This window comes from Candidatus Avelusimicrobium caledoniensis (assembly GCF_902756455.1).
In the GTDB taxonomy this organism is placed as follows: domain Bacteria; phylum Elusimicrobiota; class Elusimicrobia; order Elusimicrobiales; family Elusimicrobiaceae; genus Avelusimicrobium; species Avelusimicrobium caledoniense.
In genome coordinates this window covers 1-114,937 of the sequence record NZ_CACVRB010000014.1, presented here as the reverse complement: position 1 = coordinate 114,937, position 114,937 = coordinate 1, and the positions used below count along the sequence as shown (strand labels likewise).

Here is a 114,937-nt window from a genome sequence, read left to right as displayed (position 1 = left end):
CATACCGATACACCGTCTGATAATGGTTCCGGATGTGCCATACCAAACATCCATGGGAGGCACCTTGGACTTGCTGAGTTGCGAATGACTTAAATCATTATTATCGGTACCCAGTTTCCAGTAGCAAACAATATGCGGATAATCTCCGTCAAAGAAACACCGTACATTGGATATAGTAATCAAGCGATTATTGCCCGCGGAATATCCCAATGTACCGTTGGGTAAAATATCCAGTTGGTCAAAGCTGGTGGCATATTCGCCGTTAGCCAAATAATACGCTTCTTGGCTGGTGGCAATAGCGTTACCGATAGTCTGCAACTGTACAAAGCGGCTTTTGGCAACGGCCTGTTCGTATTTGGGCAAAGCTACCGCCGCTAAAATGCCGATAATGAGCACGACGACTAACAATTCAATGAGTGTAAATGCTTGGTTGTTTTTCATATTGTTTGCTCCTATTTTTTCCGTCCCTTTATTATCGTTTTTTTTTTTGATTTGTCAAGCAAAATTTGTTGATGTATAAAGAATGCACAGAGGTTGAATGAAGCAAAAACGAGAGATATAGGGAGGAAAACTGTAAATGTAGGGAAACAAAAAAACCCGCTCAAGGCGGGTTTCAAATTCATACGGAGTCGACGAGAATTCGGGCACAAGTCGCTTCGCTGACGCTACGCGCTCGCGCCCCCGGCTCCCCATGCTCGCCTTTCGTGCGGATACGGCCCGCACTCAAACTCGCATAAGGGTCCGCCTTTCGAATCTCGACGCAATACCAAGCAGTTGGTATTGCTCGATACTCCACAAAATTAAAAAGCCCCCATCCGGGGACTTTTAAATTTTACGGAGTCGACGAGAGTTCGTCCTGCGTCAATTCCCTGACGGGAATTGCGCCCGGAACCGCCCTCGCGGTTTTTGCCTTTCGCGGCTTACGCACGCTCAAACAAAAACATCGCTCCGGGCTTCGAATCTCGACGCGGCATAAAGCAGTTTATGCCGCTCGATACTCCCCATAAATTTAAAAACCCGCACAAGGCGGGTTTTTAAATTCATACGGAGTCGACGAGATTCGAACTCGCGGTCTCTGCCTTGACAGGGCAGCGTGTTAACCAGGCTACACCACGACTCCAAACAACATAAATCATTGGATATTTATATTATATCTTACAACGGGGCCGTGCGTCAACTTTTCCGTAAATGCCGACGGAAAATATTATTCAAATTCGCCCCACAAAATTTGTTCCAGTTCCAATTCTACGCCGTGTTTTTCTTTTACTTTTTGGCGTACTTGCTGCATCAGTTCGCGGATATCTTCCGGCGTGGCGTGATTGAAATTTACGATAAACCCGGCGTGTTTTTCAGATACTTTGGCCCCACCTACCGACAAACCACGCAATCCCGTGTCGTCAATCAACCGCGAGGCGTAATCGTTAGCCGGACGTTTAAATACACTGCCCGCGCTGGGAAATTCCAACGGCTGTTTTTCAATGCGTTTGTGTAAAATAGTATTGCGCGTTTCGGTCAGTTGTGTAAAATCGGCTTTTGTTAATTTAAATCCGGCCGACAACACGATATAATTTTCTATTCCTTCTACGTGGCGGTAAGCGTATTTGATATCTTCTTTCAAAATAGTTGCCGGGCGGCCTTGCTTATCAATCACGTCAAAATACGCCAGTGTGTCAAATGTTTCTTGCCCAAACGCTCCCGCGTTCATATACACCGCTCCGCCGATACTGCCCGGGATGCCGGATAGTTTTTCCATGCCGGCTAGACCCGCGTGGCAAGCAATTTCGCACACTTTGTCCAGGGCAGCTCCGGCTTGGGCTTTGATGTGTTCGCCTTCGGTGGAAATTTGTTGCATGCGTTTGGTGGAACACACTATGCCCAGCATGCCTTTGGAGCCGACTAAAATATTAGACCCAAACCCGATAATATGCAAAGGGATATTGTACGTAGCGGACAATTTGAGCACAAAACTCCACTCTTCCGGCGTGGCCGGATACACATACGCCTCCGCCGGCCCTCCGGTGCGATAGGTGGTATGGCAAGACATCGGCTCGTCAATTAAACAATGCTCGCCGAAAAAGTTTTTGAGTTCTTGCTTATAGTCCATGGTTTAGTTAGAAATTAAGCCCAACTCCGGCTTGAAAACCTGCGTTGCTGGCGGTTTGGGTATACGCACCAAACACATAGAACAACGGCAACGGGCTGACACGCAAGCCGGCCGTCCAACGGGCCGCTTGATCGGACGTGGAGCGGTTGGTTGCCATTTTGCGGGTAGATAAATCGCCGTAGTCGTAACCGACGCCCAAATACGGGGTTAAAAACAGCACCGTAGCGGAGGCCACCGCGGAAAATGATAAGTGGTCCGTCGTGTACCAATCGGTTTTGGCGCGGTCGTAGAAACCGGCTAATGTTACGTCAAAAAGTTCCAATACATTGTAGTCGTATTTAAGCCCGACGCCGATAGATTCAAACCCGTTAAACGCGCTGCCGCGTAATGCGACGGTCGTGTTAATAACTGGCACTAAAGTTTCTGCGGTAATAAAAGGGGTGAACATATAATCTTCGGAAGAGATATCGTTTTTGCTTCCTACTTTCACGCCGCCAAAGGTTGCCCCAATGTCAAACCCGGGGAACGAGGTAGCTTTCCCGGTGTGGAAATCATTTAACCCGATTAAGGTGTTGATGTCTTTATTGTACGCCGACAGATTAGAATTAGCGGTGTAGTGATCGCGGAAGTCGTCGGAAATGTTGGTAGAGGCAAACGCGACGACGGGCAAGATAAATAAGCTGGCTACAACAGATAATAGTTTTTTCATACTGGCTCCATTTGTAAATTTTAAAGATATATAATATGATAGAAAAAGACGCACGCAAGTGCAAGATGTCCGTTCATTTTAAGGAGAAGATTTATGGTTAGCGAATTGGCCGGAACGCTTACAACGCAAAAAATTGATACGCAATCTTTACGCCGTGCTTTCTACGAGCCGGACCAAACACCTGTGCCTGTAAAATTTGGAACATCGGGTCACCGCGGAACGCTGGGGGAAGGATTTTGTGCGTTGCATGCTAAAGCAATTGCACAAGCTGTTGCGCGTATCCATTTGGAAAATCATATTACCGGGCCGATTTTGGTCGGCGGCGATACGCGGCTAATGTCGCGCGATACGGCCACGCTGTGTGCCGAAGTGCTAACCGCCAACGGACTTACGGTTATTTTGCCGGAGATTCCCGTGCCGACGCCTGTTTTCTCGTTTGAAATTCGCAGTGGGCGCGCGTGTGCGTGTTTGAACGGAACGGCGAGCCACAATCCGCCGCAGGAAATGGGGCTTAAATACAACCCGTCTAACGGCGGTCCTGCCGACGGGAAATTAACGGCGCAAATTGAAAAATACGCCAACGAATATATGGCCGATCCGCAAGCAATTAAAACGATGCCCCTTGATCAGGCCCGTGCTAAAGGACTTGTTAAAACAGCCGATGTGATTACGCCGTATGTGGAAGCGTTAGGTAAAAAAATTGATTTTAAAAAAATTGCTGCTGCCCCGTGCAAATTTGCCATTCATCCGCTAGGTGGCACGAGCTTGCCTTTTTACCGGGCGATTAAAGAAAAATACGGTCTTACCAATGTAGATATTGTGAGCGAAGTGCAAGACCCGACGTTTTATTTTATCCCGCTAGACCACGACGGAAAAATCCGTATGGACCCGTCGTCTAAATATCCGATGAAACCGCTTATAGAACTCGTGCAAAACGGCTCTTATTCTTTTGCCGGTGCGAGCGATCCGGACGCGGACCGTTTCGGTTGTGCCACTTCCAAAGGCGGTTTGATTGCGCCCAATCACGCCCTTTGTGTGATGGCCGATTATTTGGTGCGTCACCAACGGGTGGCGGGGGCTACGGCTATTGGACGCACGCTGGGCACGACGGCCCTTTTGGACCGTATCGCCGCCGATCACAAGTTAGAATTGGATGAAGTCAACGTCGGTTTTAAATACTTTGTAGACGGGTTAGATAAAGGCCGCTATGTGCTCGCGGGCGAAGAAAGTGCCGGGATGTCGGTTAGCGGTTGGACGACGGAAAAGGACGGCATGTTTGCCGTGTGTCTTTTAATGGAAATTCAAGCAAGTGAGGGCGATATTGCTGCGCTTTATCAAGGTCTGACAAAAAAATACGGCGTTTCGCACTACACGCGCGTGGATATCCCGACCGACGCCGCCACCAAACAAAAAGTCAAAGCCATGAAGGCGGCCGACTTTACGGCCACGCACGTCGCGGGCGAAAAAGTAACCCGCGTGCGCGATACGGACGGCCTTAAAGTCTATTTGGAAAACTCATGGTTTTTGGTGCGCCCGAGCGGCACGGAAAATATTTTAAAAGTCTACGCCGAAACATTTACGGACGAACACCACTTGCAAGAGCTCATCAGCGAAGCGCAAAAAATTCTGGCGTAACTTGCGCCGCACCAATTAGGTCAAAGGTCCTAGCGCACACTAGGGCCTTTGACTCTTTTTTTACGTCCTAAAAAACAGCATACTATATTATATGAAACGTTTTTTGATTGTAAGCATTAGTTTATTACTGGCTGCTGTGTCCTCCCATGCGCAGATTTTTAGGGGGATTAAGTTTCCCAAGGGAGGGCGCATAGATGCGTTTTCTGCTTCGTGGGCACCGGAAACAGTGGAACTTTTAAACGTAAAAGCGATGCGGCCTATTTATCGGGCCGCGCAGCAGAATTTTTCCCAAAATTATTTATTTCAATCGGCTCAACGCGGCTTAGTGCAGATAAAGTCCAAAAAAGGCGGCGAAGTGATGGGAACGGGTTTTTTAGTGATGTTAAATAATGTTCCCTACATAGCTACGGCCCGCCACGTAGGAGGCCGCGTAGGCAATACCGTAGTAGCGGAAGTATTTAATGAGCAAGGTACCCCTTTGGAATTTAAAGTCAAAATTGCCGCAGGTGGACAGCGGGGTATTCACTCGGCGGATGTTGCTTTAGCCGCGTTGCCGCCAGAGGCGTTGCGCGGGGGAGCCAAACCGTTTACCTGGGCCGCGCCAGATTTAAAATTACCTGCTTTTTCGCTCGGATATACCGAAGGACTTTGGAAACACCGCGATATTTTACCTATGGAGCGGCGGTTTTTGTCAGCTGGGCAGTGGGATTTAATCGGCACGCGCCCTGCCCTTGCGCAAGAAAATCCCGACGAGCCGTTTGGATTTAGCGGCTATTGCGGTTCGCCGGTGTTACAATTACAAGCTAACCGCTGGAAAGTGGTGGGTGTACACGTGGGCAGTTGCGGCATAGCCGCAGAGCCGGAAAAGAACCGTAGTTTTGCGGTCAATCTCTCAGAAACGTTACCGTTGCTTGACCGGCAGTTACACGGGGAAAAATTGGCGGCATTGACCCGCCCGGTAAAAATCTTCGGACAGGAAGTGGGGCAATTAGATTGGGAAGAACGCGTAGCGGCTATACAGGTATACGGCGAGAACAGACTGTTGTTTGAAAAACAACTCAACGGATGGGATCAAGTGTATTCCGATGAACATGTGGAATGGTTGCTTGATGAGGTGCCTTGGCAAAGCGGAGATTTGGTGATTATCCTTATTGAACGGCGGCGCGGGAGCGTGCGGGATATAGAATATACAATTCCGTAACAAATAACTTTTTATCTTTTTGAAAAAGACCTCCAAACGGAGGTCTTTTTTGCTGTGCTGCAAAATAAAACAGGGGGGTTGACATCGTTTTTTTTTTTGCTACATTTTATTTAATGGAACAAAGGAGGTCGTATGAAAAAAGAGCATTGTTTTAAAGCCGTTGTAGGTCAGGCTATGCCTGACATCAAACAAGGAAAGATGTTTCTGCCGAAACATTGTCAGGTGAAACCTGACCTACATAAAGGTTTTACGCTCATTGAATTATTAGTGGTAGTTTTAATCATCGGTATTTTAGCCGCGGTGGCGTTGCCGCAATATAAATTTGCCGTTGCCAAAGCGCGTATGACACAATTAATTACCTTAGGCAATTCTGTCAAACAAGCCGAGGAACGGTATTATTTAGCTAACGGACGATATACCACCGATTGGAGCGAGTTGGATATTGGTTTGACGGGTACTATTAGCGGAACTTATTTTTATTCAGGCGTCGGATGGGGTGCCCAACTTAGTAAAGTATGGGTTGCTTTATGGGACGCTCGTATAACAGCAAACACTAACTTGCGCTTATATTTTATGTTTGATAACGGAGGATCTGTTGGTAAGCGGTGTTATGCCCGTACAGACAATGTGCTTGCCAACGAAATATGTAAACATTTCACACGGCGTCAATCTTCATCAACAGAGAGCGGCGTGTGGAACATCTATGTGTGGAACGATTAGCCGGTTTATGCTTTGCAATTCATCTTATACCACTGCAACGCTAAAATAGTTTTGGCGTCGGTGATTTGGCCGTTTTTAATCATCGCATAGGCTTTTTTAAGCGGGATTTTTTTGACGTTAATAAACTCGTCGTCGTCCAAATCGGTGTCCCCGCGGCTTAGCCCGGTGGCTACATAAAGATGTTGCACTTCGTTGGAAAAAGCATTACACGGGTGAAACACTAAAATTTCTTTGAGTGATTTGGCTTTTAGTCCCGTTTCTTGTTTCAGTTCCGCGCGCGCACAGGCCAAAAAATTTTGCCCCGGCTCGCGTTTTCCGGCGGGAATTTCCAGCGTAGTTTGACCAATCGGGTAGCGGAATTGTTCCACCAAATATACAAACCCGTTTTCCACAGGCAAAATACCGCTTGCGCCGCGGTGCTTTAAATAAATGCGTACGCTTTTGTTGCCGTCTACTAATTTTACTTCGTCTAATTTTACGTCCAACACCCCTTTGTATAAGGTTTGGGAAGAAATCTTTTTTTCGTTTAATTTACTATAATGTTTCATAGATACATTTTACCTTTTTTAACCTCTCCCGTCTAAAACCGGGGCCGAAACAGGAAATACCATGGCTGAATTTGTACAACTACATAACCATACCGAATATTCACTCTTAGACGGTATGTTGCGCGTGTCGGAAAATCATAAACCGTCCCAATTTTTGCAAGGGCTGGCCAAACAAGGCATCCCTGCCATGGCTATTACCGACCACGGTAACCTGTACGGGGTGCTTGATTTTTATGCGTCTGCCAAAGACGCCGGTATTAAACCGATTATCGGGTGCGAGTTTTATATTACCGAAGGTAATTATAAAGAAAAAGATAAATCGCGCACCGGACACCTTACCCTACTGGCCCGCAATCACGAAGGGTATCTTAATTTGATGAAGTTAAACTCCATGGCGTGGGTGGACGGGTTTTACTATCATCCGCGCATTGATAAAACTATTTTAGCCCAGCACGCAGGCGGGCTACTGTGCATGTCGGGCTGTTTGAAAGGGTTTTTATCGCAATACGTACGCGAGCCGGGCGGTATGGAAAAAGCGTGTGCGCTTGCTAAAGAATATGAAAGTATTTTTGGCAAGGGCAACTATTATATTGAACTCATGGACCACGGTATCCGCGAAGAAGTAGAGTCGCTGCCGCTTTTAAAAGACGTAGCTAAAATGACGGGTATTCCCGTGGTCGCCACGAACGATTGCCACTACGAGAAAAAAGAAGATTGGGAAGCGCACGACGTGCACGTTTGTATTTCTACCGGCAAAACGCTCAACGACCCTAACCGGATGAAAATGTCGCACGAGTTGTATTTTAAGTCGCCCGAAGAAATGTGCAGTTTGTTCGCCCACACGCCCGAGGCGTGCAAAAATACCTTAGAAATTGCGGAAAAATGTAATTTGGAATTTCCCAAACACGGGTTTATCTTGCCCAATTTTGATATCCCGCCGGAGTATCCCAACTCGCAAGAGTATTTCAAAGATTTATGCCGCAAAGGGCTTACTAAAAAGATGAACGGCCACGTGCCGGACAATTACTGGAAACAATTAGAGTATGAATTTAACGTCATTATTACCATGGGGTTTGATTGCTACTTTCTCATCGTGCAAGATTTTATCAACTGGGCCCGCGCGCACGATATCCCGATCGGCCCGGGGCGCGGCTCGGGCGCGGGGTCGCTCGTGGCGTACAGCTTGGATATTACCCGCATTGACCCGATACAAAATAAACTGCTTTTTGAACGCTTTTTAAACCCGGACCGTATCAGCATGCCTGACTTGGATATTGATATGTCCGACGCCGGCCGCGAACGCGTCATTGACTACGTGCGCGGCAAATACGGTAATGATAAAGTTTCCCAAATCATTACGTTCGGTACGATGAAAGCCAAACTGGCTATCAAAGATGTTGCGCGCGTGTTGGAGATCCCGCTGGCCGACGCCAACCGCATTGCCAAAATGATTCCCAACGATCCCAAAATGACATTGGAAAAAGCATTGGAAATCAACGAAGTGCGTAATGAGTTAAACAACAACCCGCAGAGTAAACGGCTTTTTGATATGGCGCGCAAAATTGAAGGGCTCAAACGCCATACGGGTATCCATGCGGCGGGGGTGCTGATTACCAAAGAGGCCGTTTCCGAATATGTACCGCTTGCCCGCGGGGCTAAGGACGTTATCACTACCCAATTTGAAGGGGAGCCGTGTTCTAATTTAGGGCTACTTAAAATGGACTTTTTGGGCTTACGTACGCTGACGGTAATTGACAATGCCGAAAAGATGATCCGTGCCCGCCACAACCCCGATTTTGATATTAACAAAATTCCATTAGATGATAAAAAAACCTACGATATGCTGTGTGCCTGCCAAACATTGGGTATCTTTCAGTTGGAAGGCGGCGGCATGCGCGACCTCATCAAAAAATTACAACCTACCCAATTTAGCGACTTATCTGCCTTGGTGGCGTTGTACCGCCCGGGGCCGATGGAGTCGGGCATGATGGATATGTTTGTGCGGCGCAAAAGCGGACAAGAAAAAATCGTCTACGAAACACCGTTACTAGAAGAACCGCTTAAAGATACGTACGGTTGTATGCTCTACCAAGAGCAAATTATGGAAATTTCCAAACGCTTAGGCGGTTTTACTCCCGGCGAGGCAGATTCGCTACGTAAAGCCATGGGCAAAAAGAAAATTGACATGATGGAAAAATTCGGCCAGAAATTTATGGCTGGGTGCAAGGAACATAAAATTCCCGAAAAAATTGCCCACCACGTGTATGAACAGATGAAGGCATTTGCCGGATACGGGTTTAACAAATCTCACTCGTATGCGTATGCGCTTGTGTCGTATCAAACGGCGTATTTAAAAGCCAACTACCCTATTGAGTTTATGTGTGCGGCTCTCACCAACGAAATTGGACACAACGCTATCGGTGCCGACGATAAAGAAAACAAAATCGTTACGTATTTGGCCGAAGCGCGCAAGTTGGGTTTTGAGATTTTACCGCCGGATGTCAATGCGTCCGAGCCGGACTTTTCCGTGGAAGAAAAAGACGGAAAAGAATGTATCCGCTACGCGTTAAACGCTATTAAAAATGCAGGCGAGGAGGCCTGTTTGGCGATTGCGCGCGTACGTAAAGAACACGGCAAATATACGTCTTTAGAAGACGTATGTACTCGCGCCGAACTGGCGGACGTTGTTAACAAAAAAACGTTGGAAAGTTTTATTAAAGCCGGCGCGATAGACAGCGTGTATCCCCAGCAAGATCCGCGTATTACGCGCGCGTACGGGTTGGCCAATTTAGACTCCGTAATAGAAACTGCCCACCGCATTTCCCGCGGACGCCAACAAACCAACACGGATAGTTTATTTGGCGACGAATTTTCGTCCATGCTTAGTGTCAAACAAACTAAACTGGTGCAAGCCGCGCCGATGAGCCGCGCGGAATTATTAGGATTTGAAAAAGAAGTTTTGGGGCTTTTCTTCAGCGGACACCCCATGGAAAAATACCAAGCCAATTTAGCCCAACTGCGCGCCACCCCCATTGTTGATATTTTGGAAGGCCGTGCTACCGGACGCTTAAACGTACTGGGTATTATTACGCTATTTAAACGCCGCCAAAATAAGAAAACAAAAAAAGATTGGGCGCAATTAGTCATTGAAGATTGTACCGGGTCGCTAAGCGTGAATGTGTTTTCGCGCACGTTTGAACAGGTGGGGGGGCTGCTAGCTCCTAACGCGATTTTAAATTTCTTAGGCGATATCCGCACCGACGACGAAAGCGCCAACATTGAGCTAAATTTGCAAGACGTCAGCAACATTACCGATTTGATGGCGAATGTCGCCAAAGAATTTACCGTGCGTTTGCCTGCCAACTATACCAAAGAATCGTTACAAAAACTCAAAAGTTATTTGGATATGACACGCGGCACAACGACGGTGTTTTTAGAAGTACCGTCTAAAGAAGATCCGTCCAAATTCCACCGCATCCGCACCAATAAGCGCGTTTTGTTGCATAAGGGACTGCTAGAATATATAGAAAACACGTGGGGCAACGCGTGGACCTTCAGATGAGAGCGCGCTGTTTTGGTTTCCATTTTTGAGCATCTAGGCCTTGCCTTGGACCTCACGTACTTGCGGCGCGTTGCGCCGTCCGGTGGCCGTACGTTACGGTCCAACTAGCAAGGTCTATCTATCTCAAAACTGAAAACCGGGTGTTGTCCTTGCGCTTATGCCGCGCTGTTTGTTAACAACTGATGTTATCTTCTATAATCGCGTACAACGGCACAAACAATAAGGTGTCATCCCCGAAAGTTTCTGTCGGGGATCTCCACCTTATAAAAAATGTTTGTGCCGTTGTTACTTGCTACCGATAAACAATTTTCCACAAAATTATTCTTGGGGCTATTTTTTGCCTGCCCATCCGGCAAGGGGCTTTCTGTATATATTTTTCTCTCGCTCGTCATCCCGCAGGGTTTCTATTCTCTCGCTCGTCATCCCGCAGGGTTTCTATGCGGGATATAGCGAGAGAAAAAATAAAACTTGACATCGTTTTTTTTTTTGCTACATTTTATTTAATGATAAAAAGGAGGTTGTATGAAAAACAAACAAGCATTTACGTTAATAGAATTATTAGTGGTTGTACTCATTATCGGCATATTGGCGGCGGTGGCGTTGCCGCAGTATCGTTTATCCGTGGCTAAGGCACGGTATGTGGAACTGAAAACCATTGTGGACAAAATCACACAAGCGCAGGAAGTTTACTACTTAGCAAACGGCACATACAGTAACCGTTTTGAAGAATTGGATATTGATCTTCCTGCTGGCGGTACGGTTAATTCTTCCTCTGCCAACAGATATGATTTTGATTGGGGCTTTTGTTATACGGGCTATAATGGGGACGGGGCTCGTACGGTTTGTTACAATACCAAGACGGGCTTTGGCTACGGACGGCGTCCTCAACATCTTCCGCAGACAGAAAATCCGGGGCGGCGAGTATGCTATCTATATAATAATACAGACGCAACCGATTGGCGCAATCAAGTCTGTAAACAGGAAACGGGCGCCATAAGCGGGCATATTTCAGGCAATCACCGGGCATGGACTTATCAATAATCTTACTGATACTTTTTGCTTTTCGTGCCGCCTTGGTAGGAGTAGCCGTAGTCGCGCTTAATCAGTTCGCGCGCCAAATCTTGGCCGTTCCCGTTTTGCACGTCGCACAGTAGGCGGAAATATTTATCGCGCCCGCAGTTAGATAGCGACACCGGGGCCACGCTTAAAAATTCTTTAGTAAACGCCTTGGCTTGTTGGGCGAGTTTTTTTTCACGCTCGGTTTTCCCTTTTATTTCCGCGGTATCTACGCCGCGCACACGCACGGGCACTTTTTCGCAATAGACCGCTAAGGAACAATTTAAATTGATTTTAAAGGTGTCTCCGTCGTAAACGGACGCGATAGACACGTTTTCAAAGGTCTGTTCATCTTCTATCGGCCCGGTTTTTGTTAGCGGCTTGCCTTGCTGTTGCATAAAAAATAAAATAACGGCAATAATTACAGATGCCCAAAATTCGGCCTTTTTTTGACCGGGGGATAAGCGTTTTCGGGAAGAGGTTTTTCGCCTGGCCATAATTACCGCTCCGGGAACAACACATTTAATGCGTGATGTTCTATGCTAAATTCTAATTTGCCGTTTGCTTGGCGCGGCTCGCCGTCAATGTGATAGGGAAATTGTCCGTCGTGCGTAAGCACCACGTGTTTAACTTGGGTGGTATCTGTTACGCCCAGCGGACGCCAACCGTCTGTAAAAAACCCGGGCAGCGCACACACAAGTTTCCACTTGGCCACGTTGTTGACGGCTACCATATCCAATAACCCGTCGCCTAAATTGGCGCGCGGTGCAATTTTGAAATTACTGCCGTATTGGCGGCCGTTGGCAAATACAAGCGTGAGGGGGGATAGTTGTGTTTTTTGGCCGTCAATATCTGCGTCAAATACAGGCGGTTTATACGAGAAAACTGTTTTCGCCCCCAGTTTAAAATACGGCCACTTGCCGCGTGCGCCTGTTTTGCCGTGCTCCATAAATTGCCACGCAATTTCGGCCTCTAACCCAACGCCCGCCACGTTTAAAAATAATTCGCCGTTTGCACGCCCCACATCACACGGGGCAATACTGCCGCGTTGTAAAGACACAACGGCTTCTTCAAAATTAAGCGGCATACCCAGTTCGCGTGCAAATCCGTTGCCGGATCCGCGCGGAATAACCGCCAAAGCTGTTTTTGTACCCGCAAGCCCGCGGGCCGTTTCGTTAATGGTGCCGTCTCCGCCGATAGCCACCACGACGTCAAAATTTTCAGCCGCCGCTTCGCGCGCCAGTTCGGTGGCGTGCCCGGCCGCTTTGGTTAGCCGCATATCCGCACCCGGGAAATTGAGCTGTATGCACCGGGCAAAATGTTCGGTGTCGGCGGTGCGGTTGCCGCTGACGGGGTTTAAAATAAATCGTATCTTCATAAATTTTTTAGGTTTTCTTCAGACGGTATTTCTGTTGGTTTAAGTTCTAATAATGCCTCGCGGATGCGTTCGCTTTTGAGCATTTTTGCACCAAGCCCGGCCAGTTTGGCTCCGACGGACAGCACAAACGCCATAAACAGGGCAAATAAACCCAAATTAGCTAGCGTGTTTATATTTTGCATGGGCACAATCATCGTGCCGTATTGGGTTTGTAAATTCATATCGGCCAGTTGCACGACCGGGGCCGCGGGTTGGCGGTCCACAAATACTTTATACATACTAATCAGTGAAAAAAAGATAAGTAATACACCAATACAAATAAATAAATAACTTAAAATTTTATGCATGCGTCCTCCGTATTGTTTATTATAACAAATACCGTTGTACGCTCGCGGGGCGGGCCGCGTATTTGATATACTTTATATATACATTTATTTAAGAAGGTTTTATGAAAACAAGCACAGAAATCAGAAATTCGTATCTACAATTTTTTAATAAAAAAGGACTGCCGACGATTCCGTCCAGCTCGCTCGTTCCCCACTCCGACCCGACCCTTTTGTTTACGTCGGCCGGCATGGTGCAATTTAAAGCCAATTTTTTAGGCATTGATAATTCGCTCAAAAACGCGGTTTCTTGTCAAAAATGCGTACGCACGACGGATATTGACAGCGTCGGATTTACCGAGCGTCACTTAACCTTCTTTGAAATGTTGGGCAATTTCTCGTTTGGCGATTATTTCAAAAACGAAGCCATTGCGTGGGCATGGGAATATTTAACACAAGTGCTTGGTTTGCCCGCCGATAAATTATATGTAAGTATTTATAAAGGCGGTATTGCCCCGCGCGATGAAGAAGCTTACCAAGCGTGGCTTAAATACGTGCCGAAAGAACGCATTTTTGAACTCGGCGAAGCCGATAACTTTTGGACCATGGGCCCGACGGGACCGTGCGGCCCGTGCAGTGAAATCTATTATGATTTTGGCGATAAAGGGTGCAAAAACCCGCATTGTGATATTACGTGTGATTGCGGGCGGTTTGTGGAAATTTGGAATATCGTGTTTGAAAGTTACAACCGCCAACAAGACGGCTCCTTAAAACCGTTGCCGCATAACAACATTGATACCGGCATGGGGCTTGAACGCTTGTGTATGGCCATGCAAGGAGCCAAAAACGTGTTCGGTACGGACTTGTTTACTCCTTTAATTGAGCAAGCCAAAAAAGATTTACATATTTCGGGCAGTACCAAAGAGGAAGATTCCGCTTTACGCATTATTGCCGACCACGCGCGCAGTTCCAGTTTTTTAATTGCCGAAGGCATTTTGCCGTCTAACGAAGGGCGCGGATACATTTTGCGCCGCTTAATTCGCCGCGCGGCGCGCTATGCAAAACTCATGGGTAACGACAAACCGTATTTATATACGCTCGTGCCCGTGGTGCAAAAAATCTTTGCGGGCTTGTACCCGGAAATTGATAAAAATGCCGCGCACATCCAAGACGTACTTAAACAAGAAGAAACAACCTTCTTAAAAACGCTCGTTACGGGCGAAGAAAAACTGGCTGAAATTTTAGCTACCGGCACAAAAACTATTTCCGGCGCGGACGCGTTTCACTTGCACGAAACGTACGGTTTCCCCTTGGAACTCACGCGCGAAATTGCCGCCGCGCGCGGGGTAAGCGTGGATGAAAAAGGATACGAACAAGCCAAAGAAACCGCGCAAGAAAAAAGCCGTTCATACGCAGATGAATTTACAAAAGGCAAAGTGATTGTTATGCAAAAATTGGAGCAAGCGTGCCCGGCAACAAAATTTGTGGGGTATGATACGCTAACTGCTCAGGGCAAAGTGTTGGCCTTGCTGAACAGCCAATTTGAACAAGCCGACCAAGTAACCGACGGGTACGCCGTATTTGACACGACACCTTTTTACGCCGAGTCCGGCGGACAAGTGGCCGATACGGGCGTCCTTGTTTCTAACGGCGAAGAAATTGCCCAAATTACGGACGTGCAAAAACCGCTTGGTAAAGTTTTCTTACATAAATTTACGGGTACGCTTAAAAAAGGCGACGTCGTTACACTGACGGTAGATGCCCCGCGCCGCGCGCGCTTGCGCGCTAACCACAGCGCGATTCACTTGGTAAACGCGGCACTCCGGCAAGTGTTCGGCACGACGGTACACCAAAGCGGTTCGTTTGTATCGCCGGAGCGTTTCCGTTTTGACTATACGCTTTCCAAAACGCCCAAAACCGAAGAATTAAATAAAGTGTGGGCAATTGCCAATAAGGCCGCCGCGGATGCGCTGCCCGTTACGTGCCAGACGCGTCCCTTGGCCGATGCCGAAAAATTGGGAGCTGTCACACTGCTCGGCGAGAAATATGCCGACCCGGCCCGCTTTGTGTTAATGGGGGGCGACTTTGAACACGCAGACCAAAAATACAGTTTGGAACTTTGCGGCGGAACACACGTAAAAAATACGTCCGAAGTAATTACCGTTTTGGTGCTTAAAGAGGGCTCCGTTTCCGCGGGCGTGCGCCGCATTGAAGGAATTGCCGGCCCGGCGGCGTTAGACTATTTAAAAGAAGTTAACCGCCAAGCCGAGAAATTGGCGGCGCGGCTCGTTGTTCCGGCCAAAGACGTGTTTGCGCGTGTGAACGCGATTATGGACGAACTCAAAGACGTCAAAAAACAATACGAAGATTTCCGCCAAAAAGCGTTGGCCGCCGGCGGTGTAAACGAAATGACATTTGCGCTTAAAAACGGTACGACCGTGGTGCTACGCTATGCCGATGATGCCCAACCGAAAGAACTACGCAACATCGCTGATACAATTGCCCAAAAACACAAGCAAGCGCTAGTAATTGTGTCGTGCGATAAAGACGGCAAACGCGCCTTTGTAGTCAAAACGGCGGGCAAATTGCCTAATACCGACGCGGTAACCGTGGCTAAACAATTAGCCGAACAGTTAAACGGTCGCGCGGGCGGACGGGCAGACTTTGCCCAGGGCGGCGGCGAGGCCAAAGAGCCCATGGAAAAATTGTTGGCTATCTTGCAATAACAAGTATTTCTAATAAACGAAAAACGGCAGATTCAAGTCTGCCGTTTTTTTGCAAGTATAATTGGTTTATTGAAGTTGGTAACAGGTTGTACTACCACTCGTATGGGCTGAATTTGTTTTCCCTTTGCTTAAAGATTTACAAAAATCAGTACCTTTTGTGCTGTATGAATAACAACAAGTTACATTATCATCAAAAAGATTAAATACATAAAAGGTGCTTAACGGTAGGCGGTTGGCAATCGCCAATAAATGGGGGTCATTGTTCCAAGCAACGCCGTATTCAAACCATTTGGTTTGCACGCGGTGCGCATCAAAGTTAGTGATACTTGTGCCGGGTATTTCTATATCCAATTCATCCATATGTTGAGGATATGTTCCATTGGCCATATGATAAGCGTGACTGGCATCGGCAATCGTTTTCATAATGGATAATGCCTCGCTGGCACGGGCTTTTTCCACTACTTTTTGATACTGCGGCAACGCGACCGCCGCCAATATACCGATGATAAGTACAACGACCAATAATTCAATGAGTGTAAATGCTTGTACCGCGCTCGTCATTCTGGAGAGTTTCTGTCCAGAATATAGCGCGGTGTCCGCCCCTATATTCCGTACAAAGACATTACGGAATGACGAAGGGGCGGGGCACCCTTGTTTAATAACGGTGACAGATTGATTCAGCGGAAGATCCCGTGCAACAGTCTCACGGGATGACAAACTTATTTTATTGTTTTTCATGTTGTTTGCTCCTTGTTTTTTGCATCTCTTTATTATCGTTTTTTTTTTTGATTTGTCAACCCCCTTGAAGGCGGCAGGCATTTGAGGAGTCAACTTCCACTTACTTGTAGCTACACTGTTTTTGCCCTGTTGCTTTGTAATGCAACGCGCCCTCGCCGGGCCGGGCATAAGGCCTTGAACCTCTGTTTGCGTATGATGTTATCTTCTGCCGGGCGGATTTCGTGTTAGTCTGCAACGCTTTTTTCGCTTTTTGGGACTTAGGTTTGGGCCTTTTGGTCCGGTGCGGGATAGGTCTAAAAGCCCTGTCGTAAGCCCTTGTAAAACGCTATACTATTAAAGTAGATATCTTGTAAAAGGAGCGTATATGCTTAAAAAGTGTGTTGGTTTGATGGTGTTGTTTTTCCCGTTGGCGGTTTGCGCACAAGAGGGTAAATTGCCGATTGGTCCGGCAGAGCAAGCCCATTTTGGGGTGGTACAACCGCAACAACCGGGGACGGATCTGTTGAAATCGGCCAAGGTATCGCAAGCGGCGGCAACGGCCCAACTTAAAGAATTGGCTAAAGAATATCCGGCGCATGCCGCAGATGTGCAAGCCATTATCAATATGCATGAACGGTTGGCCAATGTGCTGCGCAACGAACAGCAAATGGCAGAAAAAGATTTCTATCAAAATGTATTGTTTTTGATGGAAGATTTGGCGGCTGCTGTGTCCGGGATAAAAAACGAAGCATTGGTGCAAGCATGTACAACGGCGATTGACCACGGATATTATTTCGCCCCCATGGGCCAAAAATTATCTTCGTTGCGTGTCATTACGGAGCGCGTGGAAGATAAAATTTCTATCTTGTCTAACGGGTATGCTACCCCCCAATGGGGAGATTTCTACAAATACTTAGACGGATATAGCCACTAAAACGCGAACGCAAAATTTGACCCCGCGCAAGCGGGGTTAATTTTTTGAAGTGTTGCTTCCCAACACAAAAATTTAGGCCCTGCTCTCGCAGGACCTAAAATTTTTGGTAGGGATAGGATTCGAACCTATGTAGGGCGTAGCCCGACGGTTTTACAGACCGTTGCTTTTGACCACTCAGCCACCCTACCGATCTGTCATAAAAACACCGGAACTCGCGCCCCGGTTTAATTTTACTTAAACAACTAGGTACATTTATTATAACAAAAAAATAAGTGCGCTGTCATGGCCTTGTTGCTAAAACATAGAAAAGCCAAAATTGCTAAAATACTTTTATATGGCTAAAAACACGTTAACTCCTTTGATGTCTCAATATTATGATGTCCGTGCCAAATACCCCGGAATTATTCTTTTTTTCCGGTTGGGCGATTTTTATGAAATGTTTGATGAGCAGGCCAAGGAAGTCAGTGCGCTTTTAGGTCTTACGCTCACGGCGCGTAACGGCGTGCCGATGTGCGGTATCCCGTATCACGCGGCCAATAACTATATTGTCCGCTTACTGGCGGCAGGAAAAAAAATCGGTATTTGTGAACAAACCAGTTCTGTGTCCGATAAAAACACCCGGCTTTTTGAGCGTCGCGTTACCCGCATTATCACGCCGGGTACTGTCATGGAAGATTCACTTTTAGACGCTAACCAAGCTAACTATTTAGTCAGCGTGGCGGTTTATCCTACCGGTTGGGCACTTGCGTGTGTGGAAGTTTCCACCGGCGAATTTTGGACCAACCAAAACGATAAAGACCCCTCTTTAACCAATTTAGCTGCGGCGCTCGCCACCATTAACCCGGTGGAAATTGTGAGTGATAAAAAATCACTTGCTGAACTGAAACAAAAAATGATGTTACCCGGCTCGCTTACACTAAGCGAACAAGAATCTTTTGACGGCAATTACGATATCCCGGCCGAGTGGCCGTCTGTGCACGCGTGGGGGGATAAACGTAACGCGCTTGCCTGTGCATTGCAAATTGTAAAATATCTCAATGTAACCGAGCCCAGTTTTAATAAAGTGCTTGTGCCGTCTTACCGCGAGCTGACCGCTTGCTTGCAAATTGACGAAAATGCCGTGGCCGCTTTGGAATTGGTCAAAAGTCAAGACGGTAGCCGCCGCGGCAGTTTGTGGGCGCAATTGGACCGCACGCGTACCGCTATTGGCAGCCGTAAACTCAAAGATTGGCTCCTTCACCCGCTTATGGACGTGAGCGAAATTGGCGTGCGTCAAAACTGTGTGGAAAACTTTACCAAAGACCAATCTGCTTTGGCCGACCTAAGCGCACTACTGGAAAATATTTCCGACGTGGAGCGCATCATGACCCGCATCGCTACCGGCACGGCTTCGCCGCGCGATTTGGCCGGGCTTCGCACCTCGCTACTTAATGTAGATCCGTTGGCGCGTTGGTTTGAAACGTATGGCGAAGTAACCCCGCATTTGCGCGCCGCGTTTAATACGCATGTGACTGCCTTGCAAGATATGGCGCGGCTGCTTTACGAAGCCATAGAAGAAAACCCGCCCTTGCACTTGTCGGACGGTTTTGTCATCCGGGCCGGATATAATGCCGAACTGGACGAGTTGCGCTCGCTCAAACAAAACAGCAACGCACGTATGGAAGAAATCTGCGAGCGTGAGCGTAAAAATACCGGTATAGCTAATATGAAAGTGGGTTTTAACTCGGTGTACGGGTATTATTTTGAAGTGTCCAAATCGCAACTTTCCAAAGTGCCTTATTCGTTTGTGCGCAAACAAACGCTTGTCAATGCGGAGCGTTTTATTACCGAAGAATTAAAACAATTGGAAGATAAAATTTTAAATGCCGAACAACGCATTATCCGCTTGGAAGGGGGGCTCTTTGACGAAGTACGCAAAACGCTTTCGGCGCAAATTGAGCACGTAAAATCGTTTGCGCAAATCGTGGCCGAGTTGGACGTATATATGGCACTTGCCCTGTGTGCCCTGAAAGAAAATTATGTTAAACCTGTCGTAGATAACGCTACGCAAGTCAGTTACCAAAACGGCCGCCATCCCTTAGTGGAAGCCGCTCTTCCCTCCGGCAGTTTTGTGCCTAATTCACTTGATTTAGGTACGCCGGAAAACCAAATTATGCTTATTACCGGGCCGAATATGGGCGGTAAGAGTGTGTTTTTAAAACAAACGGCCATTATTGTTATCATGGCGCAAATGGGCAGTTTCGTGCCCGCCGAGCAAGCCCATATCGGACTCGTGGATAAAATTATGACGCGTATCGGTGCGCACGATGCGCTCAGCCGCGGTAACTCTACCTTTATGGTAGAAATGAACGAGACCGCCCACATTTTAACGTCCATGACGCCGCGCAGTTTAATTTTGTTAGATGAAGTCGGGCGCGGTACGTCTACCTTTGACGGTATTTCTATTGCGTGGGCGATTGTGGAGTATTTGCACAAACCCCGTAACGGCCCAAAGGTATTATTTGCTACGCACTATTTTGAACTTACTGATTTGGAAAATAAATACGAAAGTGTGCGCAACTTTCACGTGGACGCTAAAGAATATAAAGATGCCGAGGGCAAAAGCAAATTAGCGTTTTTATACCAGATTTTGCCCGGCGCGGCGGACCGTTCGTATGGGATACACGTGGCCGAACTGGCGGGACTCCCGGCGGCGTGCACGCTTCGCGCGCGCAAAGTGTTAAAAGATTTAGAGGCCAAGAAAGGGGCTAAAATTTCCGCGAAAGAAAAAGACATGGTCAAAGATTTGTTTTCTTCGCCCATTGTGGAAGAAATCAAAATGGCCGACCCCGATAAACTAAGCCCGTTAGAGGCCTTGCAGTTAATTTGTGAGTGGAAAAAACGTATCAATGAGTAAAATTCACGTTTTAGATGAAAAAACAGCCGGTAAAATTGCCGCGGGCGAAGTAATTGAACGCCCTGCGGGCGTGCTTAAAGAACTTTTGGAAAACGCCGTGGACGCGGGCGCAACCGCCGTGCGTGTAGATATTGCCGGATCGGGCAAAGAGCTGATCCGCGTTAACGATAACGGGTGCGGTATGGACGAAGAAGATTTAAAGAATAGTGTTCTTCGTCACGCCACCAGTAAAATCAACCGATTTGATGATTTGGAAACTTTGCAAACGTTTGGTTTTCGCGGCGAGGCACTTTATTCCGTGGCGGCCGTTTCGCGCATGGCACTGACCAGTTGCACCGGAACGGGCGAGGGGCACCGTTTGGAATTACACGCCGGAAAAATTGTTTCCCAAAGTCCCGCTCCGGCTATTAAAGGTACGACGATAGAAATTCGCGATTTGTTTTATAACACGCCCGCGCGGCTTAAATTTTTAAAGAGTGATTCGTACGAGCGCGCGTGTTTGTTAAAAGTAATAGAAGAAAGTGCATTGGCCAATTTGGGCGTAGCTTATACGGTACACGTCAACGGACGCGAAGTGTATAATCTGCCCGCGCAAACCGGCCCGGAAGAAGTGGCTGTGGTGGAGCGCGCCCAAGCTATTTTGGGTAAAGAAGTGGCGCAGAGTTTAGTGTATAAATCGTTTGATATTATGGGGCTTAAACTTTTTATTACGCCCGATGATAAACTGGTCAACGTGCGCGATATGCAATACATATTTGTTAACCGCCGTCCGATTGATTCCAAAACCGTCCAACAAGCTATTTACAAAGCATACCAAAACGCTCGCCCCAAAGACCGTCACCCGGCATTTATTGTATATATGCAATTAGCTCCGGGCGAGTTTGATGTTAATATTCATCCGCAAAAGCGTGATATCCGCTTTGTAAACGAGAACCAAGTATTTGGTTTTATGATGCACTCGGCGGGGGAAACGATTTTTTCACATACAACGCCGGTAAGTGCGGGTGAAAAACTAACGGTATCGTTGCCGCCAACGGCTGCCCCGGCGGCTGAAAAATTATTCACGCCATCCACGCCCGAAAAACCGCTCTTTACGCCTACCCCGGTTGAGCCCGCGGCGTGGACACCCAAAGAAAGTTTTGTGTTGCGCGATTCGGACGTCGCTTCTTCGTCGGATAATTCCGACGGGGAACTGTGCGTCCGCGCTCAAGCGCATACGGCCCCCAACCCGACGAAAAAAACCTCCATACAAACGCCGCAATGGTTTGTGGGGCCGTACCATTATTTGGGGCAATTGCACCGCTCGTATTTGCTGTTTGAAAACCCCGAGGGGCTCGTGCTTATTGACCAACACGCCGCGCAAGAACGTGTGCTCTTTGAGCAGTATTTGGACGCGTTTGAAAAGCGGGAAGTAACCGTGCAAAAATTGCTTTTTCCGTTGCATGTTGATTTGCCGCCGTCCAACGTGGAAACGCTGTTGTCGTGGGCGGATTTTTTGAAAACGGCCGGATTTGAAATTGCACCGTTTGCGGCGCGTACCGTACAGGTGCATACACGCCCGCACATGATTCGTTTTCAAGAAGATGATTTAAAAGAGTTTATCGTGTCGCTGGCGCAGTTGGTGGGCGACCCGTCCAAATCTACCGAAACACTAAAACGCAAAATGATTGCTATGTTGGCGTGTAAAAAAGCCATTAAAGCGCACGATCAGATTTCCGCCGCCGAGGCCGAGGCGTTACTGGAAAATATGAAAAAATGCAAAGACGGGATGCATTGCCCGCATGGGCGTCCGTGCGTGGCGAAATTGGCGCTGAAAGACATTGACAAATTATTCGGGCGATAACGGCTGATGTTATCTTCTATAAGCACGTACAAAGGCGCAACGTTAGTTGCGCCTTTGTGTCGTGTTCACGAGGTTTCGTTGCTTTTCAGGGCCAACAATTTGCTCATCAGGCAATTTCCTGCAGGATTAGTCTTTGTAACAACAGGCCTTTTGCTCAACGTGCAAGATGGTTTATGTCTGATGTTAAACAAGAAAGAATTGTTTGTTCTATAAATTCATTGGGTAACACTGCATGCTTGCGTCGGAGTGGCAAGCTGTTGTCGTTTGCCCGCCAAAGCTTTTGCACAAATTTTTCACTCCCGCCTTGGCTTGATTTGGATAGTAACAGCAATGCCATGATCCTTCATCGAGATAGTAATATATATAGACATCATCAAGACCTTCTATAATTGACTTGGCATAAATACTGTTTTGCCCAATTTCCGACAATTTAATTTGCCAGCTTTTCGTGTATTGTATAAATGTATAGCTGCCCGATTGCTCGCCGGGTTCTATATCCAATTTATCAAATGTATTAGCATATTCTCCGTTCGCCATGAAATATAAATTTTCGGCAGTGGCTAATGCTTTTAGAGCCGTAATCGCTTCGGAAATTTTGGCTTTTTTAACTACTTTTTGATACTGCGGCAACGCTACCGCCGCCAAAATGCCGATAATAAGTACCACCACTAACAATTCAATGAGTGTAAATGCTTGTTGGTTTTTCATATTGTTTTTGCTCCTTATGTATTTTTTACGGCCCCTTTATTATCGTTTTTTTTTTTGATTTGTCAAGTAAAATTTAGCAGGCCGGCAGAGTTACAAAGTAGTTTGGTGCGGTAAAACGCTGTTTAGGCAAGAAAACAGAATTGGTATTAACTTAAAAATAAGGGGAAAATACTTTATTTTGGGGCCAAAAAAAGATATCCTATATGTATATTTTCTTTTGAGGAGATTTTATGCCGCAACAACCCTTTTTGGAACGTATTTTATTTTCGGAAGAACAACTCGCTACCCGCGTGCGGGAATTGGGCCGCCAGATCTCGGCCGATTACCGCGGGAAAAAACCGCTTTTTGTAGGTATTTTGCGCGGATGCGTGATTTTCTACTCAGATCTCATCAAAAACGTCAGCGTAGATTGCACCCTTGATTTTATGTGTCTCTCGTCGTACTCAGGCACCGGCAGTACGGGGCACGTGCGCACGATGCTAGATTTGCGCGAAAGTATCCAAGGCCGCCACGTCATCATTGTGGAAGATATTGTAGACACGGGCTTAACCTTAGACTATCTAATGAACCACTTAAAAGACCGCGGCGCGGCCAGCATTGAAATTTGCTGTCTGTTAGATAAACCCTCCAACCGCAAAGTAGATATTACCCCCAAATACGTCGGGTTTACCATTGAAAACGAATTTGTTATCGGGTATGGGTTAGATTACAACGAACTCTACCGCAATTTACCTTATATCGGAGTATTTAAACAATAATGAAGAAGAAAAATCCACACAACCGCAGTATTATTTCTGTCGGACAAATTATCGGCTGGCTGGGTGTTTTTTTGCTGGCGGTGTTTCTTTTCGGTAAACCGGGCGAAAAACAAACTACGCTGGACTATTCCGAATTTAAACAAAAAGTAGCCGCGGCAGAAGTGTCTGATTTAACCGTAGCGCAGGGGGAAATTTCCGGTCTGTACAAAAATGCCGACGGCAAATTTGTGCCTTTTAAAACCGTACGTATGGAAGACCCTAACTTGGTGCAAGAGCTATCGGCCGCCAAAGTGACGTACAAAGCCCAGCCCGATCGCAGTTGGGTGGGGAATGTGCTGTTTAACGTGTTATGGATATTTTTGCTGATTGGGCTTTGGTGGTTTATCTTTATCCGTCCGCAACGAAGCGACGGCAAAAGTGCGATGAACTTTGCCCGCTCCAAAGCTAAAATGCAAGATCCGGCCCAACAAACCGTTACGTTTAAAGACGTGGCCGGTTGCGACGAGGCCAAGGAAGAATTAGACGACATTATTAAATTCTTAAAAAATCCCAAAAAGTTCCAAAAATTAGGCGGTAAATTGCCCAAAGGCGTTTTGTTATATGGTGCGCCCGGCACGGGTAAAACCTTGCTTGCCAAGGCCGTAGCGGGCGAGGCGGGGGTGTCGTTTTTCTCGGCCTCGGCGTCTGAATTTGTGGAAATGTTTGTGGGTGTTGGTGCGGCACGCGTGCGCGATTTGTTTGACCAAGCCAAGAAAAACGCCCCCGCCATTATCTTTATTGACGAGCTAGATGCAGTCGGACGGCGGCGTTTTGCCGGTATCGGCGGCGGACACGATGAGCGCGAACAAACGCTCAACCAACTCTTAATTGAACTGGACGGTTTTGAAAGTAAACAAGGCATTATCTTAATGGCCTCTACCAACCGCCCCGATGTGTTGGACCCGGCACTTATCCGTCCCGGACGTTTTGACAGACACGTTTCCGTGCCCGCGCCGGATTTAAAAGGCCGCGAAGAAATTTTAAAAGTGCACGCCAAAAAGGTAAAACTCGGCGAAGATGTAGATTTAAAACAAGTGGCCAAAGGTACGCCCGGCTTTGTAGGGGCTGATTTGGCTAATGTCGTCAACGAAGCCGCTATTTTAGCCGCGCGTGCAGATAAAGAGGCCGTCGGAAAAGCGGATATGGACGAAGCCATTGAGCGCGTTATTGCCGGTCCGCAAAAGAAAAGCCGCATTATTTCCAAACACGAGCAACACGTGATTGCCGCGCACGAATCGGGCCATACCGTGGTGGCCCGCATGACCAATCACTCCGACCCGGTACACAAAGTTACCATTATCCCGCGCGGACAAGCTCTTGGATATACGCTCCAACTGCCGCTAGAGGATAAATTCTTAACCAGCAAATCGGAACTGTTAGATAAACTGTGCATTTTGTTGGCCGGACGCGCCGCGGAAGAAATTGTTTTTGGCGAAATTACCTCCGGCGCGAGCGACGATCTTAACAAAACCATGGCGTATGCTCGCAAGATGGTCATGGAGCTGGGGATGAGTGATAAACTCGGCCCGATAGCCCTGCCCAACGGCGATGAAGGCGAAGTGTTTTTAGGGCGTGATTTGTCGCGCCATACCACGATGTCGGATGAACTCTCCCGCACGATTGATGAAGAAATTTTACATTTGATTCGTACGTCCTATGCCCGTGCCAAAGAAATCATTGGCGAAAACCGCACGGGTTTTGATAAGTTGGTAGCCACCTTGCTTGAAAAAGAAGTGGTGGAAGCTAACGAGATTGACGAAATACTAGGTTTAAAACCTGCCACGCCGGTAGAGGTACCTAAACCCGGCACGGATGACCCCGTCAAACAACAAACGCCTAAAACCGTTGAAACGGAACCGAAACAGGCCGACTTGTTTGAATAATATCCGTAAACAGGCAGGAGTGTGAGGACCCAGGTCCTCACGCAAGAGGAACTATTTATGGGAAAATATTTCGGAACTGACGGAGTACGGGCCGTAGCCGGCCAGTTCCCGCTTGTAGACGAGTTTATTGAAAAATTGGGTTACGCGGCGCTATGCCGTTTGCAAGAGCATTGCCAAAATGAGTCTTTAAAACCGCAAGTGATCGTTGCGCAAGACTCGCGTGCCTCCGGGCCGTCTATTTTAGCGGCCTTGCAAAAAGGGATCCGCGCCAGCGGTGTTAACGTCATTAGCGTAGGAATCGCACCAACACCGTGTGTGGCATATTTAGTTAAACAAACGGGCAGCTTGTGTGGCGTTGTAATTTCGGCCAGTCACAATCCCGCGGAGTTTAACGGTATTAAATTCTTCACTAACCAAGGCACCAAGCTCCCCGAAGATTTAGAAAATGCCATTGAACAAGAAATTGATATATTGTCTGCTATTCCCGCACCGCGCGGCACGTTTACGCAAGAGGAAAATTTAGTCAAACAGTACGAACAATTTTTAATGTCTACGGTGGACGCGTCTATCCTTAAAGGAACGAAAGTCGTGCTAGATTGCGCCAACGGGGCCAGTTACAAAATAGCGGCAAACGTCTTTGCCGGGTTGGGGATGAACGTAACCGTAACGGCGGCTAAACCGGACGGCACAAATATCAACAAAAACGTCGGCGCGCTCCATACGCAGTTTATGCAAGATTTAACCGTTAAGGAAAATGCGTTTATGGGCTTTAGCTTTGACGGCGATGCCGACCGAGTGATTGCTTCCGACGAAAAAGGCCGCCAATTAGACGGCGATAACATTATTGCCTCTTCGGCGCTTTGTATGAAAGAGCAAGGGCTGTTAAACAGCAACAAAGCGGTGTTAACCATTATGGCCAATTTGGGTTGCATTAACTATTTGAAAGAAAACGGCGTAGAAGTAGCCCTGACCACTGTGGGCGATAAGTATGTTTCCGAGGCACTTGAAAAGGAAAATTTATCTATCGGCGGGGAAACGTCGGGCCACATTATTTTCCGGCAATTTTCAAACACCGGCGACGGGCTTTTATCGGCGTTGCAATTTTTACAATTTGTTAAAAAATCAGGTCATCCGGCCAGTTTCTTCACGGATCAGTGGAAACGTTACCCCAGCAAATTGCGCGCGGTGCACGTAACGCAAAAACCGCCGCTGGAAACGCTGAACGGATTTTTGCCCGCGGTGCGGGAAATTGAAAAAAGCATGAACGGCAAAGGCCGCGTGGTTGTGCGTTACAGCGGTACAGAGCCGAAGCTGCGCATTTTGGTTGAAGGTGAACAGGAAAGTATGGTGGACCGCGTTATGCAACAAGTAGAAGATTTATACAAAGAGAAAACGGAGGTGCTCAAATGAGTTTAAAATTAGGAGTTAACATTGACCACATCGCAACATTACGTCAAGCCCGTCGGGAAGCGTTCCCCGATCCGGTGGACGCCGCCGCCGTTTGCTTAAGCACCGGGGCCGATTATATTGTGGTGCACTTGCGCCAAGATCAGCGCCACATTAACCAAAAAGACGTTGCCCAACTGTGCAAGTATTTCCCCGGTAAAATTCATTTAGAATGTTCCTGTGCACCGGCTTTGGAAAAAGCCGCCCTTAAATATAAACCTCACTCCGTGTGCATTGTGCCCGAAAAACCCGGAGAAATTACTACCACGGGCGGACTCAACTTTACCCCGGCGGTTACCAAGCATTTGGCACAAATGATTGAGCGGCTACATAAAAAACATATTTTAGTTAGTTTATTTGTCAGCCCCGAACCCGCCGATATCCGCATGGCCGCTAAACTGGGAGCGGATATCGTGGAGTTGTGCACCCGCGATTACAGCGAGGCGACTTCCGCTGCGCAAGTACGCAAGCGGTTGCAAGATTTGGCGTTATCTACTCTGCTCGCAAATGAACTGGGGCTGGAAGTGCACGCCGGGCACGGGTTAGATTACCACAACGTACTTGCGGTAGCCGATTTGGGCGGTATTACGTGTATGAATATCGGGTTTGCTATTATTACCCGTGCCTTATTTGCCGGATTGCCCACGGCTGTTAACGAAATGAAAGGTCTTTTATAAGAGGCGCCTATGTGCGGAATTATCGGTTACGTAGGGAAAAAGAACAGTGTTCCTTACATTATAGACGGACTTAAAAAATTAGAGTACCGCGGGTATGATTCTGCCGGTATTTCTATTTTGCAAGACGGTAAAATCGTAACCGTGCGTGCCGTGGGCAAAGTGGCTGAGTTGGAAAAATCAGCGCTGCAAGTAAGCCCCAAAGGCACTACCGGGCTCGGACACACCCGTTGGGCTACCCACGGTAAACCCAGTGAAGAAAATTCCCACCCGCATACCGATTGTTCCGGCGAAATTGTAGTTGTTCACAACGGTATTATTGAAAACTATTTAACCCTGCGTGCCAAGTTAACTTCACTGGGCCATAAATTTAAAAGCGAAACCGATACCGAAGTAATTGCCCACTTAATTGAAGAAAATCTCAAACATATCCGCTCCGGTGCGGAAGAAGACCGCCTGTTAAAAGCCGTTCAAAAAACCAATAAAGAAATTGCCGGGGCGTTTGCATACGGTGTGATGTGGGCGCGTGCGCCACAGCTGCTCATCGGCGTGAAAAACCAAAGCCCGCTCGTGGTGGGGATCAATAAAGACGAGAGTTTTTTGGCTTCTGACGTACCTGCTTTTTTGCAACATACGAACAAAGTATTATTTTTAGATGAAGGCGAAATTGCCTTATTGCGTCCGGGCAAAGTAACGGTGCTGGATAAAACGGGTAGCGTAAAAAAAATCAAAACCGTTAAAATTTCGTGGGACCGCAAAACCGCCGAGAAAGGCGGTTACGCCCACTTTATGTTAAAAGAAATTTACGACCAGCCCCAAGCCATAGAAGATACCCTGCGCACCGCGCGTGCGGACTTTGGCAAAATTTTAGGATTAGATACGGCTGCCTTGCGCGGGCTTCAAAATGTACATATTATTGCGTGCGGAACGGCGTATCACGCGGGGTTGGTGGGCAAATATTACATTGAACAATTTGCCGGGATACCCGTGAGCGTAGATTTGGCCAGTGAATATAAATATCGTTCCGTACCGCATAAAGCCAAAACGTTAGCAATTGCTATCAGCCAATCGGGTGAGACGGCTGATACCATCGGCGCCGTAAAGAAAGCGCAAGAACTCGGGTTTCGCACGTTAGCGATTTGCAATGTGCTCGGCTCAACGCTTACCCGCTTGTGCGACAGTACATTTTTTACTCATTGCGGACCGGAAATCAGCGTGGCGTCCACCAAAGCGTTTACGAGTCAGATTACTTCGTTATTTGCGTTGGCTGTTTCGTTGGGGCTTCACAACGGTAATCTAAGCAAAACGGCATTTGATAAATTATACCGTGAGTTAATGCGCTTGTCTAAAGCCATGGGCGAAGCGGTAAAAATGGAATATCCCGTACGTCATTTAACACGCAAAATTTACAAAGCAGAGCGGTTTATTTTCTTGGGCCGCCACGTCAATTTTCCGATTGCGTTGGAAGGAGCCCTTAAACTTAAAGAAGTGTCTTACCGCAGTGCCGAAGGATTTGCCGCGGGGGAAATTAAACACGGTCCGATTTCCGTAATTGACAAAGGAACGCCTGTTTTTGTGCTCATGCCGCAGGACGGTTTATTTGAAAAAATGCTTTCTGCGTGCCAAGAGTGCCGTGCCCGCGGTGCGTTTGTGGTAGCCATTACTACGTCCGGCACCGAGACGGCCGCCAAAAAGGTGGCGGATAAAGTAATAGTCGTGCCGCACGTGAGCGAATATTTGCAACCGGTGCTTAACGTGGTGCCGTTGCAGTTCTTGGCGTATTGGATTGCCAAGCGGCTCGGTTGCGATATTGACCAACCGCGTAATTTAGCTAAAAGCGTAACTGTGGAGTAAATAATATGGATCAAATCACTCGTCAGGAAGTTATTTCTTTATTGCCGCCGCGTCCCGCCAATGCGCACAAAGGCATGTTCGGGCGCGTGCTTGTGGTAGCCGGATCGCGCGAAATGTGCGGCGCCGGTTTGCTCTGTGCCAAAAGTGCTTTGCGCGCCGGAGCGGGGCTGGTGTATTGGGCGTTGCCGGCAAGTATGCATTCCGCTTTTGCCGCGGCGGTGCCCGAAGTAATTACCGTGCCGCTACCCGAAAACGAACACGGCGAAATAGCACAAGAAGCATGGCCGGTATTAACTGATTTTATTGAAAAACGCCGCCCGACATTGGCGGTTGTGGGTATGGGAATGCAGAATAGCCCGCTCTTGCCGCAGTTATTGCAAGAACTGCCACTGCCGCTAGTAGTAGATGCCGATGCTTTAAATGCGCTTGCCAAGTTGCCGTCTTTTCGCTTTAAACAACCTTCTATTATCACCCCGCATGCGGCTGAAATTGCACGCTTGCTTAATACGGCGGTAGTGGTGGATGAGTCTTTTCGCATTTTGCAAGCCGCACAACTGGCCGACCAAACGGGAGCCGTGTGTGTGCTCAAAGGTCCGGGCACGATTGTGGCCGTTTCCGATGAAGGAAAACTCAACTCGTGGCAAAACCCGACGGGTGGCCCGGCTCTTGCCAAGGGGGGCTCGGGCGACGTGCTGTGTGGTGTGATTGCCGGCTTGTGGGCACAATATACCGTGCAAGGGTTAACGCTTGAAAATGCGTTACACGCCGCTACGTGTGCGGTTTATGTACACGGGTTGGCCGGCGATTTGGCTGCAGAAAAACTTTCCGATTACGGGGTTTTATCATCGGATATATCCAATTATATTCCCGTGGCTTTGCGCGAACTGTTGCAGGAGAAAAAATGAACTCCGTTTTATCGGCGGTACTTTTAAGTTTGGCTGCCGTGGGGCTTGTGTCGCTTCTCACGGTTATTTTGTGTAAGTACACGGCCAAGAAAGTGTTGCATCCGGTATCTAAACGTAAACCGTTAGATGCGTGGCCTGACCAATTTGGCTTGCCGTACGATAATGTATCTTTCAAAGCGCAAGACGGTGTGGAACTGAAAGGTTGGTTTATTCCGTCCAAAGAGCCGTCTGATAAAACGATTATTTTGATGCACGGTTGGGGGATGAACCGCGCCGATATTTTGAAAAATACGTACTTCTTGCACGACGTAGGTTTTAACTTGTTCTATTTTGATTTCCGTGCGTTAGGCGAAAGCGGCGGCAAGACAAGCTCTATCGGTTATTTGGAAATTAAAGACGCCGCCGCGGCGGTCAATTTTTTAAAGCAAACCTATCCGCAAGCCAGTGCGCGTGTTGGTTTATACGGGTTATCCATGGGCGGTATGGTGGCGATTTGCGAGGCCGCGCACAACCCCGATATCGCATGTGTGGTGGCGGAAGCGTCGTATTATTCGTTTAGGCGGGTCGTGTCGCGCTGGGCGTGGGTGCACCGTCGGGTGCCGTATTTCCCGTTAATGCCGATTATCTTGCATTATATCCGCCGCCAATTAAAAGCCAACCCGGAGCGGTACAGCCCCAAATATAATATTCCTAAAATTGCGCCGCGGCCGGTATTTTTAATTCACGGAAGATATGATAATTTAGTGCCGGCGGTGCAGGCGAAACTTTTATATAAATGTGCGGGCGAGCCCAAAGAATTGTGGCTTGTGCCCGGAGCGAAACACAATAAATGTGCCGTCGTGGGCGGGTTTGAATATAAGCAACGCTTGGCCGATTTTTACAAGAAGAATTTGTAAATATGATATAATAGGTATATAGTTTTCGGGCAGTTGGCGCAGCGGTAGCGCGTCCGCCTCACACGCGACTGCCCAAATTTAAAGCACCCGTTTAGGGTGCTTTTAATTTGGTAAAAGTAAGCGCACCCACTGCTGGGTGCGCGGCAGGATTTGAAGCCCGGAGCGATGTTTTTGTTTGAGTGCGGAGCGCGAAAGGCAAAAACCGCGAGGGCGGGCCCGGGCGAAATTTCCGTCAGGAAATTTACGCAGGGCAAGAAAGCGATTTTGTACTGCCCAATTTTAAAGCACCCGGGAGGGTGCTTTTAAATTGGTAAAAGTAAGCGCACCCACTGCTGGGTGCGCGGCAGGATTTTTGGTAAAAGTAAGCGCACCCACTGCTGGGTGCGCGGCAGGATTTGAAGCCCGGAGCGAGTTAATAATTTTTAATAGTTGTCCCAGTTTAAAAATTCTATTTTTATACAATTAATGAAATCAGTTGTTTAAGGGATAATATCTTCCGCTGTTAAGTGAAGTGCATGAAGTGCCTGTGCGCATAATTTTTACACAATAATCACCTTTTGATCCGTTAAATACCTTGCCTTCGTGAGTTTTTTCTACACATTTCATCTCTCCGGTTTCCATACTTATTGCAAAACCTGTTCCTTCATATTTACCGCTAATACGACCAAGGTATAACCATGTGCCAAATCCTGTTTCTTGATAAATTTGCATAGACCACAAATGATTAGAACGAGTATCCGTTATTCTTGTGTTACGCCATTGGACAGATCCTGTCCAGGGAACCTCTATGGACAACTCGTTAAATTGAGTGGGGTAAGTTCCGTTGGCCAGATAATAGGACTGGGTGGCTTGATAAACGGATTTCAATAAAGGGAGAGCTTCGCTGACACGTGATTTTTCCACCGCTTTTTGGTATTGCGGCAACGCCACAGCCGCCAATATGCCGATAATAAGAACGACGACAAGAAGTTCAATGAGGGTAAATGCTCCTTTATAAAAAAAGACGTCATGCTGAACTTGATTCAGCATCTCACCTTTCTGTCGTTTTAGAACGCGGTGAGATTCCGTATCAAGTACGGAATGACATTTGTTTTTATTCATATTTTCCATATTGTTTGCTCCTTTGTTGTTTTTTTGTCTGACTCTCTATTTTCGTTTTTTTTTTTGATCTGTCAAGTCTTTTTGTGTTTCATACGAATTTGTTATACTATAATTGTCTTTAAACAACGGCTGTAAAGCGCCGCAAATCAAGGAGAATAAAACAACGTTATGGACTGGAGTTTACTGTTTAACGCGTTTATCGGTATTTTGGCTATTTTAAACCCGATAGGTAATATGCCTATCTTTTTGGAATATGTAGAGAACGAAACGCCCCGCGTGCAACGTATGGTGGCACTTCTAATGTCTGTCTCCATTTTTATTTTACTGCTCATTTTCTTCTTGTTCGGTAACCGCATTTTAACGATGTTCGGTATCACGTTGCCGGCCTTCCGGCTTGCCGGGTCTATTATGATTTTGCTTATCGGGCTGCGCATGTTGCAAGGGAAAAGTAAATTTGAACAACACGGTATTGAAACCAATGCGCCCGCCGGCAATACGTTTGACCAAGCGCGTAACAGCTTGAGTCATATTTTAGTGCCGGTAGCGATGCCGCTTTTTATCGGCCCGGGCAGTATCACAACCGTTATCTTGTATGCGGAAAAAAGCGAGTCGCTTTTGACGTCTATTATGATGATTTTAATGCTTTTCTTGGGCTCGTGTATTGTGGCGTTGGTGCTAGTCGGCTCGCCCTATTTGTTTGCCAAAATCGGACGCAACGGCACGCAAATAGTCATCCGCTTTATGGGTATGATTTTGTGCGCGATTGCCATGCAATTTATGATTGACGGTATCGCACAACTTGTGCCCGGTATTATGGATAACGCATTTATCCATACGGGCGTAACACACTAACCTATTTATAGAAAGTAAAAGGGCGGCCTTTTTGGGGGCCGCTCTTTTTTTGGGGTTTAATTAAGGAAATAATAATCATGTGTGTCGTTGCCTGTATCACGTGTTTTATTCTTTTTGGCTTGTTGGCATACGCGATTTGCCCGTTCGTTTGTTTTTTTGGCTACGCAAATGGTTTTTCCCGCAAAAGTTTGATTTGGATGGTGTACATGATATATGTAAAGTACCAGATCCGGCAAATCGCTGTCGCGCGCATCTATACCTTCGTTATATAAATAGATCCAACCGCCTTTTGGAAACGAGATAATATTTTTTGCGCCGTTAAGTGTTCCTTGAAAATCAATGGATAATTCGTCCCAATCGGTGGCATACGTATTGTTGGCTAAATAGTACGTTTCCTGTGCGTTGGCGGCTTGGCGTGCCATGGAAAGTAATTTGCTAAAACGGGACATATCCACCGCTTTTTGATACTGCGGCAGAGCCACCGCCGCCAAAATGCCGATAATTAACACGACGACTAATAATTCAATAAGCGTGAAACCTTTGCGCGGGTACATTAAATGTAGGTCAGGCTCTGCCTGACGGTTTCTCCTTATATACCCCTCACCCGGCTTCCAGCCACCCTCTCCCGCAAGGGGCGAGGGAAACAAAGCTATTGTTTGTAGGTCAGGTGAAACCTGACGTTCAATAAGGCCATATGCCTCTTGCGAGGCGTTGTCAGGCGTAGCCTGACCTACATTTTTATTTGTTTGCATAAAAATCTCCTTATATTTTTACCGTCCCTTTATTATCGTTTTTTTTTTTTGATCTGTCAATAGCTGTTTGGGTGGGCCGGTAAATTTGGGACAGAGTTTAAAGGAGCAAAAGGCAGTAAGGAAAGCATTTTTCTGTCCGGTATATTTTCTTTGTACAATATAAATATGACGTTTAAACTCGTTTCTAACTTTAAACCGGCGGGCGACCAGCCCAAAGCCATTGACGCGCTTACCCAAGGCGTACTAGACGGTAAAAAACGCCAAACTTTATTAGGCGTTACCGGATCGGGCAAAACATTTACGATGGCAAACGTCATCGCGCGTTTAAATAAACCCACGCTGATTTTGTCGCCCAACAAAGTGTTAGCCGCCCAGCTCTACGCCGAGTTTAAGCAATTCTTTCCCGAAAATGCCGTAGAATATTTTATTTCCTATTACGATTATTACCAGCCCGAAGCGTACATCCCGCAGACGGATACCTATATTGAAAAAGATTCTGCCGTCAATGAGCATATTGATAAATTGCGTTTGAAAGCGACCACTTCTTTAACCTCGCGCAACGATGTTATCGTCGTAGCGTCGGTGTCGTGCATTTATAATATCGGCTCACCGGACAGTTTCCGCGAGATGCGCATTTACGTCAAACAAGGAATGGAAATGACGCGTGCGCAACTTTCCGGCCACCTCATCAAAATTCAATACCACCGCGACGAAATGGAATTTGCTTCCGGCCAGTTCCGCACGCGCGGCCCGAATATAGACGTGATGACGCCGTACAGCCAAAACGCGATTCGCATAGAAATTGCCGGACGCACGATTGCACATATCTACGAAATTCACCCTATTACGGGTAATGTGCTAGCCGAGCTAAAAGAAGCGTGGATCTATCCTGCCAAACATTTCGTGGCGACGGACGAAGATACCCAAAACGCCATTGAACAGATCCGCGCCGATTTGCAAGTGCGCCACGCGGAGCTTTTGGCACAAGGCAAAGAAATGGAGGCCTACCGCCTTAAACAACGCACGGAATATGATTTGGAAATGTTACAACAGGCCGGTTTTTGCAGCGGTATAGAAAATTATTCACGTTATATGGACGGACGCCAACCCGGCGAGCGGCCCTCTACGCTGATAGATTATTTTAAACGGTATGATGATTTTTTGTTAATGGTGGACGAATCACACGTGGCGTTGCCGCAAGTGCGCGGGATGTTCAACGGCGACCGCGCGCGCAAGCAAATGCTTATTGATTTTGGGTTCCGTCTGCCGTCTGCATTAGATAACCGCCCGCTTAAATTTGAAGAGTTTGAAAGTTTAATGCCGTCCACGGTGTTTGTGTCCGCCACGCCCGGCCCGTATGAATTAACCGTATGCGGAAATAACATTGTAGAGCAAGTCATCCGTCCGACGGGACTGGTGGACCCGAAAGTAGAAGTGCACCCCACCGCCGGACAAATTGACCATTTGGTGGAAAAAATCAAAGAACACGCCGCTAAAAACGAACGCACGCTTGTGCTTGCACTAACCAAAAAAACGGCGGAAGATTTAAGTACGTATTTTACGGAACACAACATTAAAACGCGTTATTTGCACTCGGATATTGAAGCGTTAGACCGCGTGGAAATTTTAAAAGATTTTCGGCAAGGAAAATTTGACGTGCTTGTGGGCATTAACCTATTGCGCGAAGGAATTGATATTCCGCAAGTGGGTTTGGTGGCGATTTTAGGCGCGGATAACGAGGGGTTTTTGCGTAACACTACTACGCTTATTCAAATATCGGGCCGTGCGGCGCGTAACGCGGGCGGCGAAGTAATTTTATATGCCGACCGGAAAACCGATTCTATCAAATACGCTTTAAACGAAATGAACCGCCGCCGCAAACTGCAAGAAGCGTATAATAAAGAACATCACATTACGCCTAAAACTATACAAAAAGCGGAAGTGGAACTCAAAGAATTTGAACAGCAAGCCAAAACAAGTGCGTTTGGCATTTTGACCGATTCGCTCCCCGTGCCGACGGCAAAAAATATTAAAATGGTGGAGAAAGATTTGGAACAACAAATGCGCGAGGCGGCCGATGCGCTTAACTTTGAACTGGCCGCCGAGTTGCGCGACCGCTTGTTTGAACTGCGGCAGATGAAATTAAAATAAGGAAAATTTTATGCTAGATACATTACCTGTAAAAGCTGTAACTAAAGTGATTGGGCTGGAGAGCGTGGACAGCACGCAAAATTTAGCCAAGGACCTTGCTTTATCCGGCGAGCCGGAGGGCACGATGGTCTTGGCGTGTAGCCAAACCGCCGGGCGCGGCCGCTACGAACGGAGCTTTGATTCCGGCGAGGGGGGCGTATATTTCACGCTTATTTTGCGTCCGCAAAAACCGGCCGCGTGTAACGCCTCACTCAGTGTGCGCGTGGGGGAGGCCGTCGCCAAAACTTTAACAGAAATGTTTGGGTTTAAAACGAAAATCAAAGAGCCCAACGATGTGCTTGCTTGGGACAATACTGCGCGCAAATGGAAAAAAATTTGCGGTATTCTCATTGAAACTTCCGCCGGAGAATGTGCCGACCACTGGGTGCTCGTTGGGGTGGGTGTAAACGTCAATAACCGCTTGCCCGCTGCTTTAAAAGACACGGCTGTCAGCGTCAAGCAACTTGTAGGTGAAGAAGTGCTTAAAGAAATTTTCTTAGAGGAACTGTTGGAAAATTTCTGGAAAGAATATGCCTGTTGGCTCGCGTCTGTCAGGTAAAAAATTTTTTTAAGGCAAATCGTACGTTCTTCCGTTGGCATTATGGTAATTTTCCGTGCCTTTAAATAATTTCACGCAATAAGCACCGTCTTCTTTAGCAAAAGGAGAGGTAACCGCCTGCACTTCTAAACAGGCAATCTGATGATTTTGTACGGCAGTATTGAGGGTATAAATGTAAAAACCTGCCCCGGCATACGGGCCGGATTTGCGAAAGATATATAATTCCGAACTTGTTAATTCTAATGACCAGTCCGCATTGGCACGCACATCTCTGGCAGGAGCCGGACGAGTAGAGAAAGAAGCAGCTGTTGCCCAAGGAATATCTACGGCCAGTTCGTCAAAAGAAGTAGCAAAAGTTCCGTTCGCCAGATGATAGGCCTGTTGGGCTTGATAAACCGATTTAAGCAGCGTTAATGCCTCGGCAGCTTTAGATTTTTCCACCACCTTTTGATACTGCGGCAACGCCACGGCGGCTAAAATGCCGATGATGAGCACAACGACGAGTAATTCTATTAGCGTAAAGCCGCTGCACCGCGCCTCGTCATCCCGCAGTGTTTCTATGCGTTTTTGATTTGTCAACCCCCTCGCCGGGGCGGGCGTGAGGCCTAGGACCTCTTGGGGCATTTGATGTTATCTTTTGCAAGGGGGACTTCGTGTTATTCTGCACGGGCACAAAAAAGCCCGCGTTTAAAAACGCGGGCTTTGGGCTAGTTTATAAACTTTAATCGCCGATAGCGGTTTTGATCTTAGCCGTAAAATCTTTGAGTACAAACGGTTTAGCGCAGAAACCTTTGACTTGCGGGTACGGCGTAAACATATGTTCCGATTCTAACAACGCAGACGTTACAATTACCGGAATATTGCACAAATATTCGTCTTCGTGCATGATGCGCACGATGCCCACACCGTCTAAGCCGGGCAACATTACATCCAACACAACCAGTTGCGGGTGCACCTCTTTCATCATGGCGATAGCATCGCGGCCTGACTGGCAGGTGTGTACTTCGTACCCCTCGCGCGTAAGAATAATGCGCAATAACTCAATAATAGCGGGTTCGTCTTCCACAATTAAAATTTTCTTTTTCATAGTTTTCTTACTCCACTTATATTTATTATACTTTTTTATATGACAAAAAAAAGTTTTAATGCATCTGTCCTGCCCAAAATGCGCGCATATGCAGCCAAACTTATTACCCGTAAAGATGCGGTGCTCGTCGGGTTTTCCGGCGGGGCGGACTCAGTTTGTCTAATCCATTTTTTACATTATTTGGCGAAAGAAAAACATTTCCGGCTGGCGGCTGTACATGTAAACCACGGCTTGCGTGGCGCGGCGGCCCGGGCCGATGAGCGGTTTTGCCGCGAGTTTTGCCGTACGCATCAAATTGAATTTTTTGCCACTAAAGCCAATGTCAAAAAGACGGCGCGCGAGCTAAATTTAAGCCCGGAGCACGCCGCCCGTAAAGCGCGTTACCAGGCGTTTAGCCAAGTAGCGCGTAAATGGGGGGCTACTAAACTCGCGCTTGGGCACCATTTGGATGATCACGCCGAAACGATTTTGCTTAATTTACTGCGCGGCACAAAAGCCAAGGGACTGGCCGGTATCCCGGTGCGCCGCCCGCTTACGCCGTCGGTGGAAATTATCCGTCCGCTTCTTTGCATTACCCGTAAGCAGACCGAAGAATATTTAAAAAACAATGGGTTAACCCACATCACAGACCAAAGCAATTTTGATGATGTGTTTACCCGCAATTGGGTGCGTCACACGCTGCTGCCGCTATTGGAAACCAAACAGCCGCAAATCAAAAACCACTTGGCGCAAATGGCGCAGGAAATTGCCGTGCTGACATCTTCCGCGCGCTAGAGCGTTCAATTTGATACCATATAATATATGTCCAGTATTGTATTAGAAAAGGCCCGGCAGTTGGGTCAACCTGTTTCCGGCTTGACGTTTAACTCGCAAGAAGTGCGTGCGGGTTTTGTGTTTTTTGCGCTTAAAGGGGCCAACGTGGACGGAAACCAATTTATCCCGCAAGCCGTGCAAAACGGCGCGTGTTTAATTGTATCGGCCCAGGAGCCCAAAGAGCCGCTTGCTGTGCCGTTTTTGCTATCGCACGATATTGATAAAGATATGGCTGATGCCGCGTATGAGTTTTATGCTCGTCCGTCGGACTATTTAAAAATGTTTGGCATTACGGGTACAAAAGGAAAAACCTCTATTTCCTATCTATTAGAAAGCATTTTAACCGCGGCCGGTCAAAAAGTAGGTGCTTTGGGAACGGTAAATTATCGTTTGGGGGGCACTAAAATCTGCGATGCGCCCAACACAACGCCCGCCGCTCTGACGTTATTTAAATTGTTGGCACAAATGCAACAAGAAAGTTGCCAAAGTGTAGTCATGGAAGTTTCCTCACACGCGTTAGAACTCCAACGGGTGCGCCACATTTGGTACGATACGGCTATTTTTACCAACTTACAGCGCGACCATTTAGATTTCCACCAAACCTTTGAAAATTATTTTAATGCGAAGTTAAAACTCTTTGAAAACGTAGCCGATCCGCAAAACCCTAAACAAAACCGGGTGGCTGTTATCAATATAGACGATCCGTACGGGCAACGCTTAGCCGCTATGTTTAAAGACCGCGTGCGCGTGATAACTTTCGGGCAAGAAAACGAGGCCGATTTCCGTGCTACCAACGTGCGTGAATTTTTAACGCATACGGAGTTTGAAGTAAACGGTAGTCCGGCGCGTATCAATTTATTAGGCAAACACAATGTATATAATGCACTTGCGGCGTGGGCCGCGGCGGCCGGTAACGGCGTGCCGACGGACATCATTGTTAAAGGGCTTGCCGCGTTGTCCGGGGTGCCGGGGCGTATGGAACGTATAGATGCGGGGCAAGATTTTTTTGCGTTTGTAGATTTTGCTTATACCAACGAATCGTTGCAACGCGCCTTTGCAACGGTAGCTCCGTTTAAAAAGGGCAACGTGTACGTGGTATTTGGTTGCGGTGGACAGCGCGATCGGACCAAACGTCCGCTTATGGGCCGTACCGCGTGTGAACAAGCCGATTACGTATTTTTAACCAATGATAATCCGCGTTGCGAAGACCCGAAACAAATTTTTGAAGACATTTTGTCCGGCATGGCAGGTTTTACCAATTATACCGTCATACCCGACCGGGCCGAAGCTATACGCCGGGCATTAACTACGGCTAAAAAGGACGATATCGTTATTGTGGCCGGGAAAGGACACGAAAACTACCAGCTGATCGGTACGGAAAAACGGCATTTTTCCGATCAAGAAGTTATCTTAGATTTTTTACGGGAGAAAAAACATGTTTAAGCCGCTTGAGTGGCAAGGTAAAAAAGCCGGAGTGCTAGGGCTAGGCAAGAGCGGACGCGCGGTGGCAACGCTACTTTGCGCGCACGGAATAAAAGTGCTTATCAGCGAAGAAACCGCTTTTGCGCAAGCGCAACAATTTGCAGTGGCGGGAGAAATTGAAGTAGAAGCAGGGGGCCATAGTCCGGCGTTATTTGCGTGTGATTTTTGGGTAAAAAGCCCGGGTATTTCCCCGCGTGCGCCGATTTTGTTAGAAGCCAAAAAACGCAATATTCCCGTGTATAGCGAATTAGAAGTGGCCTTGGCGTTTATGCCCAAAGGGGTGCGCGTGTTTGCCGTGTCCGGCACAAACGGAAAAACGACGACCACCTCTTTGTTAGGCGAAATTTTAAAAGCAGACAGTTTGTCCGGCGGGCGCAAGCGCAATGTATGGGTATGCGGAAATATCGGCAACCCGGTATCGCTTTGTGTGCATCAAATGCAACCCGGCGATGACGTAGTGATAGAAGTTTCCAGTTATCAGTTAGAAGACAGCACCTATTTCCGCCCGCGCGTAGCATGTTTGTTAAATATCACACCCGATCATTTGGATCACCACGGCGGGATGCGTAATTATATTAAGGCAAAGGGAAAAATTTTTAAAAACCAACGCGCTAACGATGTGCTTGTCGTAAACGGGGCGGATGTCTCCTGCGTAGAATTGGCCGAAAAAGCCAAAAGCCGCGTGCTGGCATTTTCCACTTATCCCAAGCACTCACTCAAAACAGCCGTATGCTTTGACGGCGATGAGCTTGTGTTTAGCGACGGACACCAGTTGCGCCCGCCGCATTTAAAAGGGATTCACAATGTGGAAAACGCGATGGCCGCCGCGCTTATGGCGTTTAGCGCGGGCGTACCTGCCGATACGGTGCAACAAGTATTTGACGGTTTTAAAGCTATGGAACACCGCATTGAACAATTTGCAGATCACCGGGGCGTAATTTATGTAAACGATTCCAAAGCCACGAATTTGGATTCTACTATTACCGCTTTAAAAAGTTTTGAAAAATGTCAAAATATTTGGCTGATTTTGGGCGGACGCGATAAAGGGGCCTCGTACGAAATTTTACTGCCGTATTTGAAAGAACATTGTAAACAAGTATTAACGATTGGCGAAGCGATGGACAAAATTGAACGCGAATTGCCGGGCTATCCCGTCACGCGTTGCGACACGCTGGACAAAGCGGTGGACGTGGCTATGACCGGGGCCAAGCGGGGGGATATTGTGCTTTTATCCCCGGCGTGTGCGTCTTTTGACCAGTTTAAAAGTTTTGAGGAGCGCGGCAAGATATTTAAGCAACTTGTCAGCGCGCGTATCTTTAAAGACCGCACCGATAAAAAATAATCACAATAATTGTCTTCTATAAGTATGCACCCCCTAGGATATCATCCCGGGGGTGTTTTTTTGTTTGCCTGCCCCCGGCAAGGGCCTTTTCTGTATATATTTTTTCTCTCGCTCGTCATCCCGCAGAGTTTCTATGCGGGATATAGCGAGAGAAAAAATAAAACTTGACATCGTTTTTTTTTTTGCTATATTTTATTTAATGATAAAAGGAGGTTGTATGAAAAACAAACAAGCATTTAATAAACACCATGTCATGCTGAACTTGATTCAGCATCTTCAACGCAGGTTGTTATCGTTGCGAAACAGCGAGCGTGGAAGATCCCGTATCAAGTACGGGATGACACCTAATTTTATGGGTTTTACGTTAATTGAGCTCTTGGTCGTTGTTCTCATCATTGGCATATTGGCGGCGGTGGCCGTGCCGCAATACCAAAAAGCCGTGGAAAAATCACGTGCCGCACAGGCCTATGTGGTATTAAAAAGTGTGGTGCAAGCACAGGAAGCATACAAAATGGCGAACGGAAGTTATGCCACTAAATTTGAAGATTTAGCGGTAGAAATACCGTGGACAGGCACGGAGACATGGGCTCCCAGCTCTATCGTAACGGATACTCGTTCTAACGGAGATTGGTCTTTGCAATTGTGGCGGGGCCCTGATGCGGCAGACAGTGCAATTTATTTAGGTCGCATTCGGGGCAAATATAAAGGAGGCGGTTTTGCGTGGACTTTCCAAAGTTCTTTTACCACCGGCGGTACGATACTATGTTTTGAACGTACGGGCAGTGGTGTAATATTTGAACAGCCCGCGGGCAGTTATTGCCACGAAATTTTCAAAGGGACTTTGGAAGAAGGCGGTAGCGGCGTGCGTAGTTATATATTGCCTTAATTGTATAAGCTTTCACACACGCGGCGGATGTATTTGGCCGCGTGTTTTTTGGCGTCGGTTTCGTTTTGGGCAAAATCAATCAGCACGGCAATTTTTAAATCGGGTAAATTTTTTCGCCGGAAGATTTTTTTATCTGTTTGGCCGCAAATAAATAATACGGGTTTATTATGTTTTTTAGCCAGTTGTAAAACGAGCCCCGGTGCTTTGCCGTAAAAAGTTTGTTCGTCTAATTTTCCTTCGCACGTGATGATTAAATCGGCCCATTTAATTTGCGTTTCTAATTTGGCTTTTTTAAAAAGTTCTTCCGCGCCCAAACATAGTTTTGCGCCGAAACAACCGTATAATCCCGCCGCTATTGCCCCCGCCGCCCCCGTGCTGGGAACGCGCGAAACGGTGCGGCCCGTTGCCCGTTGCAAAGCGCGCGCCCACGCGGTTAATGCGCGCTCTAAAATTTCTACTTGTTTGGGGGTAGCTCCTTTTTGCGGGCCGAACACGCGCGCCGAGCCAAGCGGACCTAAAAGCGGATTTTTCACGTCGGAAATGCCGATGATTTTAACGCTTTTAAATTGTTTTTTAAGCGGGGATAAATTAAGTTGTTTTAGTTGCAGTAATGCTTGCGCGCCGGGCAAAATTTTGTGTCCGTTCTTATCCAGTAACTGCGCGCCGCACGCCGCCGCTAACCCGGCGCCGCCGTCGTTGGTGGCAACTCCGCCCAACCCTATATAAATTATTTTGGCCCCGCGTTTAACCGCGGCCCGTAACACTTGCCCTACGCCGTAAGAGGACGCGCCCAGCGGGTCTAACTCGTTTTTTTTCGCACTTCCCAGTCCGCAGATTTTTGCTGTTTCCACGACGGCAGTTCGTCTGTCTGATAAAAGTAAAAACGGGGCGCGTTTGTTTTTTAGAAAAGCGTTTTTGGCGGTTACAAAAACGGTTTTGGCATGCGGATCTAACGTCTTAAAAAAATCTAACAGCCCGTCGCCGCCGTCGCAAATAGGCCACGCACGCACCGTGTGGCGTTTGGCCAACGCGCACACAAAAATTTGCCCGGCCGCACGCGCCGAAAGGGAACCTTTAAACGCATTGGGCAGGGCTACTATTTTCATTAAAATTTCCAACTGAGTTGTACTTGAATAACTGTATTGGCGGCGGCAGATTTTTTCAGTTCGTCCTTACGCGGGGCAAATACTTGGCGCACTTCCGCGCCGACCATTAAATCATCTATCCACGTTTCCACGCCGATGCCTACTGCGCCGGACGGAGTATTGGAAGAAAGCGAATCGCTAAAATCAACCGGGCCGCTAGCGGAAGAATAATTACCGTTGTAATTAACGGACATCATTTCGTATTGCACGGCAGCCGTCAAATACGTAGCAAAGCGTGATTTGGGAGTTAAATAATAATTGGCGGCTGCACCGAGCGATAAAATACTGCCGCTGGAGCGCATTTCGTAATTGGTGGTGCCGTTTTGAAACGTAAATTCGTTGTTAGGGACATTGGCGAAAAATATCGTCGGCCCGAGCCACAAGTTGCTTTCTTTTAAACGCCATAAAAATTTGCTGGATACGGCAATAGACGTGCCGCCCATGTCTAAGCCGTCATCGCCCAAATCAACCGCGTAGGAGCCCACGGATAACGGCCCGGTGGCTTTGAGGTCTAGCGGCATCGCCCCTACTTGTACGGAGAAGTATTTAGAAAAATTTTTCTCTACGCGTTTGGTGGGTTTGGCGGCCGGTTTGGGTTGCGGTTTTTTGGCGGATAAATCTTGTTTGGCCGCTTGGGCATATTCTTCGGCAGATACGTTGCCGGCTTTTACGTTTTTTAAAAATGCTTCTTCATCGCTAAGCAAGCGGGGGGAAGAGGTTTGCACCTGTGCGGTGGGGGTTTGCACTTGTCCGTTGACAACGGTGGCTTTTTTGGCGTCAAACACTTGATCAATGTCCGAGTCAAACGCCAGCCCGCCCGCGGCCGCTACCGTGCCGGCGGCTACGGCTGTTTGTGCGGCAGTTTGGGCGGCTTGGGCTTGTTCTTGCTGTTCTATTTTTTTCTCTACAAATTCCTGTTGGGCTTTTTGACCGCGGTCGTAATCGTATGCTTCAATGGAAACGATTTGCGGCATATCTACATTGACGATAGCACCGTCGTCGGTTTGGAGTTTAAGGTTAAACTCGTCCATGTCCAAAATCACACCGACTAACTGCGTGCCGCCCTTTAAAATCAAGCGGTGCTTATCGGGCAAAATCTGTTCAATATCGCGTTGGTTAAGCGTAATATTACCGTATGAGGTAGCGAGGTTTAACGTATATTCGGTTTGCGATAAAATAGAGCCGCTAATGAGCGTGCCGTCTTTCATTTTAAGCGTTTCGGCTTGGGCGGTACACAATGCGCCCAGTAAAAAGGATAAGGTAAATAAAATGTGTTTTTTCATACGGTAAAAGAGAAAAAGGGCGCGAGTGTTGCGCGCCCTTTTAGATTTATTTGGTTTCTTCTTTTTTGGCTTCGCAGCAGCACGGAGCAACCGCGTGTTTGATGGCGCGCAAGGCGTTCAACATCTTGGCAATCGTCAAGAAACCGATGGCGGCGGCTAAGTCGCTTAGCGTATAATAGACCAAGTTGCCCCACATAGCGCGTCCGGTAATCATCGGGTGTTTGATCACGAGGATGTCTTGGAAAATAGTGTACGCAAGCATCAAGTAGAAAAGGACCAAGAAAAATACATACAGCCCTTTCAAGCACAACCAGTTGTGCGGAAACCATTTAGCACATTTGCAGCATTTCATAATTTCACTCCTTACTGTTATTCTAGGGAAATTGACCCCTGCTAACATTGTATCAAAAGAGGGCGTATTTGTGTTGGACCTGTTTCAAACATTTTGCTTGACATCGTTTTTTTTTTTGCTACATTTTATTTGATGATATAAAGGAGGTTGTATGAAAAACAAACAAGCGTTTACGCTTATTGAGTTATTAGTAGTTGTTTTAATCATCGGTATTTTAGCGGCGGTGGCATTGCCGCAGTATCAAAAAGCGGTGGAAAAATCGCGAATGTCGGAAGCGATGGCACTTTTACGCACGATCGCTGACGCTCACCAAGTTTTCTTTCTAACTAACGGTCGTTATGCCACGCACGCTGAAATGGATTTACTGGATATTGAAATCCCGGGGGAGACAACAAGCGGAACACATGGACGTCCTCAAACTAACTATTTTTCCTATTCCCCCAATATTTCTTATTCGCAGGCCCACCCCAATGCCGATTATTTGGCTGTGGCCCAACGCTTGCCTTTTAACAAAAAGTATTACCTGTATATTTCTCAAGCAGAACCACATCGTATCGGTTGTGAAGTAAAACCGGAAGCCACTGCCACACAACGCGTCTTATGTGAACAACTTAACCGGAATGGGTCTTTTTAACATAAAAATAGAGAGAGGCCTGTAACATCTGACGTGATCAAAAGGTAAAATTGCTGATACCAACGAGTTTAATTAGTTGCGCCCGGCCGTTTGCAACAGTTCTTGGGCGTGCGTGTAGGCGGCAGAATTTTTGGTGCTGTTACCACCGAGCATGCGGGCAATTTCCGCCGTGAGCAAGTCGCCTTTGAGGGGCGTAATGGTAACGTGCGTTTGGTTGTTTTTAGCTGCTTTTTCTACGTGGTAATTGGTGTGTGCTTGTGCGGCTACTTGCGCTAAGTGCGTAACGCACAACACTTGCTTGCCTTTAGCGGCCTCGCGCAATTTTTGGCCGACCAAACGGCCCGTTTCGCCGCCGATTCCGGCATCAATTTCGTCAAATACCATAACGGGCACCGTGGGAGCAAGCACCGTTTTAAGCCCCAACATCACGCGCGAAATTTCGCCGCCCGACGCGATATTTTTTAAAGGCCGAAGCGATTGTCCCGGGTTGGGCGAGAATAAAAATTCAACTTTATCCGCCCCGGTGGAAGTGATGTTTTCTTCATCCATTTCCACGGCTACGGAAAATTTCACTTGATTAAACCCCAGCGGCTTAATTTCATCGGTGATAAGGCGGGATAATTTTTCGGCCGCGCTCATGCGTTTGTCGTGTAACTGGCGCGCGAGTTTAAGTAGCGCGGTGTGGGCGGCGGTTAATTCGTTTTCCAAATCTTGTTCGTGTTCTTCGGCGTGTTGTAAGTTTTTGATTTTTTGGCGCAAATCGTCGGCGGTAGTCAGCACGTCACCAAGTTCCGGGCCGTATTTGGCTTTTAAGCGTTTTAATTTTTCATGGCGCGCGAGCATTTTGTCCAGTGCGTTGGGGTCCACGTCCGTGTCTTCTTTGTAACTGCCCAGTGTTTGGCCTGCGTCTTCCAGCGTAACAAGTGCGGAATTAACGTCTTGCGCCAGTTGGGTTAAGTTGTCATCCAGTTCTGCCATTTGGGTAAGCAATTTGGCGGCGCGCGAAGTGCGCGTGGCGGCTGCGTTTTCCGCGTTGTATAATTCTTCGTACGCTTCTTCAGCCATTTCCAGTAGCTTGCCCGCGTGTTTGAGTTTAGGCAAATTTTGCTCTAATAGGGTATCTTCCCCTGCCGCGGGCCGGACGTCTTCAATCTCTTTTAACTGGTAAGAATATAAATCTAACAGGCGTTCTTTTTCTTGCGCGCTTAAGTGTAAAGCGTCTAATTTGGCGCGGATGTCTTGTTCGGTTTGATAGGCGGCTTGCACTTGTTTGAGTAACGCATCGTGCTTAGCAAAATGGTCCAATAAATTTAAGTGTACGGATGTGTGGAGCAAGCTCTGGTGGTCGTGTTGCCCGTGAAAATCTACCAGATAACTGCCAATATGCGCTAACGTGGAAACCGTTACGGCGCGGCCGTCCAGTTGGGCCTTGCCCTTGCCTTTTTTGTCCAGTTCGCGGCGCAAGGTAAAGCGGTCGGCGGATAATTGGTATTGCGCGCGGATATTTTCCGGCAAATCGGTGCTTTCAAATTCGGCCTTGACGCACATTTTGTCTGCGCCGTCTTTGATGACGGATACGTCCCCGCGCGCACCTAGCACAAAACCCAGGGCCTCTATAACGATAGATTTTCCCGCGCCCGTTTCGCCGGAAAATACAGTCAGCCCGGCAGAAAAATCAAGCGTGAGATCATCAATGATAGCAAAGTTTTGCACGGATAAGCGCGTGAGCATATCAGCGGCTCCCCCAGTTAAATTTGCGGTTTAACATGGTGAAAAAATCGCGTTTGGTGTTGGTAAAAATTTGGGCACAGTACGGGCTTTGCGTAATTTGTACGCGCGAGCCCGCCGGGAGCGTAAGCGTTTCCTGCCCGTCTATGGTCAAGTCGGCTCCGTCCAACGGTGTTTTTAAAACGGGTACAAGTTCCAAGTTTCCCTCGGCAGGCAATAAAATCGGCCGCTGGGTAAGCGTATGGGGGCAAATAGGCGTAACTAAAATGCCTTCCACGCCGGGCGCAACAATCGGTCCGCCCGCCGCTAATGCGTAGGCGGTGGAGCCGGTGGGGGTGGAAATTAAAACACCGTCACCGAAATACGGCGGCAGATTGCGTTCGTCAAAAGTAGCGTCTACGGTAAGCGCACGGGTTTTATCGGCGTGCAAGACGCAGTCGTTTAACGCCAGTAAATCTTGGGTTTCGTCGTTAGGCAGTTGCACGTGTACGGCTAGCATTAAGCGGCGTTGCAGAATGAGTTTGTTGTCAAATAAATCGCAAAGCGTGGATTTAAATTCGTCTTTTTCGCACGCGGCCAAAAACCCGAGTGTGCCGCAGTTAATGCCCAAAATAGGGATGCGGCGCGGGCTGGCTTCACGTGCGCACGCTAACAAGGCCCCGTCGCCACCCATACAAACGAGCAAACTGGTATCGGCCAAATCGTCTAACGAAGTGATCACCGCAGTCGTACGTTCGTGGTCGGTAAGCCACGCGGCTACTTGCTCGGCCAGAGGTTTATTTTGCGGTTTTTGTTCGTTGTAAAAAACAGTTACGCGTTCAAATTGCATACCTTATTGTAGCAATTTTGTGTGCGGCTAGGCAGAAAGGTTACGGGGTCCAACGATAACAATGGCAAGCGTCGCCTCCACACCCCTGATACCAAGTATTGGTTTGCATTTCCGCGGCGCACATGGGACCGGCTTGGTGGTCTGTTACTTTATAAGCGCAACATAGTTTATTTCCCGTTTCATAATTCTCTTGCAGGGCGGCTATGGCTTTATTTTGGGCTTTGTCCTTATAAAGCCAACATAAAGTCCCGTTTTCGTATAACGGTGAACAAGATACAGTGCCGGAATTATCAATTTCAATATCTAATTCGTCTATGGACGAGGCGTATGTGCCGTTAGCCATGTGGTATATTTTTTGGGCTTTAACAATAGCATCATTGTTAGTAACCAGTTGCACAAACCGCGCACGTAAAACCGCTTTTTGGTATTGTACCGCCGCCAAAATGCCGATGATTAAAACTACTACTAATAATTCAATAAGTGTAAAGGCCTGTTTGTTGTTCATATTATTTGCTCCTTGTTTTTTGCGTCCCTTTATTATCGTTTTTTTTTTTGATTTGTCAAGGCCTTTTTCGCTTTTCTGGCACCAGAAAAGCTAGCAAAAGAGTGCCGCCCCTGGGTGCCATAAAAAGCAGACAAATCGGGAAAATTTACAAACTCGCTATGCTCAAACATGTAAATTTTCTGATCCGATTTGGCGCTTTTTATAAGCAGCACTAAAGGGGCGGATAAACGAGAGTGGTAAATTAGCAGATTTTACTCAAAATGGTATAATATAACCAATATAATAAGGGGGCTTATTATGTGGGATTATACCGATAAAGTAATGGATCATTTTAAAAATCCGCGCAACGTGGGGGCTATCCCCAACGCAGACGGTACGGGCCAAGTGGGCAGTTTGGTTTGCGGAGATGCGCTACGCTTAACTATCAAAGTAAATAAAGAAACCGAAGTGATTGAAGATGCCAAATTTGAGACGTTCGGTTGCGCCAGCGCGATTGCCTCGTCTTCCATGCTGACCGAAATGGCCAAGGGCAAAACGTTGGACGAAGCCGCCAAAATTACCAACCAAGATATTGCTGACCAACTTGGTAATTTGCCCGCCGAAAAAATGCACTGCTCGGTGATGGGTATGGAAGCGTTGGAAGCCGCCATTAAAAGCTATCGTCAAGGCGGTAAGCCCGTGGTGTTTGAGCAACAGGAAGAAAAGATTGTCTGCCGCTGTTTCAACGTGTCCGAAGAGGCCATTATTAAGGCCATTCGCTTAAACCATTTGAAAACGGTAGAAGACGTAACCCACTTTACCAAGGCCGGCGGTGCGTGTGGGCGTTGCAAAGGCGATATCCAAAAAATTTTAGATAAAGTAAACGGCGCACAAGAAAATGCCGCTCCCGTGCAAAAATCGTTTAGCGATATGACCGTGGTGGAAAAAATCAAAACCGTAGAGCGCGTGTTGGAAGAAGAAATCCGTCCTAAACTGAATATGGACGGCGGATCTGCGGAACTGGTAGACCTTTCCGGCATGACGGCCAAAATCCGGTTGGTGGGTATGTGCAGCGGATGTATGAACGCGCAAGCCACTATTAAAAATTTTATTGAAAAGACGTTGCAAGAAAAAATTGATCCGTCTATCACAGTGGAGCAAGCGTAAGTATGAAGGAAATTTATTTGGATAATAATGCTACCACCCGTTGCTATCCGCAAGTAGTGGAAGCGATGCTCCCGTACTTTAGCGAAAAATATGGCAACGCGTCAAGCATGCACACGTTCGGCGGCCAAAACCGCCACGCGATTGATATTGCGCGCAAACAGGTTGCCGCCCTTGTCAATGCCGCACACGATGACGAAATTATTTTTACTTCCTGCGCGACCGAGAGTAACGATTCCGTTTTGTTTTCCGTAGCCGAATCGTTCCCGCAGAAAAAACATATCATTACCTCTGCCGTGGAACACCCGGCTGTATTAGAGCCGTGCCATGTGTTGGAGAGCCGCGGTTGGCGCGTTGATTATATCCGCGTGGACGAAAACGGACGTTTTGATTTGGAAGAACTTAAAAACCTGATTGACGGCGACACCGCGCTTGTTTCCGTGATGTGGGCCAACAACGAAACCGGAACGATCTTTCCTATTAAAGAAATTGCAAAAATTGCCCATACGCACGGGGCACTCTTTCATACCGACGCCGTGCAAGCCGCCGGAAAAATTGCGATAGATGTACAAGCGGCCGGGGTAGATTTTCTGTCCGTCAGCGCACATAAATTCCACGGTCCTAAGGGGATCGGCGCGTTATACGTGCGCCGCGGTACACGCTTTGTGCCGTATTTGGTGGGCGGACACCAGGAAAAACGCCGCCGCGCCGGTACGGAAAATGTGCCGTACATTGTGGGTATCGGCAAGGCCGCCGAACTGGCACAAAAACGGTTGTCCGACGGAAGTATGCAAAAAGTTGCCGCTTTGCGCGATAAATTAGAAAAAGGTATCGTGGATACGATCCCGGACGTAAAAGTCAACGGGGACGTGCAAAACCGCGTGCCTAATACCACCAATATCAGTTTCGGGTATATTGAAGGCGAATCTATTTTGATGTATTTAAATGACTTTGGCATTTGTGCTTCGTCCGGCTCGGCGTGTACGTCGGGCTCGTTGGAGCCGTCGCACGTGCTCAGAGCGATGAAAGTGCCGTTTCAATTTGCACATGGTTCTATCCGCTTTTCGCTATCGGACGAAAATACGGAAAGTGAAATAGAAGTTGTACTTAAAGAATTGCCGCCCATTATTGAGCGGCTACGCAAAATTTCGCCGTTTTCCAAAGAAAACGCGTAGTTTTTTAATCCCAAGGAGGCCCACATGAAAAAATTAGTCCTTTTGTTGACCGCACTTGTTTTGCCTTTTGCATTAAGTGCTAAAGATACTGTCATCTATCATACCAGCGATACGCACGGTTTTTACTACGCTAAAAACGGACGCGGTGGTTTTGCCGCGTTAGCGTCTGTAATTAAAAACGGACCGCAACCGTATTTGCTCTTAGACAGCGGTGACTTTGAAAATGGTACGATAGAAGCCAAAAAATCCAACGGGTTAAAAAGCGTAGAACTGATGAACGCGCTAAAATACGATGCGTCCACCGTTGGCAATCACGCGTTTGATTTTAAGGACCCCGGTATTGCGCCTGTACTGGCGCAGGCCCAATTTGCGATGCTTGCGGCTAACTTCTACGAAGCGGACACGCTCAAACGGCCCGCGCACGTTGAGCCGTATAAAATCTTTAACCGCAACGGCGTGAAATTTGCCGTTATCGGTTTGGCTAACAATAACCCTACCCAAGCCACCCAAAAATATACGTTTACGCCGCAACTGCGCGAACTGGAAAATATGTTGCCCGAAGTGGAAAAACAACACCCCAATGTGGTAGTGGTGCTTGCGCATGATTCGTTTGCGGACGATAAACACGGTATGAAAAATGCCTATATCGCCGATATTGCGCGCCAATTTCCGGGCCGCGTGCATATTGTGTTAGGCGGTCATGCCCACAAAATTATTCAAAACGAAAAATTAAACGGCACGCTGTTTGTGGAAAGCGGTTGCCATTTAAAAAACGTCAGTAAAATTACCGTAACTACGAACGATAAAACCGGCAAATTTGTTTCGGCTAAGTCCGAGATTATCCCGCTCTACATTAACAAAACGGGCGAAGACAAAGAAATTTTGAAACTGGCTAACAGCTTGCGCGAGCCGGGTGTGGATGTTGTGTTGGGCTATACGCAAGAGCCGATGCCCAAACGCGCTTCCAACCCTAAATTTTTAGATAACTCGCTGGATAACTGGGTGGCCGATTTGGGCCGCGCTTACGCTGGGGTGGACGTATTTATTACCAACACGGGCGGCACGCGCGTAGATATGCCGCAGGGCGAAGTCACCCGCCGTGATGTGATCAACATCCACCCGTTTGAAAATACCATTACCAAAATGACGGTGGACGGACGGATGTTAAAACGTATTATTAAAAGCGGTTTATCCAAAGGGCGCACGCGGTTTGCTTTTTCCGGTCTGGCGGTTAATTTTGTATATAACAAAAAAGGTAAAGTCAAAGATCTGCATATTTGGGTACACAATAAACCGCTTGAAAATCGCAAGAAATACACGATTGCCACCAACTCGTTTATCGCCGAAGGCCGTAGCGAAGGGTTTGTATTTAAATCTATTCCCGCTACGCAAAAAGTGCAAGTAGGCAAAAAAACGATTCGCCAACTCATTGAAGAAGGCCTTAGCAAAGGAACGAAAAAAGATCCCATTAAACCCGGGCCGGAAGGCCGCGTTGCGGAGCGGTAATAATGAAACAAAGCCGTTTGATTCTATCCGTTGTTGTGTGTTTTTTCTTGGGGGCGTGCACGCAAGAGAGGTCCTCACATCTGGATATTTTCTATACGGCCGACGTGCAAGGTTTTTACGCCAGCCGCCCCGAGCCGCGCTTTGCTAACCAAGTGGCGGGGGGGTATGGTGTATTAAAATCTTTTTTGGCTTCCCGTACCGAGCCGTATTTGCTTTTTGACGGAGGAAATTGGTTTGGTGCGGCGCCGGAAGCGGCCATTACGCAAGGGGCCTATCAAATGTCTTTTTTAAAGGCGCTTCCTTATTCGGCGGCTTCGGTGAGTGATAAAGATTTTATGTTTGGTTGGCCCGCACTTCGCGGCATTGTGCGTGAATTATCTTATCCGGTGCTTGTTTCTAATTTGAAATTAGATAATCAAATTCCGTGGCCGATGCATGATTACCAAATTTTTACGCATCAAGGTATGAAAATCGGTGTGTTTGGGTTGGTCAGCCCGGACGTGGTGCAAAGATACCGCACCCGCTTGACGGGATTTGTCGTGCAGGATCCGGTACAAGTGGCACAGGAAATGGTTAGCCGTTTACAAGGCAAAGGAGTAGATTTTATTATCTTGCTCAGCTCGCTGGGCGACAATACGTCCGATGCCCCCGCCGAAGCATTACTGGCCGAAGAAGTGCCCGGCATCCATTTAATTCTAAGTGCCAATAAAGACCGCGAAGCCCCCGAAACCGACCGCGTCAATCAAACCTATATCGTCTATCCGGGGGCTAAATTAGACAGCGTGGCACATGTTCGTGTAGATTTAGATAAGAATAACCAAGTTAAAGAAGTTACCTTTGAGGATATCCCGCTGTTAAAACAAAAATGGGATGAAGATGCCGATTTGTCTGCCTTGGCAGAGCATTTGCAAACCGAAACACAGCACAAGTTAAACGCTCGTATTTCTACGGCGGAAGAAAAAATTTCCACGGCCTTGGCGCGCGAATCGGTGTTGGGTGATTTGCTGACCGATTGTCTGCACAAATGGGCGCGGTTGGACGGTGTGGTTTTAAATTCCGATTCTATCCGCAGTTTCTTGCCGCAAGGTACAATCACCGAGTACGATTTATACAAAATGTATCCGTACGGGGATAACATTACGTTTTTAACGATGCGCGGAGAAGCTTTTTTAAAAGCGTTAGAAGCGTCTTTAGAAGCCAAAGATAATTTCCCGCAAATTGCCGGCTTTCGCGTAGAGTACGACCCAAAAGCTCCGACTGGCGAGAAAATTAAAAAAGTGTTTTTATCGCCCAGCGGGCGGCTAGTCCGGCCGCAAGAAACATACCGCTTTGCCGTTACCGATCACGTGCTGGCCGGCGGTTTTGGGCATGACTATTTTATTGATTCGCTGGAATTTAAAAACACGTTTGTGGATGCCCGCCAAATTATGCGTGCCTGTCTGATCCGTCAGAAAAAAATTGCTCTTCCTAAAACAGGCCGTTGGAAAGTGTTATGAGTTGGCTGCACCCCTTACAGATAGGTTCTGTTTCGTTAGCTAATAATTTAGTACTGGCTCCTATGGCGGGCATTACCGATGTGCCGTTTCGTGTGCTGTGTTTGCAAGGCGGAGCGGGGTTGGTGTGTGCGGAGATGGTATCTGCGCATGCCTTGCATTACGGTAACGAAAAAAGCGGACGCATGCTGCAAGTGAGTCCCAAAGAGCATCCGGTGTCTATGCAAATTTTCGGCTCGGATGAAGAAACAATTGCACAAGCCGCCCGCCAAGCCGAAGCGGCCGGAGCGGATATCGTAGATTTAAATGCGGGGTGTCCGGTCAAAAAAATAAATAAAGCCGGGGCAGGTTGTGTGTTGATGAAGGATGAAACCAAACTGGCGCGGCTTTTAACAGCGGCGGTAAAAAGCGTTAAAATTCCCGTTACGTTAAAAACGCGTATTGCGCTAAACCACCAAGAGTTTTTAGGTGCGCGTCTAGCCAAATTGGCGCAAGATTGCGGCGCGGCGGCGGTCACTTTGCACGCCCGCGCGGCAGTGGATATGCACAGCGGCGAGCCGGATGTGGATGCGCTAGCGCGTGCGTGTGAAGCGGTAAAAATTCCTGTAATCGGCAACGGCGGTGTAACAGATGCCCGGCGTGCCAAACAATTTTTAGAGGCGGGGTGTGCGGGCGTGATGATTGGGCGCGGTGCAGTGGGAAACCCGTTTATTTTCCAAGATATTATAGACACGTTTAATGGTCGCGCGGTTGAGGCGCATACGACCAAGAAACGGATAGAAATTTACTTAAAACTCATTGAAGAAAACGTGGCCTATTACGGCGAGCGTATCGGTATTAACCGCTCGCGCAAAACAGCCGGCTATTGGCTCAGCGGTTTTCCCAACGCGGCTACGGTGCGCGGTGAGTTCGTGCGGCTAGATACATTAAACGAAGTGCGCGAATTGCTTGCTAGGACGATGCAGGGGTTGTAAAATTATTCATAGATGCGAGTACGCGTATGATTATCCGAGGACGGAATGCTACTCCCCAAACTTTTACATAATTTTACATATTGTCCTCCGCTGTGGGCATAACAATAGGTAATCCCGGCCCCTTCCGGCCAATCTGTGCGATGATCAAAACTAGTTATAATATACCAAGCCCCACGATTTTGATAATGTGCCTCTACTTTTGCTAGATTGTCGGGCATTAAATAAAATGTCCACCCGTTTGGCGCAGTGCCGTCAACGGCCAAGCTGTCCATATCGTTGGTATATTCTCCGTTGGCCAAATAATAAGCTTCTTCGGCGTTTTTGACAGCTTTTAAATAAGGGAGTACTTGCATCATACGGCTTTTTAAAACGGCTTGTTCGTATTTGGGGAGCGCCACCGCCGCCAAAATGCCGATAATTAAAACTACTACCAATAATTCAATAAGCGTAAATGCTTGTTTGTTGTTCATTTTTTGCTCCTTTGTTGTTTTTTCGCGTCCCTTTATTATCGTTTTTTTTTTTGATTTGTCAACCCCTTTTTCGCTTTTCTGGCGGCAGAAAAGCTAGCAAAAGACCGCCGTCCACGCTCATAAAAAGCAGTTAAAACAAGAAAATTTTTCAAACTCACTTCGTTCAAACATGAAAAATTTTTACTTGTTTTAACGCTTTTTAACAGCACGCTATCGGACGGATAAACAGCGTGTTATCCTGTAACGCTTTTTAACGGTGCACTACCTAACGGAAAAACGATAACAACGAAACGAATTAAAAATTCCTATCAAAAAATCTTCTATTTTGTTATAATATACAGGTAACCACGAGTCATTACACGCGCGGCCACCACTCCGTGCGAATAATAACAAAAGGTAGAAACAAAAACATGACAAAAACATTTTTACCTTCCGCTAAGGAAGTAGAAACCACCCGCAACTGGCACCACATTGATGCCACGGGTCAAACCTTAGGAAGATTGGCGACCAAAATCGCTGTTCTTTTGATGGGTAAACACAAAAAAACGTATACGCCTCATATGGACTGCGGCGACTTTGTCGTCGTTACCAATGCGGGCAAGGTGAAACTTACCGGTAACAAAATGGAGCAGAAAGTATATTTCTCTCACTCCGGTTATGCCAAAGGTGCTAAAGAAACGCCGGTCAAACGTATGTTGGAAAACAACCCGACCCGCGTATTGGAGTTAGCCGTCAAACGCATGTTGGACGAAAATAAACTCCGCGCGCCGCGCATGAAACGCTTGCGCTTGTTCGCCGGCGAAGAACACACGTTCACCGAACGCATGGGTAAATAAGAGGACATTTTATGAACAATACGAAAGACTTAAAAACCGGAAGAAGAAAAACCTCTGTGGCGCAAGTGTCGCTCTTGAAAGGGAAAGGTAACATTACCGTAAATGCTAAATCGTTAGATGAATATTTCGGCAATCATACCCGCTGCAAAGCGATGGTAAAATCTCCGCTTATCGTAACCAACTTGGAAAAAGAATATGACGTTACCGCCAAAGTAAACGGCGGCGGTGTATCCAGCCAAGCCGGTGCGCTTCGTCACGCGATTGCGCGCTCTTTAGCCGCCATCAGCGAAGACGTTAAAAAAGCCGTTAAAAAAGCGGGCTATCTTACGCGCGATCCGCGTATGGTGGAAAGAAAGAAACCCGGTCAACCCGGTGCCCGCAAACGCTTCCAGTTCTCCAAACGTTAATTATTGGAGTTGGAAAGGATGTTTGTATACCCCGCCTTACGGCGGGGTTTTTTATGAATAATTAAATATGCTATATTAAGGAAGAAGTAAAAATTTATTTCCAAGGAGTGTTGTGATGAAAAAAGTAATGTTTCTTGCCGCAGCCGCTTTGATGTTAGGAGCGTGCGCCACCCCGCCCACCTATGTAGGTACGGCCTTGTTTGCCCAAACCCAACAGCCGATTTTAGCCACCGGTAATTCCGGTACGCGTGTCGGGCGCGCTTGTGCCACAAACGTGTTGGGGCTCTTAATCCAAGGCGATATGTCGGTAGAGGCCGCCAAGAAAAACGGCCGCATTACGCAAGTGGCGTCTATTGACCGCGATATTAAGAGCTATGCGGTATATTCCGAAGTTTGCACCGTTGTAACCGGCAGATAAGTTTATTGTTTGATAAAAACACCCCCCGCACAGTTTTGCGGGGGTGTTTTAAATTATTCGTATCTTCCATAAGCACGCACAAAGGCGCAACATTCGTTGCGCCTTTGTGTCGTGTTCTCTCTTTCTTTGAGTAGCTCTTGTCACATCTGACATATGTTTTTTGTTTGTTGTTGTTCCGCCCGATAGCGAGTCGTTAAAAAGCGTTAGAACAGGTAAAAATTTTTCATGTTTGAACGAAGTGAGTTTGAAAAATTTTCCTGTTTTAACTGCTTTTTAAGAGCGTGGGCGGCCTTCTTTTGCTAGCTTTTCTGAGGCCAGAAAAGCGGAGAGGGGCTTGACATCGTTTTTTTTTTTGCTACATTTTATTTAATGATAAAAAGGAGGTTGTATGAAAAACAAACAAGCATTCACGCTTATTGAATTATTAGTAGTTGTGTTGATCATTGGTATTTTAGCGGCGGTCGCGTTGCCGCAATATAATAAGGCGGTAGAGAAAAGCCGTTTTATGACGTTGCTTCCCATAGCAAAAGCTATTGCCAATGCGCAGGAGACCTATTATTTGGCAAACGGGAATTATGCTACGGATATGGATGAATTAAATATAGATTTTCCGGCGGGTGGCACGACAAACGGCAGCTATACCGAGTATGGTAACGGGATTAGATTTGCCACTGAAAATAGATATGTTGTCGGCGGGACAGGCCGTACCCAACTGGAGTGGTGGTTGGAGCATCAAACACAACGCACTCCGGGACCGTATTGTTTGGCAAACCCCGCCGATAAAATTGCTACTTCGGTTTGTAAAAGTATCGGCACGTTTACCAGACACACTAACTGCGGCTCTATTATTGTAGGTTCATCTGTCAGTTGCGATGAATATAAAATTAGTTTGTAAGGGGCAGATAATAAAATACCCCCGCACAGTTTTGCGGGGGTGTTTTTTTATCGAAAAAAAGGGGCTTGACATCTTTTTTTTTTTTGCTACATTTTATTTGATGATATAAAGGAGGTTGTATGAAAAACAAACAAGCATTCACGTTAATAGAATTATTAGTTGTTGTTCTTATCATCGGTATTTTGGCGGCGGTCGCGTTGCCGCAATATCAAAAAGCGGTACTCAAAAGCCGTATCACACAAGTAGTTGCTTATTTGAAAGCAGTTAAGGATGCGGAAGAAGTATATTATTTGGCGAACGGAGAATATACTGCCGATATGGACAGTTTGGCCGTGGAAGGTTCTTGCCCGAAAGATTGGACGTGCCAGTTAATGGCGGATAACAATATCCCCAAGGTGGAGGCCGGGTATGATTCGTGGAAATTGGCGGTAGTAAGCAGTTTTGACCGTCGGGCCGATGTACCGGAATGGGCGGGAATTATGTATTGCTTTGCGCGGACGGGAAACCCTAAATATGACCAAGCTTGTAAGAGTATGGGGGCTCCTATCCCTAATGGTATAAATACTGGGGGCACACGGTATTATATAGGAAAATAAAAATTCCGCCCGCTAAAACGGGCGGAATTTTTACTAAAAGCATTTTATTTCTTTTCAAACAGCGGTTTATATTTGGGGCTTGTTTGGGCAAATTTTTTAATTTCCCCAATTACTTGCGCTTGCGTTTTGACGGTACACGGCCCGCCGATGCACCCGCCTTTGCAACTCATCACTTCTAAGAGTTGAAAGTCAATGGCTTTGCCTTGCGCGTAGGCGTTTAGCATGAGCATGGCTTTTTTGTCCAAACCGTTAATCGTCATTTTCTTAAACGGTATTTTCCCGGCGATAGCGTTTTCCACCGCTTGGGCCACGCCGCCCGTTACACCGTAGTAGCGGCCCTCGGCCGAGATGTTTTTATCTAACACGGCTTCTTCGCACGTTTTCGGGTCAATGTTGCGCGCGCGCAACAAGGCATCAATTTCTTCAAACGTGAGTACAAAATCTATGTTCGGGTCCTCGCGTCCTTCCAAGCGTTTGGAGGCACACGGCCCGATAAATACCGTGGTAAAGCCGTTTGCTTTTTCAATTTCCGCCGTATACCCGGTAGGAGTTTTGGCATCGGAAATAAAATCTTTTAACGCGGGCAAGTGTTTTTTAACGGCTTGCACCCACGCCGCACAGCAAGACGTCGTCATAAACCGCGCGCCTTTTTCAAGCCGTTCCACCAGTTCGCGCGCTTCGCGCTCGGTAGTGATGTCTGCACCTAAGGCAACTTCGGTTACTTTATCAAACCCGGCTTTTTGCAAGGCCGTTACCACTTGCGGCAGCGTGCCTTCCAATTGTCCGACGATAGACGGGGCAATCATCGCGCACACTTTTTGCGGTCCTTTAATAGCGCGTAATACGTCAATGAGTTGGCTGCGTTCCATGACGGCTCCGAACGGACACGCACTCATACATTTTCCGCAAGAGATACATTTATCAAAGTTGATGTGGGCAAAACCGTCGCTGTCTTTGTGGATAGCATCCACCGGGCACGCTTCTTCGCACGGTACAGGTACGTACGTGATAGCATTGTACGGGCACGACGCCTGACATTGGCCGCAGTTTTTGCATTTGTCGGGGTCAATTTTAGAACGTCCGTTCTCGGTAGAAATGGAAATCGCGCCGAACTTACACGCCGCTTGGCAGTGGCGCGCCAAACAACCTTGGCACGCTTCCGTTACAATGTGGCGCGCTTTGACGCACCCTTTGCACGCAATAGACAAAACGGTTAAGGTATTTTCGGCCGGGGTTTTGCGGGCCATGGCATTTTTGGCGTAATCGTTAAGAGAAGTGGCCTCGTCGTCTGTTTCCAAACTGCCACCCAACGCGGCTAACGTGCGCGCGCGGAACACGGCGCGTTCTTTATAAATACAGCACCGTACGCCGGAAGTGGAGTTTTGGGGTAAGGCATCAAAGGGGATGCGGTACGCCTGGGTTTCTAAGTTACCTTTATCAAAGGTTTCTACGACCCGTTTGAGCGCCTCGCGTTTAAAGAAAATAGCTTTATTATCTGGTGTGTTCATAGTCCTATATATTTTATCATAATTTGACGGGTCCAAAAACGGGCCCGGGGTGCACCTTATCTGGCAGATTTGACCGTTGCGGACGGTTTGCGTTGGATGACGCGCGGCATATACATTTGATCATGCAATGTCCCGCCGTATAAAAGTGCTTTGTAGGGCTTTTTGGGCGGTGCGGTTTTTGGAGTTTGCGCTTGTTTTCGGACGGTTTCTTGTTGGGTTTGGACGAGCTTGTCCGTTTGCTCTTTGGTTAGCAACCGGGCGAGCCGGCCTTGTTCAAAGAGGAAAAATTGGGGCGTTCCTCCTTTGCTATTCACCCGGTAAAGTGTTTGCCCGTTGGGAACGGGTAAAAATACGGAAGAAGTGGTCGGGCCATATTCATCCAAAAATTCGGTTTCGCTGATGTTGATATCTGCTTGATAACGCGTAAATAATGATAACGAATCTTTAAGATTAGCCGCCACCGCTACAAAAGTTTGCGGCTCTTTGGCTTGAAATAAAAACTTGCGGTATCCGTCCCCGTGCCCGTATTGTACAAAGCGGTATTTTGTGCCGTCGGCGGCAAGGACGTTGGCATCTTTAGTAGATACGCTGGTAATAAGGGCCAACGCTTTTTCACGCGTTTTGCCGCTAAATAAACGGGTTAATTGCTTGGCATCTTTATCCCAAATATCTACGCCGTCGCTCATCTGTTTATCCGGCGTGCCGGTCAGCTCAATAACAATTTCCGGCTCGTCCGCCGGAGCGGCGCATAGCGGCAAAGACAAAAAACCTACTAATAGCAAAAAGTATCGCATATTTGTATTATAAGAGTTTTCGCATAAAAAGTCTTGCATAAGACCGATTTAATATAAACAAACCGGGAAGAAATGACGACTATTTTTATATAATTAAAACGAGGATGCTATTTTATAAGGAGCGTTATGAAACACATTACATACGTTATGATCGCCGTTATGGCGTTGGCAACAGTAGGTTGCCACAAAAAAGAAGCGGCGGCCCCGCAGGCAGCGGCCGTCAATGCGATTACCGTTGTTCAACAGGATTATCCGTGGACGATGGAATATCCGGCCCAAGTAGCCGGCTCGCTGGATGTGCAAATTCGCGCACAAGTAGGCGGTATTTTACAGGCCCGCTTATATGATGAAGGCGAATTTGTAGAACAAGGCACACAGCTTTTTCAAATTGATGATAAAGAATATGCAGTAGCGTTAGAAAAAGCGCGCGGCACTTTGGCGCAAGCCCAGGCCGAAGTAAAACGCAATAAACGCACGTACCAACGTATGAAAACCTTGCGTGCGGAAAATGCCGTTAGCCAACAAGATTATGATAACGCTCTTTCGGCGTATGAAACGGCACAGGCCAATGTGCAAGTGGCCCAAGCCGGCGTGAACAATGCCGAAATCAATTTGGGTTATACCAAAGTAACGGCTCCTATTTCCGGCATTGCCGGCAAAGAAAACCAAACGGTGGGCAGTTTGGTTTCGGCGGCCGGAGAGTCGGGCTTGCTTACCACCATGGTGCAGATTGATCCGCTTTATGTAAATTTCTCTATGCCGGGTAGCCAGTTTGAAAAACTGGTTCAAGGATACCGCGCCGGCACGATTTACATGGGAGATACGAATAATCCTACCGATTTAGAAGACATGAACTACCGCGAAAAGGCCGTAGAAGATGTGCCGATATATGTAGAAGTATTATTGTCTAACGGCAAGGAATATCCGCGCCGCGGTAAACTTATTTTCTTTGACAGTTCCGAAAATACACAAACCTCCAGTATCGCTATCAAGGCCGCTATCGCCAACCCGGCGCGTACGAGCGAGCTGATCCCGGGGCAATTTGTCCGGGTGCGTTTAGTGGGTGCCGTATTTAAAAACGCCATTTTGGTACCGGCCTCTGCTGTGCTCGTATCGCCCAACGGGTTAATGGCGTATGTGATCAAAGAAGATAATACCGTAGAGCTCCGCCCGGTAGAAGGCCAGTTGCAAAACGATATGTATATCGTGTCGTCCGGTTTAAAAGCAGGTGAGCGGGTGATAAACGGCGGACTTGTTAAAATTCGCCCCGGTATGCTCGTTGCTCCTACCATGGAAGAATTTACGGTATCTGAGCCGCAAGAAAAAGTAGAACAAGCTTCAGATGACGGACGCGATTTGGCGACGTTGGAAAAAACGATTGAAGATGCCACGGCCCCGGATGCACGCTCCTTGCCCGACACTTCTGTTCCGCCCGCCGCGGATACTACCCCGTCGGTAGATATGCCTAACCCGGTTGCGCAAACACCCGCCGTGCCCACCGCGGCAACGGGAAATTAAAAGGGGCAGATATGTTTTCTAAATTCTTTATTAACCGTCCTATTTTTGCTACGGTCATCTCGCTACTTATTGTACTGGCGGGTATCGTTTCTATCACTTCGCTGCCGGTAGAACAATACCCCGATTTGACCCCGCCTACCATTGAGGTTGCGGCCTCGTATCCCGGGGCCAGCCCGGAAGTAATCGCTACCACCGTAGCCGCTCCGTTAGAGCAACAAATTAACGGCGTGGAAGATATGCTTTATATGAACTCCACTTCTTCTTCCAACGGCGATATGAGTTTGCTGGTCTCTTTTAAAGTAGGCACAGACCCCGACCAAGCCATGATTAACGTTAACAACCGTGTCCAACAGGCCACTTCTTCCCTGCCGCAAGACGTGCGCCGCTACGGGGTGACGGTGGATAAAAAATCTTCGGCCATGTTGCAAATTATTGCCTTATACTCGCCGTCGGGTCAAACCGATACAACAACAATTGGTAACTACGCACTTGTCAACATTGTGGATGACTTAAAACGCGTAGAAGGGGTGGGGGACGCACAGGTCATGTCCGCCAACGATTATGCGATCCGTATTTGGACGAAACCGGATGTGTTATCCCAACGTAATTTAACGGTGGGAGATATCGCCGCGGCCGTGCAAGCGCAAAATGCGCAACGTGCGGCGGGCAAAATCGGTCAGCCGCCTTTGCCGGTGCACGTGGACCGCACGTACACCATTGTGGCTCCGGGCCGTTTGACTACGCCGGAAGAATTTGAAAATATCATTTTGCGCGCCAGCCCCGACGGAACAACGCTATTATTAAAAGACGTCGCGCGGGTGGAACTGGGCAGTCAGACGTATGAATTTAATGGCAGTTACAACGGCAAACCGGCTGTGCCGATAGGCATTTTCCTTTCGCCGGGTGCTAACGCGGTGGCTACCGCTAATGCGGTAGGCGAGCGTATGCAAGAACTGTCCCAACAATTCCCGCCGTCAATGGATATGGAATATAAAGTGGCGTACGATACCACGCTCTTTGTAAAAGAATCTATTAAGGAAGTGATCCATACACTTTTAGAAGCCATGGTGCTCGTGTTCTTGGTTGTTTATTTATTCTTAAAAGATTGGCGGGCTACCTTAATTCCGTGTTTAGCGGTGCCGGTGTCTATTATCGGTGCGTTTGCCGGGATGAAATTATTTGGCTTTTCTATCAATACGCTTACGCTGTTTGGGCTCGTACTGGCTATCGGTATGGTAGTAGACGACGCTATTGTAGTGATTGAAAACGTAGAGCGTTTGATGAGCGAAGAAAAATTGCCCGTCAAAGAAGCTACTATTAAAGCGATGGAAGAAGTATCCGGCCCGGTGGTGGCGATTGTGCTAGTGCTGTGTTCGGTGTTCGTGCCGGTGGCGTTTATGGGCGGACTTACGGGCGTGATGTATCAGCAATTTGCTATTACGATTGCGGTGTCTGTGGTTATTTCCGGCTTAGTCGCTCTTACCTTAACGCCTGCCTTGTGCGCGCTACTCTTGCGCCATAAAGAAGAACCGACCCACGGCTTTTTCTATTGGTTTGACCAAAAGTTTGAGAAACTCACCGGGAAATACGGCAGTTGGGTATCTTTCTTTATCCGCCGCGTGCCGGTGTCTGCTGTGGTGTTGGTGTTGTTGGTAGCGGGGATGTTGGGACTTTTTAAAATAGTCCCCGGCAGTTTGCTGCCCGATGAGGACCAAGGGTTTATTATGGTGTCGGCGCAATTAGACCCGGCCTCGTCTTTAACAAGCAGCGACGAAGTATCCAGCACGTTGGAAAAAATTATTACCAGTAACCCGGCCGTTGCCCAAGACATGACATTTACCGGATACGACCTTTTAAGTGGCACCCAAAAGGCCAGTGCGGTATCGTCGTTTGTGATGTTAAAACCGTGGGAAGAACGCAAAACAGAAGCGTTGTCTTCGCTAGGGGTAGTAGCCGCGGTTTATCAGGCGGCTATGCAAAAAATCCCGACGGCTATTGTCATGCCGTTTAACCCGCCGCCCATTATGGGTATGAGTACGACAGGCGGCTTGGAAGGGTATATCCAAAACCGCGGATCGGGTGATAGCCGTGAACTGGAAAAACAAATCCAAACGTTCATGGATGCAGTTAAAAAACGCCCGGAAATTTCCAGCGTTACCAGTACGTTTTCGGCCGATGTGCCGCAATACTCGCTCACGGTGGACGAAACAAAAGCCCACGCGATGGGTGTTTCGTTGGATGATTTATACGCTACGTTACAAGGTTCTTTCGGCACGACGTACGTTAACGATTTTACCTACATGGGCCGCAGTTTTAAAGTGATGATTCAGGCCGACGGTGCGTACCGCGCGAAGCCCGAACAAATCAGCGGTGTATACGTGCGCGCACAAAGCGGAGCTATGGTGCCGCTTTCTGCATTAGTTACGCTAACGCCGTCGTTAGGGCCGGATATGGTGGAGCGGTTTAACGTGTTCCCGGCCGCTAAGTTTATTGCTAACCCGGCCGCCGGGTATAGCTCCGGCGACGCGATCTTAGCCGTGGAAGAAACAGCCAAAGCCACGTTAGACCCGAGTTTCACACTGGCGTGGACGGGTACAACTTACCAAGAAAACTTGGCAGGCAGTTCCTCTATGCAAGCGTTGTTGCTGGGAATTTTGGTGGTGTTCCTAATCTTAGCCGCGCAGTATGAAAAATGGAGCTTGCCGGTAGCCGTACTAATGGCGGTGCCGTTTGCGGTATTTGGGGCGTTACTGGGTACATTTATGCGCGGGCTGTCTAATGATATTTACTTTCAAATTGCGCTCGTGGCTCTAGTCGGTTTGGCCGCGAAGAACGCTATTTTGATTGTAGAATTTGCGGTGCTCTTAAAAGAGCAAGGCGAAGCTAAAGCCAAAGCCGCCGTGGACGCAGCCAAACTGCGCTTTCGGCCGATTGTGATGACGTCTTTGGCGTTTATTTTAGGATGTGTGCCGCTGATGATTAGCAGTGGTGCGGGCGCGGCCAGCCGCCACTCTATCGGCACAGCCGTTGTATTTGGTATGCTTATTGCTACCGGCGTTGCGCCCTTGTTTATCCCGCTGTTCTTCTGTTGGTTTAGCGGTAAAGATAATGAAGCTCCGTTAGGTGGAAAATTGGAGGAAACAAAATGAAAAAAATTGCTTTAACCTTATTTTCATTGGCTTGTTTAGGTGGGTGTTTGTTAGGCCCCAACTACAAACAACCCGAGCTAGACTTGCCGCAAGGCGGTCAATCCGGCGATAAGTTTGGCATTTTTACAACGGCCCAATGGTGGGACGTATTTGAAGACCCGGTGTTAGACGGGCTAGAAGAACAAGCCCTTGCTTACAACCAAGATTTACAAGCCGCTATCGCGCGTGTGGACGAAGCGCGTGCCGATGTGGGGATTGCCAGTGCCGACCAAATGCCTACGCTTTCCGCCGGAGCGCAAAGCGGTCGGGAAGGGAACAACGCAGGATCCGGCGAGAGTCAAAGCACGGCGGGTTTATCGGCCTCATTTGAATTAGATTTGTGGGGCAAATATCGCCGCTTGTCTGAGGCGGCCCGTGCCAAACTGCTCGCTAGCGAAGCAGCGCGTGATACGGTACGCTTAACGCTTACGGCCGACGTAGCCAACAGCTATTTTACGCTTCGCATGTTAGATGCGCAACAAAAAATTTTGCAGCGCACCTTGCAAGCGCGCGAAGAAAATGTGCGCATTTATGAGTCGCGTTACAAAGCCGGCTACTCTACCGAAGTGGATTTGCGCCGCGTACAAGCTAATAAAGACAGCGTACAAGCGCAACTGCAACAACTCAATTTGCAACGCGAACAACAAGAAACCGCGCTAGCCGTTTTACTTGGTCAGTCGCCGCGCGAGATTATCGCGCGTAATATCCCGCGCGGTAAAACATTGACGGAGCTTAATTTAGTGCCGGATGTCCCGGCTGATTTGCCCTCTGATTTGTTGGAACGCCGCCCGGATGTGCGCTCGGCCGAAGAGCAACTGGTTGCCGCCAATGCTAATATCGGCGCGGCGCGTGCGGCGTATTTTCCGTCTATCTCGCTAACCGGTACGGCGGGGTTTGCCAGTAACGCCCTAACTGATTTGTTTACCGGCGGTGCCGGCGTGTGGAACATAGCCGGCAACGCGCTCGCTCCCATTTTTGAGGGTGGCAAAATTAAAGCGCAAAACAAAAAAGCCGAAGCGCAATACCGCGAGCAGTTGGCGTCTTACACCAAAACGGTGCAAACGGCTTTTAAAGAAGCGTACGATGCGTTGGCCGCCAACCGTATCAACCGCGATATTTTTGATTCGTATAGTTCGCAGACCGCGGCGATGAAACGCAGTTACGAGCTCACCAAAAAACAGGAAAGCGCGGGGCTGATCGGCGTAACTGATTTGCTGAGTGTGGAAGAAACGCTTTTATCGGCTGAGATGAATTTGGCTAATTCGCGCGCCAATGAATTATCCGCAGTAGTAAATTTATGTAAAGCCCTCGGCGGCGGTTGGAAAGTGAATTAAAAGTTGTAATATCTTTTTGGAAACGGTCCTTTGAAAAAGGGCCGTTTTTTGTTGTCTTTTTGGGCAAGGAAGTTGTTGCACTGCAAAGCAACAATGCAAAAAGAGTGTGGCTCTAATTAAGTAGAAGTTGACTCCCCTTTTGCCTGCCCCCGGCAAGGGGGCTTTCCAGCCAATATTTTTTCTCCCGCTCGTTACCCCGACCCTGCGGGTGGCAAAAATGCGGGACAAAGCGGGAGAAAAAAATAAAACTTGACATCGTTTTTTTTTTTGCTACATTTTATTTAATGAAACAAAGGAGGTTGTATGAAAAACAAGCAAGCATTTACACTTATAGAGTTATTAGTCGTTGTTCTTATTATCGGTATTTTAGCGGCGGTGGCATTGCCGCAGTATAAAGTAGCGGTAGCCAAAGCGCGTATGGCGCAACTTATCACGCTTGCCAATGCTGTTGCCCAAGCCGAGGAACGCTATTATTTAGCCAACGGACAATACACAACCGATTGGGAAGAATTGGATATTGGGTTAGAGGGAACGATAACAAATACAGCCATTGAAACAATTTTGACTAATCCGGTAGGTTGGACTATTACACTCAACGCGTATGTGGCAGGGGCCCGTAACGAGTCGGTAGATGCTAAAGATTCTCGTTTGCCTTCGGGTACACATTTGGTATATGTGTATGATAATGCAACCAATGCGGGCGCGCGCGGGTTACGTTTTTGCTATGCGGGGCAAAATAATACGTTAGGTAATTTGATTTGTAAAAATGCTACCGGGCGCACCTCGCCGTCCGGAGAACCTACCGGCGAATATAGTTATCTCTTTTAACCTGTATTTTTGCTAAAATATAATTATGGAACGGACGGCCCTTTGTCCGCTGGACGGACGATATAGCGGCAAATTGGGCACGCTCACGCAGGTCATGGGCGAGGCCGCGTTCGCCGCATACCGTTTGCAAACGGAAATTTTGTGGTTGCAACTGTTGGCCGACTTAAAACTCCCTCACTTTACACCTCTTACCGTTAGCGAAAAAAAATTATTGGCTACGCTGTGCGCGCCAAGCGAAAACGATTTATCCGTTCTGCGCGCGATTGAATTTGACGGTTACAAAAATATTCCCGCTACCCGACACGACGTCAAAGCTGTGGAATATTTTTTGCGTTTGAAATTGCAAAACACGTCGTTGAAAGACCGTTTGAATTGGATACATTTTGCGCTTACCAGCGAGGACGTCAACAGCGTTTCCTACGCGCTCATGCTATCTAACGGCGTTGAAAAAGTTTTGTTGCCCGCGTTGGAAAAATTGTGCCGCGCGCTTTTGCAACTCGCGCGTAAAGAAGCCGCCGCCGTAATGCTCGCCCGTACGCACGGACAAGTTGCCGTACCGACGACGTTTGGTAAGGAAATTCGCGTGTTTGCAGACCGCTTAACGCGGCAAATCGCGCAGTTAAAAAAGCAACAAATTTCCTGTAAATTTAGCGGGGCCGTAGGGAATTTTAATGCGCACGCGGCCGCTTTCCCGGCGGTAAACTGGCCTAAAACGGCGGACCGTTTGATAAGCGCGCTCAACAAAAACCGTAAAATTAAAATTTATCGCACGCCTGTTTCTACGCAAGTAGATCCGCGCGACAGCTACGCCGAACTTTTTGATAATTTGCGCCGCATAAACGTCATTTTGATTGATTTTTGCCGCGATATGTGGCACTATATTTCCGCCGGACTCGTGCAACAGCAAACCCAAAAAGGCGAGGTCGGCTCGTCCACCATGCCGCAAAAAGTAAATCCCATTGATTTTGAAAATGCCGAAGGAAACTTGCAACTGGCCGCCAATTTGTGCGATTTCTTTTCCGGCAAACTTCCCGTGTCGCGCTTGCAGCGTGATTTGTCCGACTCCACCGTTTTACGTAATATGCCGCTGGTATTTGGATATATGTGTGTGGCGTTGTCGTCCTTGCAAAACGGGCTTGGTAAAATTTGCTTGGACCGCGCGGCCGCGGCGGACGAAGTGAAAAATCATCCCGAAGTGTTAGCCGAGGCGATCCAAACGGTTTTGCGCGCGGCGGGTGAGAAAAACCCGTACGAAAAACTGCGCGACGTTACCCGCGGCCGCGCGGTTACATTACACCATTTGCAACAAGTGATAGAAACAGCAAACGTGCCGGAAAATATTAAAAAACAACTGCGTGCGCTGACGCCGGAAAAATACACCGGGTTGGCCGAAAAATTAGCAAGGGGGAAACATGATTGATTTAGTGTGCGGCGGACAAGCCGGAGATGAAGGAAAAGGCAAAATTTCCGCGTATTTATCGTATAAAGGCAATTACGATTATTGCGTGCGTGTGGGTGGCCCCAACGCGGGGCATACCGTCGTGCAAAACGGGGTTTCCTATACACTTAAAAATATCCCGTCTGGCTTTTTAAACCCTAAAACCAAACTCGTTTTGGGTGCGGGAGCGTACACCAAAACCGAGTGGTTATTGGACGAAGTGAAAAAAACAAATACGCAAGACCGTTTAATTATTGACCCGTATGCCGTTTTGATTACCGACGAGCAAACACAAGCCGAACGCGGCGCAAGCCATTTTATGAATCACATCGGCAGTGTGGGTACGGGGCTTGGGCAAGCCGTCAAAGAGCGTATTGAACGGCGCGATATTAAATTTGCTAAAGACGAGCCGTTACTTAAAGAATTTATCCAAGACGTGCCGGAACTCTTAAACCGCTGTTTAGATAAAGGCGGCGATATTTTGTTGGAAGGCACGCAAGGTATTAAACTTTCTTTGTTACACGGCGAATATCCGTTTGTAACGTCGCGCGATACCACCGCCAGTACGTTTTTGGGCGAGGCCGGACTCGGCCCCAAAAGCGTGCGCGATGTGTACGTGGTGTTTAAACCTTATATCACACGCGTAGGCCCCGGCCCGCTTGAAAAAGAAATTTCCGACGAAAAAGAATTGGAAATTTACCACACCAAAGGCCACGAAATTGGTAGCGTGAGCAAACGCTTGCGCCGCGTGGGCGAGTTTGAAAAGCGTTCCGCTTCGCGCGCGATTATGATTAACAATTGCACCAAAATCGCTATTACGCATATTGATATGTTCCCCGGCAACGACCGCGTAAAAAAAGAAGAAGATTTTACGCCGGAAGCCAAAAAATTCTTGGCTGATTTGCGGGCGCTATCGGCGCAGGTGTATCCGCATCCTAAAATTGCGCTTATCTCTACCGGCCCGGACATGGAAGATACGTTAGTATTATAACGGCCCTGGTAAGTTTCGGTTTACGCACGATGCACAAAATAAACCAATTTTGTGCATCGTTGCTTTTCAGGGCCAACCATTTTCCAAATTTAAGCGCTTTTTTCGTCTCTTGCGGCTTACATAACTAGCGCTATGCCGCGCCGCAACTAAATCCGAAAAAATCATCTTAAATTTGAAAAATCAGGCAATCATCCGCAATACCATTCTTTTGGTTGGCAGGCCGTTCCGGGCGGGTTCCGTGCTAACTAGTAAGCGGATTAATTAAACCGATATAACCACACTCCACTTGTATCACCACCGTATCCCCCCGTAGTAGGTGTGGTTGTTTTACCAGTCATGTTTTGGCATAATTTATTGCCCTTTTCCCATGTTCTCCTAGCACCGCACATTTTATTGTTAGGATAACTGATGAAGTAGGATAAACGGGTGTCAACCGGGTTAAAATAACAATATATATTATCTACGCGGTCACTCATGTCGGCCGATAATATACAGTGAAAATCTTTATAAGTTTTTTCTTGCTCATCCCCTGTGCCGGGCACATCAATAGACAGTTCGTCAAAGCGGCTGGGGAAATGCCCATTAGCCAGTTGATACGCTAAGGCGGCTTTATGGATGGCATCTCCAAATGCCATTAGTTGGGTGTATTGGCTTTTTAAGACGACCATTTTATACTGCGGCACCGCCACCGCCGCTAATATACCGATGATTAAAACGACGACCAATAATTCAATAAGCGTAAATGCTTGTTTGTTGTTCATATTGTTTGCTCCTTGTTGTTTTTTTCGTCCCTTTATTATCGTTTTTTTTTTTGATTTGTCAAGCCCCTTGCCGCAAGTGGGCGAGGAGGCTTTTTCATACAAGCTAAAATTGTTAAAATATCAAAAGAGGTTTTTTTATGAAAGATATTGTTTTTGATTTGGGCGGAGTTTTAATTGACTGGAATCCGCGTTATTTATATAAGAAAATTTTTTCCACCGATACGGAAATGGAGTGGTTTTTAACTAATGTCTGCACATCCCAATGGAACACACAACAAGATGCCGGACGGAGTTTTGAAGAAGGTATTGAGTTGCTGTCCAAAAAATACCCGGAGTATGCGTTTGCGATTAACTTTTATTACACCCGTTGGGACGAAATGCTCGGCGGCGCGATTGAAGGCACGGTGGATATTTTGCGCGAGCTGAAAGGCCGCCACCGTCACTTGTACGCGCTAAGTAATTGGTCCGCAGAGACATTTCCTATCGCTAAACAAAAATACGATTTTTTGAAATGGTTTGACGGAATTGTGATGTCCGGCGAGGAAAAACTGGTCAAACCCGACCCGCAGATTTATTCGCGCTTGCTTACGCGTTACAATTTGCGCGCACCAAATTGCATTTTTATTGACGATAACCAAGCCAATATCTCTAAGGCGGCAGACTTGGGGTTTGAAACTATTTTGTTTACAAACCCGGAAGATTTGCGCCGTATCTTAATGAGCCGCTCGGTGTTGTAAGATAAATTCATTTGGATACAAACGGCAGATCGTAAAGATCTGCTGTTTTTTTTGTGATTTTTCCGCCTTGAAAAATAAAGCTTGACATCGTTTTTTTTTTTGCTACATTTTATTTAATGATAAAAAGGAGGTTGTATGAAAAACAAACAAGCATTTACGCTGATTGAATTATTAGTTGTAGTTCTCATCATCGGTATTTTGGCGGCGGTAGCGTTGCCGCAATACCAAAGGGCGGTAGAAAAGGCGCGTGCCACGGAGGCCATTTCTCTGGTAAATTCTATCGGCAAGGCGGAAGAACGGTATTTTCTGGCCAACGGCGAATATGCACCTAATTTTGACGAATTGGATATTGATATACCCGGCTCGCGCACGGTTTATCTTGGCGATATACCGGGCATTCAAACAAAACAGTTTGTATGCCGGGCGGCCTCTTATGCCGATCGGCCGGACTTATTGGCGGCTTGCAACCGTCTGCCGTTTGCTACCGAGTACGCAATTATTTATTTGGAAGACGGACAGCTGGGCTGTTTTTGGTACAGTTCCCAAGGCAAAAAACTTTGCCAATCGTTTGGTAATACGGAGTATGATTCCCGTACTTTTATTATCCGTCAGTAAACGATCCGGCAAGCGTTTGACAAGTAAGCACGGCAACGTGTTGCCGGCGCGGTGGACCGGTTGAAGCGGGGGCAATTTGCGCCACGACAGCTTGAAAAAGTACAATATCCTTATGGGTAAGAAATTAGGGATAACCGCTTTAGGAGTGGCTTTTGTTGCGCTAAATGCCGTCAGTGCGCCACCGCCACCAAAAAACCCGTTTTTGCTTTGGCGGGCCATGTCTAAACCGGTGGTTTGGCAAGGAGCAAGACAGACGATTTTTTCGCCCGGTCTGGCGCGGCGCGGTTTCAGTACGCCGCAATTGGTTGTCTCTTCCAAAGCAGGCGTTGGCGTATTGCCCGTGACATCACTTCCCCACTCTTTACCTCAAACCAAACCGCCCTTTTTTGTCCCCCAAACTAATGAGACGTCTTGTCCGGTAACTTTTTTGCGCCCACCCGCCGCCCGGACGGAAATGCTGCCCCGTGTGGTGTGGCAGCGCGTGCAGGCGGCCCGGCAAAACCGGGACTTTGTGCGCAACCTTTTCCCGGATAGAACGATCATTGATGCCGTCATTTTTGATATGGACGGCACCTTGTTAGATTCGCTGAGTGCCTGGGATCATGCCGCGGCACGTTATTTAAAAACACTCGGTATAGAAATGCCCGAAGAAATGGAAGAGCAGATTGTGCATATGTCGCTTATAGAAGGGGCTGTATATCTTAAAGAGCAGTTAAATATAGCCGAGTCGCCGGAAGAGTTATTAGAAGGGACATTGGCGGTCGTGCGGCAACATTATTTACATGACGTAGCCCCTAAAGCGGGCGTGTTGCCGTTGCTACAACAGTTGCACGAACAAGGTATTAAAATCAGTGTGGCGACGGCGTCCGATAAAGAACTTGCCGAGCGCGTATTTGCAAAATGGGGGCTTGATACGTACATTGATTTTATTATCACATGTGATGAAGTGGGGGCCGGTAAATTGTCGCCTAAAATATATGAGCAAGCTTTAGCGCGTTTAGGCACGGCGCGCGGGCGTACGCTGGTGGTGGAAGATGCGTTGTATGCGTTAAAAACCGCCAAAGCCGCCGGGTTTTTAACAGCCGGTATTGCCGAACCCTACCACACACGTTTGCACGAAGATGAAGTGCGTAAAACCGGAGACTACTTTTTTACCTCGTTTGAAGACAGTTTGAAATAATTAGTTGCCGCGCACGTAGTTGAAAAATTGTTTTACACGATCATCGCACAGGATATCTTTTACACAGATATCCTTTTTTAAATGTACGCCGTTTAAACTGCGGCAACGGCTTAGTGCCACGTACGTCTGCCCCGGCGCAAACGCACCGCGTCCGATATCCAAATAAATGTTATCAAACGTCAGCCCTTGCGATTTGTGTATCGTAATGGCCCACGCGAGTTTCAGCGGATATTGTTTGAAAAATCCTTTTACTTTGGGCTCTAATTTTTGCGTAAGTGCGTTAAATTCGTAGCGCACGTCTTCCCACACGTGCGGCTCTACTTGGTACACCGCACCTTTGAGTTCCACTTTGATAAAATCTTCACTTAGCTCATGGACCGTGCCAATATCGCCGTTGACCCAATCGTCCGTGTTGGTAAGCATCATAATTTTAGCCCCTTTTTTAAGTTTGAGCTCGCTTTCCGCCGGCGTGATTTTAGGGTTAAAGCCCTCGTCTTGCGTAGCGGTATACGTAAATTCCGGCCCGGGCAGGCGCGAGAGATAATGCAAGTTGCGCCACGCGGCCTCGCGGTTGGTGGGGGATAAAATAATGCAATTTTCAAATTGGTCGGGCAGTTCAAACGTCTTGTGCGTGTTTAAGATCATATCCAACTGCGGTTGCGAAATTTGACCTTCGCGAATCAAATTTAAGAGGTGCGCAAAGTCCGGGTCGGCTTTTTGGCGAAAAATGCGTTTGAGTTCAAAGACCTCTAACGGCAAGCGTTTTAATACGTGCGCTTCAAAAAAATACGGGCTTTGATATTCTTGTTGGAAAACGTCAAATAAGCCGCTGGTTTGTTTTTCCTCTACGGGAGGAAGTTGGAATAAATCGCCAAAGAGTACGATTTTTTTGCCGCCAAACGGCAAATCGCTATGCGTAGAAAGTTGCAAAATGTAGTCCATGGCGTCCAATAAATCGGCGCGGAGCATGGAGGCCTCATCAATGATAATCGTGTCAAACGCTTCCACGGTTTTGCGCGGTAAACGGTGCAAATTGGCCGTATCAAACAGGTTGCCCGGTTTGAGCCGGAAAAACGAATGGACCGTCTGCCCGTGTACGTGAATAGCGGCTAAGCCCGTCGTAGCCAGTACAACGGTATTTTGGGCCGAGTGCTCGGCAAAGTAACGCAGCAGCGTGGTTTTGCCCGTGCCCGCGCGGCCCGTGATAAAAATAAGCGGCTGTACGGCGGGCTTGGCCTCTAATAAGGCCAACGCGTCTTTAAACTCATCGGTTAGAATAATGGAATTTTGCGTTGCGACCATGCTTTTATTATAGCTTTTCCCGTTCCAAGACGTCATCCTAATACATTTTGCGCCGCATGCGTTTGAACGGGTTTTGTTACGATAAATGTATGAACGAGCCAATACTATTTGCGCTGTTACTCAGTTTTTTTGCCGGAGCCGCTACGGCGGTGGGGGGAGTTTTGGCGTTTATTGTAAAAAGAGAAAATCTGGCGGCTTTGGCGGTGGGGCTTGGTCTGTCGGCGGGTGTGATGATTTACGTGTCATTTATGGAATTATTGCCACAGGGGGCATTATCTTTAACAAAGCAACTGGGCGACAGACCCGGCCAATGGTTAAGTACGGGGCTGTTTTTCGGCGGAATTTTAATTGCGTGGGGAATAGATTATTTTTTGCCGTCGCACCACGTACAAATGCACACGTTTGATCCGGCGGATAAATTAAAACGCGTGGGGTTAGTTACGGCTATTGTACTGGCGGTGCATAACTTCCCCGAGGGATTGGCTACCTTTATGGCTACGCTGAAAAGTCCGGCACTTGGTATTAGCGTGGGGGTAGCGGTGGCGCTTCATAATATCCCGGAAGGAATTGCGGTAGCCCTTCCTGTCTTTCACGCAACGGGTAGCCGCAAACAGGCGTTTGCGTACAGCGTGCTTTCGGGCTTGGCTGAGCCGATAGGTGCGCTGATGGGTTTTTTGTTGTTGCGACATTTTTTGCACGAGACCGTTTTTGGCGTTTTGTTTGCGCTGATTGCCGGACTGATGGTGTATATTGCCTTAGATGAACTCTTGCCCACGGCTCACGAGTACGGCGAGGGCCACCACGTGATTTGGGGCGTAATTGGCGGCATGGGCGTAATGGCCGTATCTTTGTTGATTTTTTCTTAGTTTATTGTCTGTCTTAAAATAAAGCAACATAGCAAAAAGAGTGTGGCTCTAATTAAGTGGAAGTTGACTCCCCTTTCTCGTCATCCCGCAGAGTTTCTATGCGGGATATAGCGAGAGAAAAAATAAAACTTGACATCGTTTTTTTTTTTGCTACATTTTATTTAATGATAAAAAAAGGAGGTTGTATGAAAAACAAACAAGCATTTACGCTGATTGAACTCTTAGTCGTTGTTCTTATCATCGGCATATTGGCGGCGGTGGCGTTGCCGCAGTATCAAGTGGCGGTTGCCAAAAGCCGGCTTATGCAAGCTGTGACACTGGCCAAATCTGTCAAAGATGCCGAAGAAGCATATTATTTGGCAAACGGGGAATATACCAGCGATTTAGATGCCCTTTCTATCGGCGTATCAACTGTTTCTGTAGCAACAGACGGAACAAATTACGCTAAGTTTAAGCTGACTAATCAATATGAGTTGGAATTTGCACTCAACGGATATGGCGCATCTAACAACAGGGTAACCGTATGGGCACCCGGAACAGGTTCGCAAGGTATTATTTATTATTTTGACCATAAAGGATATACCAAACCTGTGGCAGGCCATTTGTGTTACGGGAAAAGCGCAATCTATCAACAGGCGTGCAAGTCTATGGGTGGGGTAAGGATTGTGGATATGGGCGATGATACGTTCAAGTTTTATCAGTTGCCTTAGCGGGCAACTATCATTTTAGCCGTTTCACGGCGGAAAGTAAATCATCCGTATCAAACGGTTTATATAATACGCCGTCGGCGCCGCGCTTTTGGGCTTCTTCCAAAATGCTGTTTTGTTGCATGCCGGTTACGATAAGTACTTTTATTTTCGGGTAGCGTTTTTTGAGTTCCGCCAAAATATCTAACCCGCTTTCGTTGGGAAAAAACACATCTAAGAGCACGCTGTCCACGTTGTTTTTTTGCAGTTGCTCAAAGAGTTCTTTGGAACCGTCCGCCTCAATGGCTACGCAGTAGCCGTCGGCCTCTAATACATTTTTGATAGCCGCGCGTAAAATGCCGGAATCGTCCACCAGTGCGAGTGTTTGCATATTATTTCAAAAACGGCGCGGCTAATTTTTCGCCAAAGTCCAACAGGGCTTGCGTATCTTTTTTGGTAGCCGTTTCGGCGTAAATACGCAAGACGGGCTCCGTGCCGGACGGGCGTAAGAGCAGCCACTCATCGTTATCAAATAGAATTTTAAGGCCGTCGGACGTTAGCATTTCGGCCACTTTGCGAGTGCCGATTTTTTTGGGTACTTTGCGGCGGATTTTATCGGTAAAAGAGTCCTTGGCGAGTGGTTTGTTTAAGGCAATATCGCGCCGCAGATAAACCGACGTGCCATATTCTTGCGCAATTTGCGCGCAGAGTTCGCTGGCTTTTTTGCCCGTCGTGGCCATAATTTCCAAAAACGCCAATGCCACGGTTAGGCCGTCGCGGTCGGGCAGATTTCCTTTCCAGGCAAACCCGCCGGACTCTTCCACCCCAAAAGCGATATCTTCCAACGCCATCAGTTCGGCTACGTGTTTAAAACCCACGTTGACTTCTTCAAATAACATTTCGTGTTGGCGGGCGATACGTTTGAGCAAATAGCCCATAGAAACCGTTTGCACGATTTTGCCTTTGAGTTTTTTATGTTTGATGAAATAATTGCACAGCACCGCGGCAATTACGCACGGTGTCAAATATGTGCCTTTCTCGTCCACCAGAGCGACGCGGTCTCCGTCGCCGTCAAAAGCGATACCCAAAGCGGCTTTTTTGGCTACCACGGTTTTTTTAAGTTCACTTAAATTTTTCTCCACCGGCTCGGGTTGGTCGCCGCCAAACGTAGTGTCGTGTTCGTTGCGAAGCGCGATGACTTGTTTGTTTCCCAATATTTTTTCCACGTATCCGGCGGCCGCACCGTACATATAATCTACGGCTACTTTGCCTTTGAAAGTTTTTAGTTTGCGCGTATTGACGTGCCCGGAAACGTATTTTAAATAGACATCGGTTAAATCTTTGACTTCTGGCTCGCATCCGTAGAGCGAAAGGGCGGGCGATTCGTCTAATAATTCTTCAATGTCGCGGGTTACGCGTTCGGCGGCCGCCCCGCCGGCGAGTTTAATTTTAATACCGTTGTATTGGGCGGGGTTGTGGCTGGCGGTTACCATGATACTAAGCCAAAATTTGTTTAAGCTCAAACACGCCGCCACCGGACTGGTTACCGGGCGGTCGGAAAGGGTAACATCTAGTTTGTTGGAGCGCAAAATGACGGCAATTTCTTTGGCGAATATGTCGGACATAAAGCGGCGGTCAAAACCGACGAAGATTTTAGGCGATTTGCCTTTTTCTTCGGCAGGTGCGTTTTCGTTAATAAAGTGCGCTAAAGCTTGCGCGACGCGGCGTACATTTTCCAATGTGAAATCCCACGCGATAATGCCTCTCCAACCGTCTGTACCAAATTTAATTTCCGTTGCCATAATTTCTCCTGTAATGTAAGTAAATCTATTTTCAATTCCCGTATTTTTTTGTCGTTTCTGCTGCTATCGCCGACTTGTCCTGCCTGAGTTGTTATTCCGCCCCTTTAGTGCTGTTTATAAAAAGCGCCGTCGTTCTCTGCCGATAATAGGAGCGTTTATAAAATAAAATTTCAAGAGTGGCAACCGACCGATTTGTCCGACGGCGGCGTAGCGCCTAGTTGTCGGTCGGCCCTTTGAAATTTTATTTTATGCTCCGTATCGGCTGGTCTTTTTCGTTCTTTTTCTGCCATCAGAAAAAGAACATAAATTTTTGAAACCTTACTTTTTATATAAAAAGTGGAGGTGGGGGGATTCGCACCCCCGTCCGAACATCTTCTCCTCTCGGGCACTACAAGTTTAGTCTTGCTCAGTGACCGCCGTCTAAGCGCAAGACGGCACGGCGGCGGTTTAGTTCGTGTGTCTTAGACAACGTAAGACGAACTGCGCCTGCGTTGTTGCATTCCATGGTTTGACGGCGTTCCTTTCGCGCATGGAAGACACAAAAGGCGCCGTGGACTAAGCGTTAGCCCAGGCAACTTGATTGTTGTTGCTTATTTTTTTGGCCCTATTTGAGTCGGCCTGGCCAACCGACACTTGCTCCCGGGTGGCAACAGATACCCGTCGAATCTATTACACCCCCGTAAATACAGAAATTGTCAAAGACCGCTAAAGGTATTATATTGTATCATTTTCTTATAACAATTTTGGACCGTAAAGGCAATATAATATGTATACTACCACCAAACCGACTGTTTATCTGATTGACGGACTTAACATCGTGCGCAGTTTTTTGTACGAGTTTTCCCGCAGTGAAGAGGAAGTGACCGACGATTTTTTAGATTTTTTGGAAGCCGTTTCGTTGGACGAACGCTACCAAATGCATACCTACGAAGTGATTTTTGACGGCTCTTTCCGCCCGGTCGGTCCGCTATACCGGGGGGGAGTGCATATTTCATTTACCGAGGGCGATAGCGCGGATCAAATTATTTGCGAGCGCGCCGACTATTTGTCGCAAACGGGCCAACGCGTGATTGCCGTAACCGATGACCGGCAACTGCAAGACATGTTGCGCGAGCTGGGCGTTAAAAGTCTTTTCTGCCGCAAATTCTACAATTCACTCAAGCTGTCCGAAAAATAAACACTTGCGTACATCCTCCTTATTTTTTGCTATAATACTTACAGAGGGCTGGTGGCGGAATGGCAGACGCGACAGACTTAAAATCTGTTGACCGCAAGGTCGTGGGGGTTCAAGTCCCCCCCTGCCCACTTCTTTTAAATCTGCCATTCAAATCTATCCCACCGGCAGTGAACTCCTATGCTAGAAGATATTAAACGTACGTTGTCCAAAAGTTTTGGTTGGGTGTCTACCGTTTTGCCTTTAGGGCTTAAACTATTCGGTATTGGTATTGTGTGTGCCTTTATCTGCTTGCTGCTTAATTGGCATACGTTGTGTGTGCTGTTTATTGTGGCGGCGTTGTTCTGTGCGTATTTCTTCCGCGATCCAAACCGTAACACCGTATTTGCCGACGATGAAATTGCGTGTCCGGCCGACGGTACGATACTCTCCGTTAAAACGGAAGATGACCCCAACTCCGTAGTCGTTCGCATTTTCCTTTCTATTTTTGATGTGCACGTGCAACGCTCTACCGTAAACGGAAAAATCGGCGAGATTTTTTATAACAAAGGCACGTTCTTATTTGCCGACCACCCGGACGCTGATAAAAACGAGCGCAATTTAATTCAGATTTTCAAAAACGGCGTGCCGGAAAATTTTGCCCACGTGGAACAAATCACGGGGGCTATCGCGCGGCGCATTGAGTGCTGGCGCCATACCGGGCAGGAAGTCAAAATCGGCGAGCGTATCGGACTGGTGCGTTTTGGCTCGCAAGTGGCGGTATATTTGCCGAAACATAAAGTGCGCGTCGTAGTAAAAGAGGGCCAAAAAGTGCAAGGCGGGATCACCGTTCTTGCCTTGTGGAAATAACTATGGCAGATGAAAAACAGGAAAAAAAAGTAGTAGAGAAGTTAAAACATACCGGCGCGGTAACGGTGCCGTCTTTATTTACGCTGGGCAACATGGCGTGTGGGTTTTTCTCTATTTTATCGGCTGCCAAAGGCAATTTTGCCGGAGCCGGGTGGCTCATCTTATTTGCCATGGTGTTTGATATGTTTGACGGGCGCATGGCACGTTTGTTGGGCGTGGAAAGCAGTTTTGGCGTGGAAATGGATTCGCTTGCTGATGCGGTTTCGTTTTGCACCGCTCCGGCGATGCTCATGTACTTTTTTGTGCTCCACACGCAACCTGTTTGGGGCGCGCCGATTGCGTGCGTGTACGCGTGCTTTGGCGTGTTGCGCTTAGCCAAATTTAACGCGATGGCCTATGCGGGGGAAAGTTCCAAACAGTATTTTAGCGGCCTTCCTACTCCGGCTGCGGCGGGTATTTTGGCGTCGTTTGCTATTTCGTACAGCATTATGGAAGGTACGACGGGCGGACGCAATATTCACCTGCTGAGTATCTATTTGCCGCATATCTATAATTTTGTATGGTTTGCGATGTTGGTGCTGTCGCTACTGATGGTGTCCAATGTGCCGTATGTCGCTTTCAAAGCCAAACGCGATAAAGCCCACGGACCGTGGATGCTCTTGTTGATCGTGTTTTTGGTGGTAATGACGATCCGGTTTCCGCATAATATGGTGTTTATCGTATTTTCACTGTATGTGATGGTGGGATTACTGGCGGTATTGTGGCGGGCCTTTAGAAGAATTAAATAATTATATTAACAACTTTCGTAACTTTCGTTTTACGCAACGCCCGCAAAAGATATCTTTTGCGGGCGTTTGCTTTTCTGAGATACAATTTTCCATATTTGGGCAACTTTGCGGTCTCGCGGCCTTGACGTAACTATCATTACGCCTATGCGGCCGCCTAAATCCCGCAAATTTGCCTCAAATCTGAAAAATCATCTTTCCTTTTCTACTCATACCACGCTGACGGGCTTACGCCCACGCGCCTTATTTTTTCCGTCATCCCGTAAGGTTTTTGTACGGGATATAGAAAAAATAAGGCGCGTTATTTTTGGGGCGGCTGACCGTCCCACCGTTTTATAGTTCATATACGGTGCAAGGTCCAAGCGCGCAAGAAGAAAGATCTTTGGGGTTTTTGCCTCCTAAACTTTTACATAACTGATTAGCTTTGAGATTATTTTTTTTAGCATGGCATATTCGTTTACCGGCGTCTGCGTCGTTGATGTGAGAATAAACAAACATAAACGTATTGGTGTTTGTTTTATTGACGGCGTAGGCATATAATTTTGTTTGTATAGCCACGGTTATACCGCTTGTTAATGTGATGCTTAAGCCGGAAACACTGACAGTTCCCGGCAAGGCAATATCCAGTTCATCAAATTTATCCGTATAAGACCCATTGGCCAAATAATATCGTTCTTGTGCCTCTTTGATACTTTTTAATACAGTTATGGCCTCGGTGGCACGTGCTTTTTCAACGGCCAAATTGTATTGCGGCAACGCGACCGCCGCCAAAATACCGATGATTAAAACGACGACTAAAAGTTCAATGAGTGTAAATGCTTGTTTGTTTTTCATGTTGTCTGCTCCTTGTTGTTTTTTTTACCGTTCCTTTATTATCGTTTTTTTTTTTGATTTGTCAAGAAAAAATTGCGGCTCGTTGGGAATTAAATAAGTTATAAAAAGACAGGAACAGGTTTATTAGAGAGAAAAAGAAAAGAGCCGTCAAAAAGGACGGCTCTTTGCAAAGAGAAACAGGTAAGGCGGTTATAATTTCATCCACTTAAATTCTAAAAATACAACTCCGCCAAATAATAGCACCGGGCCCCAACCGGCTAAAAACGGACTCAAATATCCGTTCTGCCCAAATACGGTACACAGTGTAATCACGCCCCAAAACGTAAGTGCAATAACCATAGACATAATGATATTTAAAATTTTGCTTTTGCGCCGCGTACTAATCGCAAACGGCATACCCAAAAGACACATCACAATCGTAGCAAACGGGGTAGCTAATTTCGTTTGGCGTTGCGTTTCGGCTGAGTAAAACGAAATCCCTGTGCGTTTGTGAAAGCGGATACGTTTGGTTAACTCGCGCACACTCATTAAGTCCTCGTCCACCCGGCCCAAAGACATTTGATTCGGGCGGATATCCACAGGCGATTCGCGCGTTTGGAAAGACGTTTCCTGTGTGTCCATATCCCCGGCGAACGTACGGTGTACCCCGTTTACAAATTCCCAATGGTGGGTTTTAGAATCCCATATCATTTTTTCCGCAACGACTTGTTCGGCAATATCCCATTCTTTGTTATAGGTATCTAATGAAACCTGATACATTGTGCCGGTTGTTAAATCTACGCTTTTGGCAGATAACATTTGCGAGGGGGATACTTTAATCAGTACGTCATTTTCCAAATACTGGTTATAATTATCGCGCGGTTTAAGACGGGTGTAATAAATATAATCGGCTTTTACATTTAAGGGCGGTACGATAAATTCCTGAAATAACATCGTCACCCCGCACACGACTAAAATGCAAGCCAAAATCGGTTTAAAAAGTTGCCGCGGCGCAAAGCCGCCGGCTACGCAGGCAGTCCACTCGCCGTTAGAGACCATTTCGGAAATAACGGAAATTGCCCCTAATAAACACGCCACCGGCATAATGGTAGCGAGCCAATTGGGAAATGTAACCAAAGAGTAGGAAAGCACGTCGGCCAGTGTAGTTGTGCCGTTGCCCAGATTTTTCATTTTTTCAAATGTGTCGCCCAGTACCACCAGCGTAGCAAATACGCCCATGGCAAAGAAGAACGGCCCCCAAAATTTGCGGGAAATATAGCCAAACATCAGCGGTGCGTTGACTAGATGTTTAATCTTTTTTTCCATAAATAATATCCTACCGCAAGTCCCGTGAAAACAGGCAACCACGGGCCGGGGTATGAAATCCATGTGTATTTTTTACCAAACGACAGCCCTAACGTCATCAGTAAATAAAACGAGAAAATAATAATTACGCTAAAGAGCATGCCCCACCCTTTGTTGGTCCGTTTGCCCAGTGAAAACCCGATCGGGCAACTGACAAATAATAAAATAAGCGGCGAAAGGGCCAGCACGTTACGCATGCTGATAGCGGTGCGGTACTCGTTAGCGACTTGGGTTGTAAGCGGGTCGTTGCGCAGGCGGCGCAAAAGTTTGGTAGTGGTCATCTCGCCCACACGCACGCGGCGCGAACGCGCTTTTAAAAGTGAAATGCTCATCGTATAATTATCAAAATTAGCGGCAATAATGGACGACGGATCTTTGCTGTCCACCCGTTGCATTTGGCCGTCTTTAAGTTGCAGGCCGATAGCTGTATCGGTTAAAATAATACGGCCTTCGGACGCGTTAACTTTCGTGCTTAGTGCGCCCGCGTCGTTTTTGTTGACCAGGTGAATTAAGTTGGCGGTGTTGGTAATTTTGTCTAAATCTTCCAAATACAAATCCCAATCGCCTAAGTTAATAAATGTTTTGGGCTCTAAAGTTACTTTAGTAATTTTGCTGTACGCCTCTTCACGTTTAGTGATGAATTTTTTGTAACTGCGTGGCGTGAGCCAGTTGCCCATAATTACCAGTATGACAGATAATGCAATCGCACACGCGAGCATCGGGCGGACGATTTCTTTAAACGAAAACCCCGCCGCACGTAGCGCAATCAATTCGCCTTGTTCACTCATATTGGTTAACGTAAGTAGTACCGCAATTTGAAAAGCCATCGGCGCGCTTAAACAAAAAACATCCGGCAAGATGTTAAGCAACGAGGATATAATCCACCCGATACTTGTGCCGTAGGTCATGGCAATTTTGAGCACCCGGATAAAGTGATTCATAAAAATCACAAACGTAAGCACACCCACCACGCCTGCAAAAAACGTCAGCAAGCTTTTAGCAATATAACGGGTAAAAATGGAAATACGCATATTTCCTATTCTAACAAAATATCCCTTATTAGGAAAAGCCCGTACGCGGGCAATGCGCGCGCGCGAGCGCGAAATGTTATAGAATGAAATAATGAGGTATTTTTCCATCTTATGAGGATACTGCGGTCCGTTATCGCGGTAGTCTTGTCTGCCCAACTGTGTTTTGCTCCGCTGGCCGGGGCAGAAACGCTGCCGTATAGTTTGGTGGATAAAGACCAGTATGCTATTTTTGAAGAAGAACAAGCTGCCAAAAAAGACGCCGAACTGGTGCTGGAAGACCCGCCGGACGACGCCGAATTGTTGCACTATTCTAATGAGTTTTGGCGTCAGGCGGTTACCTCGGTAGAGGGCGCGTATGAACTGGATAAGGGCCCTGAACCCATCCCCGATTTGACCTTATTAAACCCCACCCTTTCCTTACCGCTCTATGGTACGAGCATTGCATTAACCGGCCGTTACGTGCTGGGTATGAAAATGGCCGCTAAAAAATACAAAGAGGCCTCTAAAAGTGCCAGTACGTCTAATACCAACCAACGCAACGTGGAAATGGAACAGCAAATGCAGCTTAAAATGCAAGGTAAAATCATGGACCGCGTGTTTGTGGATATTGACTATGACGATCAGCGCGAAGAAGAAAAAACTATTTCCGTAGCGTATCGCGGTAAACCCGGCGAAATTGTGCAGTTGGCTGAATTTGGCGATATTGATTTATCGCTCCCGCAGACCGATTTGATTGCCTACCAAAAACAACTCTTCGGTGCAAAAATGCACTTACAATACAAAAACGCCAATTTGTATTTAATCGGCTCGCAAACCAAAGGGACGAGCAAGCAAAAGCAATTTGTGGGCAGTAGCGTGCAGGAAATTGTATCGCTTAAAGATACGGAATATATCCGCCGCACGTATTACGATTTGACCTTCGGCGGTAATATCCACGGCAATGCGCAACTGCAACCCGATGCGTATGACGATTGGAAAGTAGCCATGCTTAATATTTCGCCCGGCAGCGAAGAAATTTATTTAAACAGTAACACCACTTCCAACACATTTGTACCTGTGGACGCTACCGCTACCGATTATTTGGGCACGGTGCCGTATCAAGCCCAATGGGAACGGCTCACCCGCGGGGTGGACTATACGGTAGATTACGCGCGCGGAACAATTGAATTTAAACGCACGATTACGGCGCAAAGCGTGATTGCGGTGGACTACCGCAATACGCGCGGGGAGTGGCTTAGAGATGCCGGAACGACGCCGGGTACGCTAAAACTCATCAAAACCGAAAACGATAAACCCTGGGAAAGCTCCGCGACCGAGACCGCCAACCAACTGGAAATGAAAACATTTTACCGTATCGGTGCGCAAAACATTACGCAAGATAACGGCAAAGGCAATTTTATTTTAACGCTCTTAGACGCCAACGGCCAAGCCGTCGGCGGGAGTGCCTCTCCCCAACAAGTTTATCCCACTACTATTACCATGGACTTTGATAAAGGTATTTTTGAACTCCAAAGCCGCATGAGCGATGATCCCGGTTTATATAACGCTACCCCTGTTTCTTCGCGCAACCGCACCTTTAAAATTCAATATGAGTCCACCGTTAAAACGTATTTTATTGAGTCGGGTATTGTGGTGCAATCGGAACAAGTCAAATTAAATGGCCGCCAACTCGTACGCAATAACGATTATTATATTGACTATACATCCGGCTTTATCACGTTTTACAAGGGCGAAGAAATTACCGAAAATTCCGTGATTGATATTACGTATGATACGACCGTCGGTTCCAACACAAACAACTCGGTACTCGGCGGACGGTTAGATTACAAACTGTTTGATAAAATCGTCATGGGGGCCACGATGATTCAAGAAGGGGGCGAAAAGCCCACTACCGTGCCGCAAGTGGGAGCATACAGCAAGCAGCTTTTAGTATACGGCGCAGACGTAAAAGGACGCGATATTAAACTTTCCGAAAAAGTAAAAGTAGACTTCGCAGCCGAGGCCGCACGCAGTGAGAAAAAACAAAATATGTTCGGCTATGCGATGGTGGATAGCATGAACGATACGAGCGAGCAAGTCGGCGGGTCTATGATTTTTAAAGATTGGCAAATTGCATCTAACCCCAGCGGGCAACCCAACTTTTTAAACGCGGTGCATTGGGATAGCCAAGACTTGCCCGCACTGGAAATCAACCCCCACGCCATTGCCAACGCCAACGATAAACAGCAAGTGCTTATCATCAATTACGATTTTACCCAAGGAGTTAATTTTGACGGACGGGACGAAGTTTCTATTGTTTATCCGCTTAGCAAAAGCGGGGTAGATTTATCTTCTAAAACTTCCTTTGAACTAACCATGCTGGGCGAAGAAGGCGGTCCGCAAGTCAACTTTACGTTTGGTAACATTTCCGAATATTCCGATAATTCTATCGGCATGAACACTCAGTGTGGGACGAACGTGCCCAAAACGGAAGATGTTTATTGCCGCAACACGCTCGCCCCCAACGAAGATGTCGGCTGGCTCTATACCAACCCGGATAACAGCGAAGAGCGTTACAATCCCTTTGTGCATAACGTCTATAACCCCGAATCGCAACCCAACGGACGCATTGATACGCAAGATTTAAACGGCAACGGCAGATTTGATGACGAAGATATTTCCGTCAAAGGGAACTTCGGGTTTGTGGCGGGCGGAAACGTGATCCCGGGTATGGAAGACAATTTGGCCGATAACACATCGTGGCAAACATTCTCTGCTCCGCTTCAAATTGACCCGGCCGACAAAGCCAAATGGACGGCGGTGCGTCATTTACGTATTACGCTAAAAAAGGGAGCCAAGCTTAAAGGGCAAATCAAAATTGCCAATATTGCGCTGTCCGGCACTTCTTGGAATACACAGCAAGGGGTGGATGCGTCCGATTTTTCCGCCTCCGGTATTAACAACGTGGATAATACCGATTATCAGCCGATTTTTAACGCACCCGGCGACGGCCAATATGTATTTAATTATTTGTACGGTTCTATCCAAAACTACCGCAGTACGCTGGACTCGGCCAACGTGTTGGACCAAGCGTTGCGGTTGCGTTTTAGTCCCGGCGGGGATGAAAGCCAATACTTTGTTAATCGCAATTTTAAGAGTATGGATTTTTCCCAACACCGAGAGTTTCGTTTCTTGCTTCATAGCCGCTTGTCCAATGCGGGAGGAAATTTTTACTTAACAGTCGGTACGCAGACCAATTACGACAAAATCGTCGTACCCATGGATTTTGACGGTTGGCGGCTTGTTGCCGTAAAAATGGTGGATACCAACGGCGACGGTATTACCGATGCGTTTGCCAACGCTTCCGATCCGTCCTACAACGTGTCGGTAGAAAACGTCCGCGCGCCAAACGGACTGCTCAATTTCCGCGAGGTCAGTATGATTATGGCGGGGGTGGAAAATATAACGGCGGCGGGCGAAGTGTGGCTCAACGTAATTCACTTGGCAGAAGCCATTACACTTACCGGTGAGGCCTATAAGGGCGACATCGCGGTGGAATGGGACGGTTGGGGTAGTGCCGGGGTGAAGTACAAACACCAAGACAGCAACTTTGAAACGCCGCTGGCTGTATCCAAAAACCAAGAAACCACCGAAGAAGAATATTTTGTCAAAGTAAACCGTATTAAAGAATTTCCGATGTCGGCCACCTTTGCGCGTAGTGAGGTAACCACTCCGCTTATTACCGATACGACCAACTACAACACGATTTCACTACTTGATAAAGGTAAAGTGGAGCGGCAACAGGCCGTCGTGCGCGGAGATTTTATCAAGGACAATTTGCCCAAAATCGGCCTGGAATATACGTTGAACCAAACCGATTACCAGTTAATGAAACGTCAAGATGACAGCCATACGTACGGGGCGACGCTGTCGCACTCGGTGGGGGCGTTTAAAAATATTTCCGCGGGTTATTATGTTACAAATTCGGCGGTAGATTACGACCGGGTACGCCATGAAGAATCGGCCACCTATTATAATACCGATGAAAATACGCAAAAAATGAATATGAAGTTTACGTACCAACCCACGTCCAATTTTAACATTACTCCGTCGTACAGTTTAAGTAAAAGTACCGAAGACCGCACCCGTTATGAATCATTTGGCAACAGCAAAATTCATTACCCCAAAGCGCTTACCCAACGCACGGGACTAAGCAGTACGTGGAAAATTACCAAATGGCTGGCTCCGTCTGCCAACTACAATATCAGCACGATAGAAAGCAATAACTTGTCGGCTAAAACAATTACCGCTTCCGGCTCATCGGTGAACGTGGGTGTGGGAGAAGTAAAAACCCTTAACCGCAGTGCTGACGGCGGTGTTTCGCTGACGCTTAACGGCAATGATATTTTGCCCAAGAGTAAATTATTCAGTACGCTGGTTGTTTCTTCCGGTTACCGTATCCAAGATGCCGATGCGTGGAGCGATGTGGACAGCGGCTTTGATTCACGCAAAGAGTTGTGGATACGCGGCAGTGCCCTTAAAGATGTGGGCCGGTACGGCTACCGCCGCAGTATGACTTTGCGCGATACATTTACTTCTACCCAGCGTTGGAATCCTCTTTCTAAGTACGAGTTGAACGGGTTGGCTGCTCCGCTCAAAACGGTGTCGCTGATCAATAACTTTAGCAAGACCTTACAGAAGAACGACCAGACCGGTACGTTATACAATTCTACCAGCGTAACCTTGCCGGATTTAACATTTTCTATTTCCGATTTGGAAAAATTTATTGCCGCTGGTAACTGGTTGCGTAACAGCAATTTAAAACTCCATTACAGTTGGGTGGAGCAAACGAACATCGGCACGGACGAGCAGGGTATTACGCAATACGGCGGGGATTTACGATTTATGTTATTTAACTACTTTGATACGGTGTTTGCCTACCAACACAAAGAATCGGATAAAGATGATTTGCGCCTGCATATTAGTTTAGAACGTATCCGCGAGCGCAATATGTCCGCGCAGACGTCCTTTTACATAAAATCGTTGCGCGTAACGCCTAAAATTGTTCACACTACCTACGATAAATGGCTCGCGCGCGGACAAATCAGCCAAAGCACACAGGAAACCGTGCCCAGTTTAAATTTAAGGTGGGATTTTAACCTGCCCCACGGGTTAAAATTGCCGTTTATCAACCGTATTTATTCCGCCACCAACCGTATCATCTGGAATACGAATTTCAGCTTTACCGATAAACGCTCCGAAGTGGAAGTAACCGACAATTACAAAAAATACGATGCCACTACTTCGCTAGATTACGAATTTTCCCAAAACTTACGTTTTACACTTTCGGGCGGGTTGACGCTGCTTAAGCATGCTTACGTCAAAACCGAAGATTACACCGCTTACAATGTGGCCGCCAATATGACGGTGCAATTTTAATATGAAATTTTCAGGGGACGTCATCAAACACGGTTTGTTACATTTTCTGTTTCCGCGTGCCTGCGTATGTTGCGGATGCGATTTGCCGTATGATACGGACGATTATATATGTAAAACGTGTGCGGGGCAATTTGTGCGCCCCGGGCCACTGTTTTGTCAGCGTTGTGGGGTCAATTTGCCTTCGGGCGGGGCGCATTGTCACGCGTGCCGGGGCAGTAAGGCCAAAACGTATAAGTGCCGTTTGATTCGTTCCGCGTGGGTGTTTAATGCTCCGTCGCGTGCATTTGTGCACGGACTTAAATACGCGGGGAACGATTATTTGGCCCGTAGCATGGGGCGGCAACTGGCACAAAATTTTTCTGCCTATAAAGAACTGGCGGATGCGGAGCTGATTGTTCCCGTGCCGCTTTTTGCGCACAAAGAACGTCAACGCGGCTACAATCAAAGTGAACTTTTAGCGCGTGCATTTTGTAAGCATACGGGTCTGCCGTTGGATACGGGCGCGCTGGTGCGCACGCGTGATACGCTTAGCCAAACAAAACTGGGCCGCACGGCGCGGCTTGCCAATATGCAAGGGGCTTTTTCCTGTCCGGCTCCCATGCGGGTAAAAGGAAAAATAATTTTGCTGGTGGATGATGTTGCCACCACCGGTGCTACATTAGAAGGTTGTGCAACGGCCTTGCGCCAAGCCGGGGCTAAGCGCGTGATGGCCTATACCTATGCACGGGAAAACTAGTTGGCGGCAGGTTTCTTTTTCGGATCGGGCAAATAGTGTTGCTCTTTGAAACTAAAATACCCGCCTTTTGTAATAATCACGTGGTCCAGCAAAGTAATATCGCACAGTTGTAACCCTTTGGCTAGGTCCCGGGTGCAATCAATGTCCGGTTGGGACGGGTGTGGATTGCCCGACGGGTGATTATGTACTAAAATCAATTCGGGTGCATCCAAGTTGGCGGCGTGGCGTATAATCTGGCGCGGGCTGATAGACACTTGTTCCACGGAACCTGCCGATAATACACGTGTTTCCAAAATATAACGTTTGGCGGAAAGGAAAATAACTTCCAAAAATTCCTCTTCTTTCCCAGCTAGCGATGCCGTACAATAATCTAACAGTTTTTGCGGAGAAGACAGCGTGATTTTCCGGGGTATTTTACAGCGCATATAGCGTTTAAAAGCACTGCGGATAAGTTTCAAAAAACGGGCTGTATTGGGGCCGATACCGTCAGTTTGCCGCAGGGCTATTTCGGTAGTGTCCAACACGCCCGCAAACGAACCGAAACGGCGCAACAGTTCCCATGCTAACGTCTTGGTATCTTTGCGCGGAATAGAATAAGTCAGCAATAATTCTAAAAACTCATGGTCTAACAAAGAATCGGTACCTGCATAAGATACACGTTTTTGCAACCGGGCGCGATGCCCGGTATGCGCGGGAACGGATGATTTGTTCATAGGGGATGTTTTCCTGTTTATATGTTCATTTAATGCTAAAATGATAATAAGTTATGGTGCAGCTATGCAAGGGGGATTTATGAAAAAAATTGTTGTTATCGGCGGCGGTCCGGCAGGATATCCGGCCGCGTTAAAAGCCGCATCGCTCGGTGCGCAAGTGACTTTAATTGAAAAAAACCAACTGGGCGGGGTGTGTTTAAATTGCGGATGTATTCCGTCTAAATCGTTTTTGGAAGGCGCGCACCGTTTTCAAACGGCCTTTTCCGCCGCTATGCTTGCCGGCGAAGAAGGGAGCAAAGCCGCACAAGAGCTATTTAACGCGCGTGATTTTAATAAACTAAAAGCACGCCAACAGCAAGCTACGCAAAAACTGGTACAAGGCATTTCTTTTTTACTCAAAAAAGCCAAGGTGGAAGTGATAAACGGCGAGGCAACTTTTGTAGATGCGCACACGCTCTCCGTGCGCACGCAAACGGGCGAACAAACCCTTTCGTTTGACGGGGCTATTTTGGCTACCGGCTCAGAAGCGTTCTATCCCGCCCCGTTAGATACCTTGCGCGGTCAGATTTATGATAATTCCAATTTCTTTACCATGGAACAACTCCCCCAAAGTATGGCTATTGTAGGGGGTGGGGTGATCGGATGTGAAATGGCTGATTTTTTAAATGCTTTCGGGGTGGAAGTGCACCTTATTGAAATGCAACCGCGGTTGTTGCCGCTAGAGGATGAAACCGTTTCGCGCACGCTTGCGCAAGCGTTTACCAAACGCAATATCCATATTTATACCGGAGTAAGCGCAACGGACATACATAAAACGGCAGACGGTTTTGAAATCGTTTTATCCGACGGGAATAAATTGCAAACGCAAGCGGTTTTGGCCGCTATCGGGCGCGCGGTTGATTTACATACGTTGCACTTGGAGCGTATCGGTGTGGAAGCAACACGCAAAGGCGTAAAAGTTAACCCGAAAACCATGCAGCTGACCGAAACCGTTTACGCTGCGGGTGATGTAACAGGACTATTGCAACTGGCCCACGCGGCTACACGTCAAGGCGAAGTAGCGGCGAGCAATTTATGCGGCGTTGCGGCGGAATATAACAATACCCGCGTGCCGCGTGCGGTATATACAACGCCGGAAGTGGCGTCTATCGGCCTGAGTGCGGCGCAAGCGCAGGAGCAAGGGCTGGAAGTTAAAAAACATAAATCGTTCTTTTTAGCTAACGGACGCGCCGTAGCACAAGGGCAAACCGACGGTTATGTGGAGTGGCTAAGCGACGCCCAAACAGGCAAACTGTTGGGGGCGTGTTCTGTTGGGGCACATGCATCGGAGCTGATCCATATTGCCGCGGTGGCGTTAGAGGCACAGCTGACGGTAGCCCAACTGCAACGCGTGATTTTTGCACACCCTACCTTTGCCGAAACATGGGCGGAGGCGTTACATAAATGAGCTCGTTTTGTGTGGTGCTTGTCCGTCCGCGCGACCCCAATAACATCGGGGCCGCCGCCCGTGCGATGGCTAATTTTGGGCTGTCTGATTTACGTGTGGTAGATCCGTTTGCCGTAGCTTGGCGCGAGGCCGTCAGCGCGGTCGGTGCGGAAGATATCATGCAAAATGCCGTGCAATATCACACGTTAGATGAGGCCCTTGCGGATACGTCTTTTTCGCTGGCCGCCACCGCGCTACGCAACCGTCACTTGGAACAGGAGATCGTAACATTACCTGTTTTAAATAAACGGTTGGAACGTGCGCCGGAAGGCAAAATTGCCCTTGTGTTCGGTAACGAAAAAACAGGCCTGTCCGGCGACGATATAGAGCGGTGCGTGGCGGTACTTAATATCCCCACCGTGGCTAAACAACCCTCTATCAATTTAGCGCAAGCCGTTATTTTGACGTGCTATGAGCTTTCCCGGCGCGGTGATTTTACGCCGCTACGCACGGCAGGCAGTTTTGTAGCCGGTATGCCTACCGACGCGCAAAAAGAAATTCTGGTAGAAAAGTTATATACCTTGTGCGACAAGGCCGACTTGCGCCCCGACTTAACGCCCGACCAACGCAAAGCGTTTTTGCGCCGTTTGGTGGGGAACTTGTCATTAAACGAAGTGCAACTTTTCTTTGCCAAATCGCTTGCCGAGCGCGTCGCCCAACGGATGAAATAGAACGGTTATTTCTCATCCTCTTGCCACTCCGAATTTGACTTAAGGATTTGTACCTTATTTTTCGCTCCCCCGCTATATCCCGCATAGAAACATTGCGGGATGACGAGCGGGGGTGTTTGGTTTGTCCAATAAAATAAAAACTTGACATCGTTTTTTTTTTTGCTACATTTTATTTAATGATATAAGAATATCATTAAGGAGCTTTGTATGCAAAGAAAAAATGAAAAAAATATGGGGTGTTGTTGTGTAGGTCAGGCTACGCCTGACAATGAAGATAATTCCGCTTGGAAAAAAATAAGGTCAGTAACCTGTCAGGCGAAGCCTGACCTACGTGTTACAACGACAAGCGCATTTACGCTTATTGAATTATTAGTGGTTGTTTTAATCATTGGTATTTTGGCGGCGGTCGCTCTGCCTAAGTATGAAATGGCGGTTATGCGTAGCCGTTATGCGACGTTAAAAGCCAACGTCAATGCCCTCTTGGATGCGGAAAAAATTTATTACTTGTCAAACGGCGAATATACGAATGACATGGAAGCGTTGTCCATAGATTTAACCGGGTGTACGCTGTCTAGCGATAAAAGAAAGTGTACTTATCCTTGGGGCTACTGTATGCTGGATGCGGCTTCCAACAGCAAGCGGGTACACTGTCAAGATACGACCAATTTACAAAACGCTTATGTCCATTATTGGGAACGGCCCACATTCGGTTCTGCGACCTGTTGGGCGCTTACTACCGACCGTACCGATAAATATAATAAATTATGTGAAAAAGAAGGCGGAACGTATGTTTCCACCACAAACTGTACCGGGCCTTGCGTGATTTATAAACTGGCCGATTAGTTTTTCGTTTGTCGCCTTACCCTCTATTTTGTTAAAATATACTTAGTAGGGGAGCGTATGGCGTTTAATATACTTGTCATCAATCCGGGCTCTACGTCTGATGATATCGGTTATTACCGGGGCGACAAACCCGTTTTTGAAGTAACCGTGCGCTACTCCATCGCCGATTTAGAGCCCTACGAGGGCAAAAACGTTACCGAACAGCTGCCCTTGCGCCGCAAACTCATCTTAGATTATTTGTTGGACCACCATGTGCCGCTGGCCGAAATTGACGGCGTCATCGGGCGCGGCGGGTTTATCCGTTCCGTAGAGGGGGGCGTGTACGCCGTCAACGATAAAATGGTCCGCGATTTGGAAACCGGTAAATACGGCGGGATCCACCCGAGTAATCTGGGCGGCATTTTAGCACGCGATATTGCCCGGTATGCAGATTGCCCCAGTTTTATTGCCAACCCGGTAGTCATTGACGAGCTCCAACCGCTCGCGCGTTATTCCGGCATGCCGGATAATCCGCGTATTTCCATTTTTCACGCGTTAAGCCAAAAACGTGTCGCGCGCTTGATTGCCGATAAACTCGGCAAACCGTATGAAAAACTCAACTGCATTGTTTGTCACGGCGGGGGAGGAATTTCTATCGGTGCGCACCGCCAAGGCAAAGTAATAGACGTTACCAACGGCTACGAGGGCGAGGGCCCCATGACCCCGCAACGAAGCGGCAGCGTGCCGTGTGCTAAACTGGTGCAAATGTGTTTTGAGCCGGATGTGCAAGAGCGCGACATCCGCTTAAAACTGCGCGGCAAGGGCGGGCTGATTGCTTATACGGGCACATCCGACGTTAAAGAGTTGGAAGAATTTATCCGCATAGGCCAAAAACGGCCCGGCTCGCTGATTAACTGTACGCAACAAAAAGCAAAATTAGCACTAGACGCGATGATTTATCAAATGGTTAAATATATAGGAGCCATGGCTGTGGTGCTTGAGGGAAAAGTAGATTTTGTAGCACTTACGGGCGGGCTGATGTACAGCAAATATATCCCGCAGGAAATCGGACGGTATGTGAGTTGGATAGCTCCTATGTACGTTTTCCCGGGTAGCGAAGAAAAAGACGCCTTGCGCGTGGCCGCTACGCGTGCGCTAAACGACCCGAAAATTGTAAAAAAATATACGTGATTTTATTTTAATTAAGTAAGGAGAATTACCATGAAATTCAATAGTTTTGCCGATTTGATTAACCAAGTAAAAGGTAAATCAAACCGTGTCGTTGTACCCGGGGCCAATAACCGCGAAGCCCTTGAAGCTATCAAAATGGCTGATGAGAACGGACTTATTTCCCACGGTATTTTAATCGGGCCGATTAACGCCGTAAAAGAAATGGTTAAAGCCGTAGGCCTAAACGAAAGCAAGTTTGAATTTATTGATTGCGAAGACGTCCCCACCATGTGCAAATTGGCTGTGGACCAAATTTTAGCCGGCAAGGGCGACTTTTTAATTAAAGGGCTTGTAGATACCAAATACTACATGAAAGCTATTTTAAATAAAGAAGCCCACCTCGTGCCGGAAGGGGCTTTACTGTCCCACTTTGTGCTTTTTAGCACGCCCAAATACAAAAAACCGTTTGCCGTAACCGACTCTGCGGTGGTGATCGCGCCGACATTGGAGCAAAAAGTAAAAATCGTGCAAAATGCCGCCAACACCATGCACAAATTAGGTGTAGAAAACCCGAAAATCGCTTGCGTGTGCCCGGTGGAAAAAGTGAACGAAAAAATCCCCAGCACGGTAGAAGCCGCCGCCTTGGCACAAATGAACGCCGAAGGTAAAATCACGGGTTGCACGGTAGAAGGCCCGTACGATTTGTATATCTCTCTTTCCGCTGAAAAAGCCGCTGAGAAAGGTATTAAAGATAAAAAAGTACCCGGCGACGTGGATGTTTTAATGCTGCCGGACTTGGACGCGGCTAACCCGCTCTATAAAGCACTTGCTTTCTTTGGCGAACAAATGGAAGCGGCGGCCGTACTCGTCGGTCCGAAAATTCCGGTCATTTTGCCCTCCCGCGCCGATGACCCGAAAGTCAAGCTTAACGCCATTGCGCTTTGCTCTTTCTTAAAAGATCAAAAATAAAAAAACGGGGGCGGCTTAGCCGCCCCTTTCTTGCGGTTCATGAAAAAGAATATAGTGTCTTTGTTATCGGCCCGTTACAGCCGCTACCACGATCTTGTGTTTTACGTGTTGGCGTTAGCGGTCATTTTGCTTTGTGCCGTATTTGCCGTACATATCACGCGCCATAAAAACGCGCTAGAGCGTGAACATTTGCAAACCCGCGATATCCCGCAACAAGAATTTACCGTGGGCGAAAAACCCATTTATGTGGCTTTGCAGGAAGCCGGGCTGTCTAACCAACAAATTGCCCAAGTAGTGGGCAAATTAAATAGCGTAGTAGATACGCGTAAATTGCAAAAAGGCGACACGTATTCGCTTTCTGTGGAAAACGACCAACTGGTCATGCTACTTTTAACGCAAGGATTCAAACGCTATTTTGTGGCCAATGTAGAGGGCGCGTTAGTGGCGGGCGTGAGCGATTTGGAAGTTAAAACCCGCATTAAAACCGCCGCGGGCGAGGTGAAAGGGTCGCTGTTTAACTCTATGCTCGCGCAAGGGTTAGAGGTGCCGCTTATTTTAGATTTTACAGATGCTTTCTCGTGGACGATTGACTTTAATACCGATACCCGCAACGGCGACACGTACGCCGCCTTGTGGGAAGAAAATTATACTTCCACCGGCGAGATTACCAGCCAAGACCTGTTGGCCGCTTATTATACGGGGGCGGAAAGCAAAACCACTACCTACGCGTTTTATTTTGAGGACGATTTTTACGATGAGACCGGAAAAGTCAGCAAGAAAATGTTCTTAAAATCACCCATTAGTTTTCGCAATTACCGCATTTCTTCGCGTTTTTCCTACGGGCGCGTGCACCCTATTTTAAAAATACGCCGCCCGCATTTGGGTATTGATTATGCGGCCCCTGTCGGCACGCCCGTGCAGGCGGTGGCCGACGGTACGGTCAAATTTACCGGGTGGAAAGGCGGCTTTGGCAATTTCTTGGAAATCAAACACGCCAACGGATACACCACTATGTACGGACACCTTAAAAGTTTTGGCAAAGGGGTTAGAGCCGGGGCGAAAGTGAAACAGGGCCAGACGGTAGGATATATCGGCAGTACGGGTTTATCCACCGGGCCGCATTTAGATTTCCGCGTCAAAGAGGGTAGTAAATTTGTAGATTTTTTGAAGATGAAAAACCGCAACTCGGCCGTGCGAGATGTGCCGGCTGAAAAAAGACAAGAATTTGAAGAGTTAAAAGTGTTATACTTAAAGGAATTGAAAGCGGCGGGTTCCCAATCGCCCGCGGCACAGGAGACCCTATGAAACGTAAAAAAATAGCACTTACCGGCGGACCTAACAGCGGGAAAACGACGGCGTTATCTGTGTTAAAAGAAACGTTCGGCCCGCAAGTAGAACTGGTGCGCGAAGCGGCTACCCTCGTGTTTAGCGGCGGGTTTCCGCGTACGGACAACAGCATTGCGCACATTGAAGCCGCACAAAAAATTATCTTTTTTACCACGAAACAATTAGAAAGTTTGGCGGAAAAATCGTCCGACGCTCCCCTGATTGTGTGCGACCGCGGCACGGTGGATGCCGCCGTGTATTGGCCGGGGGGAATAGATGATTTTTTTAAGCAGATGAACACGTCGCTAGAAGAAGAACTTTCCCGCTACGACGCGGTATTGCACTTGTCCCCGCCGAAAAATCCGGCTTTCTACCAGTCTACCCACGTGCGCACGGAAAGCTTGGACCAAGCGTTTGAAATTGACCGTAAAATTTTAAGCATTTGGGAAAAACACCCCCGGCGCAAAATTATCGGCGGTACGGAACACTTTTTGGAAAAGGCGGAAGCTATTAAAAATTTTGTAGAAGAAATTATAAAAGGATAACTTATGAAAAAAATCGTTTTAACCGGCGGCCCCAGCGGCGGAAAAACTACGGCTCTTTCTATTTTGAAAGAGACGTTTGGTAACAAAATTGCACTCGTGCAAGAAGCAGCCACGCTTGTGTATAGCGGTGGTTTCCCACGTAAAGACAATAGCCCGATTCACATTGAACACGCGCAAAACATTATTTTCTATACCGTGCACCAGTTAGAAGAATTGGCTGAGCGCACGTCAGATGCCAAAATAATGGTGTGCGACCGCGGCTCTATTGATGGGGCGGTCTATTGGCCGCACGGCCCGGAAGATTTCTTTAAGGCGATGCACTCGTCTTTGGAAGCGGAACTAGCACGCTATGACGCGGTGATTCACTTGTCCCCGCCGCCGGAAAAAGATTTTTATCAGGCCACCAATGTCCGTACGGAAAATTTGCAACAGGCCTTTGAAATTGATGATAAAATTTTAAAGATTTGGGAAAAACACCCCAACCGTTTGGTCATTCCGCGCGAGAAACATTACTTTGAAAAAGCGGAAATTATCAAAAATTTTGTAGAAAATTTAATTGCTCAGTAAAAAGGAGTTACTATGATTTGGAATCCGTTTAAGAAAAAAGGCGGTGCGTCCGGCACGCCGAATAAAAAGGAAACTATTGAGGAGCGTATTGAACGCGAAATTGATGCGCTCCCGGCGATGTTTAAAGGTAAGTTAAAGGACCCGGAAGTCAAAAAGCGCTTTATTGATATTGCCAAACGCATGGAACAAGACGGCGTAGATTTTAAAAGTATCCGCCAAATGAAAAAATGGATGAAGGAACACGAAGAAGAACTGCGCCAAGAGGGAGCCAATATCCCCAAGGTGGAAACGGTTGTGCACGAGGGGCCGCGTATCGGCCGCAACGATCCGTGTCCGTGTGGCAGCGGCAAAAAATACAAAAAATGCTGCGGCGCCGGGAAATAAACCGTCCGTCTATTTAAATAACAGCCCCCGCAAAATTTGCGGGGGCTGTTTTGCAAAGAACAATTTATAGGTTTAATTTTGATATTTCCACCACTTACTTGTTTCGCCCCAGCTTTTTTTATGGGGATCCCCTGTTTCGGCTGCACAAATTTGGCTGTTGATATTATCTTCTTGTGAAGCAATACAGGCGGCAACTCCGCTTTCAAAAACATTACCGTCGTTGCCGTTGCTCCAGTGGCTGTGTGCAAAATTTTTTAAATATCCTAAATAATTATACCCATTTTTATGTACGAAACATTGGACGTTTTTCCTTCCGTTTTCAAAGTTGACTAGCATGCAAACTCCCCACGCGGCCGATAGGGTGGCGGTGCCTGCTTCGGAGCTTATTATTCTATTATTAGCAATTTCAATATCCAGTTCATCAAAATCGGTTGTGTATGTTCCATTAGCCATGTAATAAATTTCTTCGGCATCGGCCAAACTTTTTGCTAATGTTTTGGCTTGGGCGAAACGTGCCTTCCATACGGCTTTTTGGTATTGCGGGAGCGCGACCGCGGCCAAAATGCCGATGATAAGTACAACGACTAATAATTCAATAAGCGTAAATGCGTTATAATTAAAAAAGACGTCATCCTGAACTGACTTAAGGATCTCACCTTGTTGTCGTTTTAGAAAGCGGTGAGATTCCAAATCAAGTTTGGAATGACATTTATTTTTATTTGTATTTTTCATGTTGTTTGCTCCTTATATTTTTTCCGTCCCTTTATTATCGTTTTTTTTTTTGATTTGTCAAGGACTTTTTTCGCAAACAAAAAACTCCCCCGTCTCTACGGGGGAGTTTTTTTGAAAGAAAAAATCAGTTTGCATATTTCCAATAATCTGTATTTAACCCAAAACTATTTTTTGAAGTGCTTTGTGTATCAGCCATGCAAATCTGGCTGGCTATGTTGTCATCTTTTTGAGCTATACATAAAATAGCGTCGTCCATGACAATGTTACCGTTTGACCATTTGCTGTGTGTAAAATTGTGTACATATCCTAAGTATTCTGTATTTGTATTTTTCTTTATAAAACATTGGATGTCACTACGACCGCTAGCCCATGCTATTAAGGAGCATTTTCCCCACTTAAACGCAAGCGTGTAAGTCCCTTCCTCTCCGAGGGTCCTGCTTACAGTTGCCAGATCCACAGCTAACTCATCTATATCGGCAGTATATTTCCCGTTGGCCAAATAATATGCTTCTTCGGCTTGTGCGATAGTTTTGGCTATTGTTTTGGCCTGAGTAAACCGGCTTTTCCATACGGCTTTTTGGTATTGTGGCAATGCTACCGCCGCGAGTATGCCGATGATTAAAACTACCACCAACAATTCTATTAGTGTAAATGCTTGTGTGTTTTTCATATTGTTTGCTCCTTGCTGTTTTTTTCCGTCCCTTTATTATCGTTTTTTTTTTTGATTTGTCAACCCCCTTGCCGGGGGCAGGCATAAGGCCTTGAACCTCTGTTTGCATACGATGTTATCTTTCGCAAAAGGGACTTCGTGTTATTCTGCAACGCGTGCTCGCCGGGGCCCTGCGGGCCGCCAAAGGCCTCAAACCTCCGTTTGTTTGTGATGTTATGTTCTATAAGGGGAACTTCGTGTGTGTTTGCGACATTTGCCGACTCTTTTTGCGTGGGCCTTTATAGCACGTAAAAACAGGTCCAAAGGCCCATGCTTTTTTACGTAGGGGTTTGATACAATTTTTAAAGAGGTTGCCATGGCACGTATCCGTTTACATACATTGATCAAAATTTTACTCCCGCTTATTTGGGTGGGGTTAGTCACGCTAACGGTTTTTGCGCAACCGTTTCCCAAACGACTCAAACTGCCTAAAAATTTTTCCCATGCCGCTCCGGCTGATTTATCGGCCCAACTTGCCCGGCGGGTTAACGAAACATACAGACGGGCCATGCAGAAACAAAATCACTATGAACTGGGTTTGGTATGGACGGCTCCCAGCCGCAGATACCAAAGGCAAGCTATGGTCGTGGGGGCAGACGGTTCCATGCACATGATAAGAAGTTCGGGGCTTGCGCTAGCCGACTTTTTGCCAACGGACGTGTACCCGCATGCTTCGTTTTTGAAAAAAGAAAATTTACCGGATTATTTTTTGGCTAAGCATAATTTGGAGATACGCAAATGGTTGCCCATTTTAGATAGGCAAGAGAAAGAATTTGCTCGCAGAATCAATGAATTTTACGCCGTGAAAGAGACATTGGCACACCCGGCCGAACAAGATATGGCGTGGTTAGCCGGACAAATAACCGACCAACATCGTTATTTACTTGTAGGAGAAGAACACGAACAACCTTGTGTGCAACGCGAGGTAGTTAAACTAATGGGGGAGTTAGGCAAGTCCGGCCGGAAAGTATTACTGTTTACCGAATTTTTATATGAAAGGGAACCGTGGAAAAGTTGCCAAATAACCAAACATCTGTCGCAATACCTGCCCGTATGGCAGGCCGCGCAACAGGCCGGTATAGAGGTGGTTGGCTTAGAGCCGGAATTTGTGATGGGTATTAACAATACACACTTTGTATTTCCGCATAACTTGTCTGGCGAAATTGCCAAATTCCCTACCGATATTTGGACCTCTGTGGAAGGAGTCCGCATTCGTAACGCGCATTGGCTTAATACATTAAACCGTTACCGGGAACTTTATCCGCAGGCATTATTTATCATTTATGCGGGTGGCGGACATTTGGAATATGGAGGGCCTTATTCGCTGGGAGATGTTTTTGCCGGGCCGCAGACGTTGGTGGTAAACATAAACCGTAAAAGTAAAAATTGGGCCTTTGGCGATTTGCCGGACCGTATCCTTAAATTTAACGACGCGGAACTATCCCGTTTAGTCGGGTTTGATATTTCTTTTGAATTGTCCCCTACGGACGAATAGATCCCGTTTTGATTTTGCATTTAAAAACCCCCGCTTTAAAAAGCGGGGGTTTTGCAAATTTATTTCGCTTATTTTGTATTTTGCAAGCGGGTTAATTTGCCTTGTGCACTGGAGGCATATTTGCTGGTAGGGAATTGCAAAATCAGCTTTTTATATACTTCTTGTGCTTTGGCTAATTTGCCTTGCTTGGTGTACGAATCGCCGATTTCGCACATCCGTTGGGCTGTTTTCGGATCGTTAGGGGCGAGTAATACCGCTTTTTCCAACGATTGGACATATTTTGTTTCGTCTTTTAGTTTTTTATGTGCGATTTTGGCAGCTTCGGCCAACGCATCGGCGGCTTGTTCTTTGGAAATGTTGGACAGTTCTGCCGCGCGGTGTAACACGTTATAGGCGTTTTCGTGTTGGTTGGTTTTGGTATATACATCAGCTTTGCCGCGGTATGCTTCGTACACGGCAGAAGAATCGCCTAAGAGTTCAATGGCTTTGTCGTAATTGATAAGGGCGCTGTCGTATTGTTTGTTGTTTTCATCTAAAATAGCCATGTGTTTATACACAATGCCTGTTTCGGACGAGTTCGGGTACAAGCGCAACACCGTGGTATAAGCTTCCGTAGCGGCGGCGGTGTTTTTGAGGTTATCGGCGTAAATGTCGCCAATTAAACGCAAGCTGGCCGCTTTATAGGGCGAGTTCGGATAGAGCGCATCGGCTTTTTTATACTGCGCAATCGCCGCCAGATAGTTTTTGTTGCCGCGGTGCAAATCGCCGTACCAAAGTTCTACTTCGTTGTTTCTTTCGTAGAACGGGTGGCGTACAAAGAAATTTTCAAACGCTTGCGCGGCGGCCGGATAAAATTCGTCCCCGGACAGTTTGGATAATGCATAAAGCATTTCGGCCTCTTTCTGTTCCACAAACGCAGCCTTTTCGGTCGGACCTTGCGCAAAGAGCTGGGTGGCGCTGTCTTGTAGTTTGTAGTCAATAACGTTAATGTTTTCGCCCCAAATAGAAGTCAGTTGCGTGCGGTCGGTTTGCGGGAACATATAGCGTAGCTTAAATAAGGTAACCAACGCTTGTCCGTTCCGGCCTGCCTGCGTAAACAAGCGGGCTTGCCACAATAATACTTCGGGGGTGGAAGCGTGTTTTTCGTTTTGTTGCAACCACGTTTGAAGTCCGTCTGCTAGCGCGACGGCATAGGCGCGTGTGGCGCGGGAATTTTGCGTGGGGAAGGAAGTAAGTTCCTGTTTGTAAAAGTTCAGCGCGTCTTGTGCATTGGTTGCCCAAGCGCACAGGCCAAACGTGCTGATAAGTAGCGTAAGTGTTAGTTTTTTCATAAGTTTACCTGTAATTTGTAAATTGGAGTTCTACGCCAAAATCTTGGCCGCGAAGTAACGCCATGGTATTTTGGAGTTCATCTTTTGATTTGGACGATACACGCAACTGGTCGCCCTGAATAGACGCGCTGACTTTGAGTTTAGCGTCTTTAATGGCTTTGGAAATCTGCTTGGCTTTTTCCGCCGGAATGCCTTGCTGTATTTTGACGGTTTGTTTAGCATTGCCGCCTAAGGCAGATTCAATTTTTTGCGGGAGCATGTTTTTAAGCGGGATGCCGCGTTTGGCAATACGCGTGAAAATAATATCGCGCAAAGTGTTTACTTTGAACTCATCACTGGAGGCGAGTTTTAATTCGTTGTCTTTTTGGTTGAGCTCAATGGAAGACGACGTGCCTTTAAAATCGTAGCGGTTGGCAATTTCTTTATTAGCGGCGCTGACGGCTTCGCTAATGACGTTTAGGTCCACTTTGGACACAATGTCAAAGCTGTAATCGGCCATAATTTTCTCCTTTTCGGCGCGGGGCCGGGTAAATTTCCTATATTATAGCTTTTTTTGTACAATAGTTTTAACGGTATGCCGGACGTAGGCGTGCCGGAAAAACTCGTGTTGTGCGTGTAAGGAGAGCTATGTATATTAAAACTCGTTTGACGGTGATGAATTTCCTCCAGTTCGCCGTATGGGGAGCTTATTTGACGTCTATGGGGACGTTTCTGTTTGGCGTGGGACTGGCTGAGCATATCGGTTGGTTTTATGCGGTACAGGGGATCGTCTCTTTGTTTATGCCGGCGGTAATCGGTATTATTGCCGACCGTTGGGTGTCCGCCCAAAAGATGTTGGCCTTGTGTCACTTTTTGGCGGCGGTGTTTATGGCCGGGGCGGCGTATTACGGCTCCCAACAGACAATTTGTTTTTGCAGTTTGTTCACGTGCTACACGTTAAGTGTGGCGTTTTATATGCCTACGCTCGCGCTTTCCAACTCGGTGGCTTATACGGCACTGCGCCAACAAGGGTTAGATACGGTTAAAGTGTTCCCGCCGATCCGTGTGTTCGGCACGGTGGGTTTTATCTGCGCGATGCTCACCACGAACTTTGCCCATTTTCAAGGCAGTTATACACAATGGTATTTTTCTGCGGTGCTGGGCGTAATCTTGGCGGGCTATTGTTTGACGCTCCCGAACTGCCCGGTGTCGCAAGGCGAAAGCAAAACGCTGGCCGACGCTTTGGGCTTAAAAGCGTTTGCGTTATTTAAGCAAAAGAAAATGGCGATTTTCTTTATATTTTCCATGTTGCTAGGTATGTCGTTGCAAGTAACTAACGGTTTTGCGGGTCCGTTTATCACCGGGTTTAACTCGTTAGACGGTTTTACCGGCTCGTGGGGGGCCAACAACGCTAACGCCTTGATTTCGTTGTCGCAAATGTCGGAAACGCTTTGTATTTTGCTGATTCCGTTTTTCTTAAAACGCTACGGTATTAAAAAAGTAATGCTGATTAGTATGCTTGCGTGGGTGCTTCGCTTTGGGTTTTTGGGGCTTGGCAACCCGTCTACGGCACTGGGCATTGTGCTACTCGTGGCGTCTATGATTGTGTACGGGGTGGCGTTTGATTTTTTCAATATTTCCGGCTCGCTGTTTGTGGACCAGGAAACCGACCCGTCTATCCGCTCCAGCGCGCAAGGAGTATTTATTTTGATGACAAACGGTTTCGGTGCGACGATTGGCTCGTTACTGGCGCAGAAAGTGATTAACGCGTTGGTTAATTCTCACTTAAACCCGGCCTTGATGGTAGACGGCGTTTATCCGCCGGCTCTTTCGCAAACGATTATGCAAGGGTGGAGCCACGCGTGGTTTGTGTTTGCGGGGTTTGCGCTCGTGGTGGCGATACTGTTTACCGTTTGCTTTAAATACGAGCACAAAGCCGCGTAATCATCTTATTGGCGCAAATAACAACGGCACAAACATTATGTTTGTGCCGTTGTTGCTTGCTACCGATAAACAAATTTTACAGAAGAAATTAGTAAGGTAAATTATAGTAACGACCATATGTTCCCACGGTTGTTAAAGATCCTTGCATAATTTTTTCGCAAAAAGATCCCGGCGGCAAAGAAGTGTCAAAGAGAAAATTAGCGGAACTTATTCTTTCTATACACACTATTTTTTGTGAAGCGGTTTCGGTTGGATTTTGAAACGCTATGTAAAATCCGGCTCCTTTATATTTACCGGTTATACGGGCAATGTGCAACGAAATATATCCCTCCCAGTGTTCCAGTTGTAATGACCAGTCGTTATTGGACCGGGTATCCTTTACGGAGTCTCCCGGAATAAATTGCGTGTTTCCTGTCAGAGGAATATCTATCGCAAGTTCATCAAAAGAGGTCGCCCACTCCCCGCTGGCTAAATGATGGGCTTCCATCGCTTGGCCAACACTTTTAAGTAGCGTGAGGGCCTGTGTGGCACGTGATTTTTCTACTACTTTTTGATATTGCGGCAGAGCTACCGCCGCCAAAATGCCAATGATGAGGACCACGACTAAGAGTTCAATGAGGGTAAATGCTTTGTTACTTTTCATGTTGTTTGCTCCTTGTTTTTTTACTGACTCTTTATTATCGTTTTTTTTTTTGATTTGTCAACCAAAATTTGGTGCCCCGACGAAAATAGACCATTGTTTGCCGGAGCAAAAATGAGCAGAAATGAAAGTAATAAATAGATTTGTTTTATAAATAAACTAGGACTCGCCTTCCGGTAAAACTCCTGACGGAGTTTTCCTGCAGGCCGGGCTCGCGGTACTCGCCTTTGCCTGACGGCAAAACTCGTACATCGCTGCGAGCTGGGGTGGGCAAGACGTTCTTTTTGCCTTTGCGCCGCTGGACTTTTTAGGGTAACGCGTAGTTTATTTTGTGCGTGCCTAGTGAAAAGGACGCGGCCCGCAGGGTTTAGCCGTTTTTGCTATCCGGCGTTGTTAAAAAAGCTCGTCTATGATTACATAGACTTCACTTTTTTGCCTAGCCGTCTTACACAAAAACGGCTAAACGCAATAGAGCAAACAGAACGCCTTGCCCACCCGGAGTCCTAGACGAAGGCCACGCAGGTGGCCTTCTTCCGCAAAAAATTAACCCCCGCTTTCGCGGGGGTTTAATTTTTTCCGGACTAGGACTCGAACCTAGAATGACTGGACCAAAACCAGTAGTGATACCATTTCACCATCCGGAAGTGAAACTGTTGGTGTGAATTTCACCTACAACTATTATACCACCTTTCGGGCGGGTGTGTAAAGCCCTTTTATTTCTGTCCGGCGGTAGAGGGAATATAAAACGGCGTGCAAAATACCGTGCGTTCGTGGCTGCAAACTTGCCGGGCCAAAGATTCCGCCTCGTCGGCTGTTTCGGTCAACGCAAATACCGTAGATCCCGAGCCGGACATCAACACCGCCTTTGCTCCGGCCTTTTTCAAATCGGTCAAGGCCTGTTGCACCGGACGGGAAACAGACGCCACATTCTCTTCCAAGCGGTTAAATAAAAAATCTTTCCAATCAGTGAGCGGACGTGCTTGTTCCACACAATGAATCAGTTGGGTTAGCCGCGCGACATTTTTGTCCATTTCTGTTTTTGAAGGCAATACAAAATTACCAAAGACCATTTTGGTAGAAATAAATGCGTTGGGATAAATAAGCACCAGCCACGGTAACCGGCCACAAGTAGATACGGGCGTTAAAATTTCGCCGATACCTTCGCCTTTTAAAAACGGCTCTTCGTACATAAATAAAGGCACGTCGGCTCCCAGCGTGGCGGCCAATGGCAGTAATTCGGTTTTGTTTTTTTGAAAGGCATCACATAAAGCCAGTAGTGTGCCCGCGGCATCGGATGAGCCGCCGCCTAGTCCCGCGCCTGTCGGCACGCGTTTGTGTAGGTGCATTTCTACGCGGGCGCTTAATTTAAAATGTTCCAAAAAACCGCGTGCCGCCCGGCACACTAAATTCGTTTCATCGGCCCGTAACCGTTTGCCCACCGGGCCGCTAAGTGTAAGCGAAAGGGATGTTTCTGGGGCGGGTTCAATAGTTAGAGTTAGTTCGTCGCCCAGTTTGATTTTGGCAAATAAGGTGGCTAGTTCGTGGTAGCCGTTGGAGCGTTTGCCGGTTACTTCCAAAAATAGATTTACTTTAGCGGGGCAGAACCGCGTGACTCTCATAACTTTTTCCGCTCCGTATTATGCACCAAGGAGCCCCAGTGATATTCTTCGCTGGTCAGTAGAGATCCTTCTTCGTTATACATATTGCGGTGGCCTTCTAACAGGCCGTCTGCGTAAAACTCTTCCAAATATACTTTCCCGTTGGGGAAGAAGCACAACCGTTCCCCGTCTAAACGGCCGCTTGTGTAATTTTCCCGGTACCACAGTTTGCCGTCCACAAAAAACATTTCGCGTTTGCCGCTGAGTTTACCGTCGCTGTAATTTTCTTCACGTTCTTTGTTTCCGTTAGAATAATAGCACACCCGCGGACCGCTCAAATGACCGTTTTTGTAAAATTCGCGGCAACGCAACGTGCCGTTTTGTTGGGTAAGTGTCCGTTCGCCGTTTAAGCGGGAATTTTTATAACTGCATTTAGTGGTCCATGTGCCGCGTTGGGTAAATGTAAAATAGACCGCGTCTCCTTGCAGAAAACCGTTTTCGTAGTTTTCGTGTACGATTTCTTGGCCGGTGTCGGTATAGCGGATCAGCTCGCCGTTTAGTTTGTTGCTCTTATAATGGGCGATAGTAATGACTTGGTCTTTCTCATTAAATTCTTTTACTTCGCCGTCCGGAATGTTACCCAGTAATTCCAACGATATGCCGTTGGACGAAATAGTTTCTTCGGCCACTTCTTTACCGTTACAATAAAACGAGTGTGTGCCTTTGGAAGTTTTGAGGGTGGTGCCTTCGTGTTTGGGTGCGGCAACGGTGGTGGCAGGGGTGTTCTGTTGGATTTGTTTGAGCACACCGTTTTCATATTCTTCGCTGAATGATACCGTCCCGTCGGTTAAGTTACGCACTTCCAATTTGCCGTTTAGTTTGCCGTCTTTTAGGTGTTTAACCGTCAGCGAATTGACCGTAAACTCGCACACTTCTCCGTCAGGCAAAGTGCCAACGGTATTTACCACGTTTTGTTCCCGGTCTACAAATTCTTTGGCTACGGCCATGGCGCGGTAATAGGTGCGGTCCACCGGCGAAGTAATGCAAATAATCTTTTCTTTGGTGTTACTGGTCATACAATTCCCCTCTTGTTCCCATTGTAGCACATTTGAACGAATGAAAAAACTGCTTGACAAGCCCCTTTGCCACTTGATACTCTTATGAATAGAGAAACTTTATTAACTAGTAAGGGGGAAGTATGAGCGAAGTAATTATTACAGATGAAAATTTTGAAACGGAAGTCCTTAATGCCAAAGAACCGGTTATGGTAGATTTTTGGGCCACGTGGTGCGGCCCGTGCCGTATGTTAGCCCCGGTAGTGGAAGAATTGGCTAACGACTATGCCGGTAAGGTCAAAGTGTGCAAGTTGGATACCGATCAAGGACCTCAAACCAGTGCCAAATACCGCATTTCTTCCGTACCGACGATTTTGTTTTTCAAAGGCGGTCAGGTAGCTGCCCAAGCGGTTGGCTTACAATCTAAATCGGCCTTGCAAGAAAAACTGGACGCTTTGCTTGCGTGACATATAAGCCGTTGCGGGGGACGCCCCGCAACGGTTGTTTTCTTCCCGCCGAAATACACAAATCATGACAACTCTTTTTTCACCCCAATTTTTTTTAATAGACGCGCATAACTTCTTACACCGTAATTATCATGCGCTACCTAAACTGACGACTTCTGCCGGGCAGGAAGTCGGCGCGTTGTACGGGTTTGTGCGGTGGCTGCTTAAAATGCTTAAAGAACACCACCCGGCCTACGTGGCGGTTTGTTTTGATTCGCCCGGTGGTTGTGCGCGGCGCAAAGCCCTATTGCCCACGTATAAAGGAACACGTAAAAAACCCGATGACGCTTTGATTAGCCAACTTAATTTGGCGCGCGACTTGGTGGCCCGGCTGGGGCTTGCCGTCGTGGCCAAGCCGGGTATTGAAGCAGATGATTTAATGGCTTTTTTGGCCACACAAGCCGCTAAAGAACAAGTGTCCAGTGTGCTGGCTACCACGGATAAAGACGTCTACCAATTTTTAAATGATTTTATCCACTTATGGCCTGCGGGGGGAAAAGACGGGTTTAAAGGGCCGGAAGCTGCCAATGAAAAATTTGGCGTAAGCGTAGAGTTTTTACCGGACTATTTTGCTATTGTTGGCGATAGTGCGGACAACATCCCCGGTGTGCGCGGCGTGGGCCCCAAAAGTGCCGTAGAGCTGATAGAAAAATTCGGGCATTTATCCGATATTTTGCGCGCAGCCCATAACGACAATCCGGATATTAAACCGGCCCTTGCCAAAAAATTATTAGAGCACGAGGGCGAGGCGCTTTTATCTAAGCAGTTGGTTGTTTTTGACAATAATTTGGATATGCCTTTTGCGCTGGATGATTACCGCGTGCGTATGCCCCAACGGCAAGCGTTGGCGGATTTGTTTGCCCAGTACGAATTTAAAAACTTGTTAGATTTGCTAGAGCAACCGACCACCGTGCAAGCGCAACCTGTGGTGCAAGAAACGGCGGTTACCCAGCTGACTTTGGCACAGGCGTTGGAAAAAGCGCCTGCCGCCAAGCGTGTGTTTTTACACGCGCAGGAGGAACAACTGCTTTTGGGGCTGAGCCCGCAAGAATTTGCGTTGGTGCCGGTGGGGGAAATTCAACCGTGGGAGCAAGACGCACTGAAAAAATTAGTCCAAAACGACGCGGTGGAAAAATCGGGTTACGATTTAAAACTTACCTTGCGCGAATTGGATATCAACGTGCACGGTCAATTTATCAACTGTTTTGACGGGCGGCTGGCGCGGTATTTATTAAATCCGTCGGGAGATTTAAGTTTTTCCGGGGCGTGTGCCGATTATTTTTCTACCCGCATTAACGAAGAAGACCCGCAAGAACTTATGCGTGCGTACAACCGTTTTGGCTTTGCGTTGCAAGACGAACTAACCAAAAAACTCAAAGAAAGCAAACAGTATGAGTTGTTCCATACATTGGAATTGCCGTTGATGATGGTGCTATCTGACATGGAATTTACCGGACTTCGCATTGACCCGGGGTTTTTGCAAAGTTTCCAAGTAATTTTGGAAAAAGAATTGGAACAGCTGCAAAAATCTATTGATACGCGTGCGGGTTATACCGTTAATATCAACTCCACCAAACAGTTGGGAACGCTCCTGTTTGAACAAATGCAAATTCCACCCGTTAAGCGCACGAAAACCGGCTATTCTACCGACGAAGAAGTGCTGGTGCAACTCGCACAAACGTATCCGATTGCCCAAGAGATTTTAGACTATCGTTCCAATGCAAAATTAAAATCTGCCTATGTGGATAATTTGCTCTTAATGGCAGACGAAGAAAATAAAGTTCACTCGTATCTGGACCAGACCGGCACGGTAACGGGGCGTTTATCCAGTTCCAGCCCGAACTTGCAAAATATCCCCGTGCGTACGGAAAAAGGCCGCCAACTGCGCAAGGCCTTCTGTGCCGCGCCGGGAAACGTGATGCTCAGCGTGGACTATTCGCAAATTGACTTGCGCGTGCTAGCGCACGAAAGCCAAGACCCGGTGCTTATCCAAGCATTTTTAGACGGCGGAGATATCCACACGCAAACCGCCGCGCAAGTGTTTGGCGTCATGCCGCTACTGGTTACCCCCGAGATGCGCTCTAGTGCAAAAGCCATCAATTTTGGTATCATTTATGGGCAAGGTCCTATGGGGCTTTCCCAAGCGTTAGGCATTTCTATGCGGGAAGCCAAAGAATATATAGATAATTATTTTAAGAACTTCCGGGTAGTGCGGCAGTGGATTGATGAACATATCGCTCTAGCACGCCAAAACGGATATGTTAAAACGATGTTGGGGCATATACGTTATTTACCGGAGTTTAACATGGGCGTCGGATCTATGGCATCGTTTGCCCAACGTGCCGCTATCAATACGATTGTACAGGGCGGCTCGGCCGATATTATTAAAAAAGCGATGATTGATGTGTTTAACGCGTACCGTAATTCTCCCGTGCAAATGACCATGCAGGTACACGACGAACTTTTATTTGAAGTGCCGCAAGCGACGTTGTCGCAAACAGCGGCACATATTAAGAGTTTAATGGAAAATACCGTCAAATTGCGTGTGCCGTTATTGGCCGCCGCCAAAGCGGGTAAAAATTGGTACGAGTTGGACAAACTTTCGCTATGACAAAATTCCCCAAATATCTTGTTGGGCTTACGGGCAGTATCGCCAGCGGTAAAAGTACCGTATTAAGAGAGTTGACTCGGTTGGGCGCGTGTACGCTGAGTGCTGATGAGTTAGTGCGGGAGTTATACCGGACGGATCCGGTGCGCGTGCAGTTGGAAAAATGGGTTGGCTCATCCGAGCCAAAGCACGTAGCAGATGCGATTTTTAAATCGGATGCAGTCCGTAACAAAGTAGAAAATCTTTTACATCCGCGCGTGTGGCAACTGGCCCAAGAAAAACTGGCCCTTTGCCCAAAACCGTGGGCCGTTTTTGAAGTGCCGCTTTTATTTGAGGCCGGGTGGGAGCAAAAAATGGATCTGACCGTTTTGGTAACGGCAGATGAGAAAACATTGGCCAAGCGTTTGCAGGCGCGCGGAATTTCACCGGATGTTTATCAGTCCCGCCGCCAAACACAACTGAGCGAAACAGAAAAAATAGGCCGGGCCGATATTACTATTTTTAATGATACCACCCCGCAAGCGTTGCAAAAAAAAGCGGGTTACTTGTACAACGCACTTGAAAATTTGTACGTAAAATAAAGGAGTCAATATCATGGAAGAAACAACTTCTTCGGCCAAAGCCGAGAAAGCAACAAAAGAAGCAAAAACACAAACTACCGCCTCCGCTCCGACAAAAACCGAGCGGCCCGCCCGTCAAGGGACGAATCGCCCGTACCAACGGCCTACAAACAATTTGCGCCCGAACACGCCTCCGCGCCAACCCAACGGAGCTAAACCTATGGACGCGCGGGAACTTAATAAACTCAGCGTGCCGGAACTGACGAAATTGGCCGTCAATTACAACATTGACGACATTTCGGGCCTTCGCAAACAAGAGCTCATCGGCCGCATTGTAGCGGTGCAGGCCAAGCAAAACGGCTCTGTGTACGGTGGAGGCGTGTTGGAAATCCTGCCCGACGGATTTGGTTTTTTGCGCTCGGAAGAAAACAACTATTTAGCAGGCGGCGAAGATATTTACGTGTCGCCTTCGCAAATCAAACGTTTTGGACTACGCAAAGGGGATACGATAGAAGGTTTAATTCGTCCGCCTAAAGATAACGAGCGTTATTTTGCGATGTTGCAAGTACAAAAAGTAAACGGCGTTGACTCCGATAAAATCTACAACCGTCCGCTTTTTGAAAACTTGACACCGCTTCACCCCAACGAACGCTATACGTTGGAGCTGGATAAAAACTCACTGACCCAGCGTATCATTGATATCATTGCGCCGATTGGCAAAGGCCAACGCGCGCTGATTGTCGCTCCGCCCAAAAGCGGTAAGACGATGATTTTGCAGGCAATCGCGCACTCTATTGCGGAAAATTATAAAGATGCCGTTTTAATGGTGCTTTTAATTGACGAACGCCCCGAAGAAGTAACCGATATGAGCCGCAGTGTCAAAGGCGAAGTGGTGGCATCTACGTTTGACGAGCCGGCTGACCGTCACGTGCAAGTAGCGGAAATGGTCATTGAAAAAGCCAAGCGTTTAGCCGAACAGGGCAAAGATGTGGTGATTTTGCTAGACTCCTTAACCCGCTTGGCCCGCGCTTATAACACCGTTGCTCCGTCGTCCGGGCGCGTGCTCACAGGCGGTTTGGAAGCGACGTCTTTGCAAAAGCCCAAACGCTTTTTGGGTGCGGCGCGTAACATTGAAGAAGGCGGCTCGCTAACCATTATTGCTACGGCGATGATTGAAACGGGCAGCCGCATGGACGAAGTGATTTTTGAAGAGTTTAAAGGTACGGGCAACAGCGAGCTGTGCTTGGACCGCAAACTCTCCGAACGGCGCATTTTCCCGGCGGTGGATATCAACCGCAGTTCCACACGTAAAGAAAACTTGCTTTTAAGCGAGGACGAACTGAACAAAGTGTGGATCATGCGTAAAGTCTTGGCTCCGCTCGGCCCGGTGGACGCGATGACGATGGTGTTGGATAAATTGTCGTCTACCAAGTCTAATAAAGACTTCTTCAAACAAATGGAGTTAGGCACATTCTAACTTGTTGTTTGCAGACAAGTTTGTAAATGACACGCCCCGCTTTGTGCGGGGCGTGTTTTTCAATGTTGTAACGTGTAGTAGCGTATTGCCGCAGACTGTACCAGTGTTGCGTTGAGTACTTTTGTGCAATAATCGCCGGGACTAATTGTGCCTGCCAGTTCTATACATAACGGTTGATTTAAGGGTACTGCTGTATTTTGGTCATATTGGTAAAGGAAAACTAAACCTCCTTTATTAGCAAATTTCCCCGATAGTTTCCCTGCAATAATACCTTTGTTTCCGATGTCATTATCATTTAACATCTGAATAGACCAATTTCCATTAGACCGAGTATCTGTAATATAACTATCATTATTCCACCACCGGGAGTTACCTGTCCACGGAATCTCAACACTTAGTTCATCAAATGAAGTTGCATAATCTCCGTTAGCCAAACGGTATGCCTCTTGTGCGGCACCTATGGATGTTATAAGAGCCATTACTTGCGTGGCTTTAGATTTTTCCACGGCTTTTTGATACTGCGGGAGTGCCACCGCCGCCAAAATACCGATGATGAGAACGACTACTAAAAGTTCAATGAGGGTAAATGCGTTGTTATAACATAAGACGTCACCCTGAACTTGATTCAGGGTCTCACCTTGTTGTCGTTTTAGAAAGCGGTGAGATTCCAAATCAAGTTTGGAATGACATTTATTTTTATTTATGTTTTTCATATTGTTTGCTCCTTTGTTTTTTGCGTCCCTTTATTATCGTTTTTTTTTTTGATTTGTCAAGGCCCTTGCCGGGCCGGGCATAAGGCCTCAAACCTCTGTAAGCTGATGATGTTATCTTTTGCAAATAGGGACTTCGTGTTATTCTGTAATATTTTTGTTGTTTATCCGCCCCTTTAGCACCGTTTACAAAAAGCGCCAAATCGGAAAAGGAAATTTACATGTTTGAGCGGGTAGCGAGTTTGTAAATTTT

103 protein-coding genes, 3 tRNA genes and 1 other RNA gene (1 of these 107 cut by a window edge) are annotated in these 114,937 nt (G+C 47.3%); 66 read left to right on the top strand and 41 right to left on the bottom strand.

Going from position 1 to position 114,937, the window contains the following annotated elements; all coding sequences use genetic code 11:
- The 4 genes from ACQY2W_RS04550 to ACQY2W_RS04535 form a co-directional block, all read right to left on the bottom strand.
- On the bottom strand, positions 1 to 441 hold the 5' portion of the coding sequence (locus tag ACQY2W_RS04550; protein WP_428049824.1) for a type IV pilin protein. 84 nt of this gene lie to the left of the window's left edge; only the first 441 of its 525 coding nucleotides appear in the window; the start codon lies at positions 439 to 441; its stop codon lies beyond the left edge, outside the window.
- A 604-nt stretch (positions 442 to 1,045) separates the two neighbouring features.
- Positions 1,046 to 1,120, bottom strand: a tRNA-Asp gene (locus ACQY2W_RS04545).
- 84 nt (positions 1,121 to 1,204) lie between these two features.
- Positions 1,205 to 2,104: a UDP-N-acetylmuramate dehydrogenase gene (gene murB, locus ACQY2W_RS04540; RefSeq protein WP_428049822.1), complete on the bottom strand. Its 900-nt coding sequence runs from the start codon at positions 2,102 to 2,104 to the stop codon at positions 1,205 to 1,207.
- A 7-nt stretch (positions 2,105 to 2,111) separates the two neighbouring features.
- Positions 2,112 to 2,813, bottom strand: coding sequence for a hypothetical protein (locus ACQY2W_RS04535; RefSeq protein ID WP_428049820.1), 702 nt, complete (start codon positions 2,811 to 2,813; stop codon positions 2,112 to 2,114).
- A gap of 93 nt (positions 2,814 to 2,906) precedes the next feature.
- Here ACQY2W_RS04535 and ACQY2W_RS04530 point away from each other — a divergent pair, with 93 nt between their 5' ends.
- The 3 genes from ACQY2W_RS04530 (at position 2,907) to ACQY2W_RS04520 (ending at position 6,369) form a co-directional block, all read left to right on the top strand.
- Positions 2,907 to 4,448, top strand: coding sequence for a phosphoglucomutase (locus tag ACQY2W_RS04530; RefSeq protein ID WP_428049818.1), 1,542 nt, complete (start codon positions 2,907 to 2,909; stop codon positions 4,446 to 4,448).
- A 91-nt stretch (positions 4,449 to 4,539) separates the two neighbouring features.
- Positions 4,540 to 5,649, top strand: a complete 1,110-nt coding sequence (locus ACQY2W_RS04525; RefSeq protein ID WP_428049816.1) for a hypothetical protein — start codon at positions 4,540 to 4,542, stop codon at positions 5,647 to 5,649.
- A gap of 132 nt (positions 5,650 to 5,781) precedes the next feature.
- Positions 5,782 to 6,369: a type IV pilin protein gene (locus tag ACQY2W_RS04520; protein ID WP_428049814.1), complete on the top strand. Its 588-nt coding sequence runs from the start codon at positions 5,782 to 5,784 to the stop codon at positions 6,367 to 6,369.
- 5 nt (positions 6,370 to 6,374) lie between these two features.
- On the opposite strand, the gene ACQY2W_RS04515 is transcribed toward ACQY2W_RS04520, so the two are convergent.
- On the bottom strand, positions 6,375 to 6,917 hold the full coding sequence (locus tag ACQY2W_RS04515; RefSeq protein ID WP_428049812.1) for an NUDIX domain-containing protein: 543 nt from the start codon (positions 6,915 to 6,917) through the stop codon (positions 6,375 to 6,377).
- Positions 6,918 to 6,978: 61 nt separating this feature from the next.
- Between ACQY2W_RS04515 and dnaE the strand changes: the two genes are divergently transcribed.
- Positions 6,979 to 10,479 (top strand): DNA polymerase III subunit alpha, encoded by a 3,501-nt coding sequence (gene dnaE, locus ACQY2W_RS04510; protein WP_428049810.1) that lies wholly within the window; start codon positions 6,979 to 6,981, stop codon positions 10,477 to 10,479.
- A gap of 522 nt (positions 10,480 to 11,001) precedes the next feature.
- The gene (locus ACQY2W_RS04505; protein ID WP_428049808.1) at positions 11,002 to 11,520 is read left to right on the top strand and encodes a type IV pilin protein; all 519 of its coding nucleotides are present in this window, start codon (positions 11,002 to 11,004) and stop codon (positions 11,518 to 11,520) included.
- A 2-nt stretch (positions 11,521 to 11,522) separates the two neighbouring features.
- Here the strand turns inward: ACQY2W_RS04505 and ACQY2W_RS04500 are convergent, their stop codons facing one another.
- From ACQY2W_RS04500 to ACQY2W_RS04490, 3 genes are read right to left on the bottom strand one after another with little or no spacing between them, the layout of a single operon-like run.
- Positions 11,523 to 12,032, bottom strand: a complete 510-nt coding sequence (locus ACQY2W_RS04500; RefSeq protein WP_428049806.1) for a thermonuclease family protein — start codon at positions 12,030 to 12,032, stop codon at positions 11,523 to 11,525.
- A 2-nt stretch (positions 12,033 to 12,034) separates the two neighbouring features.
- On the bottom strand, positions 12,035 to 12,913 hold the full coding sequence (locus tag ACQY2W_RS04495; protein WP_428049804.1) for a diacylglycerol/lipid kinase family protein: 879 nt from the start codon (positions 12,911 to 12,913) through the stop codon (positions 12,035 to 12,037).
- Complete coding sequence (locus ACQY2W_RS04490) at positions 12,910 to 13,260, bottom strand: hypothetical protein (RefSeq protein WP_428049802.1); 351 nt, start codon at positions 13,258 to 13,260, stop codon at positions 12,910 to 12,912. Before ACQY2W_RS04490 ends, ACQY2W_RS04495 begins: the two co-directional genes overlap by 4 nt.
- A gap of 101 nt (positions 13,261 to 13,361) precedes the next feature.
- Here ACQY2W_RS04490 and alaS point away from each other — a divergent pair, with 101 nt between their 5' ends.
- Positions 13,362 to 15,962 (top strand): alanine--tRNA ligase, encoded by a 2,601-nt coding sequence (gene alaS, locus ACQY2W_RS04485; protein ID WP_428049800.1) that lies wholly within the window; start codon positions 13,362 to 13,364, stop codon positions 15,960 to 15,962.
- Positions 15,963 to 16,028: 66 nt separating this feature from the next.
- On the opposite strand, the gene ACQY2W_RS04480 is transcribed toward alaS, so the two are convergent.
- Positions 16,029 to 16,700, bottom strand: coding sequence for a type IV pilin protein (locus ACQY2W_RS04480; protein WP_428049798.1), 672 nt, complete (start codon positions 16,698 to 16,700; stop codon positions 16,029 to 16,031).
- A gap of 364 nt (positions 16,701 to 17,064) precedes the next feature.
- On the opposite strand from ACQY2W_RS04480, the gene ACQY2W_RS04475 reads away from it, so the two are divergent.
- A complete protein-coding gene (locus tag ACQY2W_RS04475) occupies positions 17,065 to 17,613 on the top strand; it encodes a hypothetical protein (RefSeq protein ID WP_428049796.1) in 549 nt (182 codons plus the stop codon).
- A gap of 104 nt (positions 17,614 to 17,717) precedes the next feature.
- Here the strand turns inward: ACQY2W_RS04475 and ACQY2W_RS04470 are convergent.
- Positions 17,718 to 17,801, bottom strand: a tRNA-Tyr gene (locus ACQY2W_RS04470).
- Positions 17,802 to 17,947: 146 nt separating this feature from the next.
- Between ACQY2W_RS04470 and mutS the strand changes: the two genes are divergently transcribed.
- Both mutS and mutL read left to right on the top strand, forming a co-directional pair.
- On the top strand, positions 17,948 to 20,509 hold the full coding sequence (mutS, locus tag ACQY2W_RS04465) for a DNA mismatch repair protein MutS (RefSeq protein WP_428049794.1): 2,562 nt from the start codon (positions 17,948 to 17,950) through the stop codon (positions 20,507 to 20,509).
- The gene (gene mutL / locus ACQY2W_RS04460) at positions 20,502 to 22,352 is read left to right on the top strand and encodes a DNA mismatch repair endonuclease MutL (protein WP_428049792.1); all 1,851 of its coding nucleotides are present in this window, start codon (positions 20,502 to 20,504) and stop codon (positions 22,350 to 22,352) included. Before mutS ends, mutL begins: the two co-directional genes overlap by 8 nt.
- Before the next feature lie 207 nt (positions 22,353 to 22,559).
- On the opposite strand, the gene ACQY2W_RS04455 is transcribed toward mutL, so the two are convergent.
- The gene (locus ACQY2W_RS04455) at positions 22,560 to 23,060 is read right to left on the bottom strand and encodes a type IV pilin protein (protein WP_428049788.1); all 501 of its coding nucleotides are present in this window, start codon (positions 23,058 to 23,060) and stop codon (positions 22,560 to 22,562) included.
- Positions 23,061 to 23,290: 230 nt separating this feature from the next.
- Between ACQY2W_RS04455 and hpt the strand changes: the two genes are divergently transcribed.
- Genes hpt through ACQY2W_RS04420 form a run of 7 tightly spaced genes read left to right on the top strand, consistent with a single transcriptional unit; the run spans position 23,291 to position 31,515 of the window.
- Entirely contained in the window at positions 23,291 to 23,818 is a 528-nt protein-coding gene (hpt, locus tag ACQY2W_RS04450; RefSeq protein WP_428049786.1) for a hypoxanthine phosphoribosyltransferase, read from the top strand.
- Entirely contained in the window at positions 23,818 to 25,740 is a 1,923-nt protein-coding gene (gene ftsH / locus ACQY2W_RS04445; RefSeq protein WP_428049784.1) for an ATP-dependent zinc metalloprotease FtsH, read from the top strand. Before hpt ends, ftsH begins: the two co-directional genes overlap by 1 nt.
- A gap of 57 nt (positions 25,741 to 25,797) precedes the next feature.
- Complete coding sequence (gene glmM, locus ACQY2W_RS04440; protein WP_428049781.1) at positions 25,798 to 27,150, top strand: phosphoglucosamine mutase; 1,353 nt, start codon at positions 25,798 to 25,800, stop codon at positions 27,148 to 27,150.
- The gene (locus ACQY2W_RS04435) at positions 27,147 to 27,863 is read left to right on the top strand and encodes a pyridoxine 5'-phosphate synthase (protein ID WP_428049779.1); all 717 of its coding nucleotides are present in this window, start codon (positions 27,147 to 27,149) and stop codon (positions 27,861 to 27,863) included. Before glmM ends, ACQY2W_RS04435 begins: the two co-directional genes overlap by 4 nt.
- 9 nt (positions 27,864 to 27,872) lie before the next feature.
- Positions 27,873 to 29,714: a glutamine--fructose-6-phosphate transaminase (isomerizing) gene (gene glmS / locus ACQY2W_RS04430; protein WP_428049777.1), complete on the top strand. Its 1,842-nt coding sequence runs from the start codon at positions 27,873 to 27,875 to the stop codon at positions 29,712 to 29,714.
- 5 nt (positions 29,715 to 29,719) lie between these two features.
- Positions 29,720 to 30,619, top strand: coding sequence for an NAD(P)H-hydrate dehydratase (locus ACQY2W_RS04425; protein WP_428049775.1), 900 nt, complete (start codon positions 29,720 to 29,722; stop codon positions 30,617 to 30,619).
- The gene (locus ACQY2W_RS04420; protein WP_428049773.1) at positions 30,616 to 31,515 is read left to right on the top strand and encodes an alpha/beta hydrolase; all 900 of its coding nucleotides are present in this window, start codon (positions 30,616 to 30,618) and stop codon (positions 31,513 to 31,515) included. The genes ACQY2W_RS04425 and ACQY2W_RS04420 overlap by 4 nt, the downstream gene beginning before the upstream one ends.
- A 471-nt stretch (positions 31,516 to 31,986) precedes the next feature.
- On the opposite strand, the gene ACQY2W_RS04415 is transcribed toward ACQY2W_RS04420, so the two are convergent.
- The gene (locus ACQY2W_RS04415; RefSeq protein WP_428049771.1) at positions 31,987 to 32,625 is read right to left on the bottom strand and encodes a type IV pilin protein; all 639 of its coding nucleotides are present in this window, start codon (positions 32,623 to 32,625) and stop codon (positions 31,987 to 31,989) included.
- Between the two features lie 159 nt (positions 32,626 to 32,784).
- Here ACQY2W_RS04415 and ACQY2W_RS04410 point away from each other — a divergent pair, with 159 nt between their 5' ends.
- On the top strand, positions 32,785 to 33,468 hold the full coding sequence (locus tag ACQY2W_RS04410) for a MarC family protein (protein ID WP_428049769.1): 684 nt from the start codon (positions 32,785 to 32,787) through the stop codon (positions 33,466 to 33,468).
- Positions 33,469 to 33,524: 56 nt separating this feature from the next.
- On the opposite strand, the gene ACQY2W_RS04405 is transcribed toward ACQY2W_RS04410, so the two are convergent.
- On the bottom strand, positions 33,525 to 34,220 hold the full coding sequence (locus tag ACQY2W_RS04405) for a type IV pilin protein (RefSeq protein WP_428049767.1): 696 nt from the start codon (positions 34,218 to 34,220) through the stop codon (positions 33,525 to 33,527).
- Between the two features lie 165 nt (positions 34,221 to 34,385).
- On the opposite strand from ACQY2W_RS04405, the gene uvrB reads away from it, so the two are divergent.
- A complete protein-coding gene (gene uvrB, locus ACQY2W_RS04400; RefSeq protein ID WP_428049765.1) occupies positions 34,386 to 36,371 on the top strand; it encodes an excinuclease ABC subunit UvrB in 1,986 nt (661 codons plus the stop codon).
- Between the two features lie 10 nt (positions 36,372 to 36,381).
- Positions 36,382 to 36,969, top strand: coding sequence for a biotin--[acetyl-CoA-carboxylase] ligase (locus tag ACQY2W_RS04395; protein WP_428049763.1), 588 nt, complete (start codon positions 36,382 to 36,384; stop codon positions 36,967 to 36,969).
- A gap of 9 nt (positions 36,970 to 36,978) precedes the next feature.
- On the opposite strand, the gene ACQY2W_RS04390 is transcribed toward ACQY2W_RS04395, so the two are convergent.
- Complete coding sequence (locus ACQY2W_RS04390) at positions 36,979 to 37,548, bottom strand: type IV pilin protein (protein ID WP_428049761.1); 570 nt, start codon at positions 37,546 to 37,548, stop codon at positions 36,979 to 36,981.
- 142 nt (positions 37,549 to 37,690) lie between these two features.
- Positions 37,691 to 38,056: a response regulator transcription factor gene (locus ACQY2W_RS04385; protein WP_428049759.1), complete on the bottom strand. Its 366-nt coding sequence runs from the start codon at positions 38,054 to 38,056 to the stop codon at positions 37,691 to 37,693.
- A 39-nt stretch (positions 38,057 to 38,095) separates the two neighbouring features.
- Between ACQY2W_RS04385 and tilS the strand changes: the two genes are divergently transcribed.
- From tilS to ACQY2W_RS04365, 4 genes are all read left to right on the top strand, one after another.
- Entirely contained in the window at positions 38,096 to 38,830 is a 735-nt protein-coding gene (tilS, locus tag ACQY2W_RS04380; protein WP_428049757.1) for a tRNA lysidine(34) synthetase TilS, read from the top strand.
- Positions 38,831 to 38,857: 27 nt separating this feature from the next.
- The gene (locus ACQY2W_RS04375; protein WP_428049755.1) at positions 38,858 to 40,312 is read left to right on the top strand and encodes a UDP-N-acetylmuramoyl-L-alanyl-D-glutamate--2,6-diaminopimelate ligase; all 1,455 of its coding nucleotides are present in this window, start codon (positions 38,858 to 38,860) and stop codon (positions 40,310 to 40,312) included.
- Positions 40,305 to 41,693 (top strand): UDP-N-acetylmuramoyl-L-alanine--D-glutamate ligase, encoded by a 1,389-nt coding sequence (murD, locus tag ACQY2W_RS04370; protein WP_428049753.1) that lies wholly within the window; start codon positions 40,305 to 40,307, stop codon positions 41,691 to 41,693. The genes ACQY2W_RS04375 and murD overlap by 8 nt, the downstream gene beginning before the upstream one ends.
- 217 nt (positions 41,694 to 41,910) lie before the next feature.
- The gene (locus ACQY2W_RS04365; RefSeq protein WP_428049751.1) at positions 41,911 to 42,579 is read left to right on the top strand and encodes a type IV pilin protein; all 669 of its coding nucleotides are present in this window, start codon (positions 41,911 to 41,913) and stop codon (positions 42,577 to 42,579) included.
- On the opposite strand, the gene ACQY2W_RS04360 is transcribed toward ACQY2W_RS04365, so the two are convergent.
- The 3 genes from ACQY2W_RS04360 to ACQY2W_RS04350 are packed head-to-tail and all read right to left on the bottom strand — an operon-like array spanning position 42,576 to position 45,359.
- The gene (locus ACQY2W_RS04360; RefSeq protein WP_428049749.1) at positions 42,576 to 43,685 is read right to left on the bottom strand and encodes a glycerate kinase family protein; all 1,110 of its coding nucleotides are present in this window, start codon (positions 43,683 to 43,685) and stop codon (positions 42,576 to 42,578) included. The genes ACQY2W_RS04365 and ACQY2W_RS04360 overlap by 4 nt on opposite strands.
- A complete protein-coding gene (locus ACQY2W_RS04355) occupies positions 43,685 to 45,007 on the bottom strand; it encodes a hypothetical protein (RefSeq protein WP_428049747.1) in 1,323 nt (440 codons plus the stop codon). The genes ACQY2W_RS04360 and ACQY2W_RS04355 overlap by 1 nt, the downstream gene beginning before the upstream one ends.
- Positions 45,008 to 45,053: 46 nt before the next feature.
- A complete protein-coding gene (locus tag ACQY2W_RS04350; protein WP_428049745.1) occupies positions 45,054 to 45,359 on the bottom strand; it encodes a hypothetical protein in 306 nt (101 codons plus the stop codon).
- Between the two features lie 151 nt (positions 45,360 to 45,510).
- Here ACQY2W_RS04350 and ACQY2W_RS04345 point away from each other — a divergent pair, with 151 nt between their 5' ends.
- Positions 45,511 to 45,993: a type IV pilin protein gene (locus ACQY2W_RS04345; protein WP_428049743.1), complete on the top strand. Its 483-nt coding sequence runs from the start codon at positions 45,511 to 45,513 to the stop codon at positions 45,991 to 45,993.
- Positions 45,994 to 46,065: 72 nt separating this feature from the next.
- On the opposite strand, the gene recN is transcribed toward ACQY2W_RS04345, so the two are convergent.
- From recN to ACQY2W_RS04330, 3 genes are read right to left on the bottom strand one after another with little or no spacing between them, the layout of a single operon-like run.
- Entirely contained in the window at positions 46,066 to 47,724 is a 1,659-nt protein-coding gene (gene recN, locus ACQY2W_RS04340; protein ID WP_428049741.1) for a DNA repair protein RecN, read from the bottom strand.
- A 1-nt stretch (position 47,725) separates the two neighbouring features.
- Positions 47,726 to 48,550: an NAD(+)/NADH kinase gene (locus tag ACQY2W_RS04335; protein ID WP_428049739.1), complete on the bottom strand. Its 825-nt coding sequence runs from the start codon at positions 48,548 to 48,550 to the stop codon at positions 47,726 to 47,728.
- 40 nt (positions 48,551 to 48,590) lie between these two features.
- Positions 48,591 to 49,055, bottom strand: coding sequence for a type IV pilin protein (locus ACQY2W_RS04330; RefSeq protein WP_428049737.1), 465 nt, complete (start codon positions 49,053 to 49,055; stop codon positions 48,591 to 48,593).
- 297 nt (positions 49,056 to 49,352) lie between these two features.
- On the opposite strand from ACQY2W_RS04330, the gene nifU reads away from it, so the two are divergent.
- From nifU to dusB, 5 genes are read left to right on the top strand one after another with little or no spacing between them, the layout of a single operon-like run.
- Positions 49,353 to 50,201, top strand: a complete 849-nt coding sequence (gene nifU, locus ACQY2W_RS04325) for a Fe-S cluster assembly protein NifU (protein WP_428049735.1) — start codon at positions 49,353 to 49,355, stop codon at positions 50,199 to 50,201.
- A gap of 2 nt (positions 50,202 to 50,203) precedes the next feature.
- Positions 50,204 to 51,373, top strand: a complete 1,170-nt coding sequence (gene nifS / locus ACQY2W_RS04320) for a cysteine desulfurase NifS (protein ID WP_428049733.1) — start codon at positions 50,204 to 50,206, stop codon at positions 51,371 to 51,373.
- Positions 51,374 to 51,397: 24 nt separating this feature from the next.
- On the top strand, positions 51,398 to 52,879 hold the full coding sequence (locus ACQY2W_RS04315) for a bifunctional metallophosphatase/5'-nucleotidase (protein ID WP_428049731.1): 1,482 nt from the start codon (positions 51,398 to 51,400) through the stop codon (positions 52,877 to 52,879).
- Positions 52,880 to 52,881: 2 nt separating this feature from the next.
- Positions 52,882 to 54,375: a bifunctional metallophosphatase/5'-nucleotidase gene (locus ACQY2W_RS04310; protein WP_428049729.1), complete on the top strand. Its 1,494-nt coding sequence runs from the start codon at positions 52,882 to 52,884 to the stop codon at positions 54,373 to 54,375.
- Positions 54,372 to 55,346, top strand: coding sequence for a tRNA dihydrouridine synthase DusB (dusB, locus tag ACQY2W_RS04305; protein ID WP_428049727.1), 975 nt, complete (start codon positions 54,372 to 54,374; stop codon positions 55,344 to 55,346). Before ACQY2W_RS04310 ends, dusB begins: the two co-directional genes overlap by 4 nt.
- Before the next feature lie 2 nt (positions 55,347 to 55,348).
- Here the strand turns inward: dusB and ACQY2W_RS04300 are convergent, their stop codons facing one another.
- Positions 55,349 to 55,816: a type IV pilin protein gene (locus ACQY2W_RS04300; RefSeq protein WP_428049725.1), complete on the bottom strand. Its 468-nt coding sequence runs from the start codon at positions 55,814 to 55,816 to the stop codon at positions 55,349 to 55,351.
- 410 nt (positions 55,817 to 56,226) lie between these two features.
- On the opposite strand from ACQY2W_RS04300, the gene rplM reads away from it, so the two are divergent.
- The 5 genes from rplM (at position 56,227) to ACQY2W_RS04275 (ending at position 58,968) form a co-directional block, all read left to right on the top strand.
- The gene (rplM, locus tag ACQY2W_RS04295; RefSeq protein ID WP_428049723.1) at positions 56,227 to 56,652 is read left to right on the top strand and encodes a 50S ribosomal protein L13; all 426 of its coding nucleotides are present in this window, start codon (positions 56,227 to 56,229) and stop codon (positions 56,650 to 56,652) included.
- Positions 56,653 to 56,663: 11 nt separating this feature from the next.
- Positions 56,664 to 57,059 (top strand): 30S ribosomal protein S9, encoded by a 396-nt coding sequence (gene rpsI / locus ACQY2W_RS04290; protein ID WP_428049721.1) that lies wholly within the window; start codon positions 56,664 to 56,666, stop codon positions 57,057 to 57,059.
- 115 nt (positions 57,060 to 57,174) lie between these two features.
- Positions 57,175 to 57,477, top strand: coding sequence for a TRL-like family protein (locus ACQY2W_RS04285; protein ID WP_428049719.1), 303 nt, complete (start codon positions 57,175 to 57,177; stop codon positions 57,475 to 57,477).
- A gap of 388 nt (positions 57,478 to 57,865) precedes the next feature.
- Positions 57,866 to 58,372 carry a type IV pilin protein gene (locus ACQY2W_RS04280; RefSeq protein ID WP_428049717.1) on the top strand — a complete coding sequence of 169 codons (507 nt, stop codon included), beginning with the start codon at positions 57,866 to 57,868 and terminating at the stop codon, positions 58,370 to 58,372.
- A gap of 119 nt (positions 58,373 to 58,491) precedes the next feature.
- Positions 58,492 to 58,968: a type IV pilin protein gene (locus ACQY2W_RS04275; RefSeq protein WP_428049715.1), complete on the top strand. Its 477-nt coding sequence runs from the start codon at positions 58,492 to 58,494 to the stop codon at positions 58,966 to 58,968.
- 44 nt (positions 58,969 to 59,012) lie between these two features.
- On the opposite strand, the gene ACQY2W_RS04270 is transcribed toward ACQY2W_RS04275, so the two are convergent.
- Together ACQY2W_RS04270 and ACQY2W_RS04265 are read right to left on the bottom strand one after the other, a co-directional pair.
- A complete protein-coding gene (locus tag ACQY2W_RS04270) occupies positions 59,013 to 60,476 on the bottom strand; it encodes a monomeric [FeFe] hydrogenase (RefSeq protein WP_428049713.1) in 1,464 nt (487 codons plus the stop codon).
- A 56-nt stretch (positions 60,477 to 60,532) separates the two neighbouring features.
- Positions 60,533 to 61,270 (bottom strand): hypothetical protein, encoded by a 738-nt coding sequence (locus ACQY2W_RS04265; RefSeq protein WP_428049711.1) that lies wholly within the window; start codon positions 61,268 to 61,270, stop codon positions 60,533 to 60,535.
- Between the two features lie 126 nt (positions 61,271 to 61,396).
- Here ACQY2W_RS04265 and ACQY2W_RS04260 point away from each other — a divergent pair, with 126 nt between their 5' ends.
- From ACQY2W_RS04260 to ACQY2W_RS04235, 6 genes are all read left to right on the top strand, one after another.
- Positions 61,397 to 62,788 carry an efflux RND transporter periplasmic adaptor subunit gene (locus tag ACQY2W_RS04260; RefSeq protein ID WP_428049709.1) on the top strand — a complete coding sequence of 464 codons (1,392 nt, stop codon included), beginning with the start codon at positions 61,397 to 61,399 and terminating at the stop codon, positions 62,786 to 62,788.
- 11 nt (positions 62,789 to 62,799) lie between these two features.
- Positions 62,800 to 65,937 carry an efflux RND transporter permease subunit gene (locus ACQY2W_RS04255; protein WP_428049707.1) on the top strand — a complete coding sequence of 1,046 codons (3,138 nt, stop codon included), beginning with the start codon at positions 62,800 to 62,802 and terminating at the stop codon, positions 65,935 to 65,937.
- A complete protein-coding gene (locus ACQY2W_RS04250) occupies positions 65,934 to 67,310 on the top strand; it encodes an efflux transporter outer membrane subunit (RefSeq protein WP_428049705.1) in 1,377 nt (458 codons plus the stop codon). Before ACQY2W_RS04255 ends, ACQY2W_RS04250 begins: the two co-directional genes overlap by 4 nt.
- A 303-nt stretch (positions 67,311 to 67,613) precedes the next feature.
- Positions 67,614 to 68,138 carry a type IV pilin protein gene (locus tag ACQY2W_RS04245; RefSeq protein ID WP_428049703.1) on the top strand — a complete coding sequence of 175 codons (525 nt, stop codon included), beginning with the start codon at positions 67,614 to 67,616 and terminating at the stop codon, positions 68,136 to 68,138.
- Positions 68,139 to 68,163: 25 nt separating this feature from the next.
- Complete coding sequence (purB, locus tag ACQY2W_RS04240; protein ID WP_428049701.1) at positions 68,164 to 69,558, top strand: adenylosuccinate lyase; 1,395 nt, start codon at positions 68,164 to 68,166, stop codon at positions 69,556 to 69,558.
- Positions 69,551 to 70,567, top strand: coding sequence for an adenylosuccinate synthetase (locus ACQY2W_RS04235; protein WP_428049699.1), 1,017 nt, complete (start codon positions 69,551 to 69,553; stop codon positions 70,565 to 70,567). Before purB ends, ACQY2W_RS04235 begins: the two co-directional genes overlap by 8 nt.
- Before the next feature lie 257 nt (positions 70,568 to 70,824).
- Here the strand turns inward: ACQY2W_RS04235 and ACQY2W_RS04230 are convergent, their stop codons facing one another.
- Entirely contained in the window at positions 70,825 to 71,328 is a 504-nt protein-coding gene (locus ACQY2W_RS04230; RefSeq protein ID WP_428049697.1) for a type IV pilin protein, read from the bottom strand.
- Positions 71,329 to 71,465: 137 nt separating this feature from the next.
- On the opposite strand from ACQY2W_RS04230, the gene ACQY2W_RS04225 reads away from it, so the two are divergent.
- From ACQY2W_RS04225 to ACQY2W_RS04215, 3 genes are all read left to right on the top strand, one after another.
- A complete protein-coding gene (locus ACQY2W_RS04225) occupies positions 71,466 to 72,065 on the top strand; it encodes an HAD family hydrolase (protein WP_428049695.1) in 600 nt (199 codons plus the stop codon).
- Between the two features lie 135 nt (positions 72,066 to 72,200).
- The gene (locus tag ACQY2W_RS04220) at positions 72,201 to 72,680 is read left to right on the top strand and encodes a type IV pilin protein (RefSeq protein WP_428049693.1); all 480 of its coding nucleotides are present in this window, start codon (positions 72,201 to 72,203) and stop codon (positions 72,678 to 72,680) included.
- Positions 72,681 to 72,792: 112 nt separating this feature from the next.
- The gene (locus tag ACQY2W_RS04215) at positions 72,793 to 73,860 is read left to right on the top strand and encodes an HAD family hydrolase (RefSeq protein WP_428049691.1); all 1,068 of its coding nucleotides are present in this window, start codon (positions 72,793 to 72,795) and stop codon (positions 73,858 to 73,860) included.
- On the opposite strand, the gene ACQY2W_RS04210 is transcribed toward ACQY2W_RS04215, so the two are convergent.
- Complete coding sequence (locus tag ACQY2W_RS04210) at positions 73,861 to 75,162, bottom strand: ATP-dependent DNA helicase (RefSeq protein WP_428049689.1); 1,302 nt, start codon at positions 75,160 to 75,162, stop codon at positions 73,861 to 73,863. It lies immediately after the preceding gene.
- Positions 75,163 to 75,251: 89 nt separating this feature from the next.
- Here ACQY2W_RS04210 and zupT point away from each other — a divergent pair, with 89 nt between their 5' ends.
- On the top strand, positions 75,252 to 76,028 hold the full coding sequence (zupT, locus tag ACQY2W_RS04205) for a zinc transporter ZupT (RefSeq protein ID WP_428049687.1): 777 nt from the start codon (positions 75,252 to 75,254) through the stop codon (positions 76,026 to 76,028).
- Positions 76,029 to 76,213: 185 nt separating this feature from the next.
- On the top strand, positions 76,214 to 76,738 hold the full coding sequence (locus tag ACQY2W_RS04200; RefSeq protein WP_428049685.1) for a type IV pilin protein: 525 nt from the start codon (positions 76,214 to 76,216) through the stop codon (positions 76,736 to 76,738).
- A 10-nt stretch (positions 76,739 to 76,748) separates the two neighbouring features.
- Here the strand turns inward: ACQY2W_RS04200 and ACQY2W_RS04195 are convergent, their stop codons facing one another.
- The 3 genes from ACQY2W_RS04195 to ssrA form a co-directional block, all read right to left on the bottom strand.
- On the bottom strand, positions 76,749 to 77,105 hold the full coding sequence (locus tag ACQY2W_RS04195; protein ID WP_428049683.1) for a response regulator: 357 nt from the start codon (positions 77,103 to 77,105) through the stop codon (positions 76,749 to 76,751).
- 1 nt (position 77,106) lies between these two features.
- Positions 77,107 to 78,516 (bottom strand): phosphoglucomutase/phosphomannomutase family protein, encoded by a 1,410-nt coding sequence (locus tag ACQY2W_RS04190; protein WP_428049681.1) that lies wholly within the window; start codon positions 78,514 to 78,516, stop codon positions 77,107 to 77,109.
- A gap of 334 nt (positions 78,517 to 78,850) precedes the next feature.
- Positions 78,851 to 79,195, bottom strand: a transfer-messenger RNA (tmRNA) gene (ssrA, locus tag ACQY2W_RS04185).
- A gap of 87 nt (positions 79,196 to 79,282) precedes the next feature.
- Here ssrA and ACQY2W_RS04180 point away from each other — a divergent pair.
- From ACQY2W_RS04180 to pssA, 4 genes are all read left to right on the top strand, one after another.
- Entirely contained in the window at positions 79,283 to 79,693 is a 411-nt protein-coding gene (locus ACQY2W_RS04180) for an NYN domain-containing protein (RefSeq protein WP_428049679.1), read from the top strand.
- A gap of 45 nt (positions 79,694 to 79,738) precedes the next feature.
- Positions 79,739 to 79,821: transfer RNA gene (locus ACQY2W_RS04175), tRNA-Leu, on the top strand.
- 49 nt (positions 79,822 to 79,870) lie between these two features.
- Positions 79,871 to 80,539, top strand: coding sequence for a phosphatidylserine decarboxylase (locus ACQY2W_RS04170; protein WP_428049677.1), 669 nt, complete (start codon positions 79,871 to 79,873; stop codon positions 80,537 to 80,539).
- Between the two features lie 2 nt (positions 80,540 to 80,541).
- Entirely contained in the window at positions 80,542 to 81,327 is a 786-nt protein-coding gene (pssA, locus tag ACQY2W_RS04165; RefSeq protein WP_428049675.1) for a CDP-diacylglycerol--serine O-phosphatidyltransferase, read from the top strand.
- Between the two features lie 330 nt (positions 81,328 to 81,657).
- On the opposite strand, the gene ACQY2W_RS04160 is transcribed toward pssA, so the two are convergent.
- The 3 genes from ACQY2W_RS04160 to ACQY2W_RS04150 all read right to left on the bottom strand — a co-directional run bounded on the left by ACQY2W_RS04160 (position 81,658) and on the right by ACQY2W_RS04150 (position 84,533).
- Entirely contained in the window at positions 81,658 to 82,158 is a 501-nt protein-coding gene (locus ACQY2W_RS04160) for a type IV pilin protein (protein ID WP_428049673.1), read from the bottom strand.
- Positions 82,159 to 82,347: 189 nt separating this feature from the next.
- The gene (locus ACQY2W_RS04155) at positions 82,348 to 83,463 is read right to left on the bottom strand and encodes an LptF/LptG family permease (protein ID WP_428049671.1); all 1,116 of its coding nucleotides are present in this window, start codon (positions 83,461 to 83,463) and stop codon (positions 82,348 to 82,350) included.
- Complete coding sequence (locus tag ACQY2W_RS04150) at positions 83,439 to 84,533, bottom strand: LptF/LptG family permease (RefSeq protein ID WP_428049669.1); 1,095 nt, start codon at positions 84,531 to 84,533, stop codon at positions 83,439 to 83,441. Before ACQY2W_RS04150 ends, ACQY2W_RS04155 begins: the two co-directional genes overlap by 25 nt.
- Positions 84,534 to 84,644: 111 nt before the next feature.
- Here ACQY2W_RS04150 and ACQY2W_RS04145 point away from each other — a divergent pair, with 111 nt between their 5' ends.
- Positions 84,645 to 89,951: a hypothetical protein gene (locus tag ACQY2W_RS04145; protein WP_428049667.1), complete on the top strand. Its 5,307-nt coding sequence runs from the start codon at positions 84,645 to 84,647 to the stop codon at positions 89,949 to 89,951.
- Position 89,952: 1 nt separating this feature from the next.
- Positions 89,953 to 90,687: a ComF family protein gene (locus tag ACQY2W_RS04140; RefSeq protein WP_428049665.1), complete on the top strand. Its 735-nt coding sequence runs from the start codon at positions 89,953 to 89,955 to the stop codon at positions 90,685 to 90,687.
- Here the strand turns inward: ACQY2W_RS04140 and radC are convergent.
- The gene (gene radC, locus ACQY2W_RS04135; RefSeq protein ID WP_428049663.1) at positions 90,684 to 91,400 is read right to left on the bottom strand and encodes a RadC family protein; all 717 of its coding nucleotides are present in this window, start codon (positions 91,398 to 91,400) and stop codon (positions 90,684 to 90,686) included. The genes ACQY2W_RS04140 and radC overlap by 4 nt on opposite strands.
- A 79-nt stretch (positions 91,401 to 91,479) precedes the next feature.
- On the opposite strand from radC, the gene lpdA reads away from it, so the two are divergent.
- The 9 genes from lpdA (at position 91,480) to ACQY2W_RS04090 (ending at position 99,340) form a co-directional block, all read left to right on the top strand.
- Positions 91,480 to 92,847, top strand: a complete 1,368-nt coding sequence (lpdA, locus tag ACQY2W_RS04130; RefSeq protein ID WP_428049661.1) for a dihydrolipoyl dehydrogenase — start codon at positions 91,480 to 91,482, stop codon at positions 92,845 to 92,847.
- Positions 92,844 to 93,557: an RNA methyltransferase gene (locus ACQY2W_RS04125; protein WP_428049659.1), complete on the top strand. Its 714-nt coding sequence runs from the start codon at positions 92,844 to 92,846 to the stop codon at positions 93,555 to 93,557. The genes lpdA and ACQY2W_RS04125 overlap by 4 nt, the downstream gene beginning before the upstream one ends.
- 207 nt (positions 93,558 to 93,764) lie before the next feature.
- Positions 93,765 to 94,400 carry a type IV pilin protein gene (locus ACQY2W_RS04120; protein WP_428049657.1) on the top strand — a complete coding sequence of 212 codons (636 nt, stop codon included), beginning with the start codon at positions 93,765 to 93,767 and terminating at the stop codon, positions 94,398 to 94,400.
- Positions 94,401 to 94,457: 57 nt separating this feature from the next.
- Entirely contained in the window at positions 94,458 to 95,570 is a 1,113-nt protein-coding gene (gene buk, locus ACQY2W_RS04115) for a butyrate kinase (protein ID WP_428049655.1), read from the top strand.
- 30 nt (positions 95,571 to 95,600) lie between these two features.
- Positions 95,601 to 96,518 (top strand): phosphate acyltransferase, encoded by a 918-nt coding sequence (locus ACQY2W_RS04110; protein ID WP_428049653.1) that lies wholly within the window; start codon positions 95,601 to 95,603, stop codon positions 96,516 to 96,518.
- Between the two features lie 39 nt (positions 96,519 to 96,557).
- Complete coding sequence (locus ACQY2W_RS04105; RefSeq protein ID WP_428049651.1) at positions 96,558 to 97,823, top strand: peptidoglycan DD-metalloendopeptidase family protein; 1,266 nt, start codon at positions 96,558 to 96,560, stop codon at positions 97,821 to 97,823.
- Positions 97,820 to 98,389 (top strand): ATP/GTP-binding protein, encoded by a 570-nt coding sequence (locus ACQY2W_RS04100; RefSeq protein WP_428049649.1) that lies wholly within the window; start codon positions 97,820 to 97,822, stop codon positions 98,387 to 98,389. The genes ACQY2W_RS04105 and ACQY2W_RS04100 overlap by 4 nt, the downstream gene beginning before the upstream one ends.
- A 3-nt stretch (positions 98,390 to 98,392) precedes the next feature.
- Positions 98,393 to 98,956, top strand: a complete 564-nt coding sequence (locus tag ACQY2W_RS04095) for an ATP/GTP-binding protein (protein WP_428049647.1) — start codon at positions 98,393 to 98,395, stop codon at positions 98,954 to 98,956.
- A gap of 12 nt (positions 98,957 to 98,968) precedes the next feature.
- Positions 98,969 to 99,340: an SEC-C metal-binding domain-containing protein gene (locus ACQY2W_RS04090; protein ID WP_428049645.1), complete on the top strand. Its 372-nt coding sequence runs from the start codon at positions 98,969 to 98,971 to the stop codon at positions 99,338 to 99,340.
- Positions 99,341 to 99,412: 72 nt separating this feature from the next.
- On the opposite strand, the gene ACQY2W_RS04085 is transcribed toward ACQY2W_RS04090, so the two are convergent.
- Both ACQY2W_RS04085 and ACQY2W_RS04080 read right to left on the bottom strand, forming a co-directional pair.
- Positions 99,413 to 100,072 carry a type IV pilin protein gene (locus ACQY2W_RS04085; RefSeq protein WP_428049643.1) on the bottom strand — a complete coding sequence of 220 codons (660 nt, stop codon included), beginning with the start codon at positions 100,070 to 100,072 and terminating at the stop codon, positions 99,413 to 99,415.
- Between the two features lie 124 nt (positions 100,073 to 100,196).
- Positions 100,197 to 100,742: a type IV pilin protein gene (locus tag ACQY2W_RS04080; protein WP_428049641.1), complete on the bottom strand. Its 546-nt coding sequence runs from the start codon at positions 100,740 to 100,742 to the stop codon at positions 100,197 to 100,199.
- Positions 100,743 to 101,097: 355 nt separating this feature from the next.
- Here ACQY2W_RS04080 and ACQY2W_RS04075 point away from each other — a divergent pair, with 355 nt between their 5' ends.
- Complete coding sequence (locus tag ACQY2W_RS04075; protein WP_428049639.1) at positions 101,098 to 102,276, top strand: hypothetical protein; 1,179 nt, start codon at positions 101,098 to 101,100, stop codon at positions 102,274 to 102,276.
- 68 nt (positions 102,277 to 102,344) lie between these two features.
- On the opposite strand, the gene ACQY2W_RS04070 is transcribed toward ACQY2W_RS04075, so the two are convergent.
- Entirely contained in the window at positions 102,345 to 103,607 is a 1,263-nt protein-coding gene (locus tag ACQY2W_RS04070) for a tetratricopeptide repeat protein (RefSeq protein WP_428049637.1), read from the bottom strand.
- 4 nt (positions 103,608 to 103,611) lie between these two features.
- Complete coding sequence (locus tag ACQY2W_RS04065) at positions 103,612 to 104,106, bottom strand: YajQ family cyclic di-GMP-binding protein (RefSeq protein WP_428049635.1); 495 nt, start codon at positions 104,104 to 104,106, stop codon at positions 103,612 to 103,614.
- Positions 104,107 to 104,234: 128 nt separating this feature from the next.
- On the opposite strand from ACQY2W_RS04065, the gene ACQY2W_RS04060 reads away from it, so the two are divergent.
- A complete protein-coding gene (locus ACQY2W_RS04060) occupies positions 104,235 to 105,530 on the top strand; it encodes an MFS transporter (protein WP_428049633.1) in 1,296 nt (431 codons plus the stop codon).
- Positions 105,531 to 105,618: 88 nt separating this feature from the next.
- Here ACQY2W_RS04060 and ACQY2W_RS04055 read toward each other — a convergent pair whose 3' ends face one another.
- The 3 genes from ACQY2W_RS04055 to ACQY2W_RS04045 all read right to left on the bottom strand — a co-directional run bounded on the left by ACQY2W_RS04055 (position 105,619) and on the right by ACQY2W_RS04045 (position 108,844).
- Positions 105,619 to 106,173, bottom strand: a complete 555-nt coding sequence (locus tag ACQY2W_RS04055) for a type IV pilin protein (RefSeq protein ID WP_428049631.1) — start codon at positions 106,171 to 106,173, stop codon at positions 105,619 to 105,621.
- Between the two features lie 710 nt (positions 106,174 to 106,883).
- On the bottom strand, positions 106,884 to 107,789 hold the full coding sequence (ispE, locus tag ACQY2W_RS04050) for a 4-(cytidine 5'-diphospho)-2-C-methyl-D-erythritol kinase (protein ID WP_428049629.1): 906 nt from the start codon (positions 107,787 to 107,789) through the stop codon (positions 106,884 to 106,886).
- Positions 107,786 to 108,844, bottom strand: a complete 1,059-nt coding sequence (locus tag ACQY2W_RS04045; RefSeq protein ID WP_428049627.1) for a toxin-antitoxin system YwqK family antitoxin — start codon at positions 108,842 to 108,844, stop codon at positions 107,786 to 107,788. Before ACQY2W_RS04045 ends, ispE begins: the two co-directional genes overlap by 4 nt.
- A 122-nt stretch (positions 108,845 to 108,966) precedes the next feature.
- Between ACQY2W_RS04045 and trxA the strand changes: the two genes are divergently transcribed.
- The 4 genes from trxA (at position 108,967) to rho (ending at position 113,974) form a co-directional block, all read left to right on the top strand.
- The gene (trxA, locus tag ACQY2W_RS04040; protein ID WP_428049625.1) at positions 108,967 to 109,290 is read left to right on the top strand and encodes a thioredoxin; all 324 of its coding nucleotides are present in this window, start codon (positions 108,967 to 108,969) and stop codon (positions 109,288 to 109,290) included.
- A 64-nt stretch (positions 109,291 to 109,354) separates the two neighbouring features.
- On the top strand, positions 109,355 to 111,940 hold the full coding sequence (polA, locus tag ACQY2W_RS04035; protein WP_428049623.1) for a DNA polymerase I: 2,586 nt from the start codon (positions 109,355 to 109,357) through the stop codon (positions 111,938 to 111,940).
- On the top strand, positions 111,937 to 112,518 hold the full coding sequence (gene coaE / locus ACQY2W_RS04030) for a dephospho-CoA kinase (RefSeq protein WP_428049621.1): 582 nt from the start codon (positions 111,937 to 111,939) through the stop codon (positions 112,516 to 112,518). Before polA ends, coaE begins: the two co-directional genes overlap by 4 nt.
- A gap of 199 nt (positions 112,519 to 112,717) precedes the next feature.
- A complete protein-coding gene (gene rho, locus ACQY2W_RS04025) occupies positions 112,718 to 113,974 on the top strand; it encodes a transcription termination factor Rho (RefSeq protein WP_428049906.1) in 1,257 nt (418 codons plus the stop codon).
- 59 nt (positions 113,975 to 114,033) lie between these two features.
- Here the strand turns inward: rho and ACQY2W_RS04020 are convergent, their stop codons facing one another.
- Positions 114,034 to 114,687, bottom strand: coding sequence for a type IV pilin protein (locus tag ACQY2W_RS04020; RefSeq protein WP_428049619.1), 654 nt, complete (start codon positions 114,685 to 114,687; stop codon positions 114,034 to 114,036).
- Between the last annotated feature and the right edge of the window lie 250 nt (positions 114,688 to 114,937).

Bases quoted from the DNA above. Each gene is read 5' to 3' on its own strand.
- murB (WP_428049822.1), bottom strand. From the start codon at position 2,104: ATGGACTATAAGCAAGAACTCAAAAACTTTTTCGGCGAGCATTGTTTA.
- ACQY2W_RS04535 (WP_428049820.1), bottom strand. From the start codon at position 2,813: ATGAAAAAACTATTATCTGTTGTAGCCAGCTTATTTATCTTGCCCGTC.
- ACQY2W_RS04530 (WP_428049818.1), top strand. From the start codon at position 2,907: ATGGTTAGCGAATTGGCCGGAACGCTTACAACGCAAAAAATTGATACG.
- ACQY2W_RS04525 (WP_428049816.1), top strand. From the start codon at position 4,540: ATGAAACGTTTTTTGATTGTAAGCATTAGTTTATTACTGGCTGCTGTG.
- ACQY2W_RS04520 (WP_428049814.1), top strand. From the start codon at position 5,782: ATGAAAAAAGAGCATTGTTTTAAAGCCGTTGTAGGTCAGGCTATGCCT.
- ACQY2W_RS04515 (WP_428049812.1), bottom strand. From the start codon at position 6,917: ATGAAACATTATAGTAAATTAAACGAAAAAAAGATTTCTTCCCAAACC.
- dnaE (WP_428049810.1), top strand. From the start codon at position 6,979: ATGGCTGAATTTGTACAACTACATAACCATACCGAATATTCACTCTTA.
- ACQY2W_RS04505 (WP_428049808.1), top strand. From the start codon at position 11,002: ATGAAAAACAAACAAGCATTTACGTTAATAGAATTATTAGTGGTTGTA.
- ACQY2W_RS04500 (WP_428049806.1), bottom strand. From the start codon at position 12,032: ATGGCCAGGCGAAAAACCTCTTCCCGAAAACGCTTATCCCCCGGTCAA.
- ACQY2W_RS04495 (WP_428049804.1), bottom strand. From the start codon at position 12,913: ATGAAGATACGATTTATTTTAAACCCCGTCAGCGGCAACCGCACCGCC.
- ACQY2W_RS04490 (WP_428049802.1), bottom strand. From the start codon at position 13,260: ATGCATAAAATTTTAAGTTATTTATTTATTTGTATTGGTGTATTACTT.
- alaS (WP_428049800.1), top strand. From the start codon at position 13,362: ATGAAAACAAGCACAGAAATCAGAAATTCGTATCTACAATTTTTTAAT.
- ACQY2W_RS04480 (WP_428049798.1), bottom strand. From the start codon at position 16,700: ATGAAAAACAATAAAATAAGTTTGTCATCCCGTGAGACTGTTGCACGG.
- ACQY2W_RS04475 (WP_428049796.1), top strand. From the start codon at position 17,065: ATGCTTAAAAAGTGTGTTGGTTTGATGGTGTTGTTTTTCCCGTTGGCG.
- mutS (WP_428049794.1), top strand. From the start codon at position 17,948: ATGGCTAAAAACACGTTAACTCCTTTGATGTCTCAATATTATGATGTC.
- mutL (WP_428049792.1), top strand. From the start codon at position 20,502: ATGAGTAAAATTCACGTTTTAGATGAAAAAACAGCCGGTAAAATTGCC.
- ACQY2W_RS04455 (WP_428049788.1), bottom strand. From the start codon at position 23,060: ATGAAAAACCAACAAGCATTTACACTCATTGAATTGTTAGTGGTGGTA.
- hpt (WP_428049786.1), top strand. From the start codon at position 23,291: ATGCCGCAACAACCCTTTTTGGAACGTATTTTATTTTCGGAAGAACAA.
- ftsH (WP_428049784.1), top strand. From the start codon at position 23,818: ATGAAGAAGAAAAATCCACACAACCGCAGTATTATTTCTGTCGGACAA.
- glmM (WP_428049781.1), top strand. From the start codon at position 25,798: ATGGGAAAATATTTCGGAACTGACGGAGTACGGGCCGTAGCCGGCCAG.
- ACQY2W_RS04435 (WP_428049779.1), top strand. From the start codon at position 27,147: ATGAGTTTAAAATTAGGAGTTAACATTGACCACATCGCAACATTACGT.
- glmS (WP_428049777.1), top strand. From the start codon at position 27,873: ATGTGCGGAATTATCGGTTACGTAGGGAAAAAGAACAGTGTTCCTTAC.
- ACQY2W_RS04425 (WP_428049775.1), top strand. From the start codon at position 29,720: ATGGATCAAATCACTCGTCAGGAAGTTATTTCTTTATTGCCGCCGCGT.
- ACQY2W_RS04420 (WP_428049773.1), top strand. From the start codon at position 30,616: ATGAACTCCGTTTTATCGGCGGTACTTTTAAGTTTGGCTGCCGTGGGG.
- ACQY2W_RS04415 (WP_428049771.1), bottom strand. From the start codon at position 32,625: ATGGAAAATATGAATAAAAACAAATGTCATTCCGTACTTGATACGGAA.
- ACQY2W_RS04410 (WP_428049769.1), top strand. From the start codon at position 32,785: ATGGACTGGAGTTTACTGTTTAACGCGTTTATCGGTATTTTGGCTATT.
- ACQY2W_RS04405 (WP_428049767.1), bottom strand. From the start codon at position 34,220: ATGCAAACAAATAAAAATGTAGGTCAGGCTACGCCTGACAACGCCTCG.
- uvrB (WP_428049765.1), top strand. From the start codon at position 34,386: ATGACGTTTAAACTCGTTTCTAACTTTAAACCGGCGGGCGACCAGCCC.
- ACQY2W_RS04395 (WP_428049763.1), top strand. From the start codon at position 36,382: ATGCTAGATACATTACCTGTAAAAGCTGTAACTAAAGTGATTGGGCTG.
- ACQY2W_RS04385 (WP_428049759.1), bottom strand. From the start codon at position 38,056: ATGAAAAAGAAAATTTTAATTGTGGAAGACGAACCCGCTATTATTGAG.
- tilS (WP_428049757.1), top strand. From the start codon at position 38,096: ATGACAAAAAAAAGTTTTAATGCATCTGTCCTGCCCAAAATGCGCGCA.
- ACQY2W_RS04375 (WP_428049755.1), top strand. From the start codon at position 38,858: ATGTCCAGTATTGTATTAGAAAAGGCCCGGCAGTTGGGTCAACCTGTT.
- murD (WP_428049753.1), top strand. From the start codon at position 40,305: ATGTTTAAGCCGCTTGAGTGGCAAGGTAAAAAAGCCGGAGTGCTAGGG.
- ACQY2W_RS04365 (WP_428049751.1), top strand. From the start codon at position 41,911: ATGAAAAACAAACAAGCATTTAATAAACACCATGTCATGCTGAACTTG.
- ACQY2W_RS04360 (WP_428049749.1), bottom strand. From the start codon at position 43,685: ATGAAAATAGTAGCCCTGCCCAATGCGTTTAAAGGTTCCCTTTCGGCG.
- ACQY2W_RS04355 (WP_428049747.1), bottom strand. From the start codon at position 45,007: ATGAAAAAACACATTTTATTTACCTTATCCTTTTTACTGGGCGCATTG.
- ACQY2W_RS04350 (WP_428049745.1), bottom strand. From the start codon at position 45,359: ATGAAATGCTGCAAATGTGCTAAATGGTTTCCGCACAACTGGTTGTGC.
- ACQY2W_RS04345 (WP_428049743.1), top strand. From the start codon at position 45,511: ATGAAAAACAAACAAGCGTTTACGCTTATTGAGTTATTAGTAGTTGTT.
- recN (WP_428049741.1), bottom strand. From the start codon at position 47,724: ATGCTCACGCGCTTATCCGTGCAAAACTTTGCTATCATTGATGATCTC.
- ACQY2W_RS04335 (WP_428049739.1), bottom strand. From the start codon at position 48,550: ATGCAATTTGAACGCGTAACTGTTTTTTACAACGAACAAAAACCGCAA.
- ACQY2W_RS04330 (WP_428049737.1), bottom strand. From the start codon at position 49,055: ATGAACAACAAACAGGCCTTTACACTTATTGAATTATTAGTAGTAGTT.
- nifU (WP_428049735.1), top strand. From the start codon at position 49,353: ATGTGGGATTATACCGATAAAGTAATGGATCATTTTAAAAATCCGCGC.
- nifS (WP_428049733.1), top strand. From the start codon at position 50,204: ATGAAGGAAATTTATTTGGATAATAATGCTACCACCCGTTGCTATCCG.
- ACQY2W_RS04315 (WP_428049731.1), top strand. From the start codon at position 51,398: ATGAAAAAATTAGTCCTTTTGTTGACCGCACTTGTTTTGCCTTTTGCA.
- ACQY2W_RS04310 (WP_428049729.1), top strand. From the start codon at position 52,882: ATGAAACAAAGCCGTTTGATTCTATCCGTTGTTGTGTGTTTTTTCTTG.
- dusB (WP_428049727.1), top strand. From the start codon at position 54,372: ATGAGTTGGCTGCACCCCTTACAGATAGGTTCTGTTTCGTTAGCTAAT.
- ACQY2W_RS04300 (WP_428049725.1), bottom strand. From the start codon at position 55,816: ATGAACAACAAACAAGCATTTACGCTTATTGAATTATTGGTAGTAGTT.
- rplM (WP_428049723.1), top strand. From the start codon at position 56,227: ATGACAAAAACATTTTTACCTTCCGCTAAGGAAGTAGAAACCACCCGC.
- rpsI (WP_428049721.1), top strand. From the start codon at position 56,664: ATGAACAATACGAAAGACTTAAAAACCGGAAGAAGAAAAACCTCTGTG.
- ACQY2W_RS04285 (WP_428049719.1), top strand. From the start codon at position 57,175: ATGAAAAAAGTAATGTTTCTTGCCGCAGCCGCTTTGATGTTAGGAGCG.
- ACQY2W_RS04280 (WP_428049717.1), top strand. From the start codon at position 57,866: ATGAAAAACAAACAAGCATTCACGCTTATTGAATTATTAGTAGTTGTG.
- ACQY2W_RS04275 (WP_428049715.1), top strand. From the start codon at position 58,492: ATGAAAAACAAACAAGCATTCACGTTAATAGAATTATTAGTTGTTGTT.
- ACQY2W_RS04270 (WP_428049713.1), bottom strand. From the start codon at position 60,476: ATGAACACACCAGATAATAAAGCTATTTTCTTTAAACGCGAGGCGCTC.
- ACQY2W_RS04265 (WP_428049711.1), bottom strand. From the start codon at position 61,270: ATGCGATACTTTTTGCTATTAGTAGGTTTTTTGTCTTTGCCGCTATGC.
- ACQY2W_RS04260 (WP_428049709.1), top strand. From the start codon at position 61,397: ATGAAACACATTACATACGTTATGATCGCCGTTATGGCGTTGGCAACA.
- ACQY2W_RS04255 (WP_428049707.1), top strand. From the start codon at position 62,800: ATGTTTTCTAAATTCTTTATTAACCGTCCTATTTTTGCTACGGTCATC.
- ACQY2W_RS04250 (WP_428049705.1), top strand. From the start codon at position 65,934: ATGAAAAAAATTGCTTTAACCTTATTTTCATTGGCTTGTTTAGGTGGG.
- ACQY2W_RS04245 (WP_428049703.1), top strand. From the start codon at position 67,614: ATGAAAAACAAGCAAGCATTTACACTTATAGAGTTATTAGTCGTTGTT.
- purB (WP_428049701.1), top strand. From the start codon at position 68,164: ATGGAACGGACGGCCCTTTGTCCGCTGGACGGACGATATAGCGGCAAA.
- ACQY2W_RS04235 (WP_428049699.1), top strand. From the start codon at position 69,551: ATGATTGATTTAGTGTGCGGCGGACAAGCCGGAGATGAAGGAAAAGGC.
- ACQY2W_RS04230 (WP_428049697.1), bottom strand. From the start codon at position 71,328: ATGAACAACAAACAAGCATTTACGCTTATTGAATTATTGGTCGTCGTT.
- ACQY2W_RS04225 (WP_428049695.1), top strand. From the start codon at position 71,466: ATGAAAGATATTGTTTTTGATTTGGGCGGAGTTTTAATTGACTGGAAT.
- ACQY2W_RS04220 (WP_428049693.1), top strand. From the start codon at position 72,201: ATGAAAAACAAACAAGCATTTACGCTGATTGAATTATTAGTTGTAGTT.
- ACQY2W_RS04215 (WP_428049691.1), top strand. From the start codon at position 72,793: ATGGGTAAGAAATTAGGGATAACCGCTTTAGGAGTGGCTTTTGTTGCG.
- ACQY2W_RS04210 (WP_428049689.1), bottom strand. From the start codon at position 75,162: ATGGTCGCAACGCAAAATTCCATTATTCTAACCGATGAGTTTAAAGAC.
- zupT (WP_428049687.1), top strand. From the start codon at position 75,252: ATGAACGAGCCAATACTATTTGCGCTGTTACTCAGTTTTTTTGCCGGA.
- ACQY2W_RS04200 (WP_428049685.1), top strand. From the start codon at position 76,214: ATGAAAAACAAACAAGCATTTACGCTGATTGAACTCTTAGTCGTTGTT.
- ACQY2W_RS04195 (WP_428049683.1), bottom strand. From the start codon at position 77,105: ATGCAAACACTCGCACTGGTGGACGATTCCGGCATTTTACGCGCGGCT.
- ACQY2W_RS04190 (WP_428049681.1), bottom strand. From the start codon at position 78,516: ATGGCAACGGAAATTAAATTTGGTACAGACGGTTGGAGAGGCATTATC.
- ACQY2W_RS04180 (WP_428049679.1), top strand. From the start codon at position 79,283: ATGTATACTACCACCAAACCGACTGTTTATCTGATTGACGGACTTAAC.
- ACQY2W_RS04170 (WP_428049677.1), top strand. From the start codon at position 79,871: ATGCTAGAAGATATTAAACGTACGTTGTCCAAAAGTTTTGGTTGGGTG.
- pssA (WP_428049675.1), top strand. From the start codon at position 80,542: ATGGCAGATGAAAAACAGGAAAAAAAAGTAGTAGAGAAGTTAAAACAT.
- ACQY2W_RS04160 (WP_428049673.1), bottom strand. From the start codon at position 82,158: ATGAAAAACAAACAAGCATTTACACTCATTGAACTTTTAGTCGTCGTT.
- ACQY2W_RS04155 (WP_428049671.1), bottom strand. From the start codon at position 83,463: ATGGAAAAAAAGATTAAACATCTAGTCAACGCACCGCTGATGTTTGGC.
- ACQY2W_RS04150 (WP_428049669.1), bottom strand. From the start codon at position 84,533: ATGCGTATTTCCATTTTTACCCGTTATATTGCTAAAAGCTTGCTGACG.
- ACQY2W_RS04145 (WP_428049667.1), top strand. From the start codon at position 84,645: ATGAGGATACTGCGGTCCGTTATCGCGGTAGTCTTGTCTGCCCAACTG.
- ACQY2W_RS04140 (WP_428049665.1), top strand. From the start codon at position 89,953: ATGAAATTTTCAGGGGACGTCATCAAACACGGTTTGTTACATTTTCTG.
- radC (WP_428049663.1), bottom strand. From the start codon at position 91,400: ATGAACAAATCATCCGTTCCCGCGCATACCGGGCATCGCGCCCGGTTG.
- lpdA (WP_428049661.1), top strand. From the start codon at position 91,480: ATGAAAAAAATTGTTGTTATCGGCGGCGGTCCGGCAGGATATCCGGCC.
- ACQY2W_RS04125 (WP_428049659.1), top strand. From the start codon at position 92,844: ATGAGCTCGTTTTGTGTGGTGCTTGTCCGTCCGCGCGACCCCAATAAC.
- ACQY2W_RS04120 (WP_428049657.1), top strand. From the start codon at position 93,765: ATGCAAAGAAAAAATGAAAAAAATATGGGGTGTTGTTGTGTAGGTCAG.
- buk (WP_428049655.1), top strand. From the start codon at position 94,458: ATGGCGTTTAATATACTTGTCATCAATCCGGGCTCTACGTCTGATGAT.
- ACQY2W_RS04110 (WP_428049653.1), top strand. From the start codon at position 95,601: ATGAAATTCAATAGTTTTGCCGATTTGATTAACCAAGTAAAAGGTAAA.
- ACQY2W_RS04105 (WP_428049651.1), top strand. From the start codon at position 96,558: ATGAAAAAGAATATAGTGTCTTTGTTATCGGCCCGTTACAGCCGCTAC.
- ACQY2W_RS04100 (WP_428049649.1), top strand. From the start codon at position 97,820: ATGAAACGTAAAAAAATAGCACTTACCGGCGGACCTAACAGCGGGAAA.
- ACQY2W_RS04095 (WP_428049647.1), top strand. From the start codon at position 98,393: ATGAAAAAAATCGTTTTAACCGGCGGCCCCAGCGGCGGAAAAACTACG.
- ACQY2W_RS04090 (WP_428049645.1), top strand. From the start codon at position 98,969: ATGATTTGGAATCCGTTTAAGAAAAAAGGCGGTGCGTCCGGCACGCCG.
- ACQY2W_RS04085 (WP_428049643.1), bottom strand. From the start codon at position 100,072: ATGAAAAATACAAATAAAAATAAATGTCATTCCAAACTTGATTTGGAA.
- ACQY2W_RS04080 (WP_428049641.1), bottom strand. From the start codon at position 100,742: ATGAAAAACACACAAGCATTTACACTAATAGAATTGTTGGTGGTAGTT.
- ACQY2W_RS04075 (WP_428049639.1), top strand. From the start codon at position 101,098: ATGGCACGTATCCGTTTACATACATTGATCAAAATTTTACTCCCGCTT.
- ACQY2W_RS04070 (WP_428049637.1), bottom strand. From the start codon at position 103,607: ATGAAAAAACTAACACTTACGCTACTTATCAGCACGTTTGGCCTGTGC.
- ACQY2W_RS04065 (WP_428049635.1), bottom strand. From the start codon at position 104,106: ATGGCCGATTACAGCTTTGACATTGTGTCCAAAGTGGACCTAAACGTC.
- ACQY2W_RS04060 (WP_428049633.1), top strand. From the start codon at position 104,235: ATGTATATTAAAACTCGTTTGACGGTGATGAATTTCCTCCAGTTCGCC.
- ACQY2W_RS04055 (WP_428049631.1), bottom strand. From the start codon at position 106,173: ATGAAAAGTAACAAAGCATTTACCCTCATTGAACTCTTAGTCGTGGTC.
- ispE (WP_428049629.1), bottom strand. From the start codon at position 107,789: ATGAGAGTCACGCGGTTCTGCCCCGCTAAAGTAAATCTATTTTTGGAA.
- ACQY2W_RS04045 (WP_428049627.1), bottom strand. From the start codon at position 108,844: ATGACCAGTAACACCAAAGAAAAGATTATTTGCATTACTTCGCCGGTG.
- trxA (WP_428049625.1), top strand. From the start codon at position 108,967: ATGAGCGAAGTAATTATTACAGATGAAAATTTTGAAACGGAAGTCCTT.
- polA (WP_428049623.1), top strand. From the start codon at position 109,355: ATGACAACTCTTTTTTCACCCCAATTTTTTTTAATAGACGCGCATAAC.
- coaE (WP_428049621.1), top strand. From the start codon at position 111,937: ATGACAAAATTCCCCAAATATCTTGTTGGGCTTACGGGCAGTATCGCC.
- rho (WP_428049906.1), top strand. From the start codon at position 112,718: ATGGACGCGCGGGAACTTAATAAACTCAGCGTGCCGGAACTGACGAAA.
- ACQY2W_RS04020 (WP_428049619.1), bottom strand. From the start codon at position 114,687: ATGAAAAACATAAATAAAAATAAATGTCATTCCAAACTTGATTTGGAA.